Raw genomic sequence first — 115,343 nt, 5'->3', positions numbered from 1 at the left:
GCACGGGTCCAATTCCCATGATGGACGGATCCACTCCTGCCGCTGCCACATCCACAAGGCGGACTAAAGGTTTTAATCCCAAAGCGTTTGCTTTGGATTCCTTCATAAGCACCACGGCGGCGGCGGCATCGTTGATTCCCGCTGCATTACCCGCTGTTACGCTTCCGTCATCCTTAAAAGCCGGACGCAATTTTGCCAGGCTTTCCGCTGTTGTTCCCGGACGCACATGCTCATCTTTATCAAAAATCATGGTTTCTTTCTTGCTCACCTTTACTTCGATAGGTACAATTTCACTGTCAAATTTCCCTTCTTCCTGAGCCTTGCTTGCGCGCTGCTGGCTGATAGCCGCCCATCGGTCCTGTTCCTGTCTGGTCACATTATACTGATTGGCAACATTCTCAGCTGTAATACCCATGTGGCTGCGCGTAAAAGGATCAGACAGAGCCGTAATCAGTCCATCCTCCAACTCTCCATGTCCCATACGGTACCCGTACCGGGCCTTTCTCAAATAAAAAGGAATATTCGTCATACTTTCACATCCGCCTGCCACAGCAATCTCACACATACCACTTTCGATTTCCTGAGCAGCTGTGACGATAGCCTGTAGACCAGATGAACATAGCCGGTTGACGGTAAGTGCGGTAGCTTCATACGGAATTCCCGCTTTTACCGATGCCAGCCTTGCAGCAAATGCGTTCTCGGCCGCCTGCCCCACACACCCATACACTACCTCTTCAATATCTTCCGGCTTAAGTCCAGACCGCTTAACGGCTTCCTTAATCACGATACCTCCAAGATCCGTTGCTTCCAGATCCTTTAACGCTCCTCCAAATTTACCCACCGCAGTTCTGCAACCGGATACAATCACAATACGTTCGCTCATTTTTTCCTCCCTTACAGTACCATTCCGCCGCCCACTTCAAATACACCCTGTGTAATATACGACGCCTCATCTGATGCCAAAAACGCAATCATATTTCCTATATCTTCCGGTGTACCGGCACGGCCCATGGAAATTTTTCCAACCATGATGTCCCAAGCTTTCTCCGGCACTCCTCTTGTCATCTCCGTATCGATAAATCCCGGTACAATGGCATTGCATGTAATATTTTTCTTTCCATTTTCTTTTGCGCAGGTCTTAGTCAGAGCCACCACTCCCGCCTTGGCTGCCGCATAGTTTGCCTGGCCGATGTTGCCGTTAAGGTAGGATGCTGAGGATATGTTGATAATGCGTCCATACTCCCTTTCCCTCATGTAATTAACGGCTGCTCTCATACAATTAAATACTCCTGTCAGGTTCACTGCAATCACAGCATTCCAATCATCCACAGACATCTTGTGAAGCATCCTGTCTTTATTTATTCCTGCATTATTCACCAATATATCAAGGCTTCCCATTTCTTTGATTGTGGCGTCAACCAGATTCTGCGCATCCTCATATTTAGAAACATCAGCCAGTATATAGATAGCCTTGCCCCCCATTGCCTCTATCTCAGCCACGCCATTCCTGGCATTGTCCTCATTCACATCAGATACCACTATCGAAGCCCCTTTCTCAGAAAGCTTCTTCGCAATTCCCAAACCAATGCCACGCCCGGATCCGGTTACGATTGCCACTCTTCCTTGTAAATCTCTGCCCATAATTTTATCCTTTCTCCAAACAAACATCTTATTAATAATTCTAAAAGGTATTATTTTTGTATCCGGATACATTGCTGTCTCTCAGAATTATCATAGTAAAATAATACTATTTTCGACCTTATATGTCAATAATTTTAGGCATATTTTACTATTTTCAGTGTGGTTATCCAGTATTTCATGGTTATTTTTATGCATATCTTATATTTTTATCTGCAAAACATAATATGTTTAAATACAATTAATCGGAAATAGTAATATGTTAATTAATAGTTTAACGAACTCTCCCTATCGCGTTCCCAAAAACATATCCTGTTAGTACTGCAAAAAAACAGCCAGGCACACTATCTGTACCCGGCTGTCCATACATGACCTTCTATTTCCTGCTTTCCTTATTTATTTTCCCAACGTTGTTTCCCTTCAAAATAATCCGAAGCCACCATCCCATAGATACACTCATCGCATATCCCCTGATTATTCCACCCATACCGGCGGAGGGTGCCCTCCTTCTTAAGCCCGCAGGCCGCCATAACCTTTCCGCTGTTCACATTGCGTATATCGTGCAGGGCCTCCACGCGATTGGCACCCTCCACCTCGAAAAAGAACCGAATCAGTTCCGCAAATGCCTCCTTTATAATTTTGTGGCCCCACCAATTCCTGCCCAGGCAGTATCCCACCGTCACACGGCCCGCCTTCTGGTTAAGCTGCGGAACAGAAATGCTTCCGATGACATTTCCCTCGTCTTCCTTCCGCGCTATGGCCCAGGTGTAAAAATCCTTAGACTCGTATGACTTAATCCATCCCTCCAGAATTTGCTTTGTCTCCTCCACATCCTTGTGAGGTTCCCAGGAGAGGTATTTCGTGACCTGGGGATCGTTTGCCCAGTTTCTAAACATGGCGTCAGCGTCCTCTATCACATAAGGGCGCAGCACCAGCCGCTTTGTCTCCATTCTTACGGTTCCGGAATTCTTCATAAGGTTCCTCTCCTTTCCTGCACATACAAAGGATGTGCGCAGCATGATTGACTGGCAGCAAAATATTATTCTCTAATATAGCACACATCCCGCATTTTAGGAACCCTTGATATTCTAAATTATTTTATATAGCCATGCTCTCTGCCGCTTGCTCCATCCACTACTTGCTCCATCCACCGCTCGCTCCATCCACCGCTTACTCCATCCCGAAATACACCTTTAACGCCCTCCCCATAAACTCCGATGCACCTTCCCCGTATTTCCTGTCTGTTATTTCCTGAAACGCGGGATTCGTCATATAATTATTGACCATGAAGGACCAGTAGCTGCTGCCCATATCCATTCCTCCATTGCTTTCATTGATAAGTAATACCAGTTCACCGGCTATCTTCTGTACTTCGTCCGAACCGGCTTCCTTACTCAAATCCGCGGTAAGCTTCTTTGTCAGCGTATCCGTTTTATCCACGGCCTCATCTGCCTCTTTCTGTGTGAACCCAGGTCCATTTTCCAGAAAATGCTGCAGATTTTCCTCCATGGCCTTTGTGAATTTCTCAATGCTGCCATATTGTTTTACTGCCATCTGTGCTATGTGGCCTTCGTTGGCCTTTAACTCAGAAATCATGTCGTCAAAGCTCTCCATACTGCCAAGCTGCTTTATGATTTCTTCCATATGTGTCCTTTTATAATCTGTTAGAACCTGAAAATAATTGCTCATATCAAATTCCTTGAAATCCAAAGTTCTCTCTCCTTTTATAAGTCTGTCCAACAGCTCCAGCAGCGCGTTTAACCTGTCCCTCTTAATCCGAATCAGTTCCCGCTGTTTTTCAAATGCATCCTTCCTGTCATACAAAGGACTTGCCATAACAGCCTTTATTTCCTTTAATGTGAAATCCAGCTCCTTAAAAAACAGTATCTGCTGCAGCTCTGCCACTGCATTTTCATCATACATCCTGTATCCTGCTTCGGTCACCTGAGCGGGCTTAAGCAGACCAATTTTATCATAAAACTGCAATGTCCTAACGCTGACACCAGTCAGGGAAGACATCTGTTTCACTGTCATCATACCAATCATCCTTCTTTCAATTTCAGAGCTTCCGCCTATGATTATCTGCCGGCAGCGGAATATCCGCATCAGCTTTATCTCTTACCACTACTGTACACTATCACGTTACGTAAGAGTCAATACTTTTTAAATAAAAAATTCTTACATGCAAAAAGGGGCTTCCCAAAAGCATTGTCCCCAACATAGCTCATGTCCGGTCCTGATTCTGCCTCCCGAAAACCCCTTTCCAGCAGTAACTGGCATTTCGTTGTATGCATCCCTCTGCTGCCGCTGATTTTCCACAGCCGCCTTTATGCAAGTTCCTCCATCAGTTCTTCCTGCAGCTCCTGGTTCACCAATTTCATGTCACCCTCAAACACCTTGGGATATGGAAATGCCATGTCCCCGTATAACTTGCCGAATGCCACGTAGACCTTCTTCCCCTTCAGCGCAAATATAGTCCCTATGCCATAGCGCTTATGCTCCACCTTTTGATTCATAATTCTCATGTTATCCGACTCCTTTCTTTAAAACCTTTCTCTTAACCTCTCTTCCGGCCGTACTTTCAGCTTTTCTTCCGCTCTTACTTTCTTCCTTACTTTCGTCCTTATTTCTAATCCTCTTCTAAATAACCTTTGCCATCTTTTCCCTTGCCAGCCGTTCCCTTGCCGCTTTCCTTCTTTTCTTTAACAATTCCATCTGCTCCTGTTTCCTTTTTGCCTCATATAACTGATAAACCACAAGACGCTGTTTTGCTTCTTCCGTCCGCTTCTTCTTTAATTCCATGACCGCGGCTTCTGCCCGCTTCTGAAGGATTGGATCGTCAAAACAAAGAAATCGCTCAAAGGCATCGGGATACGCAAATACCTTTCTCCCGGCTTCACCATCAAACAGAACCACCATATGGTTCTGTACCACCTCCGCCACTCTTCCAGTCCCATATCTGACATGTTTCACGGATTCATTTTTCATCTTCTCACCTTCCTGCAAAAGCGTTGACTGTTCCCTGCTCATCATCCATTGAGCTCATTGAGCTGCTTCATCCGTATTCTTCCGGATTATCTCAGTCATTATTTTACCATTTTCCCAAAACAAATTTCAAAGGAGAACTTTCTCCTCAAAAAAACTTTGTGAGTTCTGTGCAGAGGGAACCTCTCTGTTTTTGTATACTTTTCCCGCGTTCCATCAGCCTGTTTCTGCAAGCGGAATTAACCTGTTACGCAAAAAATGCCCTCCGGCTGCATGATATGCCGGAAAGCATTTTCCATAAAACTTATTTTCAAGTCCAATCTTTATTCCATCCCTGCAAAAAATCACTCCACTCCCGCTTTTTTGCAAATATCATTGAGACAGCATGCCTCACAGCGGGGTTTTGTCCTGGCTGTACAGACGTCCCGGCCATGGAATACCAATCTGTGGCAGAAATCGCTGCCCTCCTCAGGCGGCACAAGCTTCCACAGTGCCATTTCCACCTTCTTTGGCTCCTTGATTCCCTCCACCAGGCCCATACGGTTCACCAGGCGGATACAGTGTGTGTCCGTCACAATGGCAGGCTTCCCAAACACATCTCCCATAATCAGGTTTGCGCTCTTTCTTCCCACTCCGGGAAGCTTTAACAGGGCGTCAAAGTCATCGGGCACCTTGCCTCCATACTGTTCCTTCAGCATCTTCATGCAGGCGCTTATGTCCCTGGCCTTGCTGTGTCCCAGGCCGCAGGGCTTCACTATCCGCTCAATATCTTCCACATCCGCCTCTGCCAGGGCATCCACATCCGGATATTTGGCGTAAAGGTCCTCAACCACCACGTTCACTCTTGCGTCTGTACACTGTGCCGCCAGGCGCACACTGACCAGCAGCTTCCAGGCATGGTCATAGTCCAGGGTACAGCCTGCATCGGGATATTCTTTTTTCAGGCGGTCTATGATTTCCAATGCAAGTTTTTCCTTTATCATGTCGTATCTCCTTTGTATGCTGCAGCGCACTTCTTTTTAACTTCCTTTTAACTTCTTTTTACTTCTTTGTATCATCCTGCGCTTTTCTTTTCACATACATCTTATTATACATGACACAGGTTCATTTCTCAAGGAAAATACCCTGGAGCAGACTTAAAGACAACGGCTCCGGGGTATTTTATTCCATCCAATATGAAACTTGTTCACACATGATTATTTAACAATAAACGACTTTCTCTTACTCACCACATCAAAGATAACCGCTGCCAGCAGAACGCCGCCCTTTACCACCTTCTGCAGGTTCTGGTCCACGCCCATGATGCTCATGCCCAGATTCAGCACGCCCATAAGGGTTGCGCCCACAATAACCCCGGGGACCGTACCGGTGCCGCCGTATGCGGAAGCGCCGCCGATGAAGCACGCGCCGATGGCGTCCATCTCATAGCTGTTTCCGGCCGTAGGGTTGGCGGAGTTCAGTCTGGCTACCGTGACCATGCCCGCGATGGCTGCCAGAAGGCCCATGTTTAAGTAGGCCAGGAAATATACCCGGTTGGTATTGATACCGGAAAGCTTGGTTGCCTTCTCATTGCCGCCCACAGCATAGAAGTAACGGCCTGTGGTGGTCTTGGAGGCAATATAGCTGTAGATTCCGATGATAACCGCTACCCAGATAAGAGCGTTTGGAATTCCCTTGTACTGGGCCAGACGGAACATGAAGGAGAGCAGGACAACGCAGATGACTGCCATTTTGATCACAACTCCCGTAAGAGGCTCCACATAGTATCCCTTAGCCAGCTTCTGCCGCCTTCCATTGAAAACAATAAAGGCATAGACAACGCAGGCAATAACTCCCACCAGGAAGCAGGTCAGGTTAAAGCCCTCCACAGCAAAGAAATCCGGCACATAGGTATTGAACAGCACCAGAAACTGGTCCGGTATGGGAGCCAGCGTCATCCCCTGAAGCACCACATTGGAAAGTCCCCTGAACATCAGCATGCCGGCCAGGGTAACGATAAACGGAGGAATCCTGACATAGGCAATCCAGAATCCCTGCCAAGCTCCCACTAACATTCCCATGATAGCCATGGCGATAAGTGTAAGGTAAGGGCTGATGCCCATTTCCACCATCATCTTGCCTCCGATGGCGCCCACGAAGCATACCACAGAACCAACCGACAGGTCGATGTTGCCTCCGGTCAGAATACAGAACAGCATGCCGGTGGCCAGGATAAATACATAGGCATTCTGGGCAATCAGGTTGTTTACGTTCTGAGGAAGAAGCATCTTGCCTCCCGTGTTCACGGTAAACAGTATGACGATAACCGCAAGAGCGATAATCATTGTATATTTTTTCAGAACCTCTGAGATTTTCAGCTTTTGATCCATGGTCTACTCTCCTTTATCAGCTTTAAGAATACAGGACATAATATATTCCTGGGTAGCTTCCGAAGCGTCCACTTCCCCGGCCAGCCTGCCCTCATTCATAATATAAATGCGGTCTGACATGCCCAGCACCTCGGGCAGCTCCGACGATATCATGATGACGGACTTCCCTTCCTCCACCAGACGGTTTATGATACAGTATATCTCATACTTTGCGCCTACGTCGATTCCCCTTGTGGGCTCATCCAGAATCAGAACATCCGGCTCCGTAAACATCCATTTTGCCAGAAGCACCTTCTGCTGGTTGCCGCCGCTTAGATTTCCTGCGTTCTGTTCCACTCCAGGACATTTTGTCTTCAGCTTATCCTTGTACTCCACAGCCACCATGTATTCTTTGTCCTTGTCTATGACTCCATGGCTGCTGACCGCTCCCATGTTAGCAAGGGTGGTGTTTACACGTATGGGATTGGACAGGATAAGGCCGTTTCCCTTCCTGTCCTCGGTCACATATGCGATCTTATGGCTGATGGCGTCGTGCACCGTATTCAGATGGACTTCTTTTCCCTCAATAAAAAGCTGTCCCGAAATATTGGTACCGTAGCTCTTTCCGAAAATGCTCATGGCCAGCTCCGTACGTCCCGCTCCCATAAGCCCGCAGATTCCCACCACTTCCCCTTTGTTCACATGAATGGACACATGGTCCACCACCTTCCTGTCTGAGTACAGGGGATGGTATACCACCCAGTCCCTGACCTCCAGGGCAGTATTGCCGATGTTGATATTCTCCCTCCTGGGGAACCGGTCTGTCAGCTCACGTCCCACCATTCCCTTTATGATCCGGTCCTCTGAGATGTCGTCTGTCTGTTTATCCAGGGTCTCTATGGTGGAGCCGTCACGGATGACCGTTATCTTGTCAGCCACATATGCGATCTCATTGAGCTTATGGGAAATAATGATGGATGTCATGCCCTCCTGCTTGAATTTAAGCAGCAGCTCCAGCAGGGCCTTGGAATCATCCTCATTGAGGGAAGCCGTTGGTTCGTCCAGAATCAGCAGCCGGGCCTTTTTGGCAAGGGCCTTGGCTATCTCCACCAGCTGCTGCTTTCCCACTCCGATATCCTTGATCAATGTATGGGAGGACTCGTTAAGGCCCACTGTCTTTAAATAGCGGTCAGCCTCGTCGTATGTCTGGTCCCAGTTAATTGCCATTTTCTTTCCTTTTTCATTTCCAAGGTACATGTTCTCGCCAATGGACATATACGGAATCAATGCCAGCTCCTGGTGGATGATGACGATTCCCTTTTCCTCACTGTCGCTGATTTTATCAAACTTGCACACCTGACCGTCGTAAATGATGTCGCCCTCATATGTGCCGTAGGGATATATGCCGCTGAGCACGTTCATGAGAGTGGATTTACCGGCTCCGTTTTCCCCCACCAGCGCATGGATTTCTCCCTTTTCCACCTTCAGGTTTACATTGTCAAGGGCTTTTACTCCGGGGAAGGTCTTGGTGATATTTCTCATTTCCAAAAGTATCTCTGCCATTCTATCCCTCCTACAACCATACAGGCGGGTGTTTCTCCCCGCCTGTACGATTCTCATCTTTTCCGGCCTGATTGGCCGGTCCATCTGATTACTTTAACTGGTCTTCCGTGTAATAGCCGGAATCAATCAGCATTTCTTTGTAATTATCAATTGTGACAACAACCGGCTCGCAGAGATATGTGGGGATTACGCCTGTGCCGTTATCATAAGACTTGGTATCATTAACTTCTGCCTCTCCGCCCTGCATAACGGCGTCTACCATCTTAACTACCTGTGAGGCCAGGGTACGTGTATCCTTGAATACGGACATAGCCTGCTTGCCTGCAATCAGGTTCTTTACATTGGCAATATCACAGTCCTGACCGGTGATAATGGGATATTCGCCGGTATAGGAGGATGCAAGGGCATTCTCAACACCCAGTGCAGTAGAGTCGTTGGAGCAAAGCACTGCGTTTAAAACGGTTCCGTCGGAGTAATTTCCTGCAATGATGGTATCCATTCTGTTCTGTGCCTTCTCTGAATCCCAGTTAGCGGTTGCCACCTGCTCGAATGTGGTCTGGCCGGACTTTACAACCAGCTTTCCGCTGTCAATGTATGGCTGAAGCACGTCCATGGCTCCGCCGAAGAAGAAGTTGCAGTTATTGTCAGCCGGGTCGCCGGTGAACATCTCGATGTTGAACGGTCCGTCGTTCTCCTCTAATCCAAGGGCCTCTACCAGATATTCGCCCTGCTTCTGTCCTACCATGTAGTTGTCAAAGGTTGCGTAATATGTAACAGCGTCAGAGTTCATCAGAAGCCTGTCATAGGAAATAACAGGTATGCCTGCTTCCTTGGCCTGTCCCAGAGGCTCGCCCAGAGAGCTTCCGTCGATGGATGCGATGACCAGCAGCTCACAGCCGTTGGAAATCATGTTCTCCACCTGGGATACCTGGGTCTGTACATCGTTGCTGGCGTACTGAAGGTCTACCTCATATCCGGCCGCCTCCAGCTCTGCCTTCATATTGCTTCCGTCCTGGTTCCATCTCTGCAGGTCCTTGGTGGGCATTGCCACGCCAACCAGGTGCTTTTCGCCGGATGCAGCCTCATCCTTTGCTGCTTCCGTCTCAGCCTTGGTGTCCTCTGCTTTGGCGTCCTCTGCCTTTGCTTCGGTCTGGGCCTCTGTCTTTGCCTCTGAAGCAGGAGCAGCTCCCTCCTTACTTCCGCATGCCATAAGGCTGCCTGCCATGGCTAATGTAAGCATGGTCACTAACAATTTCTTTTTCATATTGTAAATCCTCCTCCATAATGTTTTGATAGTTTAAATATACCACAGCCCGCTCTGGACTTGCTTGGCACCCATCTGCACACTTTTAAGAGGTTTAAAAAAATGCCCTGCAGGATACAGGACATTTTTGCTCAGTTTATTTTATTTTTAGTTAAAAATGTGCTATCATCCGGCTGTACACCCTAATTCACATTCAAATACACATCCTCCTTTGCATGAAACCCGCCCTTAATGATAACCTCATCCATGTTTTCCTTTGTGACGGCAATGGGCTGCAGCTCCAGGTAAGGTACGTTATAGGTGCCGTCATAGGCAGTGTCCTGCACCTCCTCGATTTCCTCCCCCAGTCCCAGGAGAACCGCGCATTTGGCTGCCAGGCTGGCCTCCTGTTCCACGGATTTAAAAGCCGTCATTTCCTGGGTTTCCTCCACAATGCGCTGACAGGCTGCCAGGTCGCCGTCCTGACCGGTCACGCACACCTTTCCGGCCAGCCGTTCTTCGGACAAGGCCCTAAAGGCCTGGCTGGCCAGATCATCGTTTCCGCAGATGATTCCCTTTACATTGCGGTCCAGCTTTAATCCTTCCTTCGTATAGGTATAGGCGTTTTCCGCAATCCAGCCAGGGCAGTTGGCTTCATAGACCACATTGAGATTGCTGCCGGCCAGGGTCTCGTCAATCCCCTCCCGGATCAGCGAAACATTGTTGTCGGTCAGGGGCCCCTGAATCAGGAAGATATCGCCTCCGTCCGGAATATTTTCCAGCATGCTCTCAGCCATCAGCCTGCCCACCTCGGTGTTGTCAAACGATATGTATAAATCGCACCCGGCATTCATTATGAGCCGGTCATAGGAAACAGTCTTGATTCCCGCTTCCCTGGCTTTAATCATTACATCTGACAGCGCCTCACAGTCTCCTGCCACCACCACGATGACATCCACCTGCTTCTTAATGAAATACTCAATCTGGGAAATCTGTTCCTCCACATCCCCGTTGGCATTCTGTACATTGACCTCCGCCCCCAGCTCCTTTGCAGCGGACACAAACACATCCCTCTCCCGCATCCACCGCTCTATGACAAAGGATTCAAAGCTGAGACCAATCTGTACCTCCTGCTCCTCCTGCTCCACGCTGCCTGCCGCCGCGTCCTCTGTCTTGGCGCAGCCTGAGACCGCCAGGACCGAGAACAGGGCTGTGAACAATATGCAGACAATACTGCCTGCGGTCCTCTTTTTACGTATCCCCATATGGTTTCCCTATCCTTTCCTTAACCAGTCCTAAACCTGTCCTTAAACCTTCCCTGCCCCATTCTCCATCCGTTCCCTGTACTCGCTGGGATTGACGCCCTCGTATTTCTTAAAAATACGGCTGAAGTAATTGGGGTCGCTGTATCCCACCATGGCGCATATCTGCTTGATGCTGTAATCCGGATTCCGGAGGCAGACACAGGCCTGTCTCATTCTGGTCCGTGTCAGGTATTCGATGAAATTTTCCCCTGTTCCCTGCTTGAACAGCTTGCTGAAATAGTAAGGGCTTATATTCACCATCCTGGATATCTCGTCCAGGGATATATCCTTCTGGTAATTTTCGTCAATGTATTTTCTCACCGTATCCACCAGGTACTCCATCTCCTTCTTTTTCTCAGTACCCGCGCATTGACATATTTCCCGTGTTTTTTCCAGGAACCAGCGGCACAATTTGTCGCTGTCAGATGCCTCTTTTATCTCCCGGATATAACTGCCCCTGGGCTTTAAGCCAAACTCAGTGCCGTCCTTTGCGCATATCCGGTACTCCAGCTGCATGATGAGCTCCAGCACCTTGGCCTCCAAGTCTTCACGGCAGTCATACCTTCCCTGCATACACGAAAACAGCTCGGCTCCGCAGGCAGCGGCCCCCTCGCTGTCCGCCTTCAGTCCCCGCTCGTAATAACTGTTTTCCAGCTCCTTTGGGTATTCCCCGGCCACGTCCTCCTGCCTGCTTGGGATATCCGTGATGTGGACCACATGGCTGACGCTCTCCCGCAATGCCCTCAGCGCCTCCCCATATGACTCCTTTGCATTTCCCAGAGTTTTTGTGCTCCCGATACCGCTGCGGAAATCACTGCCAATGTGTTCCTCCAGCTTCTGGAGCATGGTCCTGGTTCTTGTGATGACCTCCACCCTCTCTTCATACTTAAGCACCGGCTCAGAGGAAGGCACAAACAGCACCACCCGGTTTCCCATGACAGGTCCGGCGATACAGGAAAAATAATCCCTCACAATTTCCCTCATGGCCTGGTAATACTTGTTGGCCTTTACGCTGGATCCGATTACATTGGTCAGCCTGCCGCTCTCATCCCTGTCTCCGAATTCCAGAACCAGGCAGAAACCGTAATGCTCCCTGATTCCCAGCAGTTCCTCGTAGCCGGAGCTGTCCGCGCCGTCGTCCTGCAGCATATTGTAGATAAATCCGCTCTCAATCATGGGAACCACGATTTCCAGCCTCTCCCTTATTTTAAGGTCGTCGCTTCTCTTCTGTCTGGCTTCCTCCACCCGCTGCATGGCTTTCATGCATACGTCCAGGATTATCTTTTTATTGGAAATGGGCTTGGTCAGATATTCCATAACACCCAGGTTCACAGCCTCCTTTGCATAGGCGAATTTATCGTAGGCTGTGATGATAATAATCATCATCTCCTTATCCACCTTGCGTATTTCCTGGATGGCCTGGATTCCGCTGAGTCCCGGCATATGGATGTCCACAAATGCAATATCCGGGTGAAAGCTCTCCGCCATCTCCACAACACCTCTGCCTGTCTTGACACACCGTATATCGCATTCACTTCCAAAGCTGGTGGTAATGATCTTCTTAAGGGACTCCAGCATAATTCCCTCATCATCTGCCAGTAATATCCGAAACATGTCCAATCTCCTCCTTCACCGGAATATGGATGATGACCTCGGTCCCCATTCCGGGACCTTCGCTTACAATCTGGACCAGCCCCTTTTGCTGATAATACAGCTCCAGACGGCTGACCACATTGTCCAGGCCGATTCCCGTGGAATCGCCGTCATCCGGTGTTTCCTGCTTTCTGCCTTCCATAACCTCAAGAATTCTCTCTCGGCTCATACCCTTACCGTTATCCCGTACGCTGATGCGGATGGAGTCCCTGCATCCATGAACCGTAAGAAGAATCGTCCCATTCTCTTCCATGCCGCGGATCCCGTGTCTGACCGCATTCTCCACAATGGGCTGCAGTATCATGCTGGGCATCTTCACATCCAATACCCGCTGGTCTATGGATTCTTTAAACTGTATGTCCCCTGCAAATCTCACATTCAGTATGTAGATATAATTTTCAGCCGCAGCCGTCTCATCCCCTACCGTGGCATCCTCCAATCCTTTCTTTACATTATAGCGGAAAAATTCCGCCATCTTATCCAGGAAAATGCAGGTTTTTTCCGCGTCCTCCATCATGGCCAGCTGGGCCCCCGCATTGAGGGAATTAAACAAAAAATGGGGATTGATCTGGGACTGCAGGTATTTAAGGCGGGCTTCCTTCAAGTGGTTTTCCATCAGGAGCTCCCGCTCCAAAAGCTCCTGCTCCTTCTCAGCCCCCTCCTTTACCTTAGCCACATATTCCTCCAGGCTTCCTACCATCTGGTTGAAGGTCCTGGTGACAATGCCAATCTCGTCGTTGGAATCCGTATCCGGCATCTTTACGTTAAAGTTCCCCTGTCCCACCAGATTGGCGGTCCTGGCCAGACTGGTAAGGGGCGTTACCATATCCTTTACCAGCATCCTGAGCACCATAAGCCCTGCCAGCATGACAATCATCAGGATTACCATGTTGAACACCTCCATGTAGCGAAGGGCCTCCCTCATGGTCTGGTAGCTGGCAGAGTTGTTTTTAAACTGCAGCTCATTGAGCTCCGATATACGTGTGTTGATGTACTGATAGAGGGTAAGGGCCCTCTCATATGCCTCCCTGTACCGCTCCACGTTCCGCCCCCGCTTGGCCTGCACCGCATCCTGGGTCATATCCAGATAGGATTCCGACATCATGCGGATGTTCTTTTCCAGGATTTTTCCCGGCTTGTCAATGGTCTTATCGTTCAGGCGTTCTAACAATCCCTGGTATTCCTGCTGGCTTTTGTAATAGCTCTCAAGGCTGTCCGAGCTCTTTACGGACACATAGTCTCCCATGTCCTTCTGCACATGCTCCAGGGCCTCTGACAGCTCGCTTAGGTTTACATTGCTGGCATATACCGTATCCATCTTGCCGGCAATCTTGTTTACCTGGAGATAGATAAATATGTTGCTTATAAATAATGTCAGTATCATAAGGGTCACGGCCAGCAGTATTTTCTTCTCCAGGCTCAGATGGCTCCATATGTTCTTTCCCGGTCTCTCCATACTCATCGCTCACTTTTCAAACAGGCTCTAATCCACATTTTCCTTTGTGACAAACTGCAAATCCACACTGTAATAGGAATTTGCGTGTCCCTCCTGCAGATATTCCTCCAATGCCTGCACACAGTACCGCCCCATCTGCTCCGTATCAATGACAAGCGTTACCGGAATATTCCCCTTCCTGACAGCCTCTAAAATCTGATCTGACTTGTAATACCCCAGGAGCTGCAGCTCCCCCACCTTATTGTAATCAATCATGGCCTGGTAGGCAGCCTCTGTATCCACGGCCTCTGTACACACAAGGACATCCGGGATTCCCTCCTTGCGGAAAAATATGTTCCTTATGGTCTCATCCGCATCCACCTTCCCGGTGGATCGCATGGTCTCCTGTATGAGCCTGACCCGTCCCGATGTGTCCGGTGAAGTCACAAGCAGGTTATTGATCTGTTCTGCTATCTGCACCTGGCTGCTGTTATCCCTGTCGTGGAGCAGAAGCATCACCTCCACATCATCCTTATCCGGCGGCACCAGCTTTAAAATCTGTTCCCCGTACTGCCGGCCCAGCTGGTAGTCATTGACCCCCACAAAACTTATACGGCTGGTATCCGGCGCATCCTTGAGAACCGTGACCACGGGTATTCCCGCCTTACCGGCCTCATTAATCCGCTCATCTATCTTATGGCCGCCCGTGTATTCCAGGATAATTCCATCCACCCCGGAAGCAATGGCCATGTCCATGAGACTCTCTATCTCTATGGTGGAGGAAAGACTCTTACCCATCAGTTCCACCAGGGCATTGTGCTCCCTTGCAGCCTCCCTGGTGCTCTCGTACACATCCTTCCAGAAAGGCATGTCACAATCCTCCACAATCATGACATAATGGTAGCGGTATTCGTTTCCATCCTCCCCGCCGTCCTTCCCCACCTGATTTAAAACATTCTGGTAATAGGAGCTGGTGACCAGTGTGAGGAACAGCACTACCAGTATTCCAGCAATTACAATTATACGTTCCAAGCGTACCCGGGTTTTCATTGTTTTTCTCTGCCTGCCCTTTATCCATAATGAGCTTATTATACTGCTTTCAGGCAAAATGAACAATAGCCAAGCTGCTGCAGATGAATATCTGGTAAGCCATAATATATGAATGTTCCAGCCACACTGCATCATCATGATATATAAATTATTCCACATAAAAAGAAAGGAAGGCAGAAACAGGCATTTCTGCCCTATCCTGCCTTTCCTTATTCTTAACAATTCCGCCAGCTTACTGTGCCACATCAGTTCCAGTCAACTTCTGATAATATTTGATCAATGCACCGTGGTCTTCCTGTCCGCACCCATCTGCCTTCAAAACCTGGAACATCTGCATTATCTGGGCAGTTAACGGCATGGGAGTATGTGTGGCGTACCCTGTCTCCATGGCATTGGTAAGGTCCTTGATATGCAGATCAATTTTAAAGCCCGGTTTATAATTACCTTCCAGCATCATAGGAGCCTTTGCATTCATGACGGCAGAACCGGCAAGCCCGCCTTTAATTGCTTCATACACTTTCTCCACATCCGCGCCTGCCCTTGCCGCCAGCTGTAAGCCCTCTGACAGAGCTGCTATATTCACGGCCACAATCATCTGATTCGTAAGCTTACATGTGTTTCCACTCCCAACATTGCCAACCAGTATAGCTGAAGCCCCAAGTATATCAAAATACTTACTGGCCCGTTCAAAATCCTCCTGGCTTCCTCCTGCCATAATTGCCAGGGTACCATCTGCTGCTTTTGGTTCGCCTCCTGACACAGGTGCATCCATCATGTGGATTCCCTTCTGATTTAATCTTTCCGCAATTTCCCTGGACACCTCTGGAGCAATGGAGCTCATATCAATGATGAATGTCCCGCGGTTACCAAATTCCGCAATTCCACCATCACCTAAAACAACAGATTTCACATGTGGGCCATTGGGCAGCATTGTTATGATATCGTCACACTGTCCGACCACCTCCTTAATGCTTGCGCATCCGATACACCCTGACTTTTCCGTCCTTTTTACAGCCTCCGGCATAATATCGTAAACATAAACCTGGTATCCGCTTTTACTCAAATTACACGCCATATGGTATCCCATAATACCCAGACCGATAAATCCAACTTTCATCATCTTACCCCTATTCTATATAACCTGCTATGCGCATCTGCTGTTCCATTGCTTCGATTGCCTGCTTGTGCCCTGGCAGATTCGGTGTATAGGGTTTTCCCACATCCAGCCCCAGCATATTGGCCAAATCTTTGGTGGCCACCGGGAAACTGGCTTTGTCCATGGATAATCTGATGGGATTCAGTTTAAACTGCGCTTTCCTCGCCCCGTCCAAATCTCCCTGCATATAAAGATTGTAAATGCTTGTTACTAATTCCGGTATAAAGTTTGCAGTTGTTGCCACACAGCCTGCCGCCCCATGGACCATTGCCCCGAAAATCAAAGTATCCTTTCCTCCAAAAACCTTAAAGCCTATGTCGGAGGTTCTTCTTATGAATTCCTCCGTCTGGGTCATATCACCTGAAGAGTCCTTCATACCTACAATATTAGGCACCTCTCTGGCCAGACGCTCCACCAGGTTAGCACTCAGGGTATAACCGGTACGTCCCGGATTATTATATAACAGCATTGGGGTATCCGAAACCGCATCTGCAATGCGTTTAAAATGCAGATACAACTCCTCCTCTGTTGGTTTTAGAAACATGGGCTGAAGGACCGATATACCGTCTGCACCAGCTGCTGCCGCTGCTTTTGCAATGCGGATACACTTTTTTGTGCTGATTGCGCCGATTCCCATATAAACAGGTACTCTGCCGGAAGCATGATTAAGCATGATTTTTAAGGCTTTCATCATCTCGTCCTCTTCTGTCATATAGAATTCGCCATTGCTTCCGAATGCCAGTATGCCTGAAACACCTCCATCAATAACAAAATCCACCTGCTTTCTCATTTTCCCTTCATCAATCACTTCATTTTTATCTACTGGTGTCAATATAGGTACAATGATTCCCTTTATAAATTCTGTATTCATATGTCTTCCCTTCCTTTTGCTTGCTCATACCGGAGTACGCTGTTCAATTTCCCCTGCTATCCGTACATTCCAAAATTTGTTTTATATCTGCAATATCCCGTTTTGTGATATGATTCTCCCATCAATTTTCAATGTGATATCCCTGATAACCATATCCATATGCAGTGGAGCCTCCACATTGCCTCCAAATGACAGGTTGTTTCCAATTCCGATATGTACGGTCCCATAGGCCCCTTCATCCGCCAGCATACGTCCGCATACCTTGTTTTCCCGATTCACCGGAAGTCCCACTTCTCCGATATTATAGACACGGCTATCTTTATACTGTTCCAGAATCCGTCTCACCGTATCAGCTTCGTTTGTTCCGGAAATCATTACGATCTGCCCATCCTCCACATGCATGGTAATGGGTTCCCGTATCATGTTCAGACTGGGATGCGGTATGCTTCCGTCAATCACTAATACTCCCTGGGCAGTACCCTCTACCGGCCCCAAAGCAATTTCAGCGTTAGGCGGCGATGATGACTGTCCCGGGCGGATGCTCCTGCCATAATCAATCACAGGCTCCCTTCCCTCCACGCTGCATACCAGATTTGTTCCTCCTGGTGACGAAAGTTCCACTTTTTTTCCTCTGAAATGGGGCGCAATGCGGTTTAATATTTCTGTTATCTCCAGAAAATCGGCTGTCAGTCCGCCTTCATGGAACATGGACGGTATATAATCAACCAAATTCACATACCGGCAGTGACCGTTTTGTACCACCCTGCGTCTTGCCTGGGAATGGAACATGGACATGGATGTGGCCGCAAAAATCACATTGGCTGTTTCCATGGCTGCCGCTATCTCCACCGTAGGCTCATCCCCGTGGGATGCCCTGGGCGTCATCACTGCCATTGATGTCTCATTGACCTTAGAGGCCCAGTCAAACAGTTCCTTTCCTATCTGAAATTTGTCCGTATCCGTTATAATGAGGATTCGATCCTCAGATTTTAAATCGGTAATCGGTCCCAGAAGAGACCGGATTCCTAATGGCATTTCTCCCATAGCTCCTCCTACATTCCAAGATATATTCTGCGTATTTCATCGTTATCCTTCAATTCCTCCGGGGCCCCTGATATCACCGTACTGCCATCCTGTATGACATACGCCCGGTCTGCGATTGCAAGGGTTTCATTAACATTTTGTTCTACAATCAGTACGGATATGCCTGTCTCCCGGATTGTTTTCACAAACTGCAACACCTCTTTTACCAGCTTTGGCATCAGACCCAGAGACGGTTCATCCAGTATCAATAGGGACGGATTTGACATAAGACCTCTTGCAATTGCCACCATCTGCTGTTCTCCCCCTGACAGAGTTTCCGCCTTTTGCTCGGCACGTTCCCTGACCCTCGGAAACAACTCATAGACCATGTCCAGGGTCTTTTTTATTTCGTCCTGATTTTTCCTTGTATATGCTCCCATGGACAGATTTTCATATACAGTTAATTTTCCGAACAGCATCCTGCCTTCCGGCACAAGGGATATTCCCTTTTTTAAGACTCCGTATGCGGGCATGCCCGTAATATCTTCCCCATTGTATGTTATGGAGCCTTCCCAGGGTTTTAATAAACCGGAAACTGTTTTTAATGTTGTGGTTTTCCCTGCTCCATTTGAACCCAGGATAGCAACAATCTCCTGATTTCCGGCCTGGAAGGATATATCATTCAGGACCGGCATCATTGCACTGTATCCAAATTTCAAGTTTTTCACTTCCAGCATAATCATTCCCCCAGATAAGCAGCAATCACCTTTTCATCCTTTGTAATCTCCTCCGGTGTCCCTTCTGCAATCCGCTGTCCATACTGCAACACCAGGACCCGCTCACAGATTCCCATTACCACCGGCATCACATGTTCAATTGCCAGGATGGAGATGCCTCTTTTATTTATCCTTTTTACCAAATCTATGGCAGCTTCACGTTCCGCTCCATTGAGCCCTGCCATACATTCATCCAAAAGCAGGAGTTTCGGTTTTGTACTGAGTGCCCTTGCAATCTCCAGACGTTTCTTTTGGATGACGCTTAGAGAACCAGCAAGATGGTCCTTCTTACTACCCAACCCAACAAATTCAAGTATCATATCTGCATATTCCTTGGCCTCCATTGTTCCCGGAATATGAAGCATGGCGCCCACTGTAGCATTATCAAGTACCGTCATGGAATCCATAGACATGGGAATCTGAAATGTCCTGCCAATCCCCTTCTTTGCTCTTTCGTATGGCGGCAGGCACGTCACATCCTCTCCATTAAACAGTATGGTCCCAGATGTAGCCGGATGAATGCCACTGATAAGATTGAACATGGTAGTCTTTCCTGCTCCATTAGGTCCCACGACTCCATACACCTGTCCTTCTTCTATGTCAAATGTCACATCTGATACCGCCGTCAAACCTCCGAACTTTTTTGTCAGACCGGTTACCTCCAATATACTCATGTACTATCCTCCCTTTTTAATCGTTATGAGCCCTTAGTCACCATATTTTGGTTACTTACGTGCGATCCATGTCATCTCCGCTTGGTGAGGCCTTTCACGAATTCAGCGGAGCGGCCCGCCGTCATCTTTCTGACTTTGTCAATCAGATTTCCAGATAACTTCAGAACTCCTTGAGGCTGGTACAAAATTGTGAGTATGATTAAGACGCCATACAGGACCAGGTCTATTCCTGATATGGTGGCTCCGATGGTGGCCCTGGTATATTCGCCCAATGGTACAATAAGGGCAGCTCCAATTACAGGACCATAAATTGTTCCCACACCCCCAATTACCGCCATGATAATCATTTTAGTTGAAAGGGTGTTTATGAACACAGTACTTGGGTCAATATAGGTCTGGTACATGGCATAGAACGAGCCACACAGCGACGCGATACATGCGCTGATTACCAGGGCAATGGTCTTATATTTTCTGGCATTAATGCCCACACTTTCCGCCGCTGTCTGATTTGCTTTGATTGTTCTGAAGTAATATCCGATTCTTGAGCTGTTAATATATATCATGATGGATATTACTATCATCAGTATGACTCCAAAAAAGTAATAATAGTGCAGTTTTCCCCTGAATTGCAGGGAATACCAGGGGTTCATCTTCATATTGAGAAAATCAATCCCCATCATTCCTTTTGTAAAAGGAAGGTTCACTGCTATGATACGTACCGTCTCTCCCAGCGCCATGGTGGCAATCGCAAAATATTGTGCGCTTAATTTAAAAATAGGAAGAGCCACCAACAGCGCAAGAAGTGTTGCGAAAAACATTCCAATCAACATACCAATCCACGGTGTAACATTCCAATAATAGAAGGGAAGTACTGCCCCATATGCCCCCACCCCAAAGAACATGGCCTGACCAAGGGATACCTGACCTGTATATCCGCCGAATATATTCCAGGCAGAACCAAGACATGCCCACATCAGAATCAGAATTCCCAAATTCTGTTGAAAACTTTTGGTGAATACATGGGGATACGCAACTATAATCAGAACAGTGAGTATAAGATACCATGGCTTTATATGGCTGATAAGCAGGGCCTCTCTCATTCGTTTTCCAATTTTCATAAGCATCACCACCCAAACAGGCCCTTGGGCCTTTTATAAACTACAAACAGGAACAGGGCAAATACTGCCAGATATTTAAGCGCTGCATTGGTATATGTCCCCACTACCGTATCCATAATGCCCATCAGAACTCCGCCGATAACGGCTCCAGGTATACTTCCCATTCCCCCGATACAGCAAGCTACAAAACCAAAGTTGATGAATACAGAACCAACGCTTGGATACACATAAAAGTAATAGGACAGTGCCACTCCGCCAATTCCGGCAGTGGCTGTTGCAATACCCACGCAGCGCATGTATGCCTTTTCCGGATTGATTCCCACCAGTGCTGCCGCATCTTTATTCAGAGCGGTTGCTTTAATGGCTCTTCCTAACTGTGTCCTGTTCAAAATGTAATACAGAGTAACCGCAGTAGCTATACAGATAATGAAAGGAACCAGTTTTGAATAGGATATGATTAAGCCTCCTACTGAAAATGAGCCTGTAAACACCTGATTCGGTACTGTCTTAAAATCAGAACCAAAAGCTATCTGGGCAACATTAACAAGAACAATGCTGAGAGCATATGTGAGCAAAAGCTGGCTTAACATAGGTGCATTCATGACACGCTTTATAAGCACCTTATAAAAAACAATTCCAAAACAATACATTACCACCGCTGCAATGGGAAGACAGATAAGTGGGTCCAGTCCTGATTTAACGCTGAAATAATATGATATAAACATACCAAGCATCAGTATTTCCCCATGAGCAAAGTTAACGATATACATGACTCCCCAAATAAGCGAAACTCCCATTGCTATTAAGGCAATGATCATTCCTGTAAATGTCCCCTCTATTAGGACCTGCAACAGCAATGTCATAGACCGCACCTGCCTTTCCGCTAATTTCGTTCACTCCATGCCGGCACCGGGATTATAGAATCAGCACTCTTGGCAGAATCCGGATATACTGTCACATATGCCTGATTCTGAATCTGGGTGATGATACCTGTTGCCTGAGTGTTTTGATGGCTTTCATCAAAGGTTACTCCGGTCCATGGTACAATCAGATATTCCTCATTCATATCAGTATCTTCCAATGCCTTAACAATTGCATCTGCATCCGTACTTCCTGCCCGGTTGATTGCGTCCGCAAAAATAAGGAATCCCTGGGCTGCGCGGGCCGTATTTCCCGTCATATCATGATTTGAGAATTTTTTTGCCAGATTATTGATTTCTGTGAGGTATGGTTTTGTGTTAGCCAAGTCCATACTCCAGGCATTTGCCGTAAAAATGTAATCCACATCTTTGCCGCAGGTATCAAAATACTCCGTGGCTACAAAACCGCCCCTTGCTGTGAAGGTAGCTTTCGGGCTGAAATCCAAATCTTTGCATGTGTTGGTATACAGGATAGCCTCTGCGGTTAATGCATAAATCAGTACTACATCCGGTTTTGCATCCTTCAGTTTAAGAACCTCAGATGTAAGTCCTGTCGGATTGCCTGGATATGTAATGGACTGGACTATATTGTAACCATGATTCTCAGCTGCTGCTTCGCACAATTCTTTAAAATTAACACCAGCCTCAGCCTCATCCGCTATGATTGCCACATTCTCAAATCCGGCCTCTTCCCTATAGAGGTCCATATAGTTAAACGTATCTTCCACAAATGTAGCATCCGTAGGTCCTGTACGGAAAAAATATTTTAACCCGCGTTCCGTAAGAGTAGGTGACGAAGACTCTGCATTGATGAAGGGAATACCGTACTTTTCAGCCACAGCACTGGCTGTCTTAGTTACTCCGCTGGCATCACATCCAATTAATCCCGTCACATTTTCTTCTGTTATCAGGCGCTCAGCTTCTGTGGCTCCCACTTCCGGATTTCCCTGGCTGTCTGCTGCTATGATCTCTATTCTTGCATTACCCAGATTTGGAAGTCCCTGGGTTTTGGCAAAGGGATAATCAATATCATATTCATTATTGATAAGCTCTGCCATGGCTTTTAATGTATTGATTGTCTGATTTCCTGTCTCAGCGCTCGTACCCGTCAAAGGATAAACTGCTCCTATTTTTATGGTTTGTTTCTCTTCTTCCTCTGTCTGAGAATCCTGCGTTTCCTTGTTTTCGGAAGAATTTCCAGTTGTACCTTGGGGTGCACATCCGGTGAACGAAACCACAATAGCTGCCGCTGTCAGTAAGCTTAAGATTCTTTTTCTCATTCCCAGTTTCCTCCTGTTATTAGTGTGTACGTTTCCTATAGTTCCTCAATAAACTCATTTATCAGAGCCATTCCCTCCGCTAACACATCCATTCCTCTTCCGTAAGACAGCCTTACAAAATCACCATAGGTTTCGCCAAAGGCTTGTCCCGGTACCAGTGCCACCCCCTTTTTTTCCAAAAGCGTTTCTGCAAACTCATTTCCATCCATTCCTGTTTTAGATACATTGATAAAGAAATAAAATGCGCCCATGGAATCAACATAACTTAGTTTCTGTATCTTATCCAGTTCCGATGCGACGAAATCCCTCCTCTCCTCAAAACGGCCTATCATATATTCCACTGCTCCTGTACATTCCTCTGATCCCATTCCCTCAGCCAGCCCCTCCTGGATAAAGCCGGGTATACAGGTGGTTGCATACTGGTGGACCTTCAGTACAGCAGGGATGAATTTTCGGTGGCAGGCAACAAACCCGACCCTCCATCCTGTCATGGCAAATACTTTAGAAAACCCATTTACCATGATTGCCCTGTCTCTCATTCCATCCAGGGATAAAATTGAACAAAACTTTTTATTTCCATAGGACAGCCTGGAATAAATTTCATCAGCCAATACAACAAAACCATACTCTTTAGCCAAATCCGCAATGATTGTCAAGCTTTCCCTTGTAAGTACAGTCCCTGTGGGATTGTTGGGATTTGTCACCACCAGCATCCTTGTTTTCTCTGTGACAGCTGCCTCCAAACGTTCCCGGTTAATCTGAAATCCTTCTTTTTCCTCCAATGCCACCTTCACACACTTGGCGCCGGCCATATTGATACAATTCTCATAATTCATGTAAGCAGGGGTCAATATAATAACCTCATCAGAAGCATCGACTAGTGAAAAAATAACATCAAAAATAGCTTCTGCCGCCCCTACTGTTACCAGTATCTCATCCACCGGATCCACTTCTACCTGATATTCAGTCTTTAACATGGATGCAATAGATTTTCTTAGTTTTAATGTTCCTCTGTTCGGCGCATAATGGGTCATCTTCTTCCTGACCAGCGCATCCACCGCTGCGGCCACAATGGGTTGCGGCGTATCGAAATCAGGTTCTCCAACCTCCATGTGAATGATTTTCCTTCCTTCGGCTGCCATTTTGTTTGCCTTTTCTAAAACCTTTCTTACTGGCGAAAACTGTACTTTTTTTAACCGCTCTGCCGGTTCACATGCATTTGTCATTTTAGTAATCCTCCTTGGTCCATTCGTCTCATAATAAAAGGGGCGCAAAAACTCATTATCGTTTTTGCGCCTTTGCCGTCTTATCAGCCTCTTTATCGGTTTCCTTCCCACATGGCAGCTCCATGCTGCCCCAGGCGCCTCATGACGTCCACTATTACTATGGCCAGATCCCTCTGATTTTTTTTGCTTCCACAACCCGTTTTACCGCAATCAGATATGCTGCCATGCGAGGAGAAATCTTCCGTCCCGTTGCCGTATCCCAAACGCTCAAAAACGCATTACCCATTATCTCTTCCAATTTCCGATTAATCTTTTCTTCACTCCACATTACTTCCTGGATATTCTGGACCCATTCAAAATAAGACACGATAACTCCCCCTGCATTGGCCAATATATCCGGAATTACCACGATATTTTTCTTAAATAATATCTTATCGGCCTCATTGGTCGTGGGGCCATTGGCGGCCTCCAATACAATCCTGGCCTTTACTTCATCCGCATTGTCCTTGTTAATCTGATTCTCCAAAGCTGCGGGAATCAAAATGGTCACATCCAGCCCCAAAAGCTCCCTGTTTGATATGTGTACCACTCCATCTGCCCTGTAATCCTTTAATAGACGGTTTTCTCCTGTTGTGATGTATCTGCAGATATCTGGAATATCCAATCCTTCCTGTTTATACAGACCACCGCTAACATCGCTGACTGCAATCACTTTTATTCCAGCCTGGTGTAAAAGCCTAGCCGTGGTTTCCCCCACATTTCCAAAACCCTGGACCGCAACCGTGGCTTCCCCCCTGCCCATTCTCAGAACCTCCAGAACATTGAGGGCAGTAAACATAACGCCTCTTCCCGTGGCATCCTTACGGCCTAATGCGCCTCCTATCTCCAAAGGCTTACCTGTTACCACCCCCGGTACACAATGGCCCTTCAGCATACTGTAAGTATCCATCATCCATCCCATTACCTTTGCATTGGTTCCCACATCCGGCGCTGGAATGTCCTGGTCCGGTCCTATAATGGGTGAAATCATGGCAGTGAACCGTCTTGTAAGACATCTCAGTTCCCTCTCTGAAAGTTTGGCCGGGTCAACCACTACACCGCCTTTTCCACCCCCGTAGGGAATACCTACAACAGCTGCCTTAAAAGTCATCCAGGCTGCCAGGGCTTTAACCTCATTTTGGTTCACACCCTCATGATAACGTATACCTCCCTTTGCAGGCCCTCTGGAAGTTGAATGCTGTATCCGAAAGCCCTCAAATACACGCACAGAACCATCATCCATCTCCACAGGGACAGAAACTTTGAGCTCCCTTTCCGGATATTTGATTGCCTCGTATTCCTTTGGCGCATATCCCAACAAATCTGCGGCTTGACGCACAATTTCCAATACCTCATTATAAGGATTATAATTGTCTCCCATTTGCATATACCCCTTTTTATTTATTATGCATAAACCGGTTCATTGCTTCTGTTTCCAGATATTCCCATTGATAAATTGATTTATTTTCTTGTAAATTTCAGCAAAATAATCTATAATCTTTGGATGTAATATAGTTTTTTCATGACTTAATTATATCTTTCTTTATTTATTCGCACAAATGCATATTTATCTCGCAATCTATAGATACAAACTATGGATTTTTCTGAGATATGAAGAAGTTGTTTCTATACAATTTCTAAAAAGATAAATCAGGAGGTTAGTCATGAATCTGAACACACTGTATTACTTTAAAGTATTAGCCCAGTTGCAGCACTACTCCCAGGCTGCAGAACTATTATACATATCCCAACCCAGCTTAAGTCATGCCATATCAGCCCTTGAGAAAGATTTAGGGGTACCCCTGTTTCAAAAAAAAGGACGCAATGTGGAACTGACTAAATACGGAAAAATATTTAGTTCCTATATTACAAGGGGATTTGATGAAATTGAAAACGGTGAAAAAACTATAAGAAAGTTATCCAGAAATGATTCCGGGATGATTGATTTTGCTTTTCTCTATATCCTGGGAGCTAACTTTGTTCCCAGATTGCTTTCAAATTTTTTAAAACTGGAAACCTCTAAAAATATCAGCTTTTCTCTGAAACAGAATAATTCCAGGGTCATTGTCGAAAATTTGAAAAAGGGGAATTATGACCTTGCCCTGTGCACCTTTGTTCCTAACGAGGAAGAAATATTGTTTACCCCCGTACTTCATCAAGATTTAATCCTGATTACAGCGCCCGAGCACCCCTTATCTGTAAAAGAAGAAGTCTGTATTGAAGAATTAATCTCATATCCCATTATTGGATATAACTCGAAAGCGAGCGAAACGCAGAATGTAATTTCCAACTTATTCAGCACCAGCATCATTAAACCCAATATTATATGTGAGGTGGAGGAAGAGATGTCCATTGCCGGTCTTGTATCCATAAATTACGGGATTGCAATTGTACCAGACCTGGAATTTTTCACCAACTTCCCCATCAAACGAATCCCTATTAAACATGATCGGGCTCATAGAGAAATATATTTGGCAGTCAGGAAGAACCGGATATCTGTACCTTGTATTGATACCTTTTATCAGTTCATTTTACACTATACCCACAACGCAGATGCAATTGTTTAATTATTGATTTCATCACAAAATAAATGACGGTTTACAGGATCTTTTACTCAGTCCTATTAACCGTCATTATTTCGACTAGATGTACTTTGTTTTTCTCCCTGTATTCCTCAACCACTTTCTCAAAGCATTCTGCTGCCTGCCCTCTCAATCAGCCTCTCTATCCCATCCTCAGGGTAGGACAGAAGCTTCCCGAACTCCACGGCAATCCTGTATCTCTCCTGTCCTGTATAGGAGTGGTCTGCAATCAATCGTTTCTGTTGTTCCTTCAGTCCCATATAGCGCTCCAGCACATCGCCGGTCCGGTAAAAGAGGTAATTATACTTACCCTTATTCAACTCCTCGGGGAATAAATCCGTAATAAAAGCCTCGTCCTCCGGATAAAGCTTCACCCCGTACTTCCTGCACAGCTTTTCTGCATCCTGCAGGTAGGAATCCCGTTCCTCCCTGGTATCGCAGGGGTGGCTCATGGCCAGTGTCTTAAGGCCGGCTGACACCATCTCGCAGAAGCAGTCCATGGCTCCCAGCCCGTAGGAATAGGTGTCAATTACATGTACAGCCTCGTCCCTGTTCACAAACTCATACTCCTCCTTGTCCAGAGACAGGGGTATACCCGACTTACTGGTCACATTCACGCCGCCATACCAGGTGCTGTCCACCAAAAAGACATCTCCAGCCTGGTATTCCATGGAATATTCATCATTCTTTTTAATAATCCGTATCCTCTGTCCGTCCATAGCTATTTTCCCCCAGCCACACATTATAATAAAATATCGGTATTCCTCTATTTTATAGCCACCCCCAGTTCCTGTCAATCCAACTTACAAACTGCTCCAAATTTAACAGCGGCTTATTTTTTCACACTATCAAATCTCCCCCCGGCGTGATATAATTTAATTATCACGTTCAGACTGCGGTCTTAGCCTTAGAAAGACCCGGTACACGGCAATGGAATGATATACGGGGGGATGATTATGGTATTAAGATGTTTTTCGGCTCCGGATGAAAAGGTAAATCTCTGCTTTTATCCCTGCAGCTGCGGCACCGGACCGGGAGACCACGATACATACTGCCAGGAATCACTGTGCATTTATGATACAGACTATACAAAGCTCCTGCTGTCCTATCTGGAATCCGAATTCCCGGAATTTGATGTCTGTTGGGATAACCGCATACCTGCCGGGACCTGGAATATCATAATACAGAAAATCGAAAATGACATGAGCCATATTCATTTCGATGATACTGTCTTTGACTTTTACAGCCGGTTCATCAGCTGGATTGCAGACGCACTGGAGCAGGAGGACATGATTATAGTGAAGGGGAACCAGTAAGTCCCCCACCTCCCAATAGAAAGCAATGTTTTCTGTCAGGCCATCTGCTCTGTCTGCAGCGTACTTCTGCATGACACACTGCGCTGATAATGCATATTTTATGCTTCCCAGCCATAATTGCTGATAAAACAGCTGACAGGAGCTGGTATCACCAGCTCCTGTCAGCTTGCTTAGCGCAATAATGGCCTCAAATTCACATCTATCATGAATTTACGGGCCTCCCGCTCTTCCTGTTCCATAAGCCCCTTCCATGCCTCTGAAAAATCCTCCCATCTTTTTTCACGCAGCAATTTAATTATCTCCTCTGTAAATCCCATGTACCGTAACTGGAGTTTCTGGTTTCTAATCCGGTATAACATAATGGGATATCCCCAGGTCAGTAAACCATACTGTTTTCGATAACATTCACGTATCATTACCATAGGGCACTGGTGCTCAATCCATTTAAAGTACAGTTCAAAACAAAGATGCACCTTGTTTTCCTGCCTTAACAAATCAAACTTTCCGGTCAAACGCTCCTGTGCCTCCCCGCTGCAGGATTTTATTGTATACAATGTTATATCCCTGATTGTCAAAGCAAGCAGCTGGAGGCTTTCCAGGTACAGGCTCATTCCCTCCAGAATCTCCGGCATCCTGAAATTCATTTTGGCCGTCCTCATTACCACCAAAGTACCCTTTCCATGGAATGACTGGGTGACTCCCAGCTGGGCTAAAAGCATCAGGGTACGCCTTACGGTGGCTACGGATACATCATACCGCTGTGCAATCTGGGGTAACGAGGGCAGATAGCTGCCTATGGGATACGCCCCCTTCACCACCTCCCATATGATGCGCCCGGCCAGGGAATATTTAAGCTGGGGCCTCCTGCGGTAAATATTCCATTGGAACGGAATCCTGCTGTTGTCAATTAAATACATTCCGCCCTCTTTCCTGATAAAAAGGGACATATCTTCCACCATTTTTTTATAAGAACCAAAAAAAATCCGTCTCAACCGGGCAACTATCTCTTCTTTGGACGCTTCCGGTTTCAGTGTTTCCTGAATCTCCAGCAATTTATCTGTCAGATACGGGAAACGTAAATATCGGATTTCTTCCCAGAACAGATTCAGAATCAGCTTGTTTTTCAGTGTGCCCAGTGTCAGGCTGTAAAGCTCCACCAGTATGGATATGACCCCCAGCGAAGGGCAGGCAAGCGCATTTCTGATTTTATCCCAGTCCTGATTCGTCCCTCTTCTCAATCCCTCCAGCCACAACGGCCCCATAAGCAGCGGAACCGAATGAATCATATCTTTTATTCCTTCTTCCCTGAGGGCAAAATATTTTGCGGCATGTTCTCTTATCTTATCCGGTTCAGCTTCATAGACAACAATTGCCGTCCGTTTTCCGTCCATCCTTATATACCCTTTTCGCCCAAGCAGTTCCAAAGCGGATTGAACCGCTGTAGGACCCATATGGAAAAACCGCTCTGTCTCCGAAATAGCCGGAAGGTGTTCACCAGTTCTGTACATCCCGAACAGGATTCTGGTCTCAAAATATTCATAAATCACACGGTAGAGTCCGTCATCTGTATACATATATTCACAAAAGGCCAACATTTTCATGGCTGGTCCAATCCTATGCGGCTCACTTCCTCCATCTGTAGTTGTTCCACGATATCGTAATATCTCAGTCGCAGCTCCGAATGATTATATTGTACAACGCCTTCTTATCTCCCAGTTTGAAGATTAGACGATAAGTACCTTCCCCGGTGTTCTCAGGAACTGTAATGGTTACAGCAGCATTTCCCTCCCTCTTTGCGCCGTCTCCCTGTCCCAGCTCCAAATCGCCGCTTACTTCCCAGCCGTCTGCTTCAATATACGCACCGTCCTCCTTCCTTCTGACTTCAACCTGAATTATTTCCGCCTGCGTAATGTGTTCCATGGAGTATGATACCGTAAATCCAATGGCTGCTCCGGGCGTGGCCACGCGTTCTTCCCCTTGATCAGCTTTCACACTGAGGCCATATACAGGATTCGCTTTTATATTGTAAGTTAATTCTGTACCGGTAATCCTACCTTTACCTGCGTTCACACCTGCTGCAAACAACTGTGCGCTGATGCGGTTATTTTCCAGTGTCAGACCGGCCGTATCGGTTGTATCCATGATAACTGTATGAGCCTGCCCCCGGTCCAGAATCAAATATACCCTGCCGTTAACAGGGTAGCAGCGTTTTTCTCCGTAGATAAACGCAGTCCCCTTGGGAAACGCCTCACCCTCCGGCGTTGTGAGCACCACTGCCGCTTTGTCTGATAAACGTGTATCCTGCTGGGGAGATACAAAAATGCTGATACGGTGCTCCCCTCTGGCCAGTCCCTCCTGGCTGTCCAGTGTTATTGCAGCCGTTGAATTATTGACTGTAAAATACCCGCCTACGGAGTCAGCTCCCGTGTCATTGCGCAATCTCAAACTGTATTCCCCCGGCATAAGACTGGCTGTTTTGTCAAATGCCGCTATGACTGTAATTGTTTTGGCGGCAATATTTTCATTAAATCGACTACTCCCCCACATCTCTGCAAAATTGTCCAGAGGAATTTTTCCGTCCTTCTCTCCCCCTGTCAGGGTATAGAGGTAGTATCGGTTTCCGCTCAGCAGTGTGAGCTTAGCACCGTCCGGCAGCGCGTGTCTGATTCCACTGCTGTCCCGCAGCTCCAGCCACACACTTGAAGCGGCGAGGGTTCCATTCTGACTTCCAAGGGTGAACATCGCAGTAACAGCACTCTCTTGAGATATTACCACCGGAGCTGTATCATTCATACCCTCATATTGTTTTCCGGATGCCATCTGAACAGCCGAAACAATAGATTCTTTCCAGTGAATATTCAGTGTGACGGGAACCTTATTCCCATCTGCGTCAGACAGTGTCAAAATAATTTCGTCTGTGTCCTTAGGCGCAAAAGCACCATGATTGTACAGTACAAAATCTATAGGGGCCTCATACCGGCTGTCCGTTGTTCCGAGTAAAACCGTACCGGCAGATTCTTTATACGTGCTTATATCATATGGTTCGCTCATAAGATTCGCGGTATTCCACCCCTGGCTCTGGACAGGCTGCAGAGTGACCGCCACATCATAATGTTCCAATTCACTGTTTACAGCTTTCAGTGTGATTCCATTTTCAGGTACCTTAACCCCTGCCAGACTCAGGTTTCTGCTGGAATCTGCCGGGATCACCATCCTGCCCGTATAGCTTCCGCTCTCCGACGCATAAAGGTCAATCGTCTGCTCCGACAGCGCACTGGCCCTGGTGACAACCTCCACATTCATGGTTATCTCCTCCGCCAGGATATCGCCCGCGTACCGTTCCACCACCACGCTCACCGTTCCCAGGTTCTGACTTATACGAATTCCATCATTATAATAGGTCAGTTTAAATTCAATGTTCGGAATGCCTGACGTTTCCTGGTCCAGGACATGATATTCCCAATCCTTTCCGATGATTGAATTACTGTTATCTGTTCCGGCCGTCTGGTCTGAGATAACATTTGAAACCACTTCTGTTTTACCGGTATTCTGCCACATCACTAAACCAAAAGTGGAAGCCGGTGTGTTCCGTATCCTCGCTTTTTCCTGCTCCGCGCTCACATCCGGACCTGATGTGATCCACGTTCCTGTTTCCAGGTTCATTGCCGCGTCCACCAGTGTCATTTTGTCTGACAGCGTAATTGATTTGATTGCATATCTGATATTCTCTGTATCACCAACAGGCGGAAGCTCGATGGTTCCCTCTGCCGCGGCAAAGCCATCCTCTCCAATCCCCAGGCTGTCTGAATTGCGGGCTGTCAGCACAACGTGGCGTGTAGCACCGGCATTATCTCCTGCCACCTTCCAGTAGCGGTACGACGTGCCTATATTTGTGTATCCCAGCTCCGTCTTTTCTCCGGGAACCACAAAACCTCCGTCTGATGGATTAAGAGTCTCTGTCTTCGCCCTGGCAAACGCATATGCATCCGCCGTATCACCTGCAATCATATAAAAATATCCTGTAACGGCTCCATACTCTTCCGAGTCCCCCTGTGATGTGTTGGAAATACGGAATACAGTACCGGTGGAAAGTACCACTGTATTTGGGCAATGCGCAAGATCTGCCTGGGTTACCACCTTGCTTTCCGTGTCATCCACGCTTTTCAGATTTGCCACACTGTTGGACGCCGAATCCAATACCAGGGTACTTCCGCCTTCTAAAACAAGACTGTTTCCCAGTTCTCCCAATTTATCAAAATTCCCTTTATCCCCAATCCGATTCAGGGAATAGGGAGTCGTCTGATTCGAGTTTGCAACATCAGACTGGCCGGCCAGCCGGACATGAGTCTGAATCAGGCGTACCTGATCTGCTCTTTGTATGGATGTAACTGTACCTGTAACCTGTTCCGGCTGTCCGCCGCCAGAGGCAGCCGCGCCAAAATGATCCAGCGTTACCAGACGCACATCACCAGCGTCGCAGGATGCACCGCTTCCAAACACACCGCCCGCAATCTCCATCTTTTTGCCGCCAGTATCCCCCGCGCCAAAACTGTAATCTGTTCCGTCAATATAAACATGAGAAAAACCGTTTACTGTTATGGTATCATAATTCAGGTCAGCGCTGTCACCGCCGTAATCACCGCCCGCATAAACGGAACCGCCCACAGACAGGCCGGAGGCGTCTAAAACTGGTTTTTCCTCTGCATGGGATTTATAATAGTTGCATTTATCAATGGCTCCCAGTCCAATATGGACATGGGTGGAACCATTAACAATTCCCTGGAAACCTCCACCAAAAACCTTACCGCTGACAGTACCGCCTGTCAGATTTACAAATACAAGGCCGGACGCGGATTTCTCATCCTGTTCTCCGCTTTTACCGTCATTACTCAGCTCGCTTCCTCCATAGACATTCCCGCGAACCCAGCCGCCCGTCATATTGACCGTAGAACCCCCGTAAACAAACCGGTCGCCTACTTTTCCCAGCGCACCACCATATATGGAGCCGTTTACGGTTCCGTTGGCCATATGTACAGCCGCCCTCCCATGGGTCAGCCCCGCTTCTCCGCCGCCATAGACGTTTCCTTTGATGGTTCCTCCGCTGATGATTACATTTGTTGAGCCCTCTACCTCAGCTACCTTCCCCCCTCCATAGACATAACCTTCTATTAGTCCGCCTCTTATTTCAACCGTAACCTTTGAGTTCTTACATACCCTGGCAGATTTTTCAAACCCGGCCTTATTGACTCCCTCGCCTCCGCCGTAGATATTACCTTTGATTGTACCTCCATTTACCGTAATATTGGCCTCTCCATCCAGGTATGCATTTCCCTTGCCATAATCCTTTTGCGTGTACCCTTGGCCGCTTGCATATATGTTACCTGTTATAACAGCGTCATTGTCTATTGTGATGTCTGCCTTTCCGGTTAAACTGCCGAAATCAGCTGCCGGGGTTCCATTTACATCGTTGCCGCCATCAACTCCCGCCTCCCCGCCTACGCCCGCGGCGTATATATTGCCTACGGTTCCCGCTGACACGGATATATTTACCTTTGTTGCATCTTCGCCGCTTACTACGTATGCAGCAGAGCCGGAGCCATAGATGCTTGAAATACTTCCTCCCGTCACAATGATGTCCAGAATTCCCTGATACGTCGGGATGCCTGTTGCCCTTCCTGAGCCTGCCCCGTAGACCATATTAACAGTCCCGCCGGAAATATTAATTGAAGTTTTCCCCGTGTACGGCGCCTTCACATTACTGAATCCCTGGCATCCGCCGATTATTTTGTTTACTGTTCCTCCTCGGATATAGATGCCTACATTCCCGTTCTTAATCTCCCCGCTGGCGCTTCCGGCTACAATGGTGTCAACTTTTGCAGTTCCGTCCACAATGATAACTGCCTCGTTGTTATTTGCGTCAACAGATCCATTGCTCCGTATATATCCTATAATCCTGGCAATACTGCCGCTGCGGACCTGAATGATACCCGGCTTTACTGTCAGAGTACCATCTTTTGATGCTCCGTACAAATACAATCCACTGCATGAAACATTATCCCCTATGGTTATATTGTGGCCATTCCCATATAGATGGTTCATCTTTTCAATGGTCAGTGAATCAAACGTGATATCCTCATACAAATGAAAATCACTTTCTGTTCCCGCTGCAGTACTGAAAAATTCTATGTCTGCCGTAATTCCTTTGATTGTCACCGGAACCGCATGTTCTTTCAGAAAATCAGTTGTATTGCCATAGTCATAATCTTGCATTAAGATAATCTGATTACCGTCTGACGTTCCGCCATCCTCCCTGGTTTTTAATTTTTTCACAGCAGCTTCCACGGTTTTAACCGGGGCATTTTCCAAACCAGAATTGCCGTCATCCCCGCTGGTCTGATTCACATAAACCGTTTCAAGCACAGCCACCCCGTTTGCAGGCTCCGAGTACAATGTAACAGAGCTGGCCGCTGTCATGCTTCTGGTCATCTTCACAGGAGTCACCGCGCAGCGGAACCGCATTCCCATATCCCCTGCTTTCACGGAACGTTTATATACAGGTGAGTCCTCACCTGCAATATCTTCCCATAGACCATCGTCTCCATTTCCATGATTATCAGTCCGGTTTACATCTTCGCCGTATGCGTTCTTATCATCCGGGATATCCGCACCCTGTGCTGAATACTGCCATTGATACAAAAAGGCATAGCCGTCCATGCTGTTTACCGTTTCCCCGGTTTTCTTATCAAACAGGGTGTAGATCGCTGTCCCGCCCTGCCGTTCTGCCCTGACGCCCATCTGATATGTTCCAACGGGCTTCCAGACAGAATACAGGTTGAGATGCTCCTCCCCAGTATCCGTATATGTTCCCGGAACCAGTGCTTTAGCCGGTTCTGTCCCTGGTTCTAATGTCCATCCTGCAAATTTAGCAGTAAAAATGGCATTGTCATCCCATGGGCATTTTATTTCTTCAGGACATTCCGGCAGACACACCTGCCCTTCACAGGCCGGAAGTTCCATCTCCATCATATCATCCAGAATTACCGTAATACAACTGTCCGCCATCACATAACCTGCATATTCCGCCGCCTCAATAAACGTACCATTCTCAGGAGAACATATGACCATACCGGTCTGCCCTTCATAGAAAACAGTTTCCGGATTCTCTATCTTCTGCTGTGAAATATATTCAATATCATAGTCCGGATTTTCAGCTTCAAGGTTTTCCGTTACCTTTTGAGGTCTGCTGTCCTTACCGCCCGTTCCGTTTTCACTTTCAGACGGCAGCTCCTGGTTATGGCTGCCCTGTCCGGCTGCATCACCCGGCTTATCTCCAGATGTTCCAGATGTATCCCCGGCCTCAGTATTGTCCCCACTGTCCATACTGTCATCCTTGGATAATCCGCCTTCCTGTCCGCTGCCCGTGTCAGGGCTGCCCCCGCCATCAGCGTCCGCATTATCACCGCCGGTATCCGTACTACCGCTGTCTACATCTGTATTGCCGCTTCCGGTATCTGTACTACCGCTATTGGCATCCCCACTGCCGGTATCCCCGCTTCCGTTGTTAGTGTCCCCACCGCCGCCGGTATCCCCGCTTCCGCTGTCGGCGTCCCCACCGCCGCCGGTATCCCCGCTTCCGCTGTCGGCGTCCCCACTGTCACCGGAATCCGCGCCTCCGCTGCCGGCATCTCCACTATCGTCACCGGAGTCTGCGCTTCCGGCATCCATGCCGGACTCACTGCCAGAGGAATCCGAATCCCCTTCCGGCATTCCTTCTCCCACGAAAGGGACCTGATGATTTTCAATTCTTGCTATCAGGGAAAGTGTATCCCCATGTGCCGTCTCCTCCTGTTCTGTCCGCTCCGTCTCCTCCTGCTCCGTCTCTTCCGGTTCTGTCCGCTCCGCTTCCTCCTGCTCCGTCTCCCCCTGTTCTATTCTATCCGGTTTCCCCGGTTCTGTCTCCCCCTGTTCTGTCTGTTCCGCAGTTTCCTGCTTGGTTTCTTCTCTATTTCCTTCATTAACAGCGTTCTCATCTCCGGTTTTATCCGCTTCTCCGTTTTGCTCCCCTTCTTCTATCCGTTCCTCAGAGGTTACTTTCTCAGCTTGAGACGGGGTCGCCAAAGTGATTGTCTCACTTTCTTCGGGCTCTGCTTTTTTCCATTCTGTGATTTCTCCTCCTTCAAATTCGTTTCGAATCACAGTGAACCGTGCGGCCTGAGCCGGACTTTCTCCAGAAAACGCATAATCCCCGATTCCCACAATACTTTCAGGCAGTATAAGCTCCCCCTGTAATCCGCCCAGCCCATAAAAGAGACAGCTCCCAATATAGGTAATCCCATCCTCAATGACCAATGTCCGGATTTCATCTGCATATTCTGCAAATGGAGCCGTATCGCAACTGAAATCTCTTGTATCGCCATATCCTTTAACCGTCAGTACGCCGTCTTTCAGAACGGCTTTCACATCACTGCCAATTTCAAAGGTTCTCCGGTTTCCTTCTGTTGCATATGTAAGCATGGACCCAAAGTTCAGATTGCTCAATACAAGAGAAAAAATAAGGCAAAACACCAGTATGCGCTGCCGGTTGTGTCTCTGCCTCCTCAATTGAAATTTCTGGCGTTTTCCATCCATTGCATTCCCTCCACTACATAAAAAATTGACTGTTATTCTGGTTGAGCCGCAGTATTATCCGCCGGATTGGCTTAAATCAATTGCATCGGCAAATGAGTCCTTACCCGATAATCCTATATCAGCCTCTGATTTCAGCAGTACCAATGAATAAATCCCGTATCCGGGCGAATGAAATGTGCATTTATTGTCTTTATAACCAGTGACCCGGATATCCGCTTCATCCGGTATCACACCTGAAGGCAATGTGACGGTTATATCCTTTTCCCCGTCCGCACATACCATGGTCAGCACAGCCGCGTTGCGGCCGCTCTCATCCTCCACTACATACTGATTACCCAGCTGCCTTTTAAATACACCCGTAAGGGTTTTCTTATAAGGAAACACAGATTCCGCCACCACCCTTATTTCCTCTAATTCCACTGTTCCTCCGCCGCCTTCAGGTTTGTCCGCGGGAATCACTGAAATCGGCACAGTGCTTTTTTCACCGGCTTTTATTGTTCCCTGAATCCCGGTATCGCCCCCCTCAACCGTGCCTCCCGTCACACTCACCCTGTATATTATATCCGCAGAGGTTACCCGCTCTGAATCCGCAAAGTTATAGAGTTCAATTGTGAAGGACTGCGCCATTGGATCAATAAAATACGCCGCAGTTCCCCCATCCTCTTTCAGCAAATCACTGGTAAAGTAAAATGTCTGTGCTTCCACAACTCCGCTCTGGCTTTCCTGTTTCATATAACGCGCAGCCGCTATGCCTGCCAGAGACAGCATAATCCCCGCAGCAGTAATCAGCATAAGAGCCGCCCTCTGCTGTTTCCTGCGGATTTTGTTCATCATTAGACGCCTCCTATTCTTGTATAGCCGGCACAGTCTGTTCCGAGCTGACCGTCAGTGTCACCAAATCAATCTCATCCGTATATTCAGTCCCCGCCTTGTCCTCCGGCCATGAAACAGCCAGAGTATATGTATGAATGGCGGAAACTGAATGGGGCAGACGGCCGCCCCGGACAGCCGCCATCCCGCCATTGAAGGTCAATGTTCCATTCTCTCCCGTATTCACGAATAATCCCTGATGATCAGGATTACTGTTGTCATAGGTAAGAGCAAAGTCCAATGGCAGATTCCCCGTTGTCTCAACTATTATGGAATAATCCTGTCCCACTTCACTTGTGACTCCATTTTCCGTATTGGTAACCTCAAAAATATAGGTTTTTTTATCCCCAGGCCGCAGTCCGCTTACATTGATATCAATGGTACTGCTGCCGCTGCCCCAGGCCGCCACCGTGGCAGCCGCCATGCCATTCTCCTGAGCCGTAAACCGTGCATAGGAGAACGACCATACAGATATGCTTGCAGCCGCAAGCAGCAGGCCGTATCCTGCAATTCCGGTTTTCGTCAAATGCTTTCCCATTCTTATATGTTCCCTCCAGATTGTTTGACCATCCCAATCATATCCGCCCCCAGAAAAACTGTATTTTCCCGCGCGCCTTATAAAACCGTCCTTTTCCCGTGCATGTATCTACGGACCTTCCTGCTGAGCCCATATTTTAAGCCTGACCCTATAATCAAGGTCTGCCTTGCCTGCATTTGTGTCAATCCCGTCCTTTCCGCTCTCATAAGGCCACTGCCACTCCAAAAGATAGGATTTGCTTTCACCTGCACCCAGGCGTACGGTATCACTTTCCGCAGCGCCGCCGTTTTGTGTATCCCACCAATCGGTAAGCGGCTTTCTGTCTTTATATGTAACAATACGGAAACGCATGGGAATGTGTAAGCTGTCTTCCTCAATTGATAGGGTAAAGATAACATGAAAGGAATTATTATTTTCAAGTATAAACGGGTAGCTTCCTTCCGCGCCCGGCAAAAGGGTCTGCACATTTCCCGACAAATCGGAAAACAATTCTATTTCCTGACCTTGTGTCCAGCTCACACGAAAATTCGGAATCGGTCCTTCATCTTTGTCATCTCCGCCGCCTCCGTTATCACCGCCGGTCTCTCCACCGCTGTTTCCGCTATTGCCTCCGCTGCTGTCTCCGCTATTACCTCCGCTGCTGTCTCCACTGCCGCCTCCGCCGCTAATGCCTCCCCCGTCCTTGTCATTGCCTTCGCTGCTATCTCCACTGACGCCGCCGCTTCCCGCATTGCTTTCTCCGCCTTCCCCGGATCCAGGTCCGGCATTAACACCGCCGCTGCCATTCCCAATTTGAGAGGAATCATTACGTTCCGCCGGGTTCGTCCCAGTGTCATAGCCGTTTCCTGATACACTTTCATTCGGTCCGGCGGGATTACCATGTGTATTTGAATCTGGACCACTTGTACCTGTCCCGATAGGCGACACCTGATTATCACCGGATATAACAACACCACCTGCTCCCGGCTGTCCGCGCAGCCCATCTGGTGTAAGGATTACGGTTCCATTCTCGTTCCTCTCAATCATCGTTTCTCCCGGAAGTAAAATATTCCCATTTTCCAGCAGTTTGGTCCCATCAGGCAAAGCTGCATCCTGTTCCGGGTAAATCACCTGGTTTTCCGGGGTCAAAAGAGCGATCCCCAAAGGTCCCTCACTTGCCGGCGCAACCACAGTTTTGTCTGCTGTAATCACCAGACCGCCTGGTGTGACAAGTGTTCCCTCCCAATAATACGCTTCCCCTGTTGGTGTCACAAGACGGCCGTCTGATGTCAGGTAGGTCAATTTCTCCGGATTAATATACAATGAGTTATTCTTTTCATCCAGCTCGATTGCCACCTCCATCAGCCTGACATCGACTGCCACCTCAATGGTATACTGCCCGTTTTGCTGCAGGCTGACATTGACTCCTGATTCCGCCTGAGCCGAAAAAAGGTTGACTTTCCGTTCTCCCAAAACATTACCCGTACGGTCCAAAATACGAATCTGGTGCTCCCCGCCTTCCACATGAAAAAACGTAAAGCTCCCGTTTGTGTCCGTAACGGTTTCCCTTGGTTCACTGTGAAGCTGAACCCTCCCCTGAGCATAGGGCCTGCCATTGGTATAATTAATTTTTCCTGCCAGATGAAATATCTGCTGCATCTGCTGCTCTGCTGCGTCTCCATCAGGTGTCAGAAGTATTGTGTCGATTCTCCTGCCTGATGATTCGGGAAATGCAGATCTGCCGAGAATATATCCCGCCGCACAGGAGGACAAAAGCATAAGTACAAATAACAACAGTAACGGAATCCATTTATGATTCCCTGTCTTCTTTTCAGGAGCAAATCTATTTCCATGTTTTTTTATCATATTTGCCTTCTCCTCTGCTGATAACCGCCGTTGATATTCGGTCTATGAGAAAAAACGCGGCGACTTGCCACGTTCTTTCTCTTAGGCTGAATACTCTGAAACATCCTGCCTCCGGCACAGGGAGGCGGAGTTAGTTACGCTGTTGGAGCTGTTGTTTCCGTTGGTTTTGTCTGCGTACCGGTGGCTTTAATCTTCAGCTTCCAAGACTTTCCTGCATACTTATTGTCGTTTTTATCTGCTTCTGCGGTATCTGCGCTGCCATAATCCCATTTCCAGCTGACGGTAATGGTCCTTTTCATAGCATCGTCTCCTGCTGCATGCTCAATTTTTCCTTCTATTTCATTGCCCAGACTATAATCTGTACCATCAACCTGGAACACCAAATCATCCGGTAAATCCGGCGTATCCGGCTCAGATGACTTGTCAATTGTAACAATATAATCAATACCCACATCACTGCCCGTTCCGTCCAGCACAATGTCAAATGATCCCTGTGTTCCCGGAGCAATGACATTATCACCAATCGTTTCCCCCTTATAGGCAGTTCTTCCCATATCAATTGAACTTAGCGCAGCTCCATTATTTCCGGTTGCCTTAAACTCCCAGGCAGCCACTGTTGCCTCTGCTTCGCCTTCTACCTCAGTAACAAACTTTGCCAGTGTCCCCCCTGTCAGACAGGTTGTCATCAGAGTCAATACCAAGGCTAATGCACCAAGACGTGCTACATAAGATTTTTCTCTCATATGTATTGTCCTCTCTTTCATTTCAAACTGGGAACCATATATAACAGCCCAGACATGGTTCCCAAGTGTCTGAATCGCTGCACCCAGGTATTCCTCCTGGTTCTATAACGGCTTTTCTCACACTGTGCCTGTGAAATCAGCCGGTGCATCCTAATTTCACTTACTGTCCGGATCTCCCTTTTCTCTGGACCTGTATTCTCTCAATTCTGCCTCCAGAGCAGCCCTGTGTTCTGCCTCCTCCCTGTCAAGGCGCCTTCTTCTCCAGATATCCCACAGAATAAACAGGCACAACGGGCATATCATAAACAGAATCATTCCGGCTGCAGACTGCATGAACATAATCCCACTACCCATCCCGGGAATTTTACCTCCGCGCCAGATTCCCTGTACCTGGTCCGCGCTTACGGCCTGCCGGTCTGCTGTATTGTTCCCGTCGCCCTGCGTGACATACCGTACCTGCCCATCCTCTCCCTCCCGAATTCCTACAATCCTGTGTGTAATGGCCTGGCCGGAGTCCAGATAACAGATCACGTCACCTGTTTGAAGCCGGGCCGGATCCGTACTATGTAAAAATATCATATCCCCTGTCTGTATCACCGGCTCCATGGAGCCGGACAGGACAATAACAGGTTTTATACCAAATACTCCCGGCATCTCACCGGGCTTTGTGTAGGTGCTGATAATCAATGTCAGGTTTATAAAAATCACCGGTATAAAGATAACGCACAATATCCCGCCCATAACGGACCGGACTGAGATCTTCCTGTCTCTGCTCATTTGCCTTCCTCCTTTGAAGAAATGTCATGCTGCAGCTTCTGCCTGAGCCGGAACATCTCCCGGCAGGACTCTATATAAGCCATGTCATGTTCCTGTGAATCCCCTCTTTTCTCTTCCGGAGCAGCCCCATTTGTAAACACATTCACAATAAACTGGTTCCTATCATGTTCCATTTTCCTATGCGCCTCCCCCCAATGCTCAGCCCCGTCCACTCCATGGTCCCGGATCTAAGGAGGGCGGCATATCAGGATTAAGTAAAACATACAATAATAAAGCCTGCGCTGCATACACAGGCCGGCTTCACAAATCATGCAGCTGGCTGACACCTCTTTTTAGAGAGAAATCCCTGTAGCTTTGCGTCACTAGCTTTCACCAGTTTTGCTAATTATTTTTTATATCATTGGTTTTCTTAAAAGCTGCGTCTGCTGAGGATATCACATAATATACATTATGTAATAGACTTCCGATGAAAAGAATAAAAAAGCTTTCATCGGGAACCTTTGCTATATCCAAATTTAACTCTGCTCATGTGTTTTGGGAAAAATAATGAAAAGTCAGAGGCCAGAAACTGGAAAACTATTGAAAAAAGCTGACTTTAGATGCATAATAAAAACGGGATGAGGATATCCATGTTAATGACCATGACATAATGTATATTATGTTCTGGTCATTTTTATATCAGCAGGCACATCCTTGACAATACACGGGCATGCTCCTCTTCACTGGTAAATGTGTAAATTCTGGTATACTCAATATTGGAGTGGCCCAGGATATCGGCCAGATGCACGATATCCTTCTGCATCCGGTAATAAGTAACCGCGAACAGATGGCGCAGATTATGCGGAAAAACTTTTTCCGGGCTGACCCCGGCCTCTTTGCACAATGCCTTCATTTCTGCCCATACATTACAACGGTTAACCGGTGTACCATTTTTGGTGACAAAAACAGGTCCGGAGTAGATTCCATTCTGTCTGCAGTATTGGAGCAGGCATTTTTTCAGCTTCTTTGGCAGAAAGACTACGCGCTCCTTGCCTTTGTTGTAAATAGTGATTCTTCCTCTCTCCAGCGCCTCCCTAGTGATAAAACGGTGCTCGCTGACACGGATACCGGTACTGCATATTGCCTGGATCATAAGAAACAGGCGGCTGCTTGATTTTGCCTTTGCAGCCAGGATCAGCCTGTTATATTCCTCTTTTGTCAGCTCTTTATCCTTTTTCCGAAATGGATTTCTCTGTATCTTAAATAGTTTTACCTGACAGTCCTTTTTTCCGATAAAATCCAGAAAACGATTTACAGATACCAGCATGCTGTTGGCGCTTGTTGTTTTGTATTTCCCAATGATTGCCTGCTTATATCCAACCACCACTTCTTTTGAAATCTCTTCACGGTCAGACAGCCATGATAGGAAAGCCAGGACATCCCTTCCATATTTTTCAATGGTTGCAGCGGAACGTTCTTCCTCCAATAGATAATTTCGAAACAGACATAGTTTTTCCTGAAATTCGCCATATATATTCATACGTTTCTTTCTCCTGTCATTTTTTGTGCCATTCTGTATTATCCTAACATAAAGGAATGTCCATGGGGAAGGTAGGGGTATTTTACAATTTATGGTATTTTAGCATATATTTTTTGTAATGCTTTCATATGTTAGTTTTATAGGTCCTGGGGCATTTTGCGCCCTTTTAGGACATAAAAAAACCAGTTCACCCTAATGATGAACTGGTTGATACCATTGGCCGGTATCTGCCGTGCCTTTTTCACTACAGCCTATAGCTGAAAACATGCTGAGGATTCCGCCGCTGCTGCGTTGAGCCTTTGTTCTATGTGAATTGCACCTACCATTTAATTTGTATACTTACCCTTTCTCACATCCCAACCAGCTCCAGCGGGCACGTATACTCTTCCCTGATTTTCATATGCCCCGTCTCACACCCTGTTTTCCTCAACAGCCGGCAGTATATAATCCCTGACCAGCAGCCACCTGTTCTTCGCCTCCGGCACAAAACCGGACGCAATCGCCGCCACCAGGTTCCTGTCAGGAACCCAGCAAATCATGTTTCCTCCATCTCCCATGGCGGCGTGGACAGCCACTCCTTTTTTCTCAAACTGCCACCACATATAACCATAGCGGCTGAAGGTTCTCTTCACAGACTGACGGACCCATGATTCTGAAATGATACGCGCTCCATTCCACCTGCCCATGTTCAGATACAGAAGGCCGAGCCGAGCCATATCCCTGGGAGTCATGGTCAGCCCCCATCCGCCTGCGGTGACGCCGTCAGGATCGTGCACCCACCCCCTGACTCCTTCCCCAAACAGACTGTCACATGTATAGGTTTCCATGGGATAATCCGGAATCACCGTCATTCCAACAGGCTCAAACAGATAGCGGTTTGCAAATTCTCTGGTACTCATCCCAACCGCCCGCTGTAAAACCGCGGACAAAAGATGGGCTCCTGCCGTACAATATTGGAAATGCCTGCGGGGTTTATCGGTTTCCCTCTCATCCCTCATCATATCCAGGGTGAATCCCACCCAGTCGGGAGATGTACACAGCTGTTCCAAGGGTTCCTTCCATTCCTCAAAAGCATAGGGCACCGTCATAGTCAGCAGATTTTCAATGGTCACATTCCCGCAGTTCCTGTTATGTGTTTCCGAAACATACTCCGGTAAATACTCCATTATCCTCCGGCTGACAGACGGTATATATCCCTTGTCCACCGCAATGCCCGTCAACGCGGACAGCACGCTCTTAGTCACCGATGCCACATGGACCGGAACATCCGGTCCAAAGCCATGAAAGTACTCCTCACAGACAATACAGCCATTTCTGACCACCACGATGCCATTGGTATTTGCGTATTCTGATGTGATAACCGAACGCAGTTTTTCAGGTAATGCCCGGTCCATGCCCTGCTCCCCGGGATCTGTTGTCCGCCACTCCGGGACAGGCCAATTTTCATTTTGCATCATATAAGCTCCTTCACGTTTATAGGTACACCGGTGTATGAAAAAAGCATATAATGATTAAAAATGAAAAGCAAGAACATTTTTAAAAATGATAACAGGATACTATATAAGGCACTGCACGTCACAGGACATGATAATGGGGAATGATGTCCTCATAACTCCCATCCTTCATAAGGAATCCTCCTGGTATCACGCCCAACTGTGTAAATCCAAGCTTTTCATACAGATGGAGCGCCGAAGCATTACTCTTCACCACAGCGTTAAACTGAAGTATCCTGAATCCCAGCTTTTTCCCCTGCTCCATGCAATGCTTCACCAATGCCTCTCCGATATGGTGTCCCCGCAGCTGGGATTTAACCGCGTAGCTGGCATTGCAGATATGGCCGCAGCGCCCCACATTATTGGGATGGAGAATATACAGTCCCACGATTTCTCCTCCCCCACCGTCATACGCAATCCCTGTAAATGACTGCTCTGAAAAAAAACGGTTCCCTGTCTCTGCCGTAAGAAGCTCCAGCTGCGGAAATGCCGCTCCCTCCTCCACAATATGGTTCCATATCCTGACTGCATCTTCTGCGTCCGCCTCTGTATACTCCCGTATCCTGATATCCATATCTGTAAAATCCCCTTTCCTCTATGTAAAATCATTTTCCATTCTTCTTAAACCCTTACTCCGTTACTATAAACAATTGCAGGCGGAAAATCAAGGCACTCAACTCTGTTTTGCGGCATTGACGGTATTCTGAATGACGTTAAGAATGTCCTGTTAACATTTTCTAATACCTGCCAGTTGTTCAAAAGGACTGCGGCAACAATCCATTGCAGCAGTCCTCTTAACTTTTGTTTTTTATTTTCAGTTTTCTGTTCTTCAGCCTTTATCTCTCAGCTTCTGTCTTTTATCTCTTATCCCTCAGCATAACATCATGTGCCCCGCCTTCCACAATACTGGTGGAAGATACCAGGGTGATTTTTGCCTTCTCCTGGAGCTCCGGAATGGTAAGCGCCCCGCAGTTGCACATGGTGGAGCGCACCTTGCTCAGAGTGAGGTTCACATTGTCCTTAAGGCTGCCGGCGTATGGAACAAAGGAGTCCACGCCCTCCTCAAAGGACAGCTTCTTATCCCCGCCCATATCATAGCGCTGCCAGTTCCTGGCTCTGGCGCTGCCTTCGCCCCAGTATTCCTTCATGTAGCTTCCATTGACATTCACCCTCTTGGTAGGGCTCTCGTCAAATCTGGCAAAGTACCGTCCCAGCATGATGAAATCAGCGCCCATGGCCAGCGCCAGCGTGATATGGTAATCGTGTACAATACCACCGTCCGAACAGATGGGCACGTATACGCCAGTCTCTTTATAATACTCATCCCTGGCCTTTGCCACCTCAATCAGGGCCGTGGCCTGTCCTCTTCCGATTCCCTTCTGTTCACGGGTAATACAGATGGCGCCGCCGCCAATTCCCACCTTGACAAAATCAGCTCCTGCCTCTGCCAGGAACCGGAATCCGTCTCCGTCCACAACATTGCCGGCTCCTACCTTCACCGAATCCCCAAAATTCTTCCGGATGTAGTCAATGGTAATCTTCTGCCACTCAGAGAAGCCTTCGGAGCTGTCAATGCACAGCACATCCGCTCCCGCGTCCAACAGGGCCGGCACACGCTGTTCATAGTCCCTTGTATTGATACCTGCTCCCACCATATACCGCTTGGAGCTGTCAATGAGTTCGTTCTCATTCTTTTTATGGGTGTCATAGTCCTTACGGAAAACCAGGTACACCAGCTCCTGGTTCTTATTCACCAGCGGAAGGCAGTTAATCTTGTGCTCCCAGATAATATCATTGGCTTCTTTCAGGGTAGTGGACTCGTCGGCATAAACCAAATTATCCAGCGTTGTCATAAAGTCCTTTACCTTAGTGTCAGGTCCCATCCTGCTGACACGGTAATCCTTATTGGTGACAATGCCTAACAGCTTTCCGTTGGGCTGTCCGTCCGCAGTCACCGCAATGGTGGAATGGCCTGTCTCCTCCGTGATGGCCAGCACATCTGCCAGCGTCATATCCGGCGATACATTGGAATCACTCACCACAAAACCGGCCCTGTACCGCTTCACCTTGTGAATCATCTCAGCCTGCTTCTCAATGGCCTGGGACCCGTATATAAAGGAAATCCCGCCTTCCTGCGCAAGGGCAACAGCCATCCTGTCATCCGATACGGACTGCATGATGGCAGAAACCATGGGGATATTGATGGATATGTCCGGTTCTGTTCCTTTCTTATATTTTACCAGAGGCGTCTTCAGATTCACCTGGGAAGGGATACACTGGGTGGATGAATAGCCTGGAATCAGAAGATACTCGCTGAACGTGCGGGAAGGTTCCTCAAAATAGAATGCCATGTTATTTCTCCTTTTCAATTTTATATTTATTCTCCGCCGAACCTTGTAACTGGTACTATCATATCATGCCCCCATATCTTCCGTCAATCAATGAGCGGACGTTCTCCGTCATGTATTATCATATACGCAGCAGTTCCAGTCAGAGCGTCTCTTTGCCTGAAGTCCGGCCCGGCCGTCAGTCCATATATACCCGCGACCCGGTGGCACCCTTCTGCCCCTGGTATTTTCCATTGTATGGTTTCAGGGCTGTGTCATCCATTTCCGCAAACACAAGCTGGCCAACCCTTCGTCCTGCCTTCAGCTCAATGGCACATCGGTTTGCATTAAACAGTTCAAGGGTAATCTCCCCCTGAAAGCCCGGGTCCACCCAGCCCGCATTCTGTATGAACAGACCCAGACGCCCCAGGGAACTTCTCCCCTCCACAAAAGCAGTCAGGTTGTCAGGCAGGGAAACATACTCCATGGTTGTGGCAAGCACAAACTGGCCCGGAAGAAGGATGTATGTATCTGTATTTATGGTCTTGTACCTGACCTCATCCTTTAAAGTAATGACTCCCGTGGATAAATCCTCCACAATACTGAAGGTATTTCCCAGACGTATATCCACACTGGCCGGCTGTACCTGCTCTTTATCTAACGGCGTGATTGACAAGGTACCTGCCTCCAGCATTTTAAATAGTGTCCTGTCTGATAAAATCATAGTGTCTCCCTCCCATATTAAGCGTTACTATATTTTATCCCATAACCCCTGCGCCGGCAATATAAATTTACCAATCATTATTCTCCGGCTTCCATGAAAATAAACAGAGCCGGTTTTCCCCAACAGGAAAAACCGGCCCAATCTGCCGTCACTCTATTTACAGGGCATTATTCCGCCCTGCGTTATTCTGTCTTGCATTTTTCTGCCCTGCATTATGTCATCCAGCATATCCTTACACTCATCATATGAATCCACAATCAAATCAGCTTCACTTACATCCTGCTGGATTCCCGAGCCGCGGTACGCCGCCACCCGGGCTCCTGCCAGCCTGGCAGCGTGTATGCCCACAGCGGAATCCTCAAACACAATGCACTTACAAGGCTCCGCTCCCAGATAATCCATTGCCTTTTTATAGCACTCCGGATCCGGTTTGTGGTTGGCGCACATATCGCCGCATATGACAACATCAAACAGCGCGGTCATCCTCATCCGGTTCAGTGCAATCATAATCAGCCGGGTGGAGGTAGAGGTCACCAGTCCTGTCTTCATTCCCCGGCCCCGTATCTCCTGAATCAGGGATACCACCCCCGGCATGGGGCGGATACAGCTGTTTTCGTATGTATTTCCCACCTGCCGGCGCTTTCCTGCCAGGTCCTCTGCCGTGACCTTGACCAAAGACCTGGAAAGCAGGCTCTCGATTCTGGCTTTGTCATTGGTACCGATTAAAGCCTTCCGTTCATCATCCGTCAGTTGGATTCCAAAGGCCGACAGGGCCTTTTCCAGATATGCTGCATTGCTCTCCTCTGTATTTGCAATAACACCGTCAAAGTCAAACAGCACAAACTCCGTTCCCATAGGCGCTCCGTCTACAGTGCGAACAGCCTGCGGGCATTGGTCTGTATGTACGCAATCTCATCCCCGGAAAGGTCGCAGAAATCGCTGTTTTCCATGGAGCAGTTGGAATCCTGGACATACATCATCTTGGTATCCTTCTGGGTGATGGAATAGAACCAGCACTCTGCCGGCACATTATACACCTTCCCCTGCTCCATCAAAGTCAGTTCAATCTTAAACCCGTCATCCGCCTTCGCTGCGGTAATCAGAATCGCCTTTCCCGCTGCCAGAATAAACTGTTCATCCGTAGAATGATGGATTTCCAGGTGGGCAATACCGTCAATGTCATTGTCCGGCTTCCAGTTCTTGATACTGACAAGCCACTTTTCATTTTTATAAACACACAGGATACCTTCACCATTATTTTCATACACATCCGGTCTCATTATCATTTCCTCCTAATTATGAGCACTTAGCGCAGTGGCTGGTTATGAGCACTTAGCGCCTGTTCTTCAGACGCTTACGTGCGATACATGTCACTGGCACCTGGCTCCTATATTTCAGTCCTCCCAAGAACAGGCACGCCGTAGCCAAATGCCCCTTCTTTGGCGCACATTTTAGCCGCAAATGCAGCTCCCCTCTCCATTGCTTCCACCAGTCTTTCCTTCATGCGCTCCTCTGTACCCTCCACCACAGCACCTGTCTGCGAGGTTTCTAACAAAGAGCACAGGAAGGCTGCAAAGTAAGAATCACCTGCGCCCATGGTATCGATCACATCGTCCGCATGGACAGCGGGCGCATACAAAAAACTGTCATCATACAGTACATAGGATCCGTCCTCCCCAATGGTGCCAAGGACCACCTTAACTCCATAGGACTGTACCTTCTTCATCTCCGTTTCCCGCTCCTGCCTGGTCAAATGGGCGCAGGAAAGAATGGCCACCGTGACATACGGGCACACCTTCTCCAGATACGCGTCTGTCCATCTGGTGGAAAAATCATAGGCAATGGCAACTCCGGTTTCTTTAAGACTCTTTAAATCATCTTCGATGTAAGAATTCAAATTAGTATAAATCAGATTAAATTGGCTGATATACGCAAAATCCTCCTCTGTAAAATCATAGCCATACTCCCTGGCGACTCCTCCCTTATTGGAGCCCAGAAATACCCGGTCATTTCCTTTCAGTGTCACCAGGGCAAATCCGTTCTCACCCTCATGGCAGCGGCTATGGCTGTCGTCAATCCCTATCTGCTTCAGTGTATCCCGGACACATTCAGCCACCTGGTCACTGCCGTATTTTCCAAGGTAAGCGGTATAAGCCCCGTTGAGTTTGGCGTACACACATGTATTGACACACTGGCCCCCCGGGTACATCCTGCCTCTGGAAAGGTATTTATCACAGACATTATCTCCCACTGCAATTATTTTGTAATCCTTCATTTCATTTCCCGCTTTCTTTTATTTATATGGATTGAACTGCCGGATGATTTCCGTGGCCCGCTTCTTTCCCCTGTCCATACATTGGGATATGGATTCCCCCAGGCTTACGCCATAGGTAAATGCTGCGATATAGGAATCCCCGGCTCCCACCGTGTTCACCACAGGCACCTTCTCTGCTTCCTTTTCATAGAACCGGTCCCCGTCATAGGCAAGGCTGCCGTGTTCTCCTAACATGGCAATCACAGTACCGGTGCCCTTTTTTCTCACTTTTACCATGAAGTCCCTGATATAGCTGTCGTCCCGGTCATAAGAGAAAAATGCGTAGTCAAGATAGGGCAATATCAGGTCATTGCCCTCCTGCTCCAGCCGTTTGGAAAAATCATACACCCAAATCTGCCCGGGCTGCTTTAACTCCTTAATATAGCGGTCAATCCTGGACCAGCGCTCAGCGTATACAATATCAAAGGATTTCACAAATTCCAGGTCCTCTCCTGAAAGTTCAATCTCCTCCATGGCATTCCCTTCAAAGTGAAGATGCTTCTTATCCCCATCCACAATATCCATGGTGGCCATTCCGGTGGGGCGGTCCGCGCGTTTCAGCACGCGAAGGGCTATTCCCCTCTCCTTCAGGCGTTCTTCCAGAGCCATGGCAAATACGTCATTGCCAAGAATGGTCATCTCCGTCACATCACCGCCCAAATCCCGGTAATTAAGCGCAAAATCAATGCTGTTTCCGGTGAGGTAATACCGGTCCAGCTTATAGTACACATCAATGCAGTTATCTGCCATTGCAATTGCCCGCTTCATGTTCTATTCCTTCCTTTCCCCCACAGCGTATATCATATAATGGCGCATTTTGATTCCGTCGTATTCGCAGAAATAAATGTCCGCTGCATGGCCCAGCTTCAGCTCTCCCCGCACAATGGGAAATACACAGTGATTTCCTGTCAGCAGGGACTTCAGATGACCCGGTGTGTTTCCTCCGATGGTTCCGTATGTGGGCAGGTAATGGTTATGATGGTACGGATAGTCCTCCGGGGCAATGCGGCTTAAGCATTCCATAATGTCTTTTTCCACACAGTCCAGGCTTTCATTGACCGTGATGCCTGTGGTGGTATGCTCCGTGATCACATAGACCAGCCCGTTCTCAATCCCGCTTTCTTCCACAAACGCTCTGACCTCAGGGGTAATCTTAATCATCTCAAATTCCCGGTCCGCGCAGACAGCTGCTTCCTTTAGTTTGAACTCCATCTATCTATTCCTCCAATCCCCAAAGGGTATGCCCGGCATTTTTATGCATGTCCCAAAAACCTGAGGGCATTTTTATAATATATGTTCTCAAGGGTTTCGGAAGAGAACCCCAGACTGTCCAGTCCCCGCTTGCACCGGACAGGCCGGATTCTGGGCGAACCGGAGCCAAACATGATTTTACGGGAAATATTATGCTCCACCCACAGCTCCCCCATATCTTCCTTAAATACCTTATGGTATATCTGGTAAGGGCCGTCAAAATTCATCAGCGCCGTGCTTGTATAACAATTTTCATATTTCAGAAGAAGGGCGGCTGTCTCCTGGACCCAGGGCCATCCCACATGGGTCAGGCAGATATTGATATCCGGATATCTGCAGCATATCTCCTCAAAATCAGCTGGTCTGGAAAACCTTGAAAATGCCTGCTGTTCCAGGCTAAGTCCTGAGTGAAAGATAATCGGCCTGCCAAATTCCCTGCATATGTCATACAGAGGCGTCAATCTCTCATCATAGGGATACATGTGAAGCCTGGCCGTATTGACATACAACCCCTTCAGTCCCAGCTCTCCAAATGCACGTCTGAGTTCATCCGCCCCATCCTTACTTCCCGGATCCGCCGCCGCAAACCCGATAAAAAAATCAGAATCACAGGCTGCCAGCTGCGCTATCTCATCATTGGATATGGCTGGTTCCCCTGTTTTAGATGAATTGTCATCCGGCAGCATGAAAATCTTCTGTATATCGGCCAGGGCATACTGCTTCTTCAGCAAATCCATGTCCGAAGGTCCCATCAGATGATAATTCATCTCATCGCACCGTTTTCTGAATCTGTCCCTGTCCCGGCAGATTGGTCCAAAAAGCGCGGGGCGTATATGCGTATCTATTACCATGTCTGTTGCCTCCCTGTCTATCGCATTTCCAGCACAAAGGAACTGCTCCGGCTATTCCTTATCCATATGCATCCTGTGCATCAGTTCCCTGTTATTCAAATACAAATCCCTGTATATGGGATAGTTTCTCTGATAAAATTCATGGTTTTCCCTGTCCGGTCCAATAATTCTTCCCTCTGGAAGTTTCTCCTTAAGCTGGTGAAAATCCTTTAAACATCCCGCTCCCAGGGCCGCCAGCATGGCATCCCCATAGGAGGAACACTGGAATGTTTCCGGTATATGAAGGGGCATTCCGGTCATATCGCAGATAATCTGCATCCAGACATTATTCTTCGTACCTCCGCCGGCTGTTATCAGGGTATGCGGCGGAAGCCCCATTTCCCTAAACAGCATCAGATGCTGTAACGTGGAATATCCCACAGCTTCCAGCGCCGCCCGGTTGATATGTTTCCTCGTATGACTTCCCTTCAGCCCAAATATCATGCCTGTGGCCAGCGGGTCCTGTATGGGACTACGCTCCCCGTATATGTAAGGCAGAATCATCAGACCCTCTGAGCCGGGCTGAATTTCACCGGCTTCCCCTGCCATAACTGCATATGCATTTTTCCCGCCCTTACGTTCCATTTCCAGCTCTTCCCCATAAAAGGTATCCCGTACCCACCGGGTCAGTGTACCGGCTGCGTTGGTGCCGTCCCCCAGGCAGAACGTGCCTGGTATGGTAAATACCTTTCCGCCTTTTACAGAACCGTTTCCTTCGGAGGATATATAGTCCTGCACCATACGATCCACGCAGTAGTAATAAAACATGGATGAACCATACTGGAAAAATGCAGTTCCCGGTTCTGTCAGCCCCACGCTGATTGCCTCCGATGTGGAATCCCCGGTACCGCAGATAACCGGTGTTCCCTCTGCCAGTCCTGTCTGGGCCGCAGCCTCCCTGGTGACACGGCCTGCCACATCCGTGGAATATGCACAGGCCGCAATCTGGTCCGGCCTGCAGTAAAGTCCGCATTCCTCCTCATTGACCGTTCCGTCCGCCCGGTAAAGAGGCCGGAAGGAACCCTTGGCCAAAAACTGGTCTATCACATACCTGCCTGTCAGTTTTGCCGTGATAAAAGAACTTCCTGTGAGAAATTTATAGGTCCTTCTGTATACCTCCGGCTCATTGTTCTTAATCCACAGTATCTTCGTGGCCGTGTCGCCGGAACAGATGGGATGCCCAAACAGCCTTCGGACATCCCTGCCGTAATGCCTGGTGAGCCACTGTATTTCCTTGTCAGCCCTGGAATCAATGCCGTACAGGATGGCCGGGCGCAGCGGCCTGCACTGCTCATCCACAGGCAGGCAGTCCGTCCCCAGGGTGCTGGCTCCGATACAGCTTATCTGTTCCGGGGCAATACCGCCGGCTTCAATCAGGTGTCTGGATATCCCGCAGAAATCCCCCCACCACACCTTATCTGCATCATGTTCAAACCACCCCTGCCTTGGATGACTCATTCCATGGGCCATGGTATGTTCCGCTGTCACCCTGAAATCTTCCCCTATGAGCATTCCTCTGGATTCATAGGTTCCAATGTCAATTCCCATAAAATATTGTTTCAATCATCACATCTCCTTATGATTCCCCGCGGATCTCTTTGACAATTTCCATAAAATCACGGACCCGTTTTTCATCCACCCGTTGGTTAAAAATACCATCCTTTTTAAAGGCTGATCCAATGCATACAGCATCACAATGTTTCAGCTTTTCCCTTACATTCTGGTGATTGCACCCGGTGTTGCAGAACACCGGAACATTCTTCTGCTTCGCTGCCTCATGGACCCTGGACAGAACCACATCGTCAGGCTCTGCTCCCGCTGCTGCCCCTGATACGCAGAGGCCGTCTGCAAAATCCCCGAACATAATGGACCTGGCCACCACCTGGATATCCCGCTGCACAAGGTAGGCATCCGCCTCTGGATTCACCTTAAACAGGAGCTTAAGGTGCTCCATTCCCAGAGCCTTTCTGTGCCGGACGGCCTCTCCGCTGTTAGAGACATAGACCCCATACTCTCCCATATATGCACCTGAAAAACAGCTCCGCCCAAAGCGGGCGCCTGTTGCCGCCGCCAGGTCAATGGTCGCAATGGGATTCTTTACAACGTTGACCCCAAAAGGAACCCTGATTCTGTCCTTCAGCTTCCCGATTATGTATGCCATGGCAGATATAACGGCAATATCCGCCACCGGCTGGTACGGCAGGCTGAACTCGTTGGCAATAAGAATCCCATCCACGCCTCCATCCTGCAATGCCGTGAGGTCGTGGGCCGCATGGTCCAGCACCACATCCATGTCCCCGCAAAACCCCGGGTCCCCCGGAAGGGCATCCAGATGAAGCAGTGCGATAATGGGCTTATCTGCTCCAAACATGTCATGAATCCACATATCATATCTCCTCTATTACATCCCCTAATTCATGGGTATTTTTCTTCATCCAGGAAACGATGTCGTCGATAGCCTTATCCGGGTCACAGTAATATCTGCGGTCACAGATTTCAAATGAAACGGTTCCATCGTATCCTCTTCTCTTGATGGCATCGTAATACTCCTTCATAGGGAAATCCCCGTGGCCGGGAACCGTATGCCCCCTGTCATTGAAGTGTATATGCATAAGCCGTTCTCCCAGATGGTCGAAATAATCATCCACTGTCTCCCCGGCATACGTCATCTGGTCCATATCCACCATTCCAACGATGCAGGGGGAGCCGATTTCATCCAGCATCCCGGCTATGTCTTTGCTTGTAATCAGGACATTGGTGGTGGTGACCTTCAGCTCCTCCAGGAAAAGCCGGACCTGTTTCCTCTGGCAGTACACGGCCAGCTGTGCCAGCGACTCCCGGCAGTATTTCCACGCCTCTTCCCTGGGCTGGTCAAAATAACCGAAGCCTGTACTGATTTGGATGTTAGGGCATCCCAGGAACTCCGCCGTGTCAATGGCTCTCTGGTAATAGCGGATGCTGGACTGCCTTGTCACAGGATCCTGGGTACAGAAATTTACAGGATAAACACAATTTTCAGGCGTCATAGCCATTACCTTCAGGTTTCTCTGCCTGATATCCCGGTCCAGCTCAATCAGCCGGCTCAGGGAATAATCAAAAATGTTAAGCTGGGGCGCCGAGCAGTAAAGGTCGATACTGTCAAAGGGAGAGCTCTCCACTTTGTCCAGGAACTTTTTTATGGGATAACGTAAATAATGGTAATTCATTGGAGCAAATTTCATATAATGAGGCCTCCTTCTATATCACAAGCTGCGCTTTCACAAAACTGGCAGCACCGGAGCCTGTCATAAAACCCGTCACGGCTCCGGCTGCTGCCGGACTGCATTAAAAGATTACGCTTCCAAGAAGCAGGGCTGCCGCCACAGATACCACTGTACACACAAGTCCCGGTACCATGTAACTGTGATTCAGGACGAATTTTCCAATTTTTGTAGTTCCGGCCGAGTCAAACGCAATGGCAGCAACACACTGTCCCGAAGCGGGAATAAAGTAATTGGATGAGCAGGCAATCCAGCCAGCCACTATGATGTTAGCCGGAAGGCCCAGCGCAATACCGATTGGCACCATAATCATGGTTGTGGAGGACTGGCTTGTGGTAATGGCTCCCACAATGAATACAGCAATAATATAAATCCATGGATACTGGTTGGTCAGGGCCGACATATTGTCAGTGATGAAGGAGGACTGGTCTCCGATAAAGGTATTTACCAGCCAGCACAGGCCAAATGCCAGTACCACTGCGAACATACCTGTACGGAATACCGGCTGGTCCAGAACCTTGTCGCTGTCGAGCTTTGTGATAAGCACCATGGCTGCGGCTGCCACCAGCATAAAGATTTCAATAACAGTTGTCAGCGGTAATTTGTTTCCGTCAGCAAGTGTAGGTACAAGAGGCTTCACAGCGCCCAGCAAAACAATGCCTGCCATGGCAATGAGGAAGATTGCCACAGAAATCTTGGCTTCCTTTGTGGCAGGTCTTTCCTTCTTCTCTGCCTTTGTATAATCCTCTATCTGTCCTGCTGCAACACGGGCTTTAAATTCCGGGTCATCTGCCAGTTCTTTGCCCTTCTTGATAACTGCAAGCGCGCAGACCACGGTACCAACCAGAGTAGCAGGGATGCAGACAAGCAGCAGGGTAAAGATATTGACGGAGCCATAGCCTGTGGCCTCAGCCATAAAAGCAAGGACTGCCACGGTAGCCGCTGAAATCGGGCACGCTGTAATGGCCTGCTGGGATGAAACAATCGAGGCTGAGATGGGCCGTTCAGGCCTGACGCCTGTCTCAATGGCAATCTCATTGATAACAGGAAGAAGGCTGTATACAATGTGGCCTGTTCCGCACATGAAGGTGAAAATATAAGCCACAACCGGAGCCAGTACGGTAATCATCCTGGGGTTTCTGCGTAGTATCTTCTCAGCGATTTTAACAAGATAGTCCAGTCCGCCGCATGCCTGCATGGTGGCTGCCGCACAGATTACTGCAATCATAATCAGAATAACGGTAATCGGCGGATCGGAAGGTGTTACATGCAGTATAAATGTCATAATGAACATTCCTATTCCGCCTGCCATCGCCAGGAACGTACCACCAATTCGTACCCCCAGAAAAATGATAGCCAGAACGATAATCAATTCTATCCAAAACATAAATTATCCTCCTAATCCTTTGTAAAATGTTTCCCCTTTATGGTCTAAGAAATGATTCAATCTTTTGTTTTAAGAATGGTGCGCACATTCTTGGTAATACAAAAGCAATTCAGTTTTGTATTTCTTTGTATTGTTCTGTATTGTTTTGTATCTAATACAATAGTATATTCATTTAATAGATTTGTCAATTGCTATTTATCATTTTGTATATAATACACAGTTTTCAGCATTATTTTTGTGCATATTATACATCTTGGCCTGTATCAAATATATCGCCATTACAAATATGTTTAAATACATTTAAATACATTTGTCCCCTAACCATTTGTCTGCCGCCGTTTTTTCGCGTCTTCCATCATCAGTCCATTATCCTATGCGCTCTGAATACCATGCAAGCGCCCTTCTCATGGCATCTTCCGGATTCATGACATATCTCCTGTCCAGTATTTCCAGCCCCAGATACCCCTTGTAGTCAAAGGCTTCCAGGGTATGAAGCGCCTGGTCCAGATTCAGGTTTCCATCTCCCGGAACCAGGTGCCCGCCGGGATTTCCGTCCACGAAATGTACATGGGCCAGGTTCTCCCTTCCCAGAATTCCGATGAATGTTTCAAATGTATCCACTCCCGTGGTGGCAATCACATCCGTATCCCCAAGGCCTTTGAGGGCCGGACTTCCCACCGTGCGCAGCAGGCGAAGGAGCTGGCTTGCCTCATTGCAGATATGAGTGCTGTATTTTGTGAATGGTTCCAGAGCCAGGGTAACGCCCTCGCTTTCCGCTTTCCGGCAGATTTGCGAAAATGAATCCGCAGCCCATTTAAAGGCATCTTCCCCATTCACATCCAGATAGGCAAACCCGGTGGATACCACCATGCAGCTGCAATCCAGGCACACCGCCGCCTCTATGTGCCTTTGAAAGAAATCCACGGTCCTGTCACGGTATCTCTTATCCGGATGGGAGACACTGATGGGATAAACACATTGCTCAGGCGTAAAACAGGCAATCTTCAGGTGATGGTCCTTAATGGTCCTGTTTAATTCACGCAGACGTCCCCCATCAAAATCCTCCAGATGCAGATGAGGCCCGGAAGCCCACAGTTCAACAGACTGGAATCCCAGACGGTTTGCGGAATCCAGGAAGTAATCCAGCGTATATCGTTTGTAATGGTAATTCGCTGCGCAGAGCTGAGAAATTTTCATACATTTTCCTCCTTGTAGAGCAAAATACCCCGCAGTACGCTGCGGGGTTTGGGCCCCGCGGGCAGAGATCCGGGCCGTATACGGCTTAAAGCGTATTAAAAAATACTCCGGCACGCTGCCTTCGCGGGAATGAATATCTTATCGTTTTTTCGCTGTAGCTTAATACTCCACTTTCCACATGTAGCGGCGTGTCACAAGCGGATGCTCACGCTTTTCTGCAAGGGCGTGGTTGTAGATTGGATATACGTTATTAAACAGGGAGTGGTTAAAATAATCCACCACAGAAGCATCAATGGTAGAAAGGCCCAGCTCCTTTGCGTCCAGGACTTCAATCCTTTTTGCATAGGTACGAAGGAACTTTAAGGCCCGTTCATCCAGCGGACGGGTGGAGCCCTCCGAAATCTGAAGCATAAACGGACGGTTTGCATCTGTTATCTCAAACGGACCGTGGAAATACTCTCCGGTATGGATGCTGCTGGAATCCAGCCACTGCATTTCCATGAAAATACAGATGCTCTCCATATAGGCAGCGCCGTAAGCAGCCCCGCTTCCCATGGTATAGATTACAGGATCGTTTTTATACGTTTCGGCAAACTCCAGGGCTCTCTCTGCAACATGGGCACGTGCATTCTTAATGATATTGCTAATCATGCCCAGGCCCTCCTGGAACTTGTCATAGTTTTCATAGCCTTCTGTCTGCGCAGTCAGTTCAACCGCCACCAAAAGAGCACATATGGTTTTCTCCCCCGCATAGTCAATATCGCCTTTAAGATGGTCCGGGCTGGCGTCAAACGCATAACGGATGATGTAGTCGCCAAATTCTATAATTTCCGATTCCTCAAGCCAGGTCAGAACAATGACAGCAGCTCCCTTTTCTTTTCCCAGCTTTGCTGCCTCAATGGTTTCCGGTGTATTGCCCTTGTGACATGCCAGGCAAATGATAGAATTTTCCCCAAAGTCCCTGGGGGTGCTGTGAACGAATTCATTGCTGTTAATCCAGGCGGATTTTATGGAAGCACACTCCTTCTCCATAAATGTCTTAGCCGGATAAAGAGCTCCCAGTGACCCTCCGCATCCCACAAAATACAGGTTCTTTACCCCGCCCTTTGATTTCTTCGCTTCCAAAATTTCAGCAATAATATTTTTGATATCCGCGCCAAAGTATGCCATTGTCTCAAATCTCCTTTGCATATTGTTTTTAATTGTTTCTATGTTTATGATAATACAATATAATACTTATTGTCAATAACAAATTTAATTTTTTGCAATTATATACAATCAGGCCAATTTGTATTATAATATAACTGAGTATTATAACTTAAGGGTAACGCGGAGGATATATATGGAACTAAATAATACAATTGCTACCCCTCTATACAAGCAACTGGAGGAAAAGCTGCAGAAAGAGATAGAAACCGGCGAGCGGCCTGCCGGAAGCCGGCTTCCCACAGAGAACGAATTAAGCGAAACATATAATGTAAGCCGTGTCACGGTCAGGAAAGCTCTGGCCGGACTATCTGAATTAGGTTATCTTTACCGCAAATCCGGGAAGGGAACATTTGTCGCAGAAAAAAAGATTCAGCGGGGTATCACCAATGGGGTTTTAAGCTTCACCGACATGTGCCGTATGATGAATGCATCCCCCGGTGCCAAGATCACGAAAATAGCCCTGGAGGATCCCACTGAAAAAGAGATGGAGCTGATGTCCTTAGACAAGGACGAAAAGATACTGGTGTTAGAGCGAATACGGTATGCTGACGGAAAACCGGTCCAGTTAGAGCTGAATAAATTTCCTGAGTCTTTTTCCTTTTTATTCAGCGAAAATTTAAACGACAGTTCCCTGTATGAGATTCTGAAAAAACATAATATAATTTTAGACCATTCCCAAAAAACCCTGGACATCGTATTCGCCACCTCAAAAGAAGCCAAAGCCCTGGGAATTTCAAGCGGGTACCCCCTTTTGAGGATAGAAAGCGTTATACACGATGTGGATAACACGATTACGAACCTCTGCCGCCAGCTCTGCATTGGTGACAAGTTCAAATTTATTATTTAAGAAGGTTTTCACGCAAAAGGCGCCCATAACCGCTGGCAGTCAGCTGTAATGGGCGCCTTTTCATAAGTTTGTTTTATTGGTTTTTCTGCTTGTTTTATTGGGTTTTCTGTTTAAAAAGGTTTTCTGTTCTTAGCAGATCTTCTGTCGGCATTTGTGACTGTCAGTTCTTCCGGATATTCTTATTCACAAAATCATCTGCAAACCGGTAATACATCTTTTTTGGCATATACTCTGCCATGGCCTTCACAAGTTTTCCGGCCTTATCAGGTACACAGACAATACTGCCTTTTTCAAACTCCTTCATGGCCTCATCCACTACCTCCCCAGGCTGACGGAATCCAAACATACCCTTTCTCGTCTTATCCACATACATTCCGTTATTTTCGTGAAAATCCGTATCCACAAAGCCCGGACACACGGCCTGAACCCGGATTCCCGTGCCCATGAGCTCCATGTGAAGCCCTTCAGTCAATGTGACGATGAAGCGTTTTGCAGCGGCATAGGTGACATTGCCTGGCACCACTGCAAATGCCCCGTCCGACGAAATATTAATGATAATGCCTTTATTTCGCTCTTTCATTCCTCTCAGGACATAATGGGTGATTTCTGCCACAGCAATTGTCTGAAGATAAATAAGACGCTTCAATCCATCTATATCCGTATCACTAAATGAGGTTCTGAAACCAAAGCACGCATTATTCACCAGTACATGAATCTCCCTTCCCTCTAACGATGCAAGCAGCTTTCTTACCCCGTCCTCCTGAGCAAGATCTACCAGTATCACAATTACCTTACACGCAAACTTATCCCTGATTTCCTGAGCTCTCCTTTCAATCACTTCTTTTCTCCTGCCGGTCATGATTAAATCATATCCTTTTCCTGCGAACCACTTGGCATAAGCCAGCCCCAGACCGCTGGTTGCCCCTGTTATCAGTGCATAATGTTTCAATCTTCCGCCTCCTTGATTAAATGAACATTGTTCATTCATTATTTAAAAAAAGAAATTCCCGAAACACCGGCAACGGGAATCCTTCTCTTATCTGCCGTCCTATTTACCATTCCAAGCGCGCTTACGCTTCTAAAATACATTTCATAATCATGCGGATGCCCAACGCTTTCTCAGCCGTTGACAATCCATCGTTCTCCAGGACAGGAACCGCGCCAAAGAGCATGTATGACGCTGTCAGCAGTATATTCCCAACCCTCGTGATTCCATTTTCATTCATCTCCCGCAGCTTTTCCTCCATATACGGTTCAATGGTCTCACACAGCTTAACCGACATAAGCATCTGAAGATCGTGATTCTCCTTTTTATGAAAAAAATGATGATACTTTTCCTTTCCATCTGTTTGAATAAACAGCTGTTCCATTTTGTCCAGGAAACCATCCAGCGAATCATCCTTCTCTTTCAGACGTTCAATCATGGTATGCGTAATATCCTTTACATACTGCTCAATTGCAGTATCATACAGCATCTGCTTGGACTCAAAATACCGGTAACACAGTCCCGGCACCACATGCATGGCTGCCGCAATATCTCTCATGGTAGCTGCCTCATACCCCTTTTCCATAAAAACAGACATGGCCGTGTCCAATATTTCCTGTCTGCGGACCTCCGGTTCCTTGGATATTCTGGCTGTCTTGCGTTCCATCTGTCAATCTCCCCTTTTCTGAACAGAATCCTTCTGCTTAATACTCTGTTTTCGTTAGTCAGCAGGGTTCCATACCTGTTTCCCAACAAGCTGACCGTCTGCTATATACATAGAATATCACTCCATTGAACAAAAGTCAATGAATTATATTCATTCATCAGATCGAAAACTGAGAAATTATTACTTTTTTTGTTCTATTTTTATTCCATCTTTAAGATTCTATTTCCATTTCATGAATATCGCTATATTCCATTTTTTATATGATATACTCTGTTTATGAAACATACATATCCTGATTGCATGGATATGATACCATAATTTCAAGGAGGTTGCGATGGATTATCTGGGTCTGATTCCTTTATTTGTTTTAGGTCTGGCCATGATTATAAAGCCGGAATATCTCTGGGAGGTTGAACATATTTTCGCAGTGGACGGCGTAGGGCCAACCGGTCTTTATTTGACATTTATCCGGGTCAGCGGGACATTTTTTATGATTTGTTCCGTGGCTGCCGCACTCTATGTATTGCTTCCGTAGAGGTGAGATTGATATATGATACGAGCTTGGAAAGGCCGCGGATTTAAAAGTCTGCAGCCTTTTTCAGTCCTGTCCCCTTCCAACTTTCTTCCTTTAATCTTTCACCATAATACTTCAAATTCACTCCACTCCTCATATGCTGATACAGAAAAACTATATCCTTAACTAACATACATGTTTCACACAAAGTTCAAAATTCCCTCCCCAGGCTTCATGTTATAATAGACTTATTCCAATGAACCACAGGAGGGATTCCATGCGCATATTAGTGATTGAAGATGAGAAACGGCTGGCATTTACTCTGGCTGACATGATAGGCGGGGCAGGATATTATACAGATGTCTCCCATGACGGGGCAGAGGGACTGGAGCTTGCACAAACCGGCATTTACGATGCCATTGTCCTGGATGTGATGCTTCCCGGAATGGATGGATATAAGGTTCTGAAAAACTTAAGAAGCACCCGCAACATGACGCCGGTGCTCATGCTGACTGCCAGGTCGGAGCTTTCGGACCGGGTGAGGGGATTAGATGCCGGAGCCGACTACTATCTGACAAAGCCATTTGCCACCGAAGAATTCCTGGCCTGTCTGCGCACCGTGCTAAGGCGCCACGGAGATATTGCGCCCGACACTCTGACCTTTGGCGACCTTATCCTCACACCCTCCATGCCTGAACTTATCTGCGGAGAAAACAGTGTGTCTTTAAGCGCCAAGGAACTGGAACTAATGAGCCTGCTGATACAAAACAGCAGTCAGTATCTCCCCAAAGAAACCATACTCCTTAAGGTCTGGGGATATGACGCCAATGTGAATTCCAACAGTGTGGAGGCCTACATATCATTTCTGCGCAAGAAACTCTCGCTGCTGGGATCCTGTGTTTCTATCTCCGTCATGAGAAACATTGGATATAAGCTGGGGGTGTCCCTATGATACGAAAACTCAGATGGAAATTTTCAGCCATCATGATGACCATTGTCGCTTTTCTGCTGGCCGTCATTTTCATAACGCTGTACTACACAACAAAAGCAAACTACGTTCAGCGGAGCATGGGCACCCTGCATTCCGCCATGCTGGAAAATTATCCGGGCAGTATGCGGGAACAGGCAGGGCAGCCGCCCTCTGCGGGCCAGCGTCCTCCCTCCCGCCCCCGCAGGCAGGAACTTCCTCTGATGGTGGTTGATATAAGGCAGGGCAACTATACTGTAGTAAAGAACCAGCTTCCAGATATAGAAAGCCAGGAGGCCGAAACCCTGATATCCCTGGCGGAAAGCAAGGGCGGTGAGTCCGGTACCTTAAAAGACCTGCACCTGCGTTTTCTCCGGGGAAAAACCAAGCCTGACCAAACAGTGCGGTATGTATTCGCCGATATATATGAGGAACAGAATTCACTCTATTGGCAGGTGATTCACTCTTCCATTATCGGAGCAAGTTCGTTTGCTGTCTTTTTCCTGTTCTCCATCCTTCTCTCCGGATGGGCTGTGAAACCAGTGGAGATTGCCTGGCAGCGGCAGCGCCAGTTTGTTGCGGATGCCTCTCACGAATTAAAAACACCTCTCACCGTCATCCTCTCCAATGCCGATATGCTTGAAAAAGACCGCGATATACCGAAGGGACAAAACCGGCAGCGGATAAGCCATATAAAGGCTGAGTCCCTGCGGATGAAACAGCTGATAGAAAGCCTTCTCGCCCTGGCCCGGAGTGACTCAGGACAGGAGTCTGCGGTCTGCGCACCAGTTGACCTGAGCTTTATTGTAAACAGCAGTCTTATGGCCTTTGAGCCTCTGGCTTTTGACATGGGTAAACACATCACCTATGATATCGAAGCTGCACTTCATGTAAATGGAGATGATAAAAAACTCCGGCAGCTGACAGACATTCTCCTTGACAATGCCTGCAAATACAGTCAGGATAACGGCTCCATCTGTGTTACCCTGAAAAAGACCAGCGCAAAAGAGGCGCTCCTCACTGTCTCAGATGAGGGGGCGCCTCTCACGAAAGAAGAAATCAAACACCTGTTTCTCCGCTTTTACCGCGGAGACACTGCCCGCAGCAATATCCCCGGCTACGGCCTCGGACTTTCCATTGCCCAAAGCATTGTATCTGAGCATGGAGGAAAGATTGAGGCCAGCACGGATGGTTTCGCAACAAACTCATTTATAGTTCGGCTGCCCATACAGGAATAAGAAAGTATTCCCGGCCACCCGGCATGCTTCAAGGCTTCGGCTTACTCCATGCTACCGCTGCTTCCCAGAACATGGATACCTTCCGGCAAGCTCTCTTCCGGCGAATTCCCCGCCAGCAAAGTCTCCTGTATTACAACAACGGAGGCTTTGCCGGAAACATTTCCGGCTCCTTCCGATTCTGATTCACTGCCAATATTATCTGCGTTTCCCGCTTCCGGCTGCATTTTCCGCCTTCCCTCCCGGCTTCCTCCAGCATTCTCTCCTTCTCTACCTTCCTGTGTTCTTCCGAAGTTTTCCTCCCCGGTTCCTGCTCCCGGCCTTTCTTTTAACTTTCCTTCTCCACCGCCTGGGATTCTTCTAAAACCTCCGCTGGAAGGCGTGCCATACTGATTCAGGATGCCATCCACCGCCATCTGAATATCCTGTTCTCCGGCCTCTATGTAATAAGTCTCCCCTGTTTTTAATTCTGGCGAGCTGAAAAGCAGAGCCTCAAAGGGCTTTGAAATCTCTGTTTCCGTCAATTGATTTCCCAGCCCGTCCTTTATTGATATGGTTGTTCCGGCATCCTGCATTTCATCAAAGTAAACCATCAGCATGGGCTGGGATGAATTCTCAGAAAACGTCTGGAACATTCCCGCACTTCCCACAGCCAATATGGTTCCTCCTGAAATGGTTCCCGTACCATTGTAATCCAAAGCACCATTTCCCCCTTCTGCCGGGCCTTCTGCGAGGACGGTACCTCCCTCCAGATACAGGTCTCCATTGGAGTCTATACCATCCCCGGAAGCATTGATCTTCACGTTTCCTCCCGTAATACGGATATAAGCCCCTTCTGTTGCACCAAAAGAACCGCCGGCTGCATTTGGACCGCCGGATGTATCTGTACCCCGGGCTGCATTAATTCCATCATCCTCTGAGTTAATCTGAATGGTTCCTCCAGTGATTTCCAAACAGAGCCCTTCCAGTCCCTCGCGGCTTTGTTCCACGATTATGGTTCCGCCTGAGACTTCCACCAGATTATCACTGTGAACTGCATCGTCGCCTGCGGACAGCGTCAGCTCACCTGAGAACAACCTTACATTCTTGCCGCTGTGTATACCGTCATCCTGAGCATTTATGTCAATGATGCCGCCTGTAACCTCAACCAGCGTTTCGGCCAGTATTCCTTTCTTTCCTGCAGTGATGGCCGTGGTTCCTCCGGTGATTCTCACATATCCCTTGTCTTCTTCCCCATTATTATTTGACTGTATCCCGTCGCTGCCTGCTGTAATGGTAATCTCTCCGCCGTTCACCTCTACGGCGTCCTTTCCTTTCACGCCATCTTCCGCCGCCTCAATGACATAGGTACCGGAATTAATGGTAAGGCGATCCTTTCCCCGTATACCATTCATATAATTACCGCTGACTGTCAGCATGCCGTTCCCCTCAAATACCACATCATCCTTGCTGAAAATGGCTGCATCCGGCTCGTCCTCCCCTGTCTGTGGATAAGTATATGTATTTCCGTCAGATACCCTGTTTTCTGTCCTATCCTCCAGGACAATGGTCAGAAGTCCGCTTTGGCTGGCATAGATTGCGGAATAATCCGCACTTGTAATGGAAACGCCGTCCAGTATCAGACATACTTCATCCTCCTTTCCCGCGTCCACCACCACGCCTCCCCCTGTAATGTTTCCTGTCAGGCGGTATGTTCCGGAAGATGAAATAGTGACATTGGCCCCGTCAGCCGCAGCCCCTGTCCCTTCAATGGCCACTGTTGTTCCATTTCCAGTGATTCGTGTTTCCTCTCCATCACCAAAGGAACTGTCTGCATCTGTCCGGTTTGTGTCCTGCGTCCCTGCCGCTTCCTGGATGCCTGCTGTTTCCGATGTTCCAGCGGCTCCCGCCTTACTCCCATTCTGCCCGGCTGTCTTTGTGCATCCGGCAAGAAACAGAACACCGGCCAGTCCGGCCGCTATTCCAAATATCTTAAGTTTCCTGTATTTCAGTCCATTTCTGCCCATATGATTATCCTCCTATAATTCATCCCTGCCATCCGGCAGCCGGCCGCAGACAATGGTAAGGTTCCCATTTCTGCACCGTATTTCATCCAGCATGTTCTTTTCAATAAATTCCGACTTTAAATCCACCTGGTAGCACAGTTCATAGAGACTGCCCATATTCACGGTCCTGACCCGCACAAGCTCTGACTTTTTAGTATACTTCGCAAATATATCGTCAAAAATCCCTGAATAGTCCAGATTTTCCGGTATCGTAATTTTCAATTCCTTTCTCCCGGCCCTGCCTGCCGGAAGGGATATCAAAAGGATGGTAATTCCGCCAGACACAATCATCAAAAGCATAGCGGTTCCCAGATACCCCATTCCAGCGGCCAGACCCAGAGCCATGGCCAGGAATATACTTCCAATCTCTCTTGCATTGCCGGGCAAGGACCTGAACCGTACCAGACTGAACGCTCCCATGACCGCCACTCCGGTACCCAGGTTTCCGTTTACCAGCATGATCACGGTCTGGACCATAACAGGCAGCAGGACCAGAGTAAGAATAAAGCTTCTGGAATACTGGTTCCTGTATGTATGAACCACAGCCAGCACTGCCCCCAGCATTACTGATGTAATGGTACAGAGTAAAAATTGTCCCATTGTAATACCGGTATTTACAGTTTCTGTCAACACACTCTCAAGCACAGATTCTACCTCCCTCTATAAATATCCCTTGATACAGGTACTCTTTATAATAGGCACCATATTTTGAATAAGACACCGGAAAAAGCCCCATATCGGAAAAAAGCCTGCTCATCCATAACGGCATCGCCCCAGGAATTTTCACCTCCATCAGAATTTGGTCCTTATCCAAAAGCATTGTTCCATAAACTCCATTCTTCAGATCCAGTCCGCTGCACCTGCAGCAAATATTCCGGTCAAAGGTAATTCTTAATTCTTCATTGCCCTTTCCGTAATATGCCGCCCGGTCATAGGCCACAAAAGCCGCGGGTTTTAAGTCATACCGATTCAAAACATAATCTATTTCCTTCAATATCTGGCTCTCCTCAATCCGCCGGATTCCATAATACAGATACTTTCTCGCCTGGCAGAGAGGCACTGGTATCCGGCGTTTGTACACCACCCCGTCAAACTTTTTCTTTAATTCCGCATATACCACGCTGGTGTCCGTCGCCTTCCCATATGCCCTCAAACGCAGCTTTTCTTTATATTCCGGTTTTTCAATGGATTGTCTGACCAGCTGGAAATCCGGTGTATCAAAGTAAATATTGGATATGGTATATTCCCCATAATGGTCTGTATCCATCTGTCTTTCCAGAGCAGGCATCAAAGCATCATACTGTTTTTGGGTGAGCATATATTTTTTCTCGTAGCGTTTGAATATTTCCTGAGTCATACACATGGCCTCCTTCATCTTTTATGGCTTTTATCCTAACAGCCCAAGCTGAAACAAACCTTAAAAAAATCCTGGAAACCATGAGCTTTCTGTGAACGGTCCGGGGATTTTCTGTGAACTGACAGGCGGTTTTCCGGAGATTTCTATCAAATGCCGAAATATCTCAATAAACCATCAAGTTTGCATAAGACTATCCCCGATTACAAACCAAGCAAATATCTTTTAAAATACGGGTGCCGCTGTTGTGGAAGTCAAAAAACACCGCCGGGACTCCATCCATTCCCGGCGGCTTTCCTCTCACCATCTGCTTACAGACTCCAGTTCAGGCTCTTACCCTGAAGTTCTGCCATGTGATGGTATATCCCTTTCTTCTCCAACAGTTCCTCCGGCGTACCCTGCTCCGCCACATAACCATCCTTTAGCACCACAATCCGGTCTGCGCCTGCCACAGTCCTCATCCGGTGCGCAATAATCAGCACAGTCTTATTCTTGACCAGATTGGATATGGCCTGCTGTACCAGAGTCTCATTTTCCACATCCAGAGACGCCGTGGCCTCATCCATGAGAATCACGGGGGCATTCTTTAAAAGGGCCCTGGCAATGGACAGCCGCTGCCGTTCCCCGCCAGATAAGGCAGAACCATTTTCCCCAATCCGGGTCTCATATCCGTTTGGAAGACGATGAATAAATTCCTCACACTGGGCTGCCCTGGCCGCTTCCATCACCTCCTGGTCAGATGCGTCTTTGCGTCCCAGACGGATGTTCTCCATGATGGTATTGTTAAACAGGACCACATCCTGGAATACAATGGAAAAGCTTCTAAGCAGGGTCTCCGGCTCTATCCCGCTGATATCCGTACCTCCCAGCGTAATCTTTCCTCTGTCAATATCCCAGAACCTGGCAGCCAGTTTTGCACTGGTAGATTTTCCGCCTCCTGACGGCCCTACCAGAGCTGTCACCTGTCCCTGTCTTGCTGTAAATGACACATCCTTTAAAACCTGTTTCCCCTCTTTATAGGAAAATCCCACATGGTCAAATACAATATCATATCCATCGTACGCAGCTTCCCTGCTTCCCTGCTGAACAGGCTGCTCCTCAATCCCCTTCATCCGTTCCACCACCAGTAAAGCAGAGTACACAGCCGACAGGTTCTGCAGACAGCCGGTAAGAGGTCCGTACAGCCTGGTGGACGCCACCATAAACATGAGGAACATCATAAAGCCGATGGAATGGGATGACAGAAGAGCAGCTCCCGCCAGTACCGTGGTAGCCATGCCGACTTTCAGGAACATCTGGGACGCTGTGACCATGGTGCCGTTTAACAGTTCCAGACGTATGGTGATGGATTCCACGTTCAGAATCTTCTGGTCCAGCCCCCTCAGATGCTCCTCCTGCTGGTTGTTGGCCCTGATGTCCTGGATATTCTCAATGCACTCCTGGATTCCGTCCGAAGCAGCGATTTTCTTTCCCTTCTGCCTGCGCTCCACCCGGTCCACCATGGGTCTTGTACCTGCTGCCAGAAGAAAGGATATGGGAACCACCCACAGCACAGCCAGCCCCATCCGCCAGTCAGCCGCCATAAGACACACTCCTATGATCGCCGTGGATAGGAAGGCCCCTATGAGTTCAGGAATAAAATGGGAAAATGCCTTTTCAATAAACGCGCTGTCCGCCATAATGGTGGTGGTCAAATCCGCCAGATCCCGTTTTCCAAAAAAAGACATGGGCAGGGTTCTGAGCCTCTCCGCCAGACGAATACGCATATTGGCGCTTTCCGTATAGGATGCCACAAAGGTGGCGTCATACTGGATTCTCCAGAAAATGAATATTATAACCAGCAGTACAATGCAGGCTGCCACATACCCGGCCATTCCCAGGGAAGGAGCCTGAATCCCCACCAACGGGCCCAGAAGCCGTTCCATAAAGAGGAACAGGATGCCCATGGGGAATATCAGCCCCATATTGGTGAGAGCACAGGAAAATATGGCCTTTGTCAAATCCCTTCCTCCCTGTTCGCTCAAGGCGAATTTTTTCTGCAGATACTTGCTCATGCCTTTCCACCTACCTTCCACTCTGCTGATGTCTGATAATCCTTCCACATTTTTGCATACAGCCCCCTGGCCTTCAAAAGTTCATCATGGCTTCCCTGTTCAGCCACACGGCCTTTCTCCATCACGAAGATACGGTGAGCCCGGCACACCGTAGACAGCCTGTGGGCGATCATTATCACGGTCTTGCCCTCCACCAGCTTCTCAAAGGCCAGCTGAATCAGATATTCATTGTCAGGGTCGGCAAATGCCGTGGCCTCGTCCAGGAGCACAATGGGAGCGTCCTTTAAGATTGCTCTGGCCAGTGCAATTCTCTGCATTTCACCGCCCGACAGGTACACCCCTTTGGTTCCAACCACCGTATCCAGACCCTGGGGCATCTTCTTAATAATGTCCTCACATCTGGCTGCCTTCACGGCCCCCATGACTTCCTCCTTATCTGCCTCCGGTTTTGCCGCCCGTATGTTGTTCATCAGACTGTCCTTAAATAGATGGCTGTCCTGGAATACAAAGCTGACCCTCTTCATCAGTTCTTTTGTCTCCATCTCCCTCACATCCACACCGCCGATACAAATGCTTCCCTGGTCCACATCAAAAAACCTTGGAATCAGGCTGACCAGAGTAGTCTTGCCGCTTCCGGAAGCCCCTACAATAGCTGTGGTGGCTCCCTGCGGCACAGTAAGAGACACATGCTCCAGAGCGTTTACACCGTCCTTGTTATAGGAAAACGAGACGTCCTTAATCTCAATCCTGTGATTTTCAGGCTTCCTGGGAGCTGCGGGCTCAGAAAGAGGCTTCTCTCTGATAACATTCAATATTCGCTCCAGCGCGTCATTGGCAGCCATGGTATTTTCACTGGTCCACATGATTTTGTCCATCATGGTCACGCAGACAGGTGTAAACAGGATATAGAAAACCAGATCCAGGGCCATGGTCACAAAACCCTGCCCGCCCGCCGCATCCCCTGCCAGAAGAAGGCCCGCAGGTATGAGAACGGCAAATATGCTGTTGATGCTGACCGAATAACAGCACATGGGAATTCTGAGGGACAGGGTATAATTCACAGCCCAGTTCTTATAGCGAATGATGGAATCATGAAAGCTCTTAAAGGAAAAAATGCTCTGCTGGAATGTCTTTACCACAGGGATTCCGCGCACATACTCCACGGCCTCGCTGTTCATGTCCTCCAGGGCATTCTGGTACTGCTTCATGCACTCTGCCATTCCCGTCCCCATCATCCTGCTGAGGAAAAATGTACCCACCGCCATGGGAATGAGGCTGATAAGGCCAAATCTCCAGTCAAACACCAGAAGAAGTACCAGCACTGCCGCCGGCGTCACCAATGCTCCCGCCAAATCCGGTAACTGATGGGCCAGATAAGTCTCTGTCTGTCCTGCCCCGTCGTCAATGATACGGCGCAGTTTTCCGCTTCCGGTCCCCCTCAAATAGCCAATGGGCAGCTCTGCCAGGTGGTGAAGGGCAGCCGTCTTCATATTTCTGGCTGTCCGGAAGGCCGAAAGATGGGTACACATAAGAGCCCCAAAATAGATAAGCATGCTCAGAAGTGAGGAAGCCACCGCCATCCACCCCCAGTAAACCAGCGTTCCGCCGGCCAGTCCTCCCGGCCAGTTCAGGACCGCCAGCTTTATCACCTTCCACATGCACAGATACGGCACCAGCGCTATAACCGCGCTGATACCTGACAGAATGCATCCTGTCACTGTAAGGTATTTATACTTCCCTGCAAAGGTCATCAGAGTCACCTTACCTGTATCGGGAAGCCGTGTCATAATATGTTTCCTGCTGCCATCCACTTTTTCATCCTCCTTTTCGTTAGTTTCAACTAACTCATTGTTTTAAAAATAAGGCTGTCAGGCTTCTGCCTTCCGGCTTTCCGCCCTCAAGCCTCATCTCTTACTCACCCAACTCCATGATTCGCACCCAGCCCGCATGCTGAAAACGGCTTAATGTGACAGCACAGGTAATTGCCTGTTCTCTCGGCAGGTCGTGGGACACAAATTCATGGAGCTGCTGGAAAAAGGACCTGCACAGAATATGAATCAGTGTGTTGCTCATTCCTTCAGCCGAATGTCCCAAAGATTCCATAGCTTTTATAAAATCCCGGCAGGACTGCTCCTCCACCGCGGCCAGCCTGTCAAAATAACGGTCCCTGGCTTCCTGGGCGCCGCAGCAAAGAAGCAGCTTGAACACCTCAAAATGATCATAGATATAATTCACCATCCAGGGTATGTACTGCTCTGTAATCTCATTCAGCCTGGCTGGCTGCTGTTCAGGCGGCAGCGCAGCAAAGTCCCTGTGCTCTTTACGGTACAGATCCAGCAGTTCCTCCGCCGTATCTGAGGTTAGCGCGTCAAACAATGCTTTCTTCCCCGGAAAATAACCGTATATGGCTCCGGTTGTCACCGATGCCTCCTTTGCGATTCTCCTGAGCGACGCTTTCTCATATCCATATGTGAGAAATTCCTTCTTTCCTGCCTCCAATATGGCAGTAACCGTACCGTTGTACCTGTCCTCCATGACAATCACTCCAACCTTTTCCCATATCATTATAACACTGTTATATAACATGGTTATTATGGTACAAAAAAAGGCATCCGTCAATACATATAACCGATACCTTTTCTCATTAAACCATTTTATATGTTTTTTTGAAAAAACTTCTCAAAACCAATGAATGCAGCGTACTTTCTCAGCCCTTCATCCACCATCTGTCCGGGACCTGCCATATTGTAGAGGGCGGCTTATAAGAGCCCCACCAGCTCCAGGCTCGGTTTTAAAGTATCTGCTCCCGGCTGCCATTTTGCCGGGCATACCTGATCACCGTGCTCCGCCACAAACTGGGATGCCTGAACACGTCTGAACAGCTCGTCCGCATTCCTGCCCACATTTCCCGCGATTACCTCGCAGGCAACAATCTTTCCTTCCGGATTCAAGATAAAGCTTCCTCTTTCAGCCATTCCGTCAGCCTCTATCATCACATCGAAATCCCTGGCCAGACTGCCCGTGGGATCCGCCAGCATGGGATACTTGATTTTCTGTATGGTCCTTGATGCGTCATGCCATGCCTTGTGGACAAAATGGCTGTCGCAGGATACGCTGTATATCTCGCAGCCGGCTGACTTGAAGTCCTCATACTTATCCGCCAGGTCCTCCAGCTCAGTGGGGCAAACAAATGTAAAATCCGCGGGATAAAAGAAAAATACAGCCCACTTCCCTAAAACATCTGATTTCTTCACTTCCCTGAACGCTCCGCCTGCATAGGCCTGTACTGTAAAATCGCTGATTTCTTTTCCTATTAATGACATATTGTTTCCTCCTGGTCTTTGTGATGGTTTACTGCTGCCTTGCCTTCTATCCCGTTACCCTTGAAACAGAAATCCATTGCCTGCTGCCCGGTTGTTAGTTTTGTCTAATTTACTCATATTTTACCAGAACTAATCCCTTTTGTCAATAAACAATATTGATAATTATTATTAATATTGTTTATTTCGAAAAACATAAAAAGAACAGCCAGACAAGTTTCCCCATCTGGCTGTTCCCATGCTGCGTTATTACTCCTCAAACGAATTAATGACGGATAATTCCGGCTTCATATCATACTTCTTCTTAAATACTATGGCTCCCACGATTCCAGCCAGGGTACCGCTGATGGCAGCCAGCAGCAGCGCCATAAGTACCTTTAACGGCGGATTGAAGGCAAAGGGCGCCAGCAGTCCGGGTATGGGAGATGCTGTTCCCGGGGCATTGTTGATAATGCCCAGGAATGCGGCGGCCACTCCCGAAAAGCCTCCCCCGAAAAAGTTGGAACAATAAATTGGTATGGGATGCTTTGTTATGATATGGGCCTGTGTCAGCGGCTCCATCATAACAGCTGCCACGTTGCTGTTATCCCCGAAGTGGAGCATTTTAAAGATGACACCATTGGTAAAGGAACCGCCGAAGCAGGCAATAGCTGCAATACCCATGGGCAGTCCTGTAAGTCCCAGCATGGCGGTAAGAGCCATGGAACTGAGGGGAGACGTACAAATCATCTTGATAACCCCTCCCAGCAGAAGTCCCATGAGAATGGGCGACTGCTCTGTAGCTGCCGAAATCATGCCGCCGATGTGCGCCAGGGCTGCATTCACAGCCGGATCCACCAGGAAGGCGATGAATCTGGCAATCGGTGCAATCATGAGAGCACCCAGCACGGAATCCAGGCCCGGCGGAAGGTGTTTCTCAATAAACGGCGCAATGAAGCCAATTGCATATCCTGCGATAAATCCCGGAAGGATGCCGTATCCTCCCAGAGCAACACCGGCAACTACTGCAAATACGGGATTCACTCCCATGCCTATCGGTACCATAATTGCCGCTGCCACGCCGCCCATGTTGCCCGATATGGTGCCCGTTTCCCCAAGGAATGCCAGGTGAAGCAAATCTCCGGATATGTACCTGTGGACAGCCTCCACAAGGAAAGTTGCAACTGCTGCATTGGCCATTCCCGACATGGCCGCTGAACCTTTGGGCGCCTTCATACTGAAAAGTGAGAAAGCTGCCAGCGTCAATAATAGTAATCCTAACCCCGTAATAATTGTCATAAATCTACGTTCCTCCTGTTTTTTGCTCTCCGCAGATATGCTTGGCCGCTTTCCACCACAGACCGCCGTTACCGCTGTGATAGCTCTTAAGCTAAGGTATATCCTTGGTAGAGTTTTCGCAATGCAGGTAACGAAGAAGTCCCCAAAATTGCAAAAAAACAGAGACAGACATAAACGTAGCGTAGATGTCTGCCTCTGTCCTTTTACCTGAAAGTTTCCCTGACGCGGTTGCTGCTATGCCGCCGGTTGCTTCATCGGTATTCACATTTTAGTGACCTTCTCCAGAGTCCCGTCCGAATTCGATTCTTTTGCCTGAGAGTTTGCGCATCCCCTTCGGCGTTACCTGGCGGTAATCTCTCCCGAATTCATCAACCGGTCTGTCATTAACTTTGTTTATATTTTAACATCAAACATAGAAAAAAGCAATAGAATTATGTTCAGTTTATTTCTTTTTCACAAAAAACATACCGTTTTTTTATGCATACGGCACAATTTTTTTCACAATAAATGACAGAAAATAAACATATGTCCATTTACTCTCTTCCATTCCCAAAATAATTGTAAAATACAGGAAGGGGGATTTTATTTTTTTTCTGTACGCGCCTTCAAAAATCAATCCAGAAGATTGGTCATGCTCTTTAAACTGATAGCCAGAGTGGATGTATTGTGGAGCATAGCTGATGCGGCCGGGGTTATGACGCCTCCCACTCCCAGAAGAATAAGACCCAGGTTGAATCCGATAACAAACCGGTAGTTCCGGTCAATCCGGTCCATGAGTGCCCGGCTGATAGCCCTCAGTGTCACCAGTTGGAACAGGTTGTTCTCCGAGATGGTGATATCTGCTATCTCCCTGGCAATCTCAGCCCCTTCGCTGATGGCAATTCCCGCGTCAGCAGCCGACAGGGCCGGCGAATCATTGATTCCGTCGCCAATCATAATAACCTTACGGCCCTTTTTCTTTTCTTCGTCCACGAACCGGGCCTTGTCCTCGGGAAGGACCTCCGAATAATACTCGTCCACTCCCACCCGTCCGGCAACAGCGGCGGCTGTGCGCTCACTGTCTCCTGTCATCATGACAATCTTGGTGATTCCCTGCCTGTGAAGGGCGGCGATGACCGCATCCGCCTCATCCCTCAGAGGGTCCTCAATGCAGATAACGGCTGCCAGGCTTCCTCCGATGGCCAGGTAGAGGTGGGAATATTCCACGGGAAGGCTGTCAAATACCGTTCTCTTATCCTCCGGTATCCTGCATCCCTCATCTTCAAACACAAAGTGATAGCTTCCAATCACCACCCTTTCATCTCCCACATAGGTGGCAATGCCGTGTGCTACAATATAATCCACCCTGGAATGCATCTCCTTGTGGACCAGCCCCCGCTTCACTGCCTCATTTACCACAGCCTTAGCCATGGAGTGGGGGAAATGCTCCTCCAGGCAGGCAGCAATGCGCAGCAGCTCTTCCTTTCCCATGTCATTGAATACCACCACATCCGCCACCTGGGGCCTGGCCTTTGTCAGGGTTCCTGTCTTGTCAAAGATAATGGTGTCGGCAGCAGCCGCTGCCTCCATATACCTGCCTCCCTTTACCGTAATATGGCAGCTGCCGGCCTCGCGCATGGCCGAGAGCACAGACAGGGGCATAGCCAGCTTCAGCGCGCAGGAAAAATCCACCATCAGGATGGACAGGGCCTTTGTCACATTGCGGGTCAGCAGCCACGTAAGGATGGTTCCGCCCAGACTCCAGGGAACCAACGCGTCCGCCAGGGTGGCTGCCTTTCCCTCAGCCGTGGACTTAAGCTGCTCCGACTCCTCAATCATGGTCACAATCCGTTCAAACCTGGTGTCGCCCGCAGCCGTTCTCACCCGCAGGGTAATCTCTCCCTCCTCTACGGCTGTTCCCGCATACACGTAGGAGCCCTCCTCCTTCCTGACAGGCACTGATTCCCCCGTCATGGAAGCCTGATTCACCATGGCGTCCCCGGAAGCGACCACTCCGTCCAGAGGAATCACATTTCCCATATGGACCGTTACCAGGTCTCCCTCCCTGATTTTTGAAACAGGAACCAGAACCTCTGTCCCATCCACATTCTGCCATACCCCGGCAATGTTTAAGGACATGCTCCTGGCAAGGTCGCCCACTGACTTTTTGCGGGTCCATTCTTCCAGAAGTTCCCCAATCCCCAGAAGGAACATAACAGAACCCGCCGTGTCGAAATCCCGTCTCAGGACAGACACGGCAATCGCTGCGGCATCCAAAACCTCCACCTCCAGCTTGCCCCTGAGCAGACAGCGGACTCCCTTTAGCAGGTACCTGACGGAGTGGGCGGCCGTATAGACGGCTCTGACAGAAGCCGGCAGAAAGGATTTGGCAAATGCCCTGACCACCACTTTCCGGACCAGCTTCTCCTTGTATTCGCGGTTCAGGGCCCTTCCGCTGTTCTTCGGCACCAGCTCTTCCATCCGCTCACTATCATAAGAAAACCTCTGTATTCCCTCCAGTATGCACCTGCGGCTGCCTTCATACACCACAGCGGCATCCGCTGTTCTCTCATATACCCTGACATTTTTTACTCCGGGAAGGGTGCAGAGATAATAATGCAGCAAATCAGCCTGCCGTATGCTCATATCCTTCTGATAAAAATGAACCCTGACCCTTCCCCTTATCTCATGTCTAATTACAAACTTCATTGTTTCAAGCTCCTATTTTCAACTGTCCTGGACACATTTTCAGAGTAAATGAAAAAATTACCGCCCGGAGATTTCTTCCCCAGGCGGATTATACATTACGCTGTAACCGTATCAGCAGAAGCTGTCTCATCTTCCTTCAAATATTCTGAGGTATGCTCAGGGGACTCCTCCCTGCTTTCATCCTCAAATACCTCCTGACAGCGCTGTGCATTGATTTCCCTGGCCTCTGCCAGAATATCCTCAGCGTTCTCCTGGATATTGGAGGCGGTGGTCATCACACAGTCTTTAGCCCTTAATCCGGCAGCCAGGCAGTTGATATATAACTTTTTGGCATCATCGCTTCCCAGAATCTTCACACCTGCTGTTCCAAACAGGACGCCGCCTAAAAAAAGGCCCATTTTTTTACATTTAAAACAATCGATCATTCCTTTATCCTCCTAAATTATATGTAAACAATCCTTATCAGGCACAAAAGAGTATGCAGGGCTGTTATGATGCTGTCTTGGCCTTTACATTCACATTAAGAGAACTGCCCTCTTTATAAGGCCTTACTAACAGATAGATGAATACGGCCACGGCCCCAATTGCCGCAACGGTTCCGACTCCAAAGGTTCCCTCTGTAAACCATCTGCCAAACTGGTATATGCACAGTGCCACCACATATGCAAGTATGGTCTGATAGCCGATTGCAAACCAGGTCCACCTTGCATTGTTCATCTCACGCTTGATGGCGCCTATGGCAGCAAAACAGGGAGCGCACAGCAGATTGAACACCAGGAAGGAATATGCGCTGACGGCTGTAAAGCTCTGGGCCAGTGTTCCCCAGATTTCTGATCCGTCCTCAGCCACTTCCGCAAAACCATAGAGAATGCCGAAGGTGCCAACTACGTTTTCCTTTGCAACCAGACCCGTGATGGCCGCCACAGCTGCCTGCCAGTTCCCCCATCCCAGAGGAGCAAATATCCAGGCAATGGCCTGACCGATTGACGCCAGAATTCCATCCGACAAATCTTCCACCATACCAAAATGTCCGTCCACAAACCCAAAGCTGGATGTAAACCAAATAAAAATAGTGGACAGCAGGATTACGGTTCCTGCCTTCTTGATAAAGGACCAGCCTCTCTCCCACATGCTGCGCAGAACATTCGACACAGTTGGAAGGTGGTAAGCAGGAAGCTCCATTACAAACGGCGCCGGATCCCCTGCAAACATTTTTGTTTTCTTTAAGATGATGCCGGAGCAGATAATGGCTGCAATTCCTACGAAGTAGGCGCTGGGTGCTACCCAGGAAGCGCCTCCGAACAGGGCTCCCGCAAACAGCGCAATAATAGGTAGCTTTGCTCCGCATGGAATAAAGGTGGTGGTCATGATGGTCATTTTGCGGTCCCTGTCATTCTCAATGGTACGGGAAGCCATGATGCCGGGAACACCGCAGCCGGTTCCGATCAGCATGGGAATAAAGGACTTTCCTGACAATCCGAATTTTCGGAAAATTCTGTCCATGATAAACGCCACCCTGGCCATGTAACCGCAGGATTCAAGAAACGCAAGGAAAATAAACAGCACCAGCATCTGGGGCACAAAGCCAAGCACAGCGCCCACGCCAGCCACAATACCATCTAATATCAGGCTGGAGAGCCAGTCAGCACAGCCCACCGCGGCGAGGAATCCCTCCACAACAACAGGTATGCCCGGCACTTCCAAGCCAAACAGACTCCAGCCTTCCCCAAACACTCCGTCGTTAGCCCAGTCAGTGGCCCAGGTTCCCACGGTGGTAACTGAAACATAGTAGACAACCCACATGACCGCCGCAAATATAGGCAGAGCCAGGAAACGGTTGGTGACGATATGGTCAATTTTATCGGAGACGCTCATCTTCTCTCTGCTCTTTTTTGTATAACACCTGCCAATAATGGATGTAATGTAGGTATAGCGCTCATTTGTGATGATACTCTCAGCGTCATCGTCCATGGCCTCCTCCATGCGCGCTGTGATGCTTCCCACATCCGGAACCATGGTCATTTGGGCCCCAATCTTGTCATCCCGCTCAAACAGCTTGATGGCATAGAAGCGCCTCTGCGCCTCAGGCACATTTCCTCCGATGCATTGTTCGATTTCCTCCAGAGCCGCCTCCACATCGGCGCAGAATTTGTGTACCGGTACAGATGCTCTGCTGTCCTTTGCAAGCTCCACTGCCTTGTTGGCGGCCTCCATGATGCCGGTGCCCTTTAATGCGGAAATCTCCACCACCGGGCAGCCCAGCTCCCTGCTCAGAGCCTGAATGTCAATCCGGTCCCCGCTCTTTTTAACCACGTCCATCATGTTGACAGCCATCAGCACGGGAATCCCCAGCTCCATTAACTGGGTGGTCAGGTACAGGTTGCGCTCCAGGTTGGTTCCGTCCACAATGTTTAAGATGGCATCCGGCCGCTGGGTAATCAGGTAGTTCCTGGCGACCACTTCCTCCAGCGTGTAAGGCGACAATGAATAGATACCCGGAAGGTCCATGATGATGACATCCTTGTTCCCCTTAAGTTTTCCTTCCTTCTTTTCCACCGTGACACCAGGCCAGTTTCCAACAAACTGATTGGATCCGGTAAGACCATTGAACAGCGTGGTCTTTCCGCAGTTGGGATTACCGGCCAAAGCAATTTTGATTGACATTTTCATATCCTCCTCATTCTCTTATTGAGAAAATTTATCAATAAATTAGTTGTAGCTAACTCATTCTTTTAAAAAAAAGCAGTTTCTACTGCACTTCAATCATCTCGGCATCCGCTTTCCTTAAGGACAGCTCATAGCCCCTAACATTCACCTCCACAGGGTCCCCCAGAGGCGCCACCTTGCGGACATAGACTTCCGTCCCTTTTGTGATGCCCATATCCATGATACGCCGCTTTACGGCCCCTTCTCCGTGAAGTTTAACAACCGTTACCGTGCTTTTGCATTTTACTTCCTTCAATGTGCGCATCTTATTAATGCTCCTTTCCTTCTCATACCCGCGGCCAGCTTACACCATAATCTTATTGGCCATTTCTTTGCTGATAGCAACCCTTGATTCCTTTACATTGACAATCACATTGCCATTGTTAGCTGAAACAACAGTCACACTCGCTCCCGGCACAAACCCCATGTTCTCCAGATGACGCTTTACCTCTTCCTTGCCGCCCACCCGGACTATGGATGCCACCGTACCTTCTTTTACCAATGTCAACGGCATACCCATCACTCCTCTTTCTGAACCTGATGTGATTCTGTTTCCTGAAATTTCCATATTGCAGCTGGAAAGTTATGGTATCCTAACTGCAAATTTAGGTTAGCACCAGTTAACCAAAATGTCAATCGTTTTTTCAAATTAAATGCGGATTTTTTGCTATTTCAGTCCTGACGCTAATTTGCGTTTCCTTTCCGGGTATGATAAAATAGAAAATAGCCGCCGCAGACTTTGAACTAACTAATATTTATCAGTGGGAGGATTTGATTAAATTGAAAATACAGGAATCAGCTGAAAACTATCTGGAAACAATCTTGATTTTAAGCCGCAAAAACCCCTATGTCCGCTCCATCGACATCGCCAACGAACTGGCCTTTTCCAAGCCCAGTGTCAGCGTGGCAATGAAGAATCTGCGTGAAAACGGTTATATCCTCATGGATGACCAGGGGCACATCACCCTCAGCAGTATGGGAAAGGAAATCGCCGAAACCATGTACGAACGCCACACCATGCTCTCCCAGTGGCTCATGTACCTTGGCGTGGATGAACAGACAGCCGCGGAGGATGCCTGCCGCATTGAACATGTGGTCAGCGCAGAAAGCTTCCGGGCCATCAAGGACCATATTACCAAGGGGCATGAGCTTCCGGAAGACAATTTATAAGGCACGCAGTCAGAAATATTCCTGCTGCTGTCCCTGTTTTTCTTCCGGGTTCCCCGGACCGCCGGTCCTGATATACACACTTTCCGGCCGCCCCTTGGTGGTGGTCCTGGTCTTATATGCAATCTTCAGATATCCCTCCTGCTCCAATACAGCCAGAAAACGGTTGGCGCTCCGCTTGGTGATGCCCAGCCTGAGCGCAAGGGTCCTGGCTGTGATTTCCTGCTTTTCGGAGGCGCTGATAGCAGTAAATATTTTCTTTACTGTCAGGGGTGAAAGCTTGGACTGCACGTCCAGCACTTCACTGTTGTCCACATTAAGGAGAAGCTGGCCGCAGTCCCCCATGGGACCAATAATCTGCTCCCTCTCATTGATCAGGTATGCCAGAGACTGCTTAAGTTCAGCCTCATGGCAGGCGTCAAGAGCATTTAACCGGGCCTGTGAAAGACTGTTCCCAAGACCGCAGCCGATGCTGAAACGGGCGGACAGCTTTTTTTCCCTCAGAAACGGGCTGAGGCGGTCCTCCTTAAAATCTCCGGTCCAGCCCGAAACATGTTTCTTGGTAGACACGATTTCCAGCCCGTAATGGCGCCTGTGGACCGAACAGTCAATCATGGATGCCCCTATAAATTCAATCACAAGATTTTCAAGCCTCATGTAATCATAATCCAGGCCCTGGAACATCTCACCGCCGGAACCATTTTCCGACAGTTTCACGATGATGACTCCCGGTATCTGCTCCTCCAGCTTCCTGCGCTCAATCTCATTGAGAAGCTTGTCGCACATCTCCCCCACATACCGTTTGCTGGGGAACGGGAAATAGACCTTCACGCCGGCCTCCTGCAGTGCCGGCACAATACTGGAAAACCGCGTGACGGATAAATCAATCTTTCCTTCCTCCCAGAGCCTTACATGTTTCCCGTACTCCTCCTGCTCAATTCCAAGCATCCGCTCCATGTCAAATTCATCCGCTGAAAGCTCCCGGATATCGGGCATGGGGCTGCGCCCCTCCACAAAATCCTTTAGTCCCACTCCGAAGATTTCCACAATATCAGCGTAAACCCTTGTAAAATCCAGGTTCCTGTTCTCATTTAACAGCTTTAGAAATAAACGGTACAGGGCAGCCTCATCAGTGTTGAAAAAACAGATGGGGCGCTTTTCTTCTTTATAATAAAGATGTATCATGTGCGCAGGAAAACTGCCGGAAGTCAGGATGCCGTCAAACTCCTCCGTAACCTTTTCATAGATATACTGTATATCTGAAAATGTTTTATATGTAAATATGCAATAATCAACGTCCAGGTCCCCAAGCATGGACTGGAGAAACTCTTTTATATATTCTGTTGCGATGACTGCAATCTTTCTCTTCAATTCCATTCCTCCCAAAACCGCTTTGTCTTTTATCTTAACATAGCAAAGGAAAATCCGCATCCTCCAAATGGAAAAATCCCCGGCTTTTTGTCAATTGTGCATATAAATATTTTTTATCCCCTTGACAAACATGGTCTTTTTGCTATAATAAAGACACGTCTTTATATAGTCTTTTTATATTCCAAGGAGGGTACCGCAATGAACGAATTCTTACGACGAGCAAAGGAACTCGAACACCAGATGCAGAAGGACCGCCGCTACCTGCACCAGCATGCCGAAGCAGGGGAACACCTGCCCGGAACCACTAAATATGTCATGGAACGCCTTTCTTCCATAGGGCTTTCCCCCCGGGAAATCTGCGACTCAGGCATCACTGCCCTGATTGAGGGCAGCTGCCCCGGCAAGACCATACTTCTCAGAGCTGACATGGATGCGCTCCCCATGAAAGAGATGAACAGTCTTCCCTTTCAGACAGTCACGGAGGCGGCCCACAACTGCGGACATGACATACATACCGCCATGCTTCTTGCTGCTGCCCAGATTCTGCATGAGCGCAGAGATGAGCTCTGCGGCAGCGTCAAGCTGATGTTCCAGCCGGCGGAAGAGGTTTTTACTGGTTCTGAGAACATGATTAAGGCGGGAATTCTTTCCAATCCCACGGTAGATGCCGCCATGGGCATACATGTGATGTTAGATACCCCGGTTCCCTCCCTCAACTATGGCACGGGCTTCATGACGTCCTCCTGCGACGGTTTTAAAATCACGGTAAAAGGTGTGGGCTGCCATGGGGCCATGCCTCATCTGGGTATTGATCCCATCAATGTGGGCTTTCATATTTACAGCGCCTTCCAGAATCTCATAGCCAGGGAGTGTGATCCAGGCGAGAAGGCAAGTCTTACCCTGGGTGCGTTTAATGCGGGAAACACCTCCAACATTATTCCTGACAGCGCCGTACTCATGGGCACCCTGCGCACCTATAACAAGGATTTGCGCGCCAGGCTTGTAAAAAGGATGCATGAGATTGCAGAATACACGGGAAAGGTCTTTGGAGTGGCCATTGAATACGAATCCCTCTCCGAGGTGCCATCCACCTACTCTGACCCGGCTCTTACCAGGGAGCTGGCAGAATATGCCTCTGAGGTGGTTCCTGATTTCATCAAACACACCGATTACTCCGTAACACCTTCCGATGACTTTGCCCGCGTGTCCGAAAAGGTCCCCACCGTCTACTTCATGATAGGATGCAGGGTGGATGGGTGCACGGTTCAGCACCATAATCCGGGCGTATTATTCGATGAAACCGTCATGCCCTACGGGGCCGCAGTACACGCAGCCTGCGCATTTAACTGGCTGAACAGGAGGAACGCATAATGGAACGCAAAAAAATATACTATGGCTGGTTCGTTGTCTTTGGTTGTCTCATGATTACATGTACCATGGTCCCCCCCATCATGGCGCTCAGCAATAAATTCCTGATACAGGTTACGGGTGAGCTCCAGATTTCCAGAAGCGCCTTTACCCTGGCCAATACCATTCTCCAGGGTCTCGGAATCTTCCTGTCCCCTGTTGTGTCGGCCAGGCTTGCAAGAGGCAACATGAAACGGATTCAGACCGTCAGCATTATCGGCTTTGTCCTTTCCTACGCTTCCTTCTCCCTTGCCACCAATGTGATTCATCTATACATTTCCTCCTTCTTTACCGGTATTTTCTTTTTAAACGCTTCTCTGATTCCGGTGAGCATGATGATTACCAACTGGTTTGTCAAAAAGAGAGGACTTGCCATGAGCATTGCCATGGCCGGAATCGGCGTGGGCGGCACCATCTTCAGCCCTGTGATCACATGGCTGCTGGGGGCATATGGCTGGAGGAGCACCTACCGGATCATGGCACTCATTATCCTAGTACTGGCCCTTCCCGCTGCCCTGTTCATCCTCAAGAAACGTCCGGAGGATATGGGACTTTTACCCTATGGCAGCGAGGATTCCACCATTGAGAGTTCCTCCCTTCAGGATTCATCCTCCAGGGATGCTGCCTCCAAACGAATCCCCCAAAAGGCAGACGTGGTGTTTCCGCTGAGCGTAAAGGAATCCAGGACAAAGCTGTTCTTTATCCTTTTCATATTCGGCATGCTGTGCAACGGACTGATTAATACGGGCTCCCTGGGCCACTTCCCTCCGGCCATCGAGGAACTTCAGGGCCCCCAGGTACAGGCATTAATCATCTCCCTGTATTCCATGATTGGCATATTCGGGAAGCTGGTCCTTGGATGGCTCAATGACAGGTTCGGCGTTGTGGCCAGTACTGCTTTTGGATGCATCACCTTTGCCCTTTCCTTTATCTTCATCCTGTTTGGCCAGAATATCAGCATGCTCTACATCATGGCCTTCCTCTTCGGCCTGGGAGATGCTATCGGCACCGTCACCCCTCCGCTTATCACCTCCGCCATCTTTGGCGCTGAAAAATACGGCGAGGCATACGGAATCGCCAACAGCTTTACACAAATCGGCCTTTCCCTGGGAGCGCTCATGGTGGCTGCCATATACGACACCAGCGGCTCCTACAACACGGCCTGGATTCTCCTTCTTATCCTGACCCTGGGCGCCTTCGCCGGCTGGATAGGCGCATATACCGCATCCAGAAAGTACTGCCGAAAGCCTGCGGCGGGCAATACGCAGAATATGCAGGCCGCGCAATAAAACCGGAAGCAAAGCGCCCTCAAACCATTCAAGTATGCCTGAATGGTTTGAGGGCGCTTCTTTTTCATTTGTGCTTCTTTTTCATTTGTATTTAATTCTGTATTCCGCTACATAAAGATGCCGGTATGCCGCATGTAAAAAGTGCTGGCAGCTTCAGCCTCTGGAACGTCTGTAAAAACATTCTTATGACAACAGTTTTTCATATAATTCCCTGTCCCCATCCTTAAACACATTAAAAACAATCCGGTCAAAGGCCGCTTTGCGCTGTTTTATGAATTTCGTCACTGTATCCACCGCAATCTCAGCCCCCTTATCATTGGGAAAATGGAATTCTCCGGTAGAAATACAGCAGAAGGCGATGCTCCTTAATCCCTGGTCCGCAGCTGCCTCCAGGCAGGAAACATAACAGTTTCTCAGGTCCTGTTTCAGTTCTTTTGTCAGCCTCATTCCCACCACAGGTCCCACGGTGTGAATCACATACCGGCATGGAAGGCAGAACCCCGGCGTCAGCACTGCCCTTCCGACAGGCTCCTCATAATCTGGGTCCTCCCTGTGCCTGTCATCCATATACCGGTTGCAGGCCTCACGCAGCCTCAGACCCGCAGCGGAATGAATGGCGTTGTCAATACAGCCGTGGCATGGCACAAAGCACCCCAGCATACGGGAATTGGCCGCGTTGACAATGGCATCTGCCTGCAGCCGTGTAATATCGCCCTGCCATACGGATATACGGTCCCCAAACAGGACGCCGCTTCCATATTGCTCCTTTACGGTTGGTATGTCAGCCAGACTCACAATTCCCTTTTCCCTGGCTTCCTCCCTCAGGAATTCATCCTGAATCTCCAGGAATCCGGCAGGCAGTGGCCTGGGCATACGGATATTCATAAGGGAACGCATGACCCTGCGCCGGTCCCGGGGCCTTACCTCCATGTCCCTGCAGCTGCCCGAATCCTTCTTAAGTTCTTCCACAATATAGTTAAGACGTGCTTCCTGGCCCGTCTGCTTCATGGCTGACAGCTCCCTTCTCCCCAACCGGCCCCGTCATTGCATCCTGCGTCTGTTCCTGCCAGATGCTCCAGCACATGCGCGATGTCAGCCTTCAGCACCAGTGACCGGTCCATGATGTCATCCGGCACCCACGCCTGCTCCAGATTGACGCTGATATAAAATGCCTGTTTCCACTGCTTTGTCATTCTCCAGAAGGGGTATTTTATAATGCCGGGCGTGTTCATACCCACCCCTAATTCCAGGAAAACCAGTGTTTTTTCCTGATTATTGCGCAGAAATGTTTCATACCGTACCGCTGCCCGGTACCACGCCTCATCCTCCACAAAGTTACCGTCGCACCTCAGATGTACTTCCATGTCGCCTCCGCACACCGGACACTTGGGCACCTGACAGGAGGGAATCCTGCAATCCTTCTGTTCCCTCAGCATGGCCCGGATCTGCGCCTCATTGTCATACAGTTTCTTATGGCATGCCTGTTTGCACTGGAACAGCCCGTAGTCTCCCTGGGTTGCAAATATACACTCGTCCTGAAAACCGGCCAGCCAGAACTGGTGGTCCACATTGGTGGTCAGGACAAAGTGGTTTTTATCCTTCATCATGGCATACAAATCCCTGTACAGCTTTGCCGCCGGCATGTCGTACCTGTTATAATAAATATGGCGGCTCCAATAGGCCCACTTCTCCTCCTGGGTGGGAAACGGATAGAACCCCGCCGAATACATGTCCCTCATGCCGTACCGCTCTATGAATTCCCTAAAATGATCCTCAAACCGCCTGCCTGCATAGGTCAGACCGGCCGCAGCAGACAAGCCGCTTCCTGCTCCGATGACAACAGCGTCAGCCTGCTCCAGACGCCGTTTCAGCGCCATGAGACAATCCCCAGTATTCAATATCATCCCGCCTTTCCAGGGCCTCCGCCCAATCTGACTCCATTATAACCTGTTGGGGAGACGCGGTAAACTACGCACTATAAAGTGCCATGGTATATAAAAGATACTAAAGGTATGCCGGCTTCCGGACAGTCTCTATGATTTGCGGACACCTGTCAGAGTTTCTTTAACCGTTCCATCAAAAGCTTCATCTCTCCCATATCCGGCTCCGCGGCATCCCAGTCCCCGCCAAAAAAACGGTAATAGGAAAACAGCTGCTCCAGCTGCAGCCAGCTCCCGTCCATAGCCGCAGACAACAGCCCTGCAATGCGGTTGACCATATATTTGTTCAATGTCTTCATATCCTGCTGGGACAGCTGCCCATTAGCATGCATGTCCTCAACCGGGCCGTTTCTGAACGCGTAATGAGTCACTGCCTTGGAAATAGCGTCAATATTTTCTCTCCTGAGCAGCCGTTCTCTGGAATTTTCGTTCAGCTGTGCAAACAGCTCCGGATTTTCATCCATAAACTGCTGGTATATCATATTTTTAATGGATATCCCATACTTCCTTCTCTTATAGGCCACTTTCCCCATAGAGACCCCAAACCGTTCTGCGATCTCCCTGTCCGTCTTGCCTTCCTCATAGTATAAATGCTTCAGTTCTTCCTCTGTCACCCTGTCCCATTGATATTCCATGTTTTTCTCCAAATCACTTCGCGTATTTAATCCACTTTTGTACAGGCGGTAATTCCATGTTCCGGCTTCATTTTATTATAACCAGCCCCAGGTAAAAAGACAAGTTAAAAGGCGGGATACTTACCGCATCCCGCCTTCCTGCGTCTCCGTCTGATAATCACATACAGATAATATATCTCCACTTTTTATAATCCCTGTATGATGGCCGTTAAAATCGAATCATACTTGTCCTCCGGCGTATCTGTCCTGCTGGTCATGACCACCGGTACTGTGGTGCCGTTCAAGGTGCCGGAAGAAACCATATGGGCAAAATAGGTCAGCGACTTGGTAAATATATTGCCTGCGCATAAATCAGGCATCAAAAGGATATCCGGCTGTCCCGCCACCTGGCTGGTGATTCCCTTATGCCTGGCCGCATCCGCGCTAAGAGCATTGTCCAGAGCCAGCGGACCGTCCACAATACAGTTTTTAATCTGTCCCCTCTGAGCAGCCATACTCAGCATGGCCGCATCCACAGTAGACTGCATCTTGGGATTTACCACCTCCACCGGAGTGATAACAGCCACCTTTGGACACTGAATTCCCAGTTTTCCAGCCAGCTTCACTGCGTTGTTAATGATTTTCACCTTTTCGCTGTAATCCGGCGCCACATTGACCGCACAGTCTGTGGCAATCATCAGGCGGCCCTGGTACTCCATAACTGTGGCCTGGCTTAACTGGCTTCCATCCGGCACGAAACCATAGGCCTCCTTATCCAGAATGGCCCGCATGAAGCTAGCGGTCTGCATAAGTCCCTTCATAGGAATATCCGCTTCTTTATCCTTCACCATCCTGCAGGCCATCCTGGCAGCTTCCCTCTCATCCTGGCAGGGAATAATAGGGTAATCTTCTGCCACTTCCCCCATTTCGGCCAGCAGCTCCCTGATTTTGTCCTCTTTGCCAATGAGAATAGGCTCTATAACGCCCCGCTTCCTGGCCGTGACAACAGCTTCCAAGACATCTTCGTCATGGGCATTGGCCAGCACCAGGCGTTTTTTAATGTTTTGGCTCTTAATATAATCTTCCATTTCCTGAAAATTATGAAACATACTGTACTTCCTCCTGGTCATCAACCCTGTTATTCATTCAGTTCCTTTATCTCCTCTTCCCCACGCAGTGCAGCCAGTGTGTTAAGTCCCAGTGACTGCATTTCATATTCCCCGGGATAAACTGCAATGGGAGCGATGAAGGAAACCCTGCGGGAAACGCTGTCCACAATTCTTTTTGAGTGGGCAATCCCGCCTGTAAATACGATGGCATCCACCTCACCCATAAGCACGGTGGCTGCCGCCCCGACTTCCTTGGCAATCTGGTAGCACATGGCGTCCAGCGCCTCACCGCAGGCCTGATCCCCGCCTGCCGCCCTCTCCTCAACGGTCTTTACGTCATTTTCGCCTACATATGCCATAAGGCCCGCGTTTCCGTTGATAAGCCTGCGGATTTCAGAATATGTATATGTTCCAGAATAACACATATTAATCAAATCTCCAATGGGTACCGAACAGCACCTGTTGGTGGAAAAGGGTCCGTCCCCGTCTATAGCATTGTTGGCATCCACCAGCCTTCCTTTTTTATGGGCGGCAATGCTGATGCCTCCTCCCATATGGATCACCACCAGATTCAGATCCCTATAATCCTTTCCCGAATCCTTAGCATACTGCCTGCCCGCTGCTCTGTGGTTCAGCACATGGAAACTGCTGCGGCGCTTAATCTGGGGCAGTCCGCTGTAGCGGGCCAGAGGCTCAAACTCATCCGTAGTAGGCGGATCCACGGTAAATGCCTGGGGACCCTGAGCTGAAAACTCATAGGCCAGCTTAAGGCCCAGGTCCGTGGCATGATTGCCATATTTCTCACTGGCCGACTGCTCCAGCATCTTTCTCGTAATTCGGTAAACGCCTCCCACAATGGGCTCTGTGTGTCCTCCTCTGGTGACCACCGCGTCAAGGCCGGATATGAGGATTCCCTTTTCTTTCAGATAAGCTTCGATGGCCTGTTTCCTGAATTCAAACTGTTCCCATATAGTTGAAAATCCTTCCAGTGCCCTGGCAGTATGGACGATGTTGTCCTTGAACACGCAGTTCTCATTTTCGTAATAGGCAATCTTAGTGGAAGTGGAACCAAGATTAATTGCCGCAATCTTATATATCCTCATATGCATACCTCTCTCCTGTTCTTCCTAAATGATATGAAGCCCGATGGCCCCGTACATAAAGGCTACCATAATGGGAATCCAAAGCACCGCTATGACAAATCCCACCTTTGTCATCTGGCCCAGCCTCCAATAGCCGTAGTCGTAGGTGGCCATGGGAATGGGGTCCAGGGGCAGAAGGAAGATACATTTGGATGTGTAACCCAGTATCAATACCAGATACATGGGATTGATTCCTGCCTTGTCTGCAAGGATAACAATGAGTGGCACGCACACTGCCAGCACCGCGTTGCCTACCGGTACCAGGAAATGTATAAACAGGCCGAAAGCAGTCACCACCAGCATAATGGACAGCATGGAACTTCCCACCAGACCGCCCAGGAACTGGTTGCTGATCCATTCAGCGCTGCCCTGCTGGCTCAAAATCATGGCAAGGGCATTGGATGCGCCTACAATCAAAAGTCCGGCCCATCCGGTGGCGTCCACGGCCTTTTTCCAGTCTATTAAATCCACCTTAGGCAGGAAGAACACCGCAGAACAGGTCAGTGATATCAGGGTTAAATCCAGCTTTGTCCAGGTCTGGGTAAGCCATAGAAGCAAGGTGATACCGAATATGACAGAGAACTTCTTCTCATCGCCGGTCAGGCTTCCCAGCTCCTTTCGTTTCTCTTTAACATTATCCAGCCCCTGCACCTCCTCGATTTCTGGTTTCACCATCACAGTAAGGATGAACCAAGCGATCAGGGTCAGCACCACGGCCAGAGGAGCGCCTATCAGCGTCCATTGCAGGAAAGTCACATCCTGGCCCGCTATGTTCTTAAGCAGGTTAATGCACAGCACATTGATTCCGCTGCCCACAGGAGTGGCAAATCCTCCCAGACAGGCCGCAATGGGAATACCCATCATCATGCTTCGGCCAAATTTGGACTTGCCGGGCAGACAGCCATTCTCCTTTAACAGGGTATAACCAATTCCGCTGAGAATAATGGTGGTGGGGATATCCGCCAGCACCGTGGATATGGCGGCAGAGCATATCATGAAGCTCAGCAGCACCATCTTACTCTTCTTTCCCAGCATGGGAGTGATGTATAAGGATATCCTGTATCCCAGCCCGCAGTCAATGAATGCCCTGGCAATGATTCCTGAGGACAGCATAAAGAAGATGGTGGTTATTCCAAAATTCTGCATCACCACATTTGTGGTCTGTATGCCGGCCAGGCCGGGTATAAACAGCAGCAAACAGGATGCGATACCGATAGGTATGAATTCAGTGACCCAGGTAATGATGGCGCACACCATCAGGACAATGGCTCTCCACCCTTCCACACTCAACCCCTCCGGAGGAGTCATCCTGCTGCAGACCACATAGAGTAAAATCGTAATTATCATCCAAACATATTTTCTAACCCCGTTTTTTTGTTCCATAATTACCCCCTTACGGCGCCCCGCGGATGGGCGCCCTCTCTTATTCTGCTCCCAGCTGCTTTTTATAGTTTTCTGTTATATATTCCTGGAATGACTTTACCTCTTCCTCTGTGATTCCCTTAAAACGCTTCTGAAGCTTCAGGTATTCTCCCAGTGGCTTTAACTCCTTGGGCTTTACTGTCACCCGGACCTTGCCCTCTTCGCATTCATAGAGCACCCAAGCCCCAGTCTGAACAGCCAGCCTGGCCACTTCCACACTCTTAGCCGGCTCATATCCCCAGCCGGTTGGACACGGGCAGAATATATGGAGCAGACGCGGCCCCCTGATATCCTTTGCCTTCTGCACCTTTTTGCGCAGGTCCGGTATATTGGCAATGCTGGCAGACGCACAGTAAGGAATGCCGTGGGCCATGGCGATTCCCAGCAAATCCTTCTTACACACGCTCTTTCCTCCGGGTGTGGTGGTGGTCCAGGCCCCCACCGGAGTGGCGGAGCTTCCCTGAATGCCTGTATTCATATAAGCCTCGTTGTCGTAACAGATATAGAGCACATCCTCCCCCCGCTCCATCATACCGGACAGGGACTGGAGCCCGATGTCCAGGGTCGCCCCGTCGCCCGCAAATGCCACCACATGGGTATGGTCATTTCCCTGGACCGCATATCCGGCCCGTATGCCGGTGGCAATGGCAGCCGAGTTCTCCAGATTTCCCTGGAAAGCAGAAACCTTGATTCCTGTCTCGCAGCCAAATCCGCAGAACAGGGCGGAACATCCCGGCGGTATGACCAGGGTGGTATCCTGTCCCAGCACATCCAGTACATTGCGGATGATCAGTTCCATCCCGCAGCCCGCGCAGGCGCTTACTCCATGAGCCACATATCCTTTTGATTCTGTCCTTATATCTATCATGCTTTACGCACCTCCCTGATTCCCATTGCATGCTCTGTATCACAGTCAATCCAGACGGGTTCCTCTGACGGTTCTCCTGTCAGTATGTCCTCGTACACCCTGGTTATGGTGTCCAGGCTGATGTCCCTGCCTGCCAGGCCCCCAATATAATTCTTGACAAGGCAGTCTCCGGGTAAAGCCGACTTTGTCTCTGTCCAAAGCGGCGTACCCTGTCCTCCAAACCCGGTGGTGCGGTCCAGAACAGCCACCTTCTTAATGTCTCCTATGACGCTTCTTAACTTCCTGTATGGGAATGGACGGAAGGATACCACCTTAACCACACCCACCTTCCTGCCCTGGGCCCGCAGCTTATCGGATATATATTTTGCCGTTCCGGCCATGGAGCCCATGCATACGATAACGGATTCTGCGTCCTCCATGTTGTAGCCTTCTACCATGGATTTCCTGCGCCCGAACTTCCTTTCAAATTCCTCAAACACCTCTTCCATCACAGCCTCTGCATTCACAAAACCCCTGGCCTGCTGGTACTTCATCTCCGTGATCTCATTGGAACCCGTCAGATTGTCGATAACCAGAGGATCTTCAGGATCCAGATACATGTTCTTTCTGCAGTATTCACCCACAAACGCGTCGATTTCCTCCTGCTCCGGCACCACCAGCTTCTGCATGGAGTGCGAAAGAAAGAATCCGTCCAGACAGACCATGGCCGGCGTCAGCACCCGTTGGTCCTCAGCAATACGGTAGGCCATAATCATAGTATCGTATATGTCCTGAACATTCTCGCAGTACAGCTGAATCCATCCGCTGTCCCTCTCAGCCATGGAATCCTGGTGATCGCACCAAAGACTCCAGGGTGAAGCCAGAGAACGGTTTACCACAGGCATAACGATGGGTACCCGGCAGCCGGAAACCACATTCAGCACCTCATGCATCAGGGCCAGGCCCACAGAGGCTGTGGCTGTGGCACACCGGATTCCCGTAAGCTGAGCGCCCAGTGCGCAGCTCATGGCCGTATGCTCCGATTCCACCCGTATGTATTTTGCATCCAGTTCCCCGCTGTCGCACAGCTCCGACAGTTTTTCCGCAATGGTGCTCTGAGGGGTTATGGGGTAAGCGGAAACCACCTTAACCTTCGCCATCCTGATGGCTTCCACCGCTGCCCCGTTTCCATCCAACATCTTGTAATGAGCCATTATTCCACACTCCTCTCATCTATCATCGCAATGCAGTGCCTGGGACATTCATTGGCGCAGATTCCGCACCCCTTGCAGTAATCCCACATGATTTCAATGCATTCCCGTTTCTCTTTGTTCACTGTAATTACATTAGCCGGGCAGTACATGGCGCAGGTGCCGCATTTGATGCAGGCATCGTAGTCCACCTCTGGCCGTTCCAGCCTCCAGCTTCCCGTATTGCCGGAGTCAAATATGTAGGCGCACGGCCCCTGTACGTTACATCTGTCTTGTCTGGTTGTAGCTGTCTCTTGCTGCTTTTGCATTTTTCGCACCTGCCTTCTCTCCAAAAAATTCAATCAACGCCTTCTCAACAGATTCAATGGATACCACACCGGTCTTGGCCAGCGCTCCCAGGGTGGAACCATTGGGAATCCCCTTCCCTATATTGTCCAATGCCACCTGGGTCGCATTGACATAATAAACGGTCCTGAACGGAAATGCCTCCTGATACTTCCTTGCCACAGCCTCGCTGGACGCGTTGAGAACCAGTATGGTTTCATCTGTAATGCCCTTGGACACATCCACATGCTTCTGTATGATTGTCTCATCCATCACCACCACAATATCGGGCGTGTATACAAAGCAGTTCACCAATACAGGCTTATCGTCCATGACCACATCGGTGAACACCGGAGCCCCCCTCCGCTCATGACCATACGCCGGAACCGTGATTGCATACTTGTCTTCATGCAGTGACACTGCTGAAGACAAGACTTTGCCCGCAGTAACAACACCTTGGCCTCCCAGTCCATAGAATTTTAATCTTTTCATTATGATTCCTCCTTATAGTTTCTCTATATGAAATATTATTTCTTTATATGAACTATATGAATTATAGGTCTATTTGCTTTATTTGTAAATATACAATCTGCAATATTAATTTTTTTCATTATTTTTAACAATTTTTTGTCTTATTTTCATAACATCCCTCCGGTTTTTTGTGAATTTTGTTTTAATATATGAATTACTATTTCTTTATATGAAACATATCTTTTTTTCATAATATATGATAGAATAAAAAACACAAATCTAAAGGAGGGAGAGTATATGTCCGAACAAACCTCAGATGAAAAATACCTTTTGCAATCCGTAAATAATGCACTGGCAATCATAGATGTGCTTTGCGAACACGACAATTTAGGACTGGCTGAGCTGGCCAGTTACATGAATCTGGGAAAAAGTACGGTCTTTCGCCTGCTGTATACACTGCAGCGCAAGGGCTATGTATCCAAGGACCGGAATTCAAAGTATCATTTAAGCTTCAAATTTGCCCGCATCGGAACTATTGTCACCAAACGTTCTGAACTGATTGAGCTGATACATCCTTTCCTGATGGAACTGTCTGCGCTTTCCGGCGAGACAGCCCATCTGGTCACCTGGCATTCTGACACAGAAATTATCTTTGTCGACAAGGTAATCGGAACTGCCACCATAAGCATGCAGTCCATGGTAGGATTTACCCGTACAGCCCATATGACAGCCACAGGCAAAGCCTTGCTGGCTTATTCCTCACCAGAGGTTGTGGGCACCTACATGGAACTGGCGCCGTTTATCATGCAGACGCCCAAATCCATTCCTTCCCGTTCAGAGCTGGAACGGCTCATACCCCAAATTCGCGCCCAGGGGTATGCCTGCGATGATGAGGAATCCGAGACAGGGCTCACCTGCTATGCCGCCCCTGTTGTCAGCATGGGGCAGGCCATTGCGGCTATCAGTATTTCAGGCCCGTCCACTCGCATGGAGCTTAACCGTGACCGCTATGTTGCCCTGGTAAAGGATGCCGCCCTGAAGATTGGAAAAAAATTAGGTTATTAACAGATTTCAGACAAAAAACACCCCCGGAACAGACAGGGAATCCATTTCCCTTCCCATTCCGGAGGTGTTTTATAATATGTTTTCATTTTATAGTTTTATCCTGCAGTTTCATCCTTACAAACACCAAAAGACTGTCACAGGGAATGTTCCTCCTCCAAACGGAATATACATAACCATATCTTCTGCAAACTTCGTATAAAGGAGGTTTTTGCCCATGTGCACAGCTATGGTCACACAGACGTCCCAGGGGGACATTTATTTTGGCCGGACCATGGATTTCTCTTATCCCCTTGAGCCTGAACTGTATTTTGTTCCCAAAGGCTATCAATGGAATAATATCATGAACACCCACCAGGTCCGCAACCGTTACCGTTTCATGGGAATCGGGCAGGACATATCCCCGGTGGTCTTTGCAGACGGGGTCAATGAGATGGGCTTCGGGGCCGCTGTCCTCTATTTCCCCGGCTATGCCCAGTATGATGTCCCGGACCCTGAGGATTCGTCCCGGCCTGCCATCACAGCACTGGAACTCACGGGATTTCTCTTAGGTTTAAGCGCGTCCGTGGAGGAAGCAGCATCCATTCTCCGCACCATCCGAATCGTTGGCGCCGAAGACTCCATAACCGGAACCATTGCCCCGCTCCACTGGCTCGTGGCGGACCGGACCGGCAAATCCATGGTCATTGAAAAGACAGCTGACGGCCTGCATCTCATGGATAACCCTGTAGGTGTTCTCTCCAACAGCCCTGACTTCCAGTGGCACCTGACCAATCTGCGCAATTACATGAATCTCTCCCCCACACAGGAGCAGTCACAGACCTGGGGCAGCCTGGAGCTGACCCCCTTCGGACAGGGCGGCGGCAGCTTTGGCCTGCCCGGTGATTATACTCCTCCTTCCAGGTTTGTCAGGACCGCATTTCTAAAGACTCATACTCCCATTCCGGCAGGCAGGGATGAAGCGGCGCTGACCTGTTTCCATATAATGGAAAGTGTCAGTATCCCAAAGGGCCCGGTCATCACAAGCCGGAATACACCGGATTATACCCAGTACACAGCCTTCATCAATCTCTCCTCCAGAGAATACTTCTTCAAAACATACGGCAGCAGCTGCATCACCTCTGCATCACTGCCCGGCAATCCTGATGCACAAACCGGCATAAACTCGTTGGCAGCCCTTAATCAGCCCGCCGGCTTTTGCCAGCTACCCGCGTCTCAGGACGCGATCTAATACCTGGTAAAGATATTCCACATCCACAGGCTTGGTCACAAAGCCGTCCATCCCCGCCTCAGCCGCCGCGTCTGCATCCTCCTTAAAAGAGTTAGCCGTCATAGCAATGATGGGGATGGAAACAGCGTCCTGCCTCTGTATTCTGCGGATGGCGCGGCAGGCTTCCAGGCCGTTCATCTCAGGCATCTGGAGATCCATAAGAATGGCATGATAGGTTCCGGGACTGCTCTGCATGAACAGTTCCACAGCCTGTTTTCCGTTCTCCGCCCTGCGCACGCTGGCCCCCTTCATCTTCAGAAGCTCAGTGGCTATCTCTGCATTCAGGTCATTATCCTCAGCCAGCAGGATATTTATGTGCTCCAGGCAGCTGCTTTCCACCCCTCCAGCCTTCTGTTTCTCCTGTTTTATCTTTATTTCTTCTTCCACATTCGAATCCGCCAGGGAAAATGCAGCTGAAAAATAGAATTCGCTTCCCTTGCCCAGCTCACTCTTAAGCTTCAGTTCTCCCCCCATCAGCCCCACAATGGTCCTGCTGATAGTAAGTCCCAGCCCGGTTCCCTGGCTCTTGGAATAATTGGGTCCCACCTGCTCAAAGGCTCCGAATACGCGTTTCTGATTCTCCACAGATATGCCCACACCGTTATCAATCACCTGAAACTTGTAGATCACCTGCTGATTCGTGCTTTTGGTCCGGGTCACACGCATGATGATACTGCCGCCTGCCGGTGTGAATTTAAAGGCATTGGAAACCAGATTGGTCAGAACCTGCTGGAGACGGATAACATCCCCCATAAGCGTACGGTTTTCCACGTCCTTTTCTACAGTGAACTCCAATCCGCGGCGCGTAGCCTCTGCGGTCAGCATGTCCTCAAGCTCTTCCACGGCCCGGTTCATGGAAAATGCCTCATTTGACACTGTCATTTTCCCGCTCTCAATACGGCTCATATCCAGGATATCGCTGATTAATCTCAGCAGATACTGGGATGAGGACCGGATTTTCCCCAGGTTTTCCCTTACCTGTTCCGGTACATCATCCATCATGGATGTTAAGTCGCTGAGCCCCACAATGGCATTCATGGGCGTACGTATCTCATGGCTCATCCTGGAAAGAAATTCACCCTTTGCGCGGTTAGCTGCCTCTGCCCTCTCCAGGCTGCTCTGCATCCTGGCTGCCCGTATTCTGGAACGGGCAGCTGCCATTACAAGAATCATCACGGCAAGGAAAACACATGCAGTCACCGTTACAAACATCACTGGATTGGCATACATTAATTCCACAATTGATGCAGATCGGGACCCTATGGTTATCATATTCTGGTTTGTCAATGCCGTCTTCTGTTCACTGCTCAGGCTGTTGACCGACTTATTCAATATTGGAAGCAGTTCGCCGTCAACCGGCCTGGTCACTGCAAAACAGATATCATTTCTGTTATTAACCAGGGTATTGGGAACAACATTGGGATAGTGGTGTGCCTGCATATCGTGCTCGATTTTGGTGGAGATTCCGTAAAAGAAATCAACCTCCCCATTGTTCACAGCCCGCAATGCCGCCCTGACATCAGGAAAATATCTGATCTCATCCGCCTTTATACCCGTTGGCATGCGCCGCCCTTCAATGACCGCTCCCACCAATCCATCCGAGGGATAGCTGACCCCCTTATTCCTGACGATAATATCACTCATGGATGCATATGCCTTTGAAAGAGCCAGCCCCATGTCTGCCCCATCCTCCTCAGATCCCAGAAAAGCTCCTAATATATCTGCCTTGCCCTGATTTACCAGATTCAGCGCATCCCCATAGGTGTCCGTATACTCGTAGCTGAATTCCAGCCCTGAAAATTCAGTTACCTTCTCCAACACATCCGGTATCAGGCCGTTGTGCATATCCGTATCTTCTTCCTGGCTGAACAGGGGATGCCATTCCTTCACAACTGCAACCGATACCTTTTGTTTTTCGCGGATATAGGCCTGCTCCTCATCATTCAGACAGATGCTCTCAATTCCGCTGTCCGGAAAATTTGCATTATACCGTTCCTCTGCGAAATTCGGATTAGAGTCCACAATCTTGCCCAGGGCCATGTTCATACCGTCCAGAACCTCCTGATTATCCGGAGTGGTCACAATATAATACGGCTGGGAATCAAATTCCGCAACTACCCGGAGGTTCCCCTTTACATCTGCATTATTCCCCAAAAGCATATCCACTTCTCTGTCTTCAAGACACTGATAAAGGTTCCCATCCACCAACTGGTCTTTGGAAAAGTACCTGATGGTACAGTCAATTCCATTGAGGTCCAGAAATGCCTGGAGCCTTCGTATGTTTTCCTCAGCCCGTTCATATACTCCGATCGTCTTACCGCTCATGCTTTTCCAGTCATAAGTCTTAATGCTTTTATCATCACGGCGGACCAGCAGCACGGATTTATTGTAACCTGTATTGTAGTCCGGATAGGCAAAATACTGTTCAAATTCTGGCTGGTAATAGGTTCCGCCCATCAGATCATACTGCCCGTCCAGAAATTCCGGAATTATGTCCTCTGCAGCCGTATCAATATACTCATACTGCCAGCCCGTATATTTTGCTATCTCATTGAGATAGTCCACCACAATACCGTGTCTGGTCCCATTCTCATCTGTCTCCGACATCCCCTTCAGCTCAGGGTAGGCCACCCGCAGTATCCTGTCCGGTCCCTGTGCCTTATCCTGATCCCCCGCACCTGCCTGCGCATCGCTGCATGGCAGCACAGACAACAAGCACCCAAAGACCAGGATACACGCCATTCCTGCTATCTTTTTTCCTGCTTGTAATGCATTTTTCATATCAGAGCTCCTTCTTTTGTCCCATTTCTGCTGTACAGCTTGCTGTTATTTATTTTATCACGTATTCATCTGACTTGCTATCCCAAAAATGGCCGCCCTGCAGATTAAACAGACATAGCGCAGTACTACGGCATAAAGACAAGGCCCCGGGCGCCGCCAGGCCGCAGCCGGCCGCCAAAAAAGCCCTGGTTTTCCAGGGCCCGGCATGATAACTTTTCTACAATCCAAAACATCCAACACCTCACAGGAACAATCCGGGTGCGGTCAACATCCGCCTCTACCTCATTCCAGCCTGTCTCAGCATCCAGGCAATCCTGGCACTTTCCTCCAGCTCTTCCAGACAGAAGAAGGCATCCATCAGACTTTTTCCCGGCACCACTGCCCCATGCTGTTTCAGCAGATAGCCGTCGCTGTCCATTACACGCTGTTCAAAGGCGTCAAACAGTGCCTGGGAACCAGGCTTCTCATAAGGAACCAGTCCCACCTTACCCAGCTTCATCTTCAGATACGGGGTATGATCCGGAATTACGTCTGTTTCGTCCTCAGCAGGCACAAAACTCCACAGTACCCCATAGGTGCCATGGGTATGGATGACCGCGCCTGTTCCCGGTTTCTTCTGGTATACCTTCAGGTGCAGGGGCCATTCCTTGCTGGGCTTGCTGCCGCTCAGACTTGCGCCGTTCATATCCATGACTGCAAATTCATCCGCCTTCAGGGTGCCAAAGCAGCTTCCGCTCCGGCTGATGTACATCGTTCCATTGTGGAAAAAGCTCATATTGGCCGATGAACCAGATGTCTTACTGCGCTCAAACAGGCTCCTTCCAATCCAGACCGCATCCTCTAATTTCTGCGCTAACTCCCTATCCATCATTTTCCATCCTCCGTCTGCGTCATCTCCAATACTCTCACAAAAAAATCTTCCTGTCCAAAATTCCCGGACTTTAATACCAGGCGAAGCGCCTCATTCTCCATTGGCACCATTACCGGCACTCCGGGCGCAACGCTGGCGCCAATCCTGTAGGAAGAGAATCCCAGCCGTTTTGTTACCGCGCCCGAGGTTTCCCCTCCTGCCACCACCACCCTCCTGATTCCATGGGCTACTGCCCGTTCCGCCAGCTCTGCGGCTGCCTGTTCCAGCATCTCAGCCACACGCTCCTGTCCATATTGCTGCACTTCTTTCACATTCCGGGCTGTATCGGAGCTGTAAATAAGCACTGGTGTTCCCCAGTTCTCTCTCACAAACCTCCATGCGTCCTCCAGAGACTCCCTTCCCTCAAGCATGGCCATGGGATCCATCTTATAGCTGAATCCGCCGTGGGTTTGGAAATGGGCAATCTGTTCCAGGGTAGCCCTGGAACAGCTTCCCGCAATCAGGACGGCGGCTCCTTCTGCCCGAATATCAAGCTCCGGCAGTATATCCTGACGGCGGCTCAGATGCTTTGCCAGCGGCTCCAGAATCCCGCTCCCTCCTGTCAGCAGGGCCAAATCCCCGAACAGCTCCACAATCCGCTCCCCATCCTCCATATCCTGGTAATCCGGTATCACATAGTAATGCTCCTGTGTGTCCGCCTGATCCGAGAGTATGGCACGGATTTCATCTGCCGGCCTGTCCATCTGCTCCTTCCATAGCTCCACGCAGGAATACTTGCTCTGGGGCTTCATCAGATTCGCGATTCTGGCGTCCCACATGGGGGTCAGAGGATGGTTCTTCATGGGGCTCTCATGCAGAGGCACACCGCCCACATACAATTCCCCCTTCATTACCACCCGTCCGTTGACCGGAAGCGCCGGGCACAGGACCGTATAGGACACGCCGAGAAATTCCATGGCCGCATCGGCAGCAGGGCCGATATTCCCCTTCGGAGTAGAGTCAAAGGTGGAACAGTATTTCAGATAAAACCTCTCAACCCCCTGCTCCTTTAACCACCCCAGAGCCCGCAGGGTATCCGCCACTGCCTCCCCGGTATCCTGGGTCCTGGATTTAAGCGCTATTACAATGGCCTGTATTCCCTCCCCAACCCTGCTTCCTTTTCCCGGAATTCCGTTAAAGAGCTGGACCGACATGCCTCCCTTTACCAAAAATGAAGCGGCGTCGCTGGCGCCTGTAAAATCATCGGCTACACATCCGAATATTGGCATATTTTACCTCCTGTTATCATGAAATGATATATTATACAATATATATTAGCAAATTTCATGCCAATTTGAATCACAGCCTTCCTGCTTTATCTTCCGCTCATATATGTTGCAAAACCGTTGACCAAATTGTTGCATTATTGTAGAATCGAAACAGCAACAACTGTATAACCAACCATAGGAGGCATGCCATGATCCATATATTATTTATTGTACCATACCCTGAACTTCGGGAAAAGGTTGAGTATGTCTTAGACAATCATCCTGAAAACAAACGAATCTGCGCAGACATACAGGTATTGACAGTTGACCAGATTTCCAAGATCAATGCAGGTAGTTACGATGCTGTCATCGCCCGCGGTTTCAGCGCAAAACAGCTGAAAACCATGCATCCCCAAACTCCCGTTATCGACCTGGCAATTTCCGGTTATGATATCATCCGTACTGTAGCTGAATGCCGTAAAGATTTTAACTCCACCCGGATTGCTATTTGTGGATTTTATGGAAAAATATATGAAGCCTCTGACATATGCAAACTATTAGGATGCCAGGTGGAAATTTATCCGGCCAGCAATCACAAGGACCTGGAAGCCAACATAGGTGAAGCCATCGTCCATGGCTGTGACGCGCTAATCGGAGGGTACTCTGCTGTAGAGCTGGCCGAAAGACATGGCATCCTATCCCGCCTCATACGTACCGGAGAAGATACCATCCTTCAGGCAATCAATGAAGCCATACGTACGGTGGAGCAGATACAGATTGAACGGATTGTTGCTGAGACCTATAAGACCATCATATACGCCTCCAAGGACGGCATTCTGTATATTGATTCCTCTGGAACCATACGGGTACGCAACCGTGTGGTCAAAGCCATGAACAACAATATCAGCCTGCTGTCAAAGTCTCTTCAGACCACCCTTCCCTATCTTTACAAATCCTTTAGTGAAGTTTTAAAGGGTGGACAGGAAATAAGCGGCAGCATTCTTACCATCCCCAAAAGCAACATTACTGTATCCGCCTCCTTTGTCCCAGTGGTAGTCAATAACAACATTTCCGGTGTCGTGATTACCTTATCTGATATTACCGAGATACAGAAGCTAGAGAATCAAATCCGCCGAAGCCTCAGTGAAAAAGGACTCCGGGCAAAATATACCTTTGACGACATTATTCATAAGAGTGCTGTCATCGACGCCACCATTGACACGGCGCGCAGATATGCCGCCTCGGATTCCAATGTCATCATTGTAGGAGAAACCGGAACTGGAAAGGAATTATTTGCGCAGAGCATCCACAATACCAGTTCTCGTAAAAATGGTCCTTTCGTCGCCATCAACTGTGCCGCCCTCCCGGAAAATCTGCTGGAAAGCGAGCTTTTTGGCTATGTGGAAGGCGCCTTTACCGGCAGCGTTAAAGGCGGTAAAATGGGACTCTTTGAACAGGCGCACGGAGGAACCCTGTTTCTGGACGAAATCGGGGAAATATCACTTTCCACCCAGACCAAGTTACTGCGTGTCCTCCAGGAACGTGAAGTCAGAAGAATTGGTGATAACAAGGTCATCTCCATCAATGTCCGCATTATTTCCGCCACCAATAAAAGCATCAATCAGCTTGCCGGTAAAGAATTGTTCCGCCGCGATTTGATGTACCGCCTGGATGTACTGAGAATTTTCCTCCCTCCCCTTCGCCAGAGAGAACGGGACGCTGAGCTTCTGTTTCTTCATTTGATGAGGCAGCGGGGACAGGAGAACGGTATTCCTGTTCCTGAAATCAATATTTCAGCCTTATCTGTCCTTAATGATTATCCATTTAATGGAAATATACGGGAACTGCGCAATATTGTAGAGCGATCTCTGGTAATCTGCTCCGGCAATACAATCACCAGAGATGATTTGCTAAAGGCATTATATCCCCAGGATTTAGAAGATACATCTCCGCTTCCTTCCTATACTGCATCTCAAACCTCCAGCGAAGAAAGTTCCATTTTATGGGCACTTAGAGAATGCAGCGGCAACCAGACCAAGGCAGCCAGACTTCTGGGAATCAACCGTTCTACACTATGGAGAAAAATGCAGAAATATAATATAAAAATATAATTCAATTCATGCAATGGTGTTGCACATTTTGTTGTGATATCGTTGCATTTTTTGCTGTAATGGTGTTGCAATCGCACTCCCCCTCACCCCTGATGTATTTCTCAATATATCGACCTTTTTCTTTTGTCTTTTATGAAGCTTTTATTATTTTTAACGATTATTCATATACTTGGCATAATAATTGCTTTAGATAAATGCATCGGGCAATAGGAACACGCCTTACTCTGGCCCTGCCGGGGTGGTCAGTCTCCGGGGTAATGGCGCTCTATTCCAAAATCAAGAAGAAGGAGAGGTATATTTTATGAAGATTTGCGCGACAATGAAAAAATTTCCTGGGGGTATGATGGTCATTCCGCTATTGATTGGCTGTTTAGTCAACACGTTCATCCCACAGGTACTGGAGATTGGAGGTTTTACAACAGGTCTTTTTAAAACAGGAACCTCTACACTGGTAGGCCTGTTCATCCTGTGCAGCGGTGCAACAATCAACTTCAAACAGGCTGCGCTTCCGCTCTACAAGGGAGCAGTACTGACCATTTTAAAATATGCCATCGGTGTGTTGCTTGGCCTGGGTCTTAACAAGCTGTTCGGACCCATGGGAATTTTAGGTCTTACTCCATTGGCAGTTATCACAGCCGTTACTAACTCCAATGGTGCCATCTATACTGCCCTGGCAAAAGAGTTTGGAGACAATACAGATGTAGGAGCAATCGCTATCTTGTCCCTAAACGACGGTCCATTTCTTACCATGATTGCATTAGGCACCACCGGCCTTGCGGAAATTCCAATTCTGTCTCTGGTAGCAGCCATAGTTCCCCTGATTATCGGTATGATTTTAGGCAATCTGGATGAAGATTTCAAGGTGCTTCTATCCAACGGATTAGCTATGCTGCTCCCCTTTAACGGCTTTGTGCTGGGAGCCAATACAAGCCTGTTTACCATTGCAAAAGCCGGCGCTGGCGGTATTGTCCTTGGACTTATAACTGTTTTATTTACGGGTATACTTACGTATTACCTTTACAGCCTGATTCGAAGGAAACCAGATCCTATGGGAATGGCCATTGGCACCACTGGAGGTAATGCCGTGGCTGTACCTGCATCCGTTGCCATGGCAGATCCTTCCCTGGAACCAGTGGTGGGCGTGGCTACTGCACAGGTAGCTGGTGCTGTTGTTATCACAGCCATTCTGACTCCTATCCTGACTGGGTTCTTTGCCAAAAGGGCTGCCAAAAAGCAGCAGAAATAATAATGGACTTACCCGCATATCAAGAAAGTGAGGAATTTTATGGAACGTTATATCATTAAGGCAAATAAAATCATAGCAGGCGATCAGCTGGAAGTTAAGGAAAACAGCGGGCTTCTTATTGAAAATGGCAAAATCCAAAAAATTTACGATAATATCTCCCAAGTTGAAATACCAGAGCAAATAAATGTAATTGACTATGGCGATAAGGTAATAATCCCTGGCATGATTGACTGTCACAACCATCTGGCCTTAGACGCCAGACTTGAAAATCACCTGGTCAAAATGGAGGACTGCGAGGCAGAGCAGACCATACGCGCCATTAAAACGATGAAGGACGACCTGGCAGCCGGCGTAACCACCTCCAGATGTCTGGGAGACAGGTTTTATATTGATGTAACATGTAAAAAGGCGCAGAAAGAAGGAAGGATTGCAGGACCGAAGCTGGTTGTCAGCGGCATCGGCATGCGCAGCAGCCATGGGCATGGATATGTAGGAATGCCCCATTGCGGCGCGGAAGATTTCCGCCGGACTTCCAGGGAAAATATTGCCCGCGGTGTCGATTTTCTGAAGGTATTTATGACAAAGGTTATCAATGCAACACCTTTCATTTATCACTTTTTGACCTTAGAGGAGCTGAAAGTGGTGGTAGAAGAAGCAAAAAGCGTTAATATAACCACAGCTTGCCATTGTTCTGGAGGACAGGGATTAGACGACTGCCTGACTGCAGGCATTGACTGTCTGGAACATGTGTATTATATCACCCAGCCCCAGGTAGAACGTGTTAATAAGGAGGACCGCTGGGTAGTATATACTCCCAGTTACGCCCTGAATGACCAGTTGTTATTTAAATTCTCCCCCCATGACAGTGAGGGAAGCCTTCGTGAAAAGGAAATTATCTGTAAATGTTTATCCGGCGCCATTGAGGGCGGACTTAAGTTTGGCATTGGCACTGATGGTCTGCATCAGGGGTTGGCCCAGGAGGCCTGCTATATCTCTGGTCTGGGTGCTAAAAACCGGGATGTACTGTCTGGAATCACAATCAACGCAGCTCGGATCTGCCGGGTAGACGGAACTACCGGATCTATCATGGAAGGAAAAGCAGCTGATTTGGCAATCCTGGATGGCAATCCATTAGATAATATCGAAGCTTTAAAAAAGGTTACATCTGTAATTCAGGACGGAACCATTATTTTCTGAATCTAAGCAGAGCACTACTTTGCTGATAAACTTCAGGGCCGGCACCGGGAAATACAATCGTGTATTTAACCGTACCGGCCCTGCCGTCTTTATACTTTAATTCTCCTTATAATCCGGCCAAAAATGTCTCAGTTTACACCTATAAAAAGGATGCTGCTGCAAACCGAAATTCTATTTGCAGCAGCATCTCTTATTCTATGTCACAACTTCATGCTCTATCCTGTTTTTCAATCAAAGCTTCAATCCCTCATTATATAATTTATAGGGAAGGCTTCCTGACAAATCCACCACATCCTTTGTTATAGGCTGCCCTGCCTTTACATCTTCCAGAAGTGTTGTACCATTTAACAGATAGAACGGAGCCACATTTCCAGCATCCTTGAGTTCCCACAATTCCGGAACCAGACCCTCAATGGAATGATGATGTCCCTGGACCTTAAGTATGGTTCCCTTAGGCATGTCCTTCTGGGCCACTCCGGCCATAACGGAAACCTGGCGGCATTCAGAGTGAGTACCTAGTCCCAGGATATCTCCTAACAGAATGGATATAGGCGTCTCAAGTCCCATATAATGATAAGGAAGATAGATACACGCATATTTGCCATTACGGCTTACCACATGCCCTTTACTTGTAAGCAGTTCCCATACGGTCTCATTCTCGCATTTGATGATGATGAACTCACCCCCTGCAAAACTGGCCTCATCCGGCGCACGCAGATTGCAGAATACATCTACAACACCAGTCTTCTTAAGTATGCCGCCATCTTCCTCCGGAATAAAGATATCTGCCAGTTCGCTGATTTTTGCAATAGGATAATTCAGACGTCTGTCAGACGGCACCAGCCCAGTTACATTGGATACAAGGTTCATTTCGCAAAGATCAGCGGAAATAACCGCCATATATTTTTCTAACAGCTTACGGCGTCCCTCCAATGTCTCGCGGCCTTCATAATGCCAGACTTCCTTCAGACCCGGAATATTCTCGTGCGGTTTTTCAGGGCCTTCCATATAGGTGAATTCGTCAGTATCCGGATCCCATACAAAGTCATACTCGCTGGCTTTACCGGCTGCTATGATCTCTAATCCCAATACTTTTCCCCAAGAGTAAAGGTCCAAAAGATTTCTTGGCTGATCCCCGTTAACCAGAGAGTATACGGTACCGTGTTTTTCAGCAATATGATTCAACATAGGACCACACACACTGTCAGTCTCCTTTGAAACCATATATACATTGATTCCCTTCTTTAATGCATCCGCTGATACCTCTGAACTCACAGCCGTGTTTCCCGTGCACTCAACTAATGCCGTAATATCACTTTCCAGTACCAGCCGATAGTCGTTTACAATGAGAACCGCATGGCTGGGAGCACTCTCAACCTGCTCTTTATTCCCGCATATAATAATATCCTCTTTCTTGTATCCAAGACCTGTGAGCACCTCTACACATTCGTCTGTATGCCGCGAAGAAATCAGCCTCAGTTCCATTAACTCAACCTTTGGAATTTGTGCTAACAGCGTATAGCCATATCCGCGGGTTGCACCTATAATTCCTACTTTTGACTTTTTTCCGCCGTTGTTCTTAAATAAACTAGTGTAATCCATATCGCGCATTTCCTTTCTGTTTTATATTTTTCTTCTCACCCTTCCTGTAACAGCCATCCCTGTCCCATTCTATGTAAATAATAAGTTCAGTCCATGATGCTACAGATAATGTTATGGGTATATTTGCTACTACCAAACTATAACAGCAAATATCATGCCAAAAATTAATCAAGGAAAAAGTGACAACATTTTTGCCAAAAAGCTAAGAATATTAGGGTACTGTCAAAAAAATGGAATATGAAAATAGAATGATTCAATTATACCTCGTAACATGTATGCAACAAAGGCAGTCAACAATGCAACAATGTTGCAACTGATGCCAAATGACCTTTGTCTCAGCCATCTTTTATGAAACAAGGCTACAGGGCGTTTTTCGATATTATAATAACAGAAAGACAGGAGATTTTTCACACCTCCTGCCTTCTTCATATCTCTCATTACACCTGTCTATTGATTCCGATTCACTCCCCCGTAACCGGCAATCTTATTCCTGCCATGCTGTTTGGCACAATACAGCGCCTTGTCGGCACAATACAGAACGAGACAGCAGATGCAACTCCGTACAAAACCCAGCAATTGTAAATATCCGCCAGGGCCAGTGAGACAGGCTTGGCCTTAAAGCTGCATATACAGAATATTATACCGGCTAGAAAATTAAACAAATCCAGCTTCCATGGACTTGCTATGAAAAGAATGGACATCACAATCATAAACGAGTAAAAACTGATGGCCGGCATATCCAGACTATAGGAAACTCCGGAAATAATACAGAAAATATAAATTTTCATCATACAAAGGAATACGGCAGCCTCTATGCCCCTGCTGCTCTTAAACAGCAACCACCGGTCTGCTGCCATCTCCAACAGCGTAAACACAGCCGTCCCAACATAAACCGGCTGCATGGGAGCCACATATCCGGTAAAGAAACCCGAAACAAACACAAATACCAGAAGCGACAGCACCAGCGCATTAAAAATGTCAATATCCCAGTATTATACCGCTCGATCTCTGATCTGTATGTATCAAAGTACTCTTTATTATATCCTTCCAGAAACCATTCCCTTATAAGACGAATCCCGTTCATACCCATACCCCGCACCGCAGCTTTTCATTTGTCTATCCCAATCAAAGCCCTCCCAGATGTCCCGCCAAGTCGTATATCATCTATTATACACCCCTTGTATGGTTTGGTGTAAATAAGCTGCCGCATTTACAGCTTTTACTGGCTCCGTTTTCCTATATACTGCCGGATTCCGACATATCTCCCATGCTCTGCGGGAAAGTGTTTTTCACCGCAGGGCCGCCCGTCAGGGTATATCTCTTCCGGTCATCCTTGAGCCGGTTCTGCATCAATGGTTCTACCTCTTCTCAATCCCATTTGCCTCAAATGCAATCTGCAGATTGGAGCGCATCATGCGGTCCCCCTCATATCGCTTCCACATCCACTCATATGTGTCTGTCAGCTCCGCACAGGGAGTCCGGGACATTGCCTGCAGTGCGGCGTGGGCCAGCCAGTAATCCTCCCCCTGCATCCGTTTTGCAAAAAATTCCGCAAAATCCAGTTTATCCGGGCATTTTCCCATCACGTAAACAGCTGTACGCCTGTCCTCGCTACTGTTTTCCATATTTTCTGCAAATCCCTTCAAATCCGCAGCCTTCCTGTTACTGCAGTCTCCCAGAAAAAATAAGATACGGGCCTTGTCCTTTATATCAGGGCGGTACAGCAGACCCAGCATTTTCCCGTAAAACCGGTCCTTATACTGGTCCGGCATTCTCCTGGCGCAGGCCACGGCTCCCTGGGGATGGTTTCCAACGATAGTTTCTTCAAACATCTTCAGCCCTTTCATTGGCGCCAGTTTAAAAAGCAGCTCTCCCTTTGCCCCATCTGTCTCGGGTCTGTCCCGCTGTAACAGAAGCTCAATTGTTTCAGGCTCCGCCTCTGTAAACTTATGGAATCCGGCCAGAATCCTAAGCTTGTCCTCTGTCAGAACAGCTCCCCCATACTCCTTCCTGAGTTCCTGCTGGGATTTAAGGCTGATATAACCATAGGATGTAAGGTTATGCCCGGCCAGAATTTCCAGGAAATACTGCTCAAACCACTCCAGAAATGTGAGACCCGTTAAAAAGGGACCGTATTCCGGCTCCATATTCCAGTCTATATATACAATTTTTCCTCTCTCGCTCCCCTTCCACATCAGCAGATTATCGTAGGTGCACCCCTGGGTGCCTATGACCAACAGGCCGGAGCAGACCTGCTTCATCCGGACATCATATTCATTATCATCATTTATATCCTCCATCTCTTCCATGGCCCGCGCCCAGTTAACAGGACTCATATTCCGGTCAATGAACGGAGGCAGGGCTTCCTTATCCCTGGCATCATAGAACCCCAGATATTCGTTGTACCGGTCCAGATTTTCCAGGGAGTAAAGGCCATAATACGGTCCTGCGCCGCCATTTCCCACCTTGGTGAGAAAAAATACATATTCATCCGGAAGAGTCAGGTGCCAGCGCGCCTCAAACCTCCTGACCTCCTCCCGTGTCACGGTGGGATTCAGTTTGTATCCATGTTTGGACGAACCGAAAATTTCACGCGTACCGTCCTTTTTTCCTGCCCGCTTAACTAAATCCTTTAGGTATGCGGCATGGGCGTCCGACAATGGTTCATATGTATTAGACGGATTGGGCGGATTGGGCGGCCTGGATTCCTGCTTTCTTCTCAAATACGCCGACAACTTTCCCCCTATTTTTTTGCCTGGCATACATCTCCCCCTGTCTCATCCCTGCTGCTGGCTTGAACAGCAAGCAAATGGTCGATATTCCGGATGTCATGCTTATCCACTTCCCTGAGTTCATACCCTGTATGGAATACTTTCTGACCCTTTGCCGAGATACACGGTATGGTCCTGCCCTCAAAAACCGCGCTTCCGAAATAATCCGCCTCAAATTCGTACCATCCGCCTTCCAGGTCTGCCTGCTTTGCAGTTCCATCATCATTGATTACAAATGGATGGATGTCCACATAACTCAGCTCCGGGTGGTAAAGTTCAATCCGCACCGGGCGCCAGTCTGTCACGATTTCATAACCTCGGGAAACCAAGGTGTCAAGCAATACGTCTGTGCACCGGGCATCAAAGTTGATATCCACATCCCTGTGCTCCCTGGTCTGTTTCCCGACCAGCACGTCCACACCCCAGCCGCCGTCCAGCCAGTACTGTATGCCGGATGCCTCCATCAGGTCCAATACCTTCAATAAATCCGTCTTTGTTACTGTCTCTTTTTTGAACATAATACCCTCGTCTTTCTCCATAAACATCTTATATAGCGTTTCCTGCCACTGCATCAAGTTTACCATATTCTCCCGCTCATATCTACCCGGTTCCGTACCTGAAGCAAAGACCCTGAAGCAAAGACCTGCAGCAATGCTCTGAAACAGAGGACTGATGCAAACCCCTGAAAAAAGCAAGCCGGAAGGCCCCCTCGGACCTCCCGGCTTATTCCAGATATCCTGGCATTTTTTCCCCAGCAATGACATGTATCTCAATATTCCCGGACATTTTCTTAAGGCTCATGTCCTCTCTTAAAGTTTCTCAATCAGCTGTTCAAGCTGCGGAACCGGCTGCATACATTCATGCCCCACACAGAGATAAAATAATTCACCGGTATCAGGCACCGGATAATCTTTTGTATAGGGTATAAGACGCTCCATTTCCCGTGCATTTTCCTCTGTTTTTATCACCACAGTCAGTCCTTCTGCGGTTACGGCCAGATTCGCAAGCTGAGCAGCCAGCTTCCTGCGCCTTTCCGTGTCAGAGCCAGACGACAGCGTACATACCAGCTCCTTAGCGGGATACAGCACATCCATCATGGTTAAAAGCCCATAGCTGTGCCCGGAAGGATATCCGTCCATAGCGCCTGCCAGGTAACAGAGCTGTTTTTCCAGCACCTTCTGCCATGTGACATCTCCGGTAATCCGGGTCAGCCGGTACAGCACCTGAGCTGCCACGGAATTCCCAGACGGCATGGCACCGTCATAGGTTTCCTTTGTCCTCACAATAAGCGGTTCCCCGTCCTTGGCATACAGATAAAATCCCCCGCGTTCCCGGTCAAAGAACTGTTCCGTCATTATCTCCGCCCAGGCAGCTGCCCTTTCCAGGTAATCAACCCGGAACGTCACCCGGTACAGCTCCAGCAACGCAAGACTATAACAGGCATAATCATCCAGTTTTCCTTCTCCCGCTGCATCTCCGTCACGGTAGCGCACCATCAGACGGCCCTCCTTGACAAGATGGCTTTTTATAAATGCATCCGCCCTGACAGCCATATCCACATACTGCTCTTCCCCCAGCACTGCTCCTGCCATCGCGCATGCACAAATCATCCAACTGTTCCAGGAAACCAGTATCTTGTCGTCCTTGTGAAGCCTGGCGCGGTCAATCCGGTATTGATACAGTCTTCGGCACTCCTCATTTTCTCTGCCTCCAATGGTGTCACAGGAGCCATGACAGATATTGCCGCCATGGTCACCATTGCCCCACGGTTCCTCACAAATCTCCTCGTAATTATCATTTTCCAGCAGGTTGGGTATGCTCCTGCCTTCAAAATTACCATGCCCTGTTATTCCATATTGCCGGCAAAAGTCCCTGCCCGCTTTCTCTCCCAGTACCTCCCTTATCTCCTCCCGGGTAAATACATAGTATTTTCCTTCCACACCATCGCTGTCCGCGTCCTGACCGCAGTAAAAGCCTCCCTGGGAATCTGTAAGCTCCCGCCTGACATATTCCAGAATCTTTTCCGCCACACACCCATACATCTTCCGCCCGGTGCTTCCATAGGCTTTGATGTAAGCCATGACAAGCAGGCTGTTGTCGTAGAGCATTTTCTCAAAGTGTGGCACCAGCCACTGTCCGTCCGTGGAATATCTGGAAAATCCGCCTCCAATGTGGTCAAAGATACCGCCCCTGTACATCTGCACCAGGGTTTTCTCCGCCATGGCCAATGCCTCAGGCCGCTTCTCCCTTGCGCCATACTCCATCAGAAATATCAGGTTGTGGGGCGCGGGAAACTTGGGCGCACTTCCAAAACCGCCGTTTTTACTGTCAAAACAATCCGCCAACTGCCTGAATGCCTGGTGCACCGCCCCAAGCTCCGGCTCGGCCTGCCTTTCTGTCCGTTCCTGGCTTTTTAGGTATTTCTCTATCTGACCTGCCTGGTCCAGAAGTTTTTCTTTTTTCACCTTCCACTGTCCTGCTGCCGCTGTCAGCAGTTCTTCCAGACCCGGCCTGCCATAACGGGCCCTGGTAGGAAAATAGGTACCGGAAAAAAAGGGCCTGCAGTCCGGCGTCATTATGATAGTCAGCGGCCATCCGCCCTGTCCGTTCATGGCCTGGCACACTGACATATATACAGAATCCACATCCGGCCGTTCCTCCCGGTCCACCTTAACACAGACATATTCCCTGTTCAGGATTTCCGCAATCACCTCATTTTCAAATGATTCCCGTTCCATCACATGGCACCAATGACATGTACTTCATCCGGGACAGGTCAGCTGTACCCAATAGATAAGAAAACAGGCTTATTTTCCAGCCTTGCTTTCTCAAATGCCTCCTCTCCCCACGGAAACCACTGCACCGGATTGTACGCATGCTGCAGCAGATAGGGCGATTTCTCATTGATTAACCTATTGGGTCTGTTGTTTTGATTGTCCACGATATCACCCCCTTATGAACGAATATTTGCCCTTCTATGTTCTCCAAGGATACGCAAAAGTATACCCTTCTGCCGGCGGTAATAAATCCGCCGGCAGACAGAAGGCAAACATTAACGGTCATGCATTCTTTCGGGCCGCAGCGTCTCTGATGTTTTTAATGATAACCAGGGCCACCAGCAGGAAACCCACCTTTCCGTTGACCGCATAGATGAAATTCACAATGGCTGCATAAGGCGCTACCAATCCGATAACACAGCCCGCAGCCGCCAGAACAATGGCAGCAATCTTGTAGGTATTAGTTCCTTCCTTAGCCACGCGGTTTACCGGTGTCCAGAGAAGCGGACAGGCTGTGGTATAGATTCCCGCAAAAATCACCACGCTGAAAACGGTTGCAAGGAAGGGACTGCTCTGATGCAGAATCAGCAGAAGCGGAATCTGGGAAGCGCCAACCAAATCTATATTCTTAATCAATGCGCTTCCTACAATCAAAACTGCCAGGGTCAGGACAAGAACTCCCATGATAGTACCGTACTGGGCATCCTTGGGATTCCTCTCCTCCTTGCCAATGGCTGCCAGGAATGGTGCAAACCACAGCATGCCAAATCCAAGGTAGGAAATCATGGAACCCCACCATGTTCCGGAAGCCGCTATAATTCCGGAGCCGGGAATCAGCACCTCTGCTTCCTGGAAACTGAGGTTACCGTTGATAATGCCTACAAGGCCTGCAAGAAGGCACAGCACAATAATTGCAGGACCGATTTTTCCTATGATATCAACCAGTTTATTGAGTCCCAGCATTACCGTTAGTCCTGCAAGAGCAGCAATTATTACAGCGCCAATAACAGGCTGAATACCAAACTGCTGCTGCAGGGTAGCTCCTGCGCCAGCAATCATGACAAAATAAGATGCAAAGGAAAAGATGACGGAGAACCAGTCAAAAAACAGACCTATGTATTTTCCACCGAAATAGTTAAAAACCTGGCTTCCTTTTTCAAACTGGCCTTTGCGGCCCGCCTCCAGAAAATTATAGTTCATGTAAAGGTTGCCTATAAAGAAAACGACAGCGCAAAGAACTATTTCCGTTCCATATGCCGCAAAAAACTGCATAATTTCCTGACCGGTAGAGAAACCAGAACCAATAGCAAATGCGATGAATGCGCCGCCGATAGTGACGACTCTGCCTATATTAAGCTTTTTATTCATACTTTCCTCACTTTCTTATATGATAATTCGTCCATATAACACTTCAGATGCTCTGTGGTTCTCAGAGCAATCGACATGTCCAATATTTGAAAGTCCTTAAGCTCCAAATCCGTGTAAAGGGCATCGGGGCGATAAGGCGAATCATGAAACTGAGCCAGTTTTTCCAGAACCAGCACATCCTCCCCCATATTGCTGATGGCCTCGTCACACAAGAATACCGTATGGCAGGGATTATATCTTTTATTGTAGCCGCCTCTGGGATCAGCAGCCAAATGCCAGCCTTTAATAATTAAGTCCCTGGCATGGAGCAGGCTTCTTTTTGCATTCCCATCCGTAAACTCTACACAGAGGCCGAGTTTTTCCAGTCTCTCTCCGGCTTCCGGATTATTTGTCACTACCAATACGTTCATACTGCCTTTTCCTCTCAAAAGATTGTCTGTTCCGTAATTTCAGTTGCAAGCGCCTCCACGGCTGTATCAAGCATATGGCGGCGGAATAACTTCTCATCCTCCTTTTCCAGTTCAATATTTCCTGTCGGATACGGAATTGCCATGGCAGGCACAACCCTGTTGGCGCCTACATTGATGGAAATAGGTGTTACAGTACATACATGCACTGCCGGAATTCCCTGTGCTTCGGTTTCCCTGACAATCGTTGCGCCGCAACGAGTACAGGTTCCTCAGGCAGAAGTCAGAATAATACCGTCAACCTTCATCGCCTTAAGCTCTGCAGCAATTGCCTGTCCAAAGGCAACTGCATTGTTGGTTGCGCAGCCATTTCCCGAAGTAACAAAGAGAGTATCGCTGAGCTTACCGATTTTTCCTTCTGCCTCCATATCCTTTAAATAATCTCTCGGAATCTCTAAGCCAGTAAATATAAGGCTTTCAGATTCCT

At 48.4% G+C, this 115,343-nt stretch carries 101 protein-coding genes, 1 pseudogene and 3 riboswitches (1 of these 105 running past the window's edge); of the genes and pseudogenes, 14 read left to right on the top strand and 88 right to left on the bottom strand.

What is annotated here, in order from left to right; genetic code table 11:
• From LI015_RS09110 to LI015_RS08995, 24 genes are all read right to left on the bottom strand, one after another.
• A protein-coding gene (locus tag LI015_RS09110) for a thiolase family protein (protein WP_002565501.1) crosses the window boundary here: on the bottom strand, positions 1–883 show its 5' portion. Its footprint begins 302 nt before the window's first position; only the first 883 of its 1,185 coding nucleotides appear in the window; the start codon lies at positions 881–883; its stop codon lies off the left edge, out of view.
• An 11-nt stretch (positions 884–894) separates the two neighbouring features.
• A complete protein-coding gene (gene fabG, locus LI015_RS09105; protein ID WP_227124655.1) occupies positions 895–1,713 on the bottom strand; it encodes a 3-oxoacyl-ACP reductase FabG in 819 nt (272 codons plus the stop codon).
• A gap of 317 nt (positions 1,714–2,030) precedes the next feature.
• Positions 2,031–2,612, bottom strand: coding sequence for a GNAT family N-acetyltransferase (locus LI015_RS09100; RefSeq protein WP_227124653.1), 582 nt, complete (start codon positions 2,610–2,612; stop codon positions 2,031–2,033).
• 196 nt (positions 2,613–2,808) lie between these two features.
• Positions 2,809–3,675 carry a MerR family transcriptional regulator gene (locus tag LI015_RS09095; RefSeq protein WP_227124651.1) on the bottom strand — a complete coding sequence of 289 codons (867 nt, stop codon included), beginning with the start codon at positions 3,673–3,675 and terminating at the stop codon, positions 2,809–2,811.
• Positions 3,676–3,965: 290 nt separating this feature from the next.
• Positions 3,966–4,163 (bottom strand): hypothetical protein, encoded by a 198-nt coding sequence (locus tag LI015_RS09090; RefSeq protein WP_002565505.1) that lies wholly within the window; start codon positions 4,161–4,163, stop codon positions 3,966–3,968.
• Positions 4,164–4,278: 115 nt separating this feature from the next.
• The gene (locus tag LI015_RS09085; RefSeq protein ID WP_227124649.1) at positions 4,279–4,626 is read right to left on the bottom strand and encodes a hypothetical protein; all 348 of its coding nucleotides are present in this window, start codon (positions 4,624–4,626) and stop codon (positions 4,279–4,281) included.
• Between the two features lie 341 nt (positions 4,627–4,967).
• A complete protein-coding gene (locus LI015_RS09080) occupies positions 4,968–5,606 on the bottom strand; it encodes an endonuclease III domain-containing protein (protein WP_227124647.1) in 639 nt (212 codons plus the stop codon).
• A gap of 213 nt (positions 5,607–5,819) precedes the next feature.
• Entirely contained in the window at positions 5,820–6,992 is a 1,173-nt protein-coding gene (gene mmsB, locus LI015_RS09075; protein ID WP_002565508.1) for a multiple monosaccharide ABC transporter permease, read from the bottom strand.
• Positions 6,993–6,995: 3 nt separating this feature from the next.
• On the bottom strand, positions 6,996–8,534 hold the full coding sequence (mmsA, locus tag LI015_RS09070) for a multiple monosaccharide ABC transporter ATP-binding protein (protein WP_002565509.1): 1,539 nt from the start codon (positions 8,532–8,534) through the stop codon (positions 6,996–6,998).
• An 88-nt stretch (positions 8,535–8,622) separates the two neighbouring features.
• Complete coding sequence (gene chvE / locus LI015_RS09065; protein WP_002565510.1) at positions 8,623–9,798, bottom strand: multiple monosaccharide ABC transporter substrate-binding protein; 1,176 nt, start codon at positions 9,796–9,798, stop codon at positions 8,623–8,625.
• A 182-nt stretch (positions 9,799–9,980) separates the two neighbouring features.
• Positions 9,981–11,042, bottom strand: coding sequence for a sugar ABC transporter substrate-binding protein (locus LI015_RS09060; protein WP_118018498.1), 1,062 nt, complete (start codon positions 11,040–11,042; stop codon positions 9,981–9,983).
• Positions 11,043–11,084: 42 nt separating this feature from the next.
• Positions 11,085–12,695, bottom strand: coding sequence for a response regulator (locus LI015_RS09055; protein ID WP_227124645.1), 1,611 nt, complete (start codon positions 12,693–12,695; stop codon positions 11,085–11,087).
• On the bottom strand, positions 12,670–14,196 hold the full coding sequence (locus LI015_RS09050) for a sensor histidine kinase (protein WP_007035748.1): 1,527 nt from the start codon (positions 14,194–14,196) through the stop codon (positions 12,670–12,672). The genes LI015_RS09055 and LI015_RS09050 overlap by 26 nt, the downstream gene beginning before the upstream one ends.
• Before the next feature lie 21 nt (positions 14,197–14,217).
• Positions 14,218–15,219: a substrate-binding domain-containing protein gene (locus LI015_RS09045; protein ID WP_002565515.1), complete on the bottom strand. Its 1,002-nt coding sequence runs from the start codon at positions 15,217–15,219 to the stop codon at positions 14,218–14,220.
• Positions 15,220–15,451: 232 nt separating this feature from the next.
• Complete coding sequence (gene garR / locus LI015_RS09040) at positions 15,452–16,336, bottom strand: 2-hydroxy-3-oxopropionate reductase (protein ID WP_227124687.1); 885 nt, start codon at positions 16,334–16,336, stop codon at positions 15,452–15,454.
• Positions 16,337–16,346: 10 nt separating this feature from the next.
• On the bottom strand, positions 16,347–17,246 hold the full coding sequence (locus LI015_RS09035) for a dihydrodipicolinate synthase family protein (protein WP_227124643.1): 900 nt from the start codon (positions 17,244–17,246) through the stop codon (positions 16,347–16,349).
• Positions 17,247–17,327: 81 nt separating this feature from the next.
• Positions 17,328–18,290 (bottom strand): aminopeptidase, encoded by a 963-nt coding sequence (locus LI015_RS09030; RefSeq protein WP_227124641.1) that lies wholly within the window; start codon positions 18,288–18,290, stop codon positions 17,328–17,330.
• 8 nt (positions 18,291–18,298) lie between these two features.
• A complete protein-coding gene (locus LI015_RS09025; RefSeq protein ID WP_330628603.1) occupies positions 18,299–19,006 on the bottom strand; it encodes an ABC transporter ATP-binding protein in 708 nt (235 codons plus the stop codon).
• Between the two features lie 2 nt (positions 19,007–19,008).
• A complete protein-coding gene (locus LI015_RS09020) occupies positions 19,009–19,719 on the bottom strand; it encodes an ABC transporter ATP-binding protein (RefSeq protein WP_227124637.1) in 711 nt (236 codons plus the stop codon).
• 71 nt (positions 19,720–19,790) lie between these two features.
• On the bottom strand, positions 19,791–20,837 hold the full coding sequence (locus tag LI015_RS09015; RefSeq protein WP_227124635.1) for a branched-chain amino acid ABC transporter permease: 1,047 nt from the start codon (positions 20,835–20,837) through the stop codon (positions 19,791–19,793).
• 5 nt (positions 20,838–20,842) lie between these two features.
• Complete coding sequence (locus LI015_RS09010) at positions 20,843–21,700, bottom strand: branched-chain amino acid ABC transporter permease (RefSeq protein ID WP_227124633.1); 858 nt, start codon at positions 21,698–21,700, stop codon at positions 20,843–20,845.
• 20 nt (positions 21,701–21,720) lie between these two features.
• The gene (locus tag LI015_RS09005) at positions 21,721–23,037 is read right to left on the bottom strand and encodes an ABC transporter substrate-binding protein (RefSeq protein ID WP_227124631.1); all 1,317 of its coding nucleotides are present in this window, start codon (positions 23,035–23,037) and stop codon (positions 21,721–21,723) included.
• Between the two features lie 35 nt (positions 23,038–23,072).
• Positions 23,073–24,263, bottom strand: coding sequence for a pyridoxal phosphate-dependent aminotransferase (locus LI015_RS09000; RefSeq protein ID WP_227124629.1), 1,191 nt, complete (start codon positions 24,261–24,263; stop codon positions 23,073–23,075).
• A 157-nt stretch (positions 24,264–24,420) separates the two neighbouring features.
• Complete coding sequence (locus LI015_RS08995; RefSeq protein WP_227124626.1) at positions 24,421–25,683, bottom strand: Glu/Leu/Phe/Val family dehydrogenase; 1,263 nt, start codon at positions 25,681–25,683, stop codon at positions 24,421–24,423.
• A 283-nt stretch (positions 25,684–25,966) separates the two neighbouring features.
• Here LI015_RS08995 and LI015_RS08990 point away from each other — a divergent pair, with 283 nt between their 5' ends.
• Positions 25,967–26,869, top strand: a complete 903-nt coding sequence (locus LI015_RS08990; RefSeq protein ID WP_227124624.1) for a LysR family transcriptional regulator — start codon at positions 25,967–25,969, stop codon at positions 26,867–26,869.
• A gap of 119 nt (positions 26,870–26,988) precedes the next feature.
• Here LI015_RS08990 and LI015_RS08985 read toward each other — a convergent pair whose 3' ends face one another.
• Positions 26,989–27,603: a hypothetical protein gene (locus tag LI015_RS08985; RefSeq protein WP_227124622.1), complete on the bottom strand. Its 615-nt coding sequence runs from the start codon at positions 27,601–27,603 to the stop codon at positions 26,989–26,991.
• A 237-nt stretch (positions 27,604–27,840) separates the two neighbouring features.
• On the opposite strand from LI015_RS08985, the gene LI015_RS08980 reads away from it, so the two are divergent.
• Entirely contained in the window at positions 27,841–28,200 is a 360-nt protein-coding gene (locus LI015_RS08980) for a hypothetical protein (RefSeq protein ID WP_002576101.1), read from the top strand.
• Positions 28,201–28,370: 170 nt separating this feature from the next.
• Here the strand turns inward: LI015_RS08980 and LI015_RS08975 are convergent, their stop codons facing one another.
• From LI015_RS08975 to LI015_RS08855, 25 genes are all read right to left on the bottom strand, one after another.
• Positions 28,371–29,801, bottom strand: a complete 1,431-nt coding sequence (locus tag LI015_RS08975; RefSeq protein WP_227124620.1) for a GntR family transcriptional regulator — start codon at positions 29,799–29,801, stop codon at positions 28,371–28,373.
• A gap of 64 nt (positions 29,802–29,865) precedes the next feature.
• The gene (locus LI015_RS08970; protein ID WP_227124613.1) at positions 29,866–36,828 is read right to left on the bottom strand and encodes a hypothetical protein; all 6,963 of its coding nucleotides are present in this window, start codon (positions 36,826–36,828) and stop codon (positions 29,866–29,868) included.
• 54 nt (positions 36,829–36,882) lie between these two features.
• On the bottom strand, positions 36,883–37,662 hold the full coding sequence (locus LI015_RS08965; protein ID WP_227124611.1) for a hypothetical protein: 780 nt from the start codon (positions 37,660–37,662) through the stop codon (positions 36,883–36,885).
• 10 nt (positions 37,663–37,672) lie between these two features.
• On the bottom strand, positions 37,673–38,236 hold the full coding sequence (locus LI015_RS08960; RefSeq protein ID WP_002565522.1) for a hypothetical protein: 564 nt from the start codon (positions 38,234–38,236) through the stop codon (positions 37,673–37,675).
• A gap of 108 nt (positions 38,237–38,344) precedes the next feature.
• On the bottom strand, positions 38,345–40,081 hold the full coding sequence (locus LI015_RS08955; protein WP_227124609.1) for a carboxypeptidase regulatory-like domain-containing protein: 1,737 nt from the start codon (positions 40,079–40,081) through the stop codon (positions 38,345–38,347).
• A gap of 134 nt (positions 40,082–40,215) precedes the next feature.
• A complete protein-coding gene (locus LI015_RS08950) occupies positions 40,216–40,824 on the bottom strand; it encodes a hypothetical protein (RefSeq protein ID WP_002565524.1) in 609 nt (202 codons plus the stop codon).
• Between the two features lie 156 nt (positions 40,825–40,980).
• On the bottom strand, positions 40,981–41,601 hold the full coding sequence (locus LI015_RS08945) for a signal peptidase I (protein WP_002565525.1): 621 nt from the start codon (positions 41,599–41,601) through the stop codon (positions 40,981–40,983).
• On the bottom strand, positions 41,598–41,774 hold the full coding sequence (locus LI015_RS08940) for a hypothetical protein (RefSeq protein ID WP_002565526.1): 177 nt from the start codon (positions 41,772–41,774) through the stop codon (positions 41,598–41,600). The genes LI015_RS08945 and LI015_RS08940 overlap by 4 nt, the downstream gene beginning before the upstream one ends.
• 134 nt (positions 41,775–41,908) lie before the next feature.
• A riboswitch (cyclic di-GMP riboswitch) is annotated at positions 41,909–41,994 on the bottom strand.
• Positions 41,995–42,274: 280 nt separating this feature from the next.
• A complete protein-coding gene (locus tag LI015_RS08935) occupies positions 42,275–43,120 on the bottom strand; it encodes a tyrosine-type recombinase/integrase (RefSeq protein ID WP_002565527.1) in 846 nt (281 codons plus the stop codon).
• Positions 43,121–43,530: 410 nt separating this feature from the next.
• The gene (locus tag LI015_RS08930; protein WP_227124607.1) at positions 43,531–44,577 is read right to left on the bottom strand and encodes a serine hydrolase domain-containing protein; all 1,047 of its coding nucleotides are present in this window, start codon (positions 44,575–44,577) and stop codon (positions 43,531–43,533) included.
• A gap of 118 nt (positions 44,578–44,695) precedes the next feature.
• Positions 44,696–45,187, bottom strand: a complete 492-nt coding sequence (locus tag LI015_RS08925; protein WP_119205704.1) for a GNAT family N-acetyltransferase — start codon at positions 45,185–45,187, stop codon at positions 44,696–44,698.
• 283 nt (positions 45,188–45,470) lie between these two features.
• A complete protein-coding gene (locus LI015_RS08920) occupies positions 45,471–46,964 on the bottom strand; it encodes an IMP dehydrogenase (protein WP_002565530.1) in 1,494 nt (497 codons plus the stop codon).
• A 175-nt stretch (positions 46,965–47,139) separates the two neighbouring features.
• Positions 47,140–47,664: a dCTP deaminase gene (gene dcd / locus LI015_RS08915; protein WP_002565531.1), complete on the bottom strand. Its 525-nt coding sequence runs from the start codon at positions 47,662–47,664 to the stop codon at positions 47,140–47,142.
• Between the two features lie 153 nt (positions 47,665–47,817).
• Positions 47,818–48,519 (bottom strand): HAD family hydrolase, encoded by a 702-nt coding sequence (locus LI015_RS08910; protein WP_118018513.1) that lies wholly within the window; start codon positions 48,517–48,519, stop codon positions 47,818–47,820.
• Positions 48,520–48,530: 11 nt separating this feature from the next.
• Positions 48,531–48,944 (bottom strand): cupin, encoded by a 414-nt coding sequence (locus tag LI015_RS08905; RefSeq protein ID WP_118018515.1) that lies wholly within the window; start codon positions 48,942–48,944, stop codon positions 48,531–48,533.
• Between the two features lie 107 nt (positions 48,945–49,051).
• The gene (locus tag LI015_RS08900; protein ID WP_002570603.1) at positions 49,052–49,939 is read right to left on the bottom strand and encodes a fructoselysine 6-kinase; all 888 of its coding nucleotides are present in this window, start codon (positions 49,937–49,939) and stop codon (positions 49,052–49,054) included.
• An 18-nt stretch (positions 49,940–49,957) separates the two neighbouring features.
• A complete protein-coding gene (locus LI015_RS08895) occupies positions 49,958–50,746 on the bottom strand; it encodes a PfkB family carbohydrate kinase (protein ID WP_117626875.1) in 789 nt (262 codons plus the stop codon).
• Between the two features lie 3 nt (positions 50,747–50,749).
• Positions 50,750–51,190: a secondary thiamine-phosphate synthase enzyme YjbQ gene (locus LI015_RS08890; protein WP_002565536.1), complete on the bottom strand. Its 441-nt coding sequence runs from the start codon at positions 51,188–51,190 to the stop codon at positions 50,750–50,752.
• 41 nt (positions 51,191–51,231) lie between these two features.
• A complete protein-coding gene (locus LI015_RS08885) occupies positions 51,232–52,080 on the bottom strand; it encodes an amidohydrolase family protein (RefSeq protein WP_227124605.1) in 849 nt (282 codons plus the stop codon).
• A 51-nt stretch (positions 52,081–52,131) separates the two neighbouring features.
• A complete protein-coding gene (locus tag LI015_RS08880) occupies positions 52,132–53,682 on the bottom strand; it encodes an FGGY-family carbohydrate kinase (protein ID WP_227124603.1) in 1,551 nt (516 codons plus the stop codon).
• A 13-nt stretch (positions 53,683–53,695) separates the two neighbouring features.
• The gene (locus LI015_RS08875; protein ID WP_002565539.1) at positions 53,696–54,505 is read right to left on the bottom strand and encodes a BtpA/SgcQ family protein; all 810 of its coding nucleotides are present in this window, start codon (positions 54,503–54,505) and stop codon (positions 53,696–53,698) included.
• A gap of 1 nt (position 54,506) precedes the next feature.
• On the bottom strand, positions 54,507–55,340 hold the full coding sequence (locus LI015_RS08870; protein WP_002565540.1) for a sugar phosphate isomerase/epimerase family protein: 834 nt from the start codon (positions 55,338–55,340) through the stop codon (positions 54,507–54,509).
• Between the two features lie 103 nt (positions 55,341–55,443).
• Positions 55,444–56,766: an anaerobic C4-dicarboxylate transporter family protein gene (locus tag LI015_RS08865; RefSeq protein WP_002565541.1), complete on the bottom strand. Its 1,323-nt coding sequence runs from the start codon at positions 56,764–56,766 to the stop codon at positions 55,444–55,446.
• Positions 56,767–57,132: 366 nt separating this feature from the next.
• Positions 57,133–57,963 (bottom strand): sugar phosphate isomerase/epimerase family protein, encoded by an 831-nt coding sequence (locus tag LI015_RS08860; protein WP_227124601.1) that lies wholly within the window; start codon positions 57,961–57,963, stop codon positions 57,133–57,135.
• A gap of 159 nt (positions 57,964–58,122) precedes the next feature.
• Positions 58,123–59,133, bottom strand: a complete 1,011-nt coding sequence (locus tag LI015_RS08855) for an SIS domain-containing protein (RefSeq protein WP_002565543.1) — start codon at positions 59,131–59,133, stop codon at positions 58,123–58,125.
• Positions 59,134–59,305: 172 nt separating this feature from the next.
• On the opposite strand from LI015_RS08855, the gene LI015_RS08850 reads away from it, so the two are divergent.
• A complete protein-coding gene (locus tag LI015_RS08850; RefSeq protein WP_002565544.1) occupies positions 59,306–60,019 on the top strand; it encodes a GntR family transcriptional regulator in 714 nt (237 codons plus the stop codon).
• A gap of 160 nt (positions 60,020–60,179) precedes the next feature.
• Here the strand turns inward: LI015_RS08850 and LI015_RS08845 are convergent, their stop codons facing one another.
• Together LI015_RS08845 and LI015_RS08840 are read right to left on the bottom strand one after the other, a co-directional pair.
• Positions 60,180–60,968: an SDR family NAD(P)-dependent oxidoreductase gene (locus LI015_RS08845; RefSeq protein WP_195638180.1), complete on the bottom strand. Its 789-nt coding sequence runs from the start codon at positions 60,966–60,968 to the stop codon at positions 60,180–60,182.
• Positions 60,969–61,089: 121 nt separating this feature from the next.
• Positions 61,090–61,671 carry a TetR/AcrR family transcriptional regulator gene (locus tag LI015_RS08840; RefSeq protein WP_227124599.1) on the bottom strand — a complete coding sequence of 194 codons (582 nt, stop codon included), beginning with the start codon at positions 61,669–61,671 and terminating at the stop codon, positions 61,090–61,092.
• Positions 61,672–62,005: 334 nt separating this feature from the next.
• Here LI015_RS08840 and LI015_RS08835 point away from each other — a divergent pair, with 334 nt between their 5' ends.
• The 3 genes from LI015_RS08835 to LI015_RS08825 all read left to right on the top strand — a co-directional run bounded on the left by LI015_RS08835 (position 62,006) and on the right by LI015_RS08825 (position 64,390).
• Positions 62,006–62,206, top strand: a complete 201-nt coding sequence (locus tag LI015_RS08835; protein WP_002570611.1) for a DUF6199 family natural product biosynthesis protein — start codon at positions 62,006–62,008, stop codon at positions 62,204–62,206.
• A gap of 256 nt (positions 62,207–62,462) precedes the next feature.
• Positions 62,463–63,137: a response regulator transcription factor gene (locus LI015_RS08830; RefSeq protein ID WP_118018525.1), complete on the top strand. Its 675-nt coding sequence runs from the start codon at positions 62,463–62,465 to the stop codon at positions 63,135–63,137.
• Positions 63,134–64,390: a sensor histidine kinase gene (locus LI015_RS08825; protein ID WP_002570613.1), complete on the top strand. Its 1,257-nt coding sequence runs from the start codon at positions 63,134–63,136 to the stop codon at positions 64,388–64,390. The genes LI015_RS08830 and LI015_RS08825 overlap by 4 nt, the downstream gene beginning before the upstream one ends.
• A gap of 41 nt (positions 64,391–64,431) precedes the next feature.
• On the opposite strand, the gene LI015_RS08820 is transcribed toward LI015_RS08825, so the two are convergent.
• The 13 genes from LI015_RS08820 to LI015_RS08760 form a co-directional block, all read right to left on the bottom strand.
• Entirely contained in the window at positions 64,432–66,393 is a 1,962-nt protein-coding gene (locus tag LI015_RS08820; protein ID WP_227124597.1) for a carbohydrate-binding domain-containing protein, read from the bottom strand.
• A gap of 12 nt (positions 66,394–66,405) precedes the next feature.
• A complete protein-coding gene (locus LI015_RS08815; protein ID WP_002576136.1) occupies positions 66,406–67,077 on the bottom strand; it encodes a DUF4956 domain-containing protein in 672 nt (223 codons plus the stop codon).
• Positions 67,070–67,789, bottom strand: a complete 720-nt coding sequence (locus LI015_RS08810; RefSeq protein WP_002576137.1) for a polyphosphate polymerase domain-containing protein — start codon at positions 67,787–67,789, stop codon at positions 67,070–67,072. The genes LI015_RS08815 and LI015_RS08810 overlap by 8 nt, the downstream gene beginning before the upstream one ends.
• 308 nt (positions 67,790–68,097) lie before the next feature.
• The gene (locus LI015_RS08805) at positions 68,098–69,840 is read right to left on the bottom strand and encodes an ABC transporter ATP-binding protein (protein WP_227124596.1); all 1,743 of its coding nucleotides are present in this window, start codon (positions 69,838–69,840) and stop codon (positions 68,098–68,100) included.
• Positions 69,837–71,651, bottom strand: a complete 1,815-nt coding sequence (locus tag LI015_RS08800; RefSeq protein WP_002576139.1) for an ABC transporter ATP-binding protein — start codon at positions 71,649–71,651, stop codon at positions 69,837–69,839. The genes LI015_RS08805 and LI015_RS08800 overlap by 4 nt, the downstream gene beginning before the upstream one ends.
• Positions 71,652–71,751: 100 nt before the next feature.
• Entirely contained in the window at positions 71,752–72,375 is a 624-nt protein-coding gene (locus LI015_RS08795; protein WP_002565564.1) for a TetR/AcrR family transcriptional regulator, read from the bottom strand.
• Between the two features lie 224 nt (positions 72,376–72,599).
• On the bottom strand, positions 72,600–73,163 hold the full coding sequence (ahpC, locus tag LI015_RS08790; RefSeq protein WP_002570621.1) for an alkyl hydroperoxide reductase subunit C: 564 nt from the start codon (positions 73,161–73,163) through the stop codon (positions 72,600–72,602).
• Between the two features lie 246 nt (positions 73,164–73,409).
• Complete coding sequence (locus LI015_RS08785; RefSeq protein ID WP_002565566.1) at positions 73,410–74,438, bottom strand: PTS sugar transporter subunit IIC; 1,029 nt, start codon at positions 74,436–74,438, stop codon at positions 73,410–73,412.
• A 191-nt stretch (positions 74,439–74,629) separates the two neighbouring features.
• A riboswitch (glycine riboswitch) is annotated at positions 74,630–74,727 on the bottom strand.
• Position 74,728: 1 nt separating this feature from the next.
• A riboswitch (glycine riboswitch) is annotated at positions 74,729–74,810 on the bottom strand.
• Between the two features lie 240 nt (positions 74,811–75,050).
• Positions 75,051–77,126, bottom strand: coding sequence for a heavy metal translocating P-type ATPase (locus LI015_RS08780; RefSeq protein ID WP_227124595.1), 2,076 nt, complete (start codon positions 77,124–77,126; stop codon positions 75,051–75,053).
• 95 nt (positions 77,127–77,221) lie between these two features.
• Positions 77,222–77,551 (bottom strand): DUF6110 family protein, encoded by a 330-nt coding sequence (locus LI015_RS08775; protein ID WP_002591155.1) that lies wholly within the window; start codon positions 77,549–77,551, stop codon positions 77,222–77,224.
• Positions 77,552–77,615: 64 nt separating this feature from the next.
• Positions 77,616–79,790, bottom strand: coding sequence for a ferrous iron transport protein B (gene feoB, locus LI015_RS08770; RefSeq protein ID WP_002576141.1), 2,175 nt, complete (start codon positions 79,788–79,790; stop codon positions 77,616–77,618).
• A gap of 85 nt (positions 79,791–79,875) precedes the next feature.
• Positions 79,876–80,097 carry a FeoA family protein gene (locus LI015_RS08765; protein ID WP_002565570.1) on the bottom strand — a complete coding sequence of 74 codons (222 nt, stop codon included), beginning with the start codon at positions 80,095–80,097 and terminating at the stop codon, positions 79,876–79,878.
• A 39-nt stretch (positions 80,098–80,136) separates the two neighbouring features.
• Positions 80,137–80,346, bottom strand: coding sequence for a FeoA family protein (locus LI015_RS08760; RefSeq protein WP_002565571.1), 210 nt, complete (start codon positions 80,344–80,346; stop codon positions 80,137–80,139).
• 266 nt (positions 80,347–80,612) lie between these two features.
• On the opposite strand from LI015_RS08760, the gene LI015_RS08755 reads away from it, so the two are divergent.
• Entirely contained in the window at positions 80,613–81,002 is a 390-nt protein-coding gene (locus LI015_RS08755; RefSeq protein ID WP_002565572.1) for a metal-dependent transcriptional regulator, read from the top strand.
• A gap of 9 nt (positions 81,003–81,011) precedes the next feature.
• On the opposite strand, the gene LI015_RS08750 is transcribed toward LI015_RS08755, so the two are convergent.
• Entirely contained in the window at positions 81,012–82,370 is a 1,359-nt protein-coding gene (locus tag LI015_RS08750) for a hypothetical protein (RefSeq protein ID WP_054354700.1), read from the bottom strand.
• Positions 82,371–82,568: 198 nt separating this feature from the next.
• On the opposite strand from LI015_RS08750, the gene LI015_RS08745 reads away from it, so the two are divergent.
• Positions 82,569–83,741: a M20 metallopeptidase family protein gene (locus LI015_RS08745; RefSeq protein ID WP_227124593.1), complete on the top strand. Its 1,173-nt coding sequence runs from the start codon at positions 82,569–82,571 to the stop codon at positions 83,739–83,741.
• The gene (locus LI015_RS08740) at positions 83,741–85,066 is read left to right on the top strand and encodes an MFS transporter (RefSeq protein ID WP_227124592.1); all 1,326 of its coding nucleotides are present in this window, start codon (positions 83,741–83,743) and stop codon (positions 85,064–85,066) included. Before LI015_RS08745 ends, LI015_RS08740 begins: the two co-directional genes overlap by 1 nt.
• Positions 85,067–85,249: 183 nt before the next feature.
• On the opposite strand, the gene LI015_RS08735 is transcribed toward LI015_RS08740, so the two are convergent.
• The 10 genes from LI015_RS08735 to LI015_RS08690 form a co-directional block, all read right to left on the bottom strand.
• Positions 85,250–86,074 (bottom strand): protein-ADP-ribose hydrolase, encoded by an 825-nt coding sequence (locus tag LI015_RS08735; RefSeq protein WP_227124590.1) that lies wholly within the window; start codon positions 86,072–86,074, stop codon positions 85,250–85,252.
• A complete protein-coding gene (locus LI015_RS08730) occupies positions 86,071–86,970 on the bottom strand; it encodes an SIR2 family NAD-dependent protein deacylase (protein ID WP_119205698.1) in 900 nt (299 codons plus the stop codon). The genes LI015_RS08735 and LI015_RS08730 overlap by 4 nt, the downstream gene beginning before the upstream one ends.
• Positions 86,971–87,119: 149 nt before the next feature.
• Complete coding sequence (locus tag LI015_RS08725) at positions 87,120–87,641, bottom strand: hypothetical protein (protein WP_117626858.1); 522 nt, start codon at positions 87,639–87,641, stop codon at positions 87,120–87,122.
• Between the two features lie 185 nt (positions 87,642–87,826).
• A complete protein-coding gene (locus tag LI015_RS08720) occupies positions 87,827–88,729 on the bottom strand; it encodes a phosphate acyltransferase (RefSeq protein WP_117626857.1) in 903 nt (300 codons plus the stop codon).
• Positions 88,730–88,758: 29 nt separating this feature from the next.
• Positions 88,759–89,832: a butyrate kinase gene (buk, locus tag LI015_RS08715; protein ID WP_227124588.1), complete on the bottom strand. Its 1,074-nt coding sequence runs from the start codon at positions 89,830–89,832 to the stop codon at positions 88,759–88,761.
• A 24-nt stretch (positions 89,833–89,856) separates the two neighbouring features.
• Positions 89,857–91,254 carry an SLC13 family permease gene (locus LI015_RS08710; RefSeq protein WP_227124586.1) on the bottom strand — a complete coding sequence of 466 codons (1,398 nt, stop codon included), beginning with the start codon at positions 91,252–91,254 and terminating at the stop codon, positions 89,857–89,859.
• Positions 91,255–91,294: 40 nt separating this feature from the next.
• Positions 91,295–92,161 (bottom strand): thiamine pyrophosphate-dependent enzyme, encoded by an 867-nt coding sequence (locus LI015_RS08705; protein ID WP_118018543.1) that lies wholly within the window; start codon positions 92,159–92,161, stop codon positions 91,295–91,297.
• The gene (gene porA, locus LI015_RS08700) at positions 92,158–93,354 is read right to left on the bottom strand and encodes a pyruvate ferredoxin oxidoreductase (RefSeq protein ID WP_117626854.1); all 1,197 of its coding nucleotides are present in this window, start codon (positions 93,352–93,354) and stop codon (positions 92,158–92,160) included. Before porA ends, LI015_RS08705 begins: the two co-directional genes overlap by 4 nt.
• Positions 93,354–93,659, bottom strand: a complete 306-nt coding sequence (locus LI015_RS08695) for a 4Fe-4S binding protein (RefSeq protein WP_117626853.1) — start codon at positions 93,657–93,659, stop codon at positions 93,354–93,356. The genes porA and LI015_RS08695 overlap by 1 nt, the downstream gene beginning before the upstream one ends.
• Positions 93,613–94,167 (bottom strand): 2-oxoacid:acceptor oxidoreductase family protein, encoded by a 555-nt coding sequence (locus tag LI015_RS08690; RefSeq protein WP_118018544.1) that lies wholly within the window; start codon positions 94,165–94,167, stop codon positions 93,613–93,615. Before LI015_RS08690 ends, LI015_RS08695 begins: the two co-directional genes overlap by 47 nt.
• Before the next feature lie 276 nt (positions 94,168–94,443).
• Between LI015_RS08690 and LI015_RS08685 the strand changes: the two genes are divergently transcribed.
• The gene (locus LI015_RS08685; protein ID WP_117626851.1) at positions 94,444–95,211 is read left to right on the top strand and encodes an IclR family transcriptional regulator; all 768 of its coding nucleotides are present in this window, start codon (positions 94,444–94,446) and stop codon (positions 95,209–95,211) included.
• Positions 95,212–95,425: 214 nt separating this feature from the next.
• Entirely contained in the window at positions 95,426–96,439 is a 1,014-nt protein-coding gene (locus tag LI015_RS08680) for a linear amide C-N hydrolase (RefSeq protein ID WP_119205781.1), read from the top strand.
• Here the strand turns inward: LI015_RS08680 and LI015_RS08675 are convergent.
• The 3 genes from LI015_RS08675 to otnK form a co-directional block, all read right to left on the bottom strand.
• Positions 96,413–99,259, bottom strand: a complete 2,847-nt coding sequence (locus LI015_RS08675) for a response regulator (protein WP_002565585.1) — start codon at positions 99,257–99,259, stop codon at positions 96,413–96,415. The two genes, LI015_RS08680 and LI015_RS08675, sit on opposite strands and share 27 nt — an antisense overlap.
• A 277-nt stretch (positions 99,260–99,536) precedes the next feature.
• Positions 99,537–100,130, bottom strand: coding sequence for a class II aldolase/adducin family protein (locus tag LI015_RS08670; RefSeq protein WP_002570635.1), 594 nt, complete (start codon positions 100,128–100,130; stop codon positions 99,537–99,539).
• The gene (otnK, locus tag LI015_RS08665) at positions 100,127–101,398 is read right to left on the bottom strand and encodes a 3-oxo-tetronate kinase (protein WP_227124584.1); all 1,272 of its coding nucleotides are present in this window, start codon (positions 101,396–101,398) and stop codon (positions 100,127–100,129) included. Before otnK ends, LI015_RS08670 begins: the two co-directional genes overlap by 4 nt.
• 188 nt (positions 101,399–101,586) lie before the next feature.
• Between otnK and LI015_RS08660 the strand changes: the two genes are divergently transcribed.
• The 3 genes from LI015_RS08660 to LI015_RS08650 all read left to right on the top strand — a co-directional run bounded on the left by LI015_RS08660 (position 101,587) and on the right by LI015_RS08650 (position 105,931).
• A complete protein-coding gene (locus LI015_RS08660) occupies positions 101,587–103,488 on the top strand; it encodes a sigma 54-interacting transcriptional regulator (protein ID WP_227124583.1) in 1,902 nt (633 codons plus the stop codon).
• Between the two features lie 301 nt (positions 103,489–103,789).
• On the top strand, positions 103,790–104,734 hold the full coding sequence (locus LI015_RS08655; RefSeq protein ID WP_002591181.1) for a 2-keto-3-deoxygluconate permease: 945 nt from the start codon (positions 103,790–103,792) through the stop codon (positions 104,732–104,734).
• A gap of 39 nt (positions 104,735–104,773) precedes the next feature.
• Positions 104,774–105,931, top strand: a complete 1,158-nt coding sequence (locus LI015_RS08650) for an amidohydrolase family protein (RefSeq protein WP_119205783.1) — start codon at positions 104,774–104,776, stop codon at positions 105,929–105,931.
• 231 nt (positions 105,932–106,162) lie between these two features.
• Here the strand turns inward: LI015_RS08650 and LI015_RS08645 are convergent, their stop codons facing one another.
• The 9 genes and pseudogenes from LI015_RS08645 to LI015_RS08610 form a co-directional block, all read right to left on the bottom strand.
• Positions 106,163–107,533: a homoserine dehydrogenase gene (locus LI015_RS08645; RefSeq protein ID WP_117626844.1), complete on the bottom strand. Its 1,371-nt coding sequence runs from the start codon at positions 107,531–107,533 to the stop codon at positions 106,163–106,165.
• Between the two features lie 1,358 nt (positions 107,534–108,891).
• Complete coding sequence (locus LI015_RS08640; protein WP_227124581.1) at positions 108,892–110,295, bottom strand: SMI1/KNR4 family protein; 1,404 nt, start codon at positions 110,293–110,295, stop codon at positions 108,892–108,894.
• Positions 110,277–110,822, bottom strand: coding sequence for a nucleotidyltransferase domain-containing protein (locus LI015_RS08635; protein ID WP_117626901.1), 546 nt, complete (start codon positions 110,820–110,822; stop codon positions 110,277–110,279). The genes LI015_RS08640 and LI015_RS08635 overlap by 19 nt, the downstream gene beginning before the upstream one ends.
• Positions 110,823–111,113: 291 nt before the next feature.
• On the bottom strand, positions 111,114–113,042 hold the full coding sequence (locus LI015_RS08630; protein WP_264468372.1) for a thioredoxin domain-containing protein: 1,929 nt from the start codon (positions 113,040–113,042) through the stop codon (positions 111,114–111,116).
• A gap of 38 nt (positions 113,043–113,080) precedes the next feature.
• Positions 113,081–113,245: a DUF255 domain-containing protein gene (locus LI015_RS28205; RefSeq protein ID WP_007035798.1), complete on the bottom strand. Its 165-nt coding sequence runs from the start codon at positions 113,243–113,245 to the stop codon at positions 113,081–113,083.
• Between the two features lie 118 nt (positions 113,246–113,363).
• Positions 113,364–114,281, bottom strand: coding sequence for a YkvI family membrane protein (locus LI015_RS08625; RefSeq protein WP_227124579.1), 918 nt, complete (start codon positions 114,279–114,281; stop codon positions 113,364–113,366).
• Positions 114,282–114,445: 164 nt separating this feature from the next.
• Entirely contained in the window at positions 114,446–114,859 is a 414-nt protein-coding gene (locus LI015_RS08620) for a hypothetical protein (RefSeq protein ID WP_002565593.1), read from the bottom strand.
• 14 nt (positions 114,860–114,873) lie between these two features.
• A pseudogene (locus tag LI015_RS08615) lies at positions 114,874–115,116 on the bottom strand (glycine/betaine/sarcosine/D-proline family reductase selenoprotein B); the annotation flags it as partial.
• 12 nt (positions 115,117–115,128) lie between these two features.
• Positions 115,129–115,343 (bottom strand): glycine/sarcosine/betaine reductase selenoprotein B family protein (locus tag LI015_RS08610; RefSeq protein WP_227124577.1); only part of this gene is annotated, 215 nt, incomplete at its 5' end.

It is taken from the genome of Enterocloster sp. 210928-DFI.2.20, from assembly GCF_020554465.1.
Lineage (GTDB): Bacteria > Bacillota > Clostridia > Lachnospirales > Lachnospiraceae > Enterocloster > Enterocloster bolteae.
The sequence above is the reverse complement of the archived record's forward strand: the minus strand, read 5'-3'. Positions and strand labels throughout refer to the sequence as shown.

What these genes read in the sequence shown, in the direction of transcription:
- fabG (WP_227124655.1), bottom strand. Translation starts at nt 1,713, where the DNA reads ATGTATCCGGATACAAAAATAATACCTTTTAGAATTATTAATAAGATG.
- LI015_RS09100 (WP_227124653.1), bottom strand. Translation starts at nt 2,612, where the DNA reads ATGAAGAATTCCGGAACCGTAAGAATGGAGACAAAGCGGCTGGTGCTG.
- LI015_RS09095 (WP_227124651.1), bottom strand. Translation starts at nt 3,675, where the DNA reads ATGATGACAGTGAAACAGATGTCTTCCCTGACTGGTGTCAGCGTTAGG.
- LI015_RS09090 (WP_002565505.1), bottom strand. Translation starts at nt 4,163, where the DNA reads ATGAGAATTATGAATCAAAAGGTGGAGCATAAGCGCTATGGCATAGGG.
- LI015_RS09085 (WP_227124649.1), bottom strand. Translation starts at nt 4,626, where the DNA reads ATGAAAAATGAATCCGTGAAACATGTCAGATATGGGACTGGAAGAGTG.
- LI015_RS09080 (WP_227124647.1), bottom strand. Translation starts at nt 5,606, where the DNA reads ATGATAAAGGAAAAACTTGCATTGGAAATCATAGACCGCCTGAAAAAA.
- mmsB (WP_002565508.1), bottom strand. Translation starts at nt 6,992, where the DNA reads ATGGATCAAAAGCTGAAAATCTCAGAGGTTCTGAAAAAATATACAATG.
- mmsA (WP_002565509.1), bottom strand. Translation starts at nt 8,534, where the DNA reads ATGGCAGAGATACTTTTGGAAATGAGAAATATCACCAAGACCTTCCCC.
- chvE (WP_002565510.1), bottom strand. Translation starts at nt 9,798, where the DNA reads ATGAAAAAGAAATTGTTAGTGACCATGCTTACATTAGCCATGGCAGGC.
- LI015_RS09060 (WP_118018498.1), bottom strand. Translation starts at nt 11,042, where the DNA reads ATGGGGATACGTAAAAAGAGGACCGCAGGCAGTATTGTCTGCATATTG.
- LI015_RS09055 (WP_227124645.1), bottom strand. Translation starts at nt 12,695, where the DNA reads ATGTTTCGGATATTACTGGCAGATGATGAGGGAATTATGCTGGAGTCC.
- LI015_RS09050 (WP_007035748.1), bottom strand. Translation starts at nt 14,196, where the DNA reads ATGAGTATGGAGAGACCGGGAAAGAACATATGGAGCCATCTGAGCCTG.
- LI015_RS09045 (WP_002565515.1), bottom strand. Translation starts at nt 15,219, where the DNA reads ATGAAAACCCGGGTACGCTTGGAACGTATAATTGTAATTGCTGGAATA.
- garR (WP_227124687.1), bottom strand. Translation starts at nt 16,336, where the DNA reads ATGAAAGTTGGATTTATCGGTCTGGGTATTATGGGATACCATATGGCG.
- LI015_RS09035 (WP_227124643.1), bottom strand. Translation starts at nt 17,246, where the DNA reads ATGAATACAGAATTTATAAAGGGAATCATTGTACCTATATTGACACCA.
- LI015_RS09030 (WP_227124641.1), bottom strand. Translation starts at nt 18,290, where the DNA reads ATGGGAGAAATGCCATTAGGAATCCGGTCTCTTCTGGGACCGATTACC.
- LI015_RS09025 (WP_330628603.1), bottom strand. Translation starts at nt 19,006, where the DNA reads ATGCTGGAAGTGAAAAACTTGAAATTTGGATACAGTGCAATGATGCCG.
- LI015_RS09020 (WP_227124637.1), bottom strand. Translation starts at nt 19,719, where the DNA reads ATGAGTATATTGGAGGTAACCGGTCTGACAAAAAAGTTCGGAGGTTTG.
- LI015_RS09015 (WP_227124635.1), bottom strand. Translation starts at nt 20,837, where the DNA reads ATGAAAATTGGAAAACGAATGAGAGAGGCCCTGCTTATCAGCCATATA.
- LI015_RS09010 (WP_227124633.1), bottom strand. Translation starts at nt 21,700, where the DNA reads ATGACATTGCTGTTGCAGGTCCTAATAGAGGGGACATTTACAGGAATG.
- LI015_RS09005 (WP_227124631.1), bottom strand. Translation starts at nt 23,037, where the DNA reads ATGAGAAAAAGAATCTTAAGCTTACTGACAGCGGCAGCTATTGTGGTT.
- LI015_RS09000 (WP_227124629.1), bottom strand. Translation starts at nt 24,263, where the DNA reads ATGACAAATGCATGTGAACCGGCAGAGCGGTTAAAAAAAGTACAGTTT.
- LI015_RS08995 (WP_227124626.1), bottom strand. Translation starts at nt 25,683, where the DNA reads ATGGGAGACAATTATAATCCTTATAATGAGGTATTGGAAATTGTGCGT.
- LI015_RS08990 (WP_227124624.1), top strand. Translation starts at nt 25,967, where the DNA reads ATGAATCTGAACACACTGTATTACTTTAAAGTATTAGCCCAGTTGCAG.
- LI015_RS08985 (WP_227124622.1), bottom strand. Translation starts at nt 27,603, where the DNA reads ATGGACGGACAGAGGATACGGATTATTAAAAAGAATGATGAATATTCC.
- LI015_RS08980 (WP_002576101.1), top strand. Translation starts at nt 27,841, where the DNA reads ATGGTATTAAGATGTTTTTCGGCTCCGGATGAAAAGGTAAATCTCTGC.
- LI015_RS08975 (WP_227124620.1), bottom strand. Translation starts at nt 29,801, where the DNA reads ATGAAAATGTTGGCCTTTTGTGAATATATGTATACAGATGACGGACTC.
- LI015_RS08970 (WP_227124613.1), bottom strand. Translation starts at nt 36,828, where the DNA reads ATGGATGGAAAACGCCAGAAATTTCAATTGAGGAGGCAGAGACACAAC.
- LI015_RS08965 (WP_227124611.1), bottom strand. Translation starts at nt 37,662, where the DNA reads ATGATGAACAAAATCCGCAGGAAACAGCAGAGGGCGGCTCTTATGCTG.
- LI015_RS08960 (WP_002565522.1), bottom strand. Translation starts at nt 38,236, where the DNA reads ATGGGAAAGCATTTGACGAAAACCGGAATTGCAGGATACGGCCTGCTG.
- LI015_RS08955 (WP_227124609.1), bottom strand. Translation starts at nt 40,081, where the DNA reads ATGATAAAAAAACATGGAAATAGATTTGCTCCTGAAAAGAAGACAGGG.
- LI015_RS08950 (WP_002565524.1), bottom strand. Translation starts at nt 40,824, where the DNA reads ATGAGAGAAAAATCTTATGTAGCACGTCTTGGTGCATTAGCCTTGGTA.
- LI015_RS08945 (WP_002565525.1), bottom strand. Translation starts at nt 41,601, where the DNA reads ATGAGCAGAGACAGGAAGATCTCAGTCCGGTCCGTTATGGGCGGGATA.
- LI015_RS08940 (WP_002565526.1), bottom strand. Translation starts at nt 41,774, where the DNA reads ATGGAACATGATAGGAACCAGTTTATTGTGAATGTGTTTACAAATGGG.
- LI015_RS08935 (WP_002565527.1), bottom strand. Translation starts at nt 43,120, where the DNA reads ATGAATATATATGGCGAATTTCAGGAAAAACTATGTCTGTTTCGAAAT.
- LI015_RS08930 (WP_227124607.1), bottom strand. Translation starts at nt 44,577, where the DNA reads ATGATGCAAAATGAAAATTGGCCTGTCCCGGAGTGGCGGACAACAGAT.
- LI015_RS08925 (WP_119205704.1), bottom strand. Translation starts at nt 45,187, where the DNA reads ATGGATATCAGGATACGGGAGTATACAGAGGCGGACGCAGAAGATGCA.
- LI015_RS08920 (WP_002565530.1), bottom strand. Translation starts at nt 46,964, where the DNA reads ATGGCATTCTATTTTGAGGAACCTTCCCGCACGTTCAGCGAGTATCTT.
- dcd (WP_002565531.1), bottom strand. Translation starts at nt 47,664, where the DNA reads ATGATTTTATCAGACAGGACACTATTTAAAATGCTGGAGGCAGGTACC.
- LI015_RS08910 (WP_118018513.1), bottom strand. Translation starts at nt 48,519, where the DNA reads ATGGGAACGGAGTTTGTGCTGTTTGACTTTGACGGTGTTATTGCAAAT.
- LI015_RS08905 (WP_118018515.1), bottom strand. Translation starts at nt 48,944, where the DNA reads ATGAGACCGGATGTGTATGAAAATAATGGTGAAGGTATCCTGTGTGTT.
- LI015_RS08900 (WP_002570603.1), bottom strand. Translation starts at nt 49,939, where the DNA reads ATGAAGGATTACAAAATAATTGCAGTGGGAGATAATGTCTGTGATAAA.
- LI015_RS08895 (WP_117626875.1), bottom strand. Translation starts at nt 50,746, where the DNA reads ATGAAGCGGGCAATTGCAATGGCAGATAACTGCATTGATGTGTACTAT.
- LI015_RS08890 (WP_002565536.1), bottom strand. Translation starts at nt 51,190, where the DNA reads ATGGAGTTCAAACTAAAGGAAGCAGCTGTCTGCGCGGACCGGGAATTT.
- LI015_RS08885 (WP_227124605.1), bottom strand. Translation starts at nt 52,080, where the DNA reads ATGGTAATAGATACGCATATACGCCCCGCGCTTTTTGGACCAATCTGC.
- LI015_RS08875 (WP_002565539.1), bottom strand. Translation starts at nt 54,505, where the DNA reads ATGTGGATTCATGACATGTTTGGAGCAGATAAGCCCATTATCGCACTG.
- LI015_RS08870 (WP_002565540.1), bottom strand. Translation starts at nt 55,340, where the DNA reads ATGAAATTTGCTCCAATGAATTACCATTATTTACGTTATCCCATAAAA.
- LI015_RS08865 (WP_002565541.1), bottom strand. Translation starts at nt 56,766, where the DNA reads ATGTTTTGGATAGAATTGATTATCGTTCTGGCTATCATTTTTCTGGGG.
- LI015_RS08860 (WP_227124601.1), bottom strand. Translation starts at nt 57,963, where the DNA reads ATGAAAATTTCTCAGCTCTGCGCAGCGAATTACCATTACAAACGATAT.
- LI015_RS08855 (WP_002565543.1), bottom strand. Translation starts at nt 59,133, where the DNA reads ATGGCATACTTTGGCGCGGATATCAAAAATATTATTGCTGAAATTTTG.
- LI015_RS08850 (WP_002565544.1), top strand. Translation starts at nt 59,306, where the DNA reads ATGGAACTAAATAATACAATTGCTACCCCTCTATACAAGCAACTGGAG.
- LI015_RS08840 (WP_227124599.1), bottom strand. Translation starts at nt 61,671, where the DNA reads ATGGAACGCAAGACAGCCAGAATATCCAAGGAACCGGAGGTCCGCAGA.
- LI015_RS08835 (WP_002570611.1), top strand. Translation starts at nt 62,006, where the DNA reads ATGGATTATCTGGGTCTGATTCCTTTATTTGTTTTAGGTCTGGCCATG.
- LI015_RS08830 (WP_118018525.1), top strand. Translation starts at nt 62,463, where the DNA reads ATGCGCATATTAGTGATTGAAGATGAGAAACGGCTGGCATTTACTCTG.
- LI015_RS08825 (WP_002570613.1), top strand. Translation starts at nt 63,134, where the DNA reads ATGATACGAAAACTCAGATGGAAATTTTCAGCCATCATGATGACCATT.
- LI015_RS08820 (WP_227124597.1), bottom strand. Translation starts at nt 66,393, where the DNA reads ATGGGCAGAAATGGACTGAAATACAGGAAACTTAAGATATTTGGAATA.
- LI015_RS08810 (WP_002576137.1), bottom strand. Translation starts at nt 67,789, where the DNA reads ATGACTCAGGAAATATTCAAACGCTACGAGAAAAAATATATGCTCACC.
- LI015_RS08805 (WP_227124596.1), bottom strand. Translation starts at nt 69,840, where the DNA reads ATGAGCAAGTATCTGCAGAAAAAATTCGCCTTGAGCGAACAGGGAGGA.
- LI015_RS08795 (WP_002565564.1), bottom strand. Translation starts at nt 72,375, where the DNA reads ATGGAGGACAGGTACAACGGTACGGTTACTGCCATATTGGAGGCAGGA.
- ahpC (WP_002570621.1), bottom strand. Translation starts at nt 73,163, where the DNA reads ATGTCATTAATAGGAAAAGAAATCAGCGATTTTACAGTACAGGCCTAT.
- LI015_RS08785 (WP_002565566.1), bottom strand. Translation starts at nt 74,438, where the DNA reads ATGACAATTATTACGGGGTTAGGATTACTATTATTGACGCTGGCAGCT.
- LI015_RS08780 (WP_227124595.1), bottom strand. Translation starts at nt 77,126, where the DNA reads ATGAAGTTTGTAATTAGACATGAGATAAGGGGAAGGGTCAGGGTTCAT.
- LI015_RS08775 (WP_002591155.1), bottom strand. Translation starts at nt 77,551, where the DNA reads ATGATCGATTGTTTTAAATGTAAAAAAATGGGCCTTTTTTTAGGCGGC.
- feoB (WP_002576141.1), bottom strand. Translation starts at nt 79,790, where the DNA reads ATGTCAATCAAAATTGCTTTGGCCGGTAATCCCAACTGCGGAAAGACC.
- LI015_RS08765 (WP_002565570.1), bottom strand. Translation starts at nt 80,097, where the DNA reads ATGCGCACATTGAAGGAAGTAAAATGCAAAAGCACGGTAACGGTTGTT.
- LI015_RS08760 (WP_002565571.1), bottom strand. Translation starts at nt 80,346, where the DNA reads ATGCCGTTGACATTGGTAAAAGAAGGTACGGTGGCATCCATAGTCCGG.
- LI015_RS08745 (WP_227124593.1), top strand. Translation starts at nt 82,569, where the DNA reads ATGAACGAATTCTTACGACGAGCAAAGGAACTCGAACACCAGATGCAG.
- LI015_RS08740 (WP_227124592.1), top strand. Translation starts at nt 83,741, where the DNA reads ATGGAACGCAAAAAAATATACTATGGCTGGTTCGTTGTCTTTGGTTGT.
- LI015_RS08735 (WP_227124590.1), bottom strand. Translation starts at nt 86,074, where the DNA reads ATGAAGCAGACGGGCCAGGAAGCACGTCTTAACTATATTGTGGAAGAA.
- LI015_RS08730 (WP_119205698.1), bottom strand. Translation starts at nt 86,970, where the DNA reads ATGATATTGAATACTGGGGATTGTCTCATGGCGCTGAAACGGCGTCTG.
- LI015_RS08725 (WP_117626858.1), bottom strand. Translation starts at nt 87,641, where the DNA reads ATGGAATATCAATGGGACAGGGTGACAGAGGAAGAACTGAAGCATTTA.
- LI015_RS08720 (WP_117626857.1), bottom strand. Translation starts at nt 88,729, where the DNA reads ATGTTTCATAATTTTCAGGAAATGGAAGATTATATTAAGAGCCAAAAC.
- buk (WP_227124588.1), bottom strand. Translation starts at nt 89,832, where the DNA reads ATGAGGATATATAAGATTGCGGCAATTAATCTTGGTTCCACTTCCACT.
- LI015_RS08710 (WP_227124586.1), bottom strand. Translation starts at nt 91,254, where the DNA reads ATGGAACAAAAAAACGGGGTTAGAAAATATGTTTGGATGATAATTACG.
- LI015_RS08705 (WP_118018543.1), bottom strand. Translation starts at nt 92,161, where the DNA reads ATGATAGATATAAGGACAGAATCAAAAGGATATGTGGCTCATGGAGTA.
- porA (WP_117626854.1), bottom strand. Translation starts at nt 93,354, where the DNA reads ATGGCTCATTACAAGATGTTGGATGGAAACGGGGCAGCGGTGGAAGCC.
- LI015_RS08695 (WP_117626853.1), bottom strand. Translation starts at nt 93,659, where the DNA reads ATGCAAAAGCAGCAAGAGACAGCTACAACCAGACAAGACAGATGTAAC.
- LI015_RS08690 (WP_118018544.1), bottom strand. Translation starts at nt 94,167, where the DNA reads ATGAAAAGATTAAAATTCTATGGACTGGGAGGCCAAGGTGTTGTTACT.
- LI015_RS08685 (WP_117626851.1), top strand. Translation starts at nt 94,444, where the DNA reads ATGTCCGAACAAACCTCAGATGAAAAATACCTTTTGCAATCCGTAAAT.
- LI015_RS08680 (WP_119205781.1), top strand. Translation starts at nt 95,426, where the DNA reads ATGTGCACAGCTATGGTCACACAGACGTCCCAGGGGGACATTTATTTT.
- LI015_RS08675 (WP_002565585.1), bottom strand. Translation starts at nt 99,259, where the DNA reads ATGAAAAATGCATTACAAGCAGGAAAAAAGATAGCAGGAATGGCGTGT.
- LI015_RS08670 (WP_002570635.1), bottom strand. Translation starts at nt 100,130, where the DNA reads ATGATGGATAGGGAGTTAGCGCAGAAATTAGAGGATGCGGTCTGGATT.
- otnK (WP_227124584.1), bottom strand. Translation starts at nt 101,398, where the DNA reads ATGCCAATATTCGGATGTGTAGCCGATGATTTTACAGGCGCCAGCGAC.
- LI015_RS08660 (WP_227124583.1), top strand. Translation starts at nt 101,587, where the DNA reads ATGATCCATATATTATTTATTGTACCATACCCTGAACTTCGGGAAAAG.
- LI015_RS08655 (WP_002591181.1), top strand. Translation starts at nt 103,790, where the DNA reads ATGAAGATTTGCGCGACAATGAAAAAATTTCCTGGGGGTATGATGGTC.
- LI015_RS08650 (WP_119205783.1), top strand. Translation starts at nt 104,774, where the DNA reads ATGGAACGTTATATCATTAAGGCAAATAAAATCATAGCAGGCGATCAG.
- LI015_RS08645 (WP_117626844.1), bottom strand. Translation starts at nt 107,533, where the DNA reads ATGGATTACACTAGTTTATTTAAGAACAACGGCGGAAAAAAGTCAAAA.
- LI015_RS08640 (WP_227124581.1), bottom strand. Translation starts at nt 110,295, where the DNA reads ATGCCAGGCAAAAAAATAGGGGGAAAGTTGTCGGCGTATTTGAGAAGA.
- LI015_RS08635 (WP_117626901.1), bottom strand. Translation starts at nt 110,822, where the DNA reads ATGTTCAAAAAAGAGACAGTAACAAAGACGGATTTATTGAAGGTATTG.
- LI015_RS08630 (WP_264468372.1), bottom strand. Translation starts at nt 113,042, where the DNA reads ATGGAACGGGAATCATTTGAAAATGAGGTGATTGCGGAAATCCTGAAC.
- LI015_RS08625 (WP_227124579.1), bottom strand. Translation starts at nt 114,281, where the DNA reads ATGAACTATAATTTTCTGGAGGCGGGCCGCAAAGGCCAGTTTGAAAAA.
- LI015_RS08620 (WP_002565593.1), bottom strand. Translation starts at nt 114,859, where the DNA reads ATGAACGTATTGGTAGTGACAAATAATCCGGAAGCCGGAGAGAGACTG.